The 113,442-nt window shown below is 68.3% G+C and carries 106 protein-coding genes, 1 tRNA gene and 2 pseudogenes (1 of these 109 only partly in view); 43 read left to right on the top strand and 66 right to left on the bottom strand.

Annotated features, from left to right (window positions below; all coding sequences use genetic code 11):
- From P0W64_RS04395 to P0W64_RS04385, 3 genes are all read right to left on the bottom strand, one after another.
- A protein-coding gene (locus P0W64_RS04395) for a DUF4328 domain-containing protein (protein ID WP_275478852.1) crosses the window boundary here: on the bottom strand, positions 1-683 show its beginning. Its footprint begins 709 nt before the window's first position; only the first 683 of its 1,392 coding nucleotides appear in the window; its start codon is at positions 681-683; its stop codon lies off the left edge, out of view.
- A 1,154-nt stretch (positions 684-1,837) separates the two neighbouring features.
- Positions 1,838-2,038 carry a hypothetical protein gene (locus P0W64_RS04390; protein ID WP_275478850.1) on the bottom strand — a complete coding sequence of 67 codons (201 nt, stop codon included), beginning with the start codon at positions 2,036-2,038 and terminating at the stop codon, positions 1,838-1,840.
- A gap of 60 nt (positions 2,039-2,098) precedes the next feature.
- The gene (locus P0W64_RS04385) at positions 2,099-2,335 is read right to left on the bottom strand and encodes a hypothetical protein (RefSeq protein WP_275478849.1); all 237 of its coding nucleotides are present in this window, start codon (positions 2,333-2,335) and stop codon (positions 2,099-2,101) included.
- A 330-nt stretch (positions 2,336-2,665) separates the two neighbouring features.
- On the opposite strand from P0W64_RS04385, the gene P0W64_RS04380 reads away from it, so the two are divergent.
- From P0W64_RS04380 to P0W64_RS04370, 3 genes are all read left to right on the top strand, one after another.
- Entirely contained in the window at positions 2,666-3,562 is an 897-nt protein-coding gene (locus tag P0W64_RS04380) for a sensor domain-containing diguanylate cyclase (RefSeq protein ID WP_275478848.1), read from the top strand.
- 283 nt (positions 3,563-3,845) lie between these two features.
- Positions 3,846-4,826, top strand: coding sequence for an ABC transporter substrate-binding protein (locus P0W64_RS04375; protein ID WP_275478847.1), 981 nt, complete (start codon positions 3,846-3,848; stop codon positions 4,824-4,826).
- A 304-nt stretch (positions 4,827-5,130) separates the two neighbouring features.
- Positions 5,131-5,319: a hypothetical protein gene (locus P0W64_RS04370; RefSeq protein ID WP_275478846.1), complete on the top strand. Its 189-nt coding sequence runs from the start codon at positions 5,131-5,133 to the stop codon at positions 5,317-5,319.
- A 46-nt stretch (positions 5,320-5,365) separates the two neighbouring features.
- Here P0W64_RS04370 and nrdE read toward each other — a convergent pair whose 3' ends face one another.
- The 4 genes from nrdE to P0W64_RS04350 form a co-directional block, all read right to left on the bottom strand.
- Positions 5,366-7,549, bottom strand: a complete 2,184-nt coding sequence (gene nrdE / locus P0W64_RS04365) for a class 1b ribonucleoside-diphosphate reductase subunit alpha (RefSeq protein WP_275478845.1) — start codon at positions 7,547-7,549, stop codon at positions 5,366-5,368.
- A 21-nt stretch (positions 7,550-7,570) separates the two neighbouring features.
- On the bottom strand, positions 7,571-8,005 hold the full coding sequence (gene nrdI / locus P0W64_RS04360; RefSeq protein ID WP_275478844.1) for a class Ib ribonucleoside-diphosphate reductase assembly flavoprotein NrdI: 435 nt from the start codon (positions 8,003-8,005) through the stop codon (positions 7,571-7,573).
- A gap of 4 nt (positions 8,006-8,009) precedes the next feature.
- Positions 8,010-8,243, bottom strand: coding sequence for a glutaredoxin-like protein NrdH (gene nrdH, locus P0W64_RS04355; RefSeq protein ID WP_275478970.1), 234 nt, complete (start codon positions 8,241-8,243; stop codon positions 8,010-8,012).
- Between the two features lie 396 nt (positions 8,244-8,639).
- Positions 8,640-9,185, bottom strand: coding sequence for an NADPH-dependent FMN reductase (locus tag P0W64_RS04350; RefSeq protein WP_275478843.1), 546 nt, complete (start codon positions 9,183-9,185; stop codon positions 8,640-8,642).
- A 125-nt stretch (positions 9,186-9,310) separates the two neighbouring features.
- Between P0W64_RS04350 and P0W64_RS04345 the strand changes: the two genes are divergently transcribed.
- Entirely contained in the window at positions 9,311-9,916 is a 606-nt protein-coding gene (locus P0W64_RS04345; RefSeq protein WP_275478842.1) for a TetR/AcrR family transcriptional regulator, read from the top strand.
- Between the two features lie 53 nt (positions 9,917-9,969).
- Here P0W64_RS04345 and P0W64_RS04340 read toward each other — a convergent pair whose 3' ends face one another.
- From P0W64_RS04340 to P0W64_RS04325, 4 genes are all read right to left on the bottom strand, one after another.
- Entirely contained in the window at positions 9,970-10,878 is a 909-nt protein-coding gene (locus P0W64_RS04340) for an SDR family oxidoreductase (protein WP_275478841.1), read from the bottom strand.
- A gap of 76 nt (positions 10,879-10,954) precedes the next feature.
- A complete protein-coding gene (locus P0W64_RS04335; protein ID WP_275478840.1) occupies positions 10,955-12,322 on the bottom strand; it encodes an N-acetylmuramoyl-L-alanine amidase in 1,368 nt (455 codons plus the stop codon).
- Positions 12,323-12,481: 159 nt separating this feature from the next.
- Positions 12,482-13,489, bottom strand: coding sequence for a GTP-binding protein (locus P0W64_RS04330; protein ID WP_275478839.1), 1,008 nt, complete (start codon positions 13,487-13,489; stop codon positions 12,482-12,484).
- Positions 13,486-14,349, bottom strand: a complete 864-nt coding sequence (locus P0W64_RS04325; RefSeq protein ID WP_275478838.1) for a rhodanese-related sulfurtransferase — start codon at positions 14,347-14,349, stop codon at positions 13,486-13,488. Before P0W64_RS04325 ends, P0W64_RS04330 begins: the two co-directional genes overlap by 4 nt.
- 62 nt (positions 14,350-14,411) lie before the next feature.
- Between P0W64_RS04325 and P0W64_RS04320 the strand changes: the two genes are divergently transcribed.
- Together P0W64_RS04320 and P0W64_RS04315 are read left to right on the top strand one after the other, a co-directional pair.
- On the top strand, positions 14,412-15,638 hold the full coding sequence (locus tag P0W64_RS04320; RefSeq protein ID WP_275478837.1) for an alpha/beta fold hydrolase: 1,227 nt from the start codon (positions 14,412-14,414) through the stop codon (positions 15,636-15,638).
- Positions 15,639-15,760: 122 nt separating this feature from the next.
- Positions 15,761-16,699 (top strand): TauD/TfdA family dioxygenase, encoded by a 939-nt coding sequence (locus P0W64_RS04315; RefSeq protein ID WP_275478836.1) that lies wholly within the window; start codon positions 15,761-15,763, stop codon positions 16,697-16,699.
- A gap of 19 nt (positions 16,700-16,718) precedes the next feature.
- On the opposite strand, the gene P0W64_RS04310 is transcribed toward P0W64_RS04315, so the two are convergent.
- Entirely contained in the window at positions 16,719-18,014 is a 1,296-nt protein-coding gene (locus tag P0W64_RS04310) for a UDP-glucose/GDP-mannose dehydrogenase family protein (protein WP_275478835.1), read from the bottom strand.
- Between the two features lie 213 nt (positions 18,015-18,227).
- Positions 18,228-19,193: a hypothetical protein gene (locus P0W64_RS04305; RefSeq protein ID WP_275478834.1), complete on the bottom strand. Its 966-nt coding sequence runs from the start codon at positions 19,191-19,193 to the stop codon at positions 18,228-18,230.
- A 74-nt stretch (positions 19,194-19,267) separates the two neighbouring features.
- On the opposite strand from P0W64_RS04305, the gene P0W64_RS04300 reads away from it, so the two are divergent.
- From P0W64_RS04300 to P0W64_RS04285, 4 genes are read left to right on the top strand one after another with little or no spacing between them, the layout of a single operon-like run.
- A complete protein-coding gene (locus P0W64_RS04300) occupies positions 19,268-19,738 on the top strand; it encodes an AraC family transcriptional regulator (RefSeq protein WP_275478833.1) in 471 nt (156 codons plus the stop codon).
- A gap of 11 nt (positions 19,739-19,749) precedes the next feature.
- The gene (locus P0W64_RS04295) at positions 19,750-20,193 is read left to right on the top strand and encodes a VOC family protein (RefSeq protein ID WP_275478832.1); all 444 of its coding nucleotides are present in this window, start codon (positions 19,750-19,752) and stop codon (positions 20,191-20,193) included.
- Positions 20,194-20,225: 32 nt separating this feature from the next.
- Complete coding sequence (locus P0W64_RS04290; protein ID WP_275478831.1) at positions 20,226-20,909, top strand: GNAT family N-acetyltransferase; 684 nt, start codon at positions 20,226-20,228, stop codon at positions 20,907-20,909.
- A 31-nt stretch (positions 20,910-20,940) separates the two neighbouring features.
- Positions 20,941-21,762, top strand: a complete 822-nt coding sequence (locus P0W64_RS04285; protein ID WP_275478830.1) for a hydrolase — start codon at positions 20,941-20,943, stop codon at positions 21,760-21,762.
- A gap of 1 nt (position 21,763) precedes the next feature.
- Here the strand turns inward: P0W64_RS04285 and P0W64_RS04280 are convergent, their stop codons facing one another.
- Positions 21,764-22,432, bottom strand: a complete 669-nt coding sequence (locus P0W64_RS04280; RefSeq protein ID WP_275478829.1) for a TetR/AcrR family transcriptional regulator — start codon at positions 22,430-22,432, stop codon at positions 21,764-21,766.
- 101 nt (positions 22,433-22,533) lie between these two features.
- Here P0W64_RS04280 and P0W64_RS04275 point away from each other — a divergent pair, with 101 nt between their 5' ends.
- Entirely contained in the window at positions 22,534-24,033 is a 1,500-nt protein-coding gene (locus P0W64_RS04275) for a DHA2 family efflux MFS transporter permease subunit (RefSeq protein ID WP_275478828.1), read from the top strand.
- Position 24,034: 1 nt separating this feature from the next.
- On the opposite strand, the gene P0W64_RS04270 is transcribed toward P0W64_RS04275, so the two are convergent.
- The 9 genes from P0W64_RS04270 to gabT all read right to left on the bottom strand — a co-directional run bounded on the left by P0W64_RS04270 (position 24,035) and on the right by gabT (position 35,023).
- The gene (locus tag P0W64_RS04270) at positions 24,035-27,226 is read right to left on the bottom strand and encodes a carboxyl transferase domain-containing protein (RefSeq protein WP_275478827.1); all 3,192 of its coding nucleotides are present in this window, start codon (positions 27,224-27,226) and stop codon (positions 24,035-24,037) included.
- Positions 27,223-28,947, bottom strand: a complete 1,725-nt coding sequence (locus tag P0W64_RS04265) for an AMP-binding protein (RefSeq protein WP_275478826.1) — start codon at positions 28,945-28,947, stop codon at positions 27,223-27,225. The genes P0W64_RS04270 and P0W64_RS04265 overlap by 4 nt, the downstream gene beginning before the upstream one ends.
- Complete coding sequence (locus tag P0W64_RS04260; protein WP_275478825.1) at positions 28,944-29,579, bottom strand: TetR/AcrR family transcriptional regulator; 636 nt, start codon at positions 29,577-29,579, stop codon at positions 28,944-28,946. The genes P0W64_RS04265 and P0W64_RS04260 overlap by 4 nt, the downstream gene beginning before the upstream one ends.
- A 90-nt stretch (positions 29,580-29,669) precedes the next feature.
- Positions 29,670-30,446 (bottom strand): hypothetical protein, encoded by a 777-nt coding sequence (locus tag P0W64_RS04255; protein WP_275478824.1) that lies wholly within the window; start codon positions 30,444-30,446, stop codon positions 29,670-29,672.
- Between the two features lie 57 nt (positions 30,447-30,503).
- The gene (locus P0W64_RS04250; protein WP_275478823.1) at positions 30,504-30,920 is read right to left on the bottom strand and encodes a hypothetical protein; all 417 of its coding nucleotides are present in this window, start codon (positions 30,918-30,920) and stop codon (positions 30,504-30,506) included.
- Between the two features lie 14 nt (positions 30,921-30,934).
- Positions 30,935-31,210: a DUF3618 domain-containing protein gene (locus P0W64_RS04245; protein ID WP_275478822.1), complete on the bottom strand. Its 276-nt coding sequence runs from the start codon at positions 31,208-31,210 to the stop codon at positions 30,935-30,937.
- A gap of 20 nt (positions 31,211-31,230) precedes the next feature.
- Positions 31,231-32,139 (bottom strand): PE-PPE domain-containing protein, encoded by a 909-nt coding sequence (locus P0W64_RS04240; RefSeq protein ID WP_275478821.1) that lies wholly within the window; start codon positions 32,137-32,139, stop codon positions 31,231-31,233.
- Positions 32,140-32,192: 53 nt separating this feature from the next.
- Positions 32,193-33,638, bottom strand: coding sequence for an NAD-dependent succinate-semialdehyde dehydrogenase (locus P0W64_RS04235; protein WP_275478820.1), 1,446 nt, complete (start codon positions 33,636-33,638; stop codon positions 32,193-32,195).
- Positions 33,635-35,023 (bottom strand): 4-aminobutyrate--2-oxoglutarate transaminase, encoded by a 1,389-nt coding sequence (gene gabT / locus P0W64_RS04230; RefSeq protein ID WP_275478819.1) that lies wholly within the window; start codon positions 35,021-35,023, stop codon positions 33,635-33,637. The genes P0W64_RS04235 and gabT overlap by 4 nt, the downstream gene beginning before the upstream one ends.
- Positions 35,024-35,177: 154 nt before the next feature.
- Here gabT and P0W64_RS04225 point away from each other — a divergent pair, with 154 nt between their 5' ends.
- The 3 genes from P0W64_RS04225 (at position 35,178) to P0W64_RS04215 (ending at position 37,851) form a co-directional block, all read left to right on the top strand.
- Complete coding sequence (locus P0W64_RS04225; RefSeq protein ID WP_275478818.1) at positions 35,178-36,716, top strand: PucR family transcriptional regulator; 1,539 nt, start codon at positions 35,178-35,180, stop codon at positions 36,714-36,716.
- An 88-nt stretch (positions 36,717-36,804) separates the two neighbouring features.
- Positions 36,805-37,395, top strand: coding sequence for a TetR/AcrR family transcriptional regulator (locus P0W64_RS04220; RefSeq protein WP_275478817.1), 591 nt, complete (start codon positions 36,805-36,807; stop codon positions 37,393-37,395).
- A 3-nt stretch (positions 37,396-37,398) separates the two neighbouring features.
- Positions 37,399-37,851 (top strand): DUF6640 family protein, encoded by a 453-nt coding sequence (locus P0W64_RS04215; RefSeq protein WP_275478816.1) that lies wholly within the window; start codon positions 37,399-37,401, stop codon positions 37,849-37,851.
- Here P0W64_RS04215 and P0W64_RS04210 read toward each other — a convergent pair.
- A complete protein-coding gene (locus tag P0W64_RS04210; protein ID WP_275478815.1) occupies positions 37,842-38,651 on the bottom strand; it encodes a zinc finger domain-containing protein in 810 nt (269 codons plus the stop codon). The two genes, P0W64_RS04215 and P0W64_RS04210, sit on opposite strands and share 10 nt — an antisense overlap.
- Positions 38,652-38,670: 19 nt before the next feature.
- The gene (locus P0W64_RS04205; RefSeq protein ID WP_275478969.1) at positions 38,671-39,144 is read right to left on the bottom strand and encodes a ribose-5-phosphate isomerase; all 474 of its coding nucleotides are present in this window, start codon (positions 39,142-39,144) and stop codon (positions 38,671-38,673) included.
- A gap of 62 nt (positions 39,145-39,206) precedes the next feature.
- Between P0W64_RS04205 and P0W64_RS04200 the strand changes: the two genes are divergently transcribed.
- The gene (locus P0W64_RS04200) at positions 39,207-40,370 is read left to right on the top strand and encodes a M48 family metalloprotease (RefSeq protein ID WP_275478814.1); all 1,164 of its coding nucleotides are present in this window, start codon (positions 39,207-39,209) and stop codon (positions 40,368-40,370) included.
- A gap of 31 nt (positions 40,371-40,401) precedes the next feature.
- On the opposite strand, the gene P0W64_RS04195 is transcribed toward P0W64_RS04200, so the two are convergent.
- Positions 40,402-41,040, bottom strand: coding sequence for a MerR family transcriptional regulator (locus tag P0W64_RS04195; protein WP_275478813.1), 639 nt, complete (start codon positions 41,038-41,040; stop codon positions 40,402-40,404).
- A gap of 75 nt (positions 41,041-41,115) precedes the next feature.
- Here P0W64_RS04195 and P0W64_RS04190 point away from each other — a divergent pair, with 75 nt between their 5' ends.
- The 3 genes from P0W64_RS04190 to P0W64_RS04180 are packed head-to-tail and all read left to right on the top strand — an operon-like array spanning position 41,116 to position 45,616.
- Positions 41,116-42,882, top strand: coding sequence for an ABC transporter ATP-binding protein (locus tag P0W64_RS04190; protein WP_275478812.1), 1,767 nt, complete (start codon positions 41,116-41,118; stop codon positions 42,880-42,882).
- On the top strand, positions 42,879-44,618 hold the full coding sequence (locus tag P0W64_RS04185; protein ID WP_275478811.1) for an ABC transporter ATP-binding protein: 1,740 nt from the start codon (positions 42,879-42,881) through the stop codon (positions 44,616-44,618). The genes P0W64_RS04190 and P0W64_RS04185 overlap by 4 nt, the downstream gene beginning before the upstream one ends.
- Positions 44,615-45,616 carry an ABC transporter substrate-binding protein gene (locus tag P0W64_RS04180; protein WP_275478810.1) on the top strand — a complete coding sequence of 334 codons (1,002 nt, stop codon included), beginning with the start codon at positions 44,615-44,617 and terminating at the stop codon, positions 45,614-45,616. Before P0W64_RS04185 ends, P0W64_RS04180 begins: the two co-directional genes overlap by 4 nt.
- Positions 45,617-45,663: 47 nt before the next feature.
- Here P0W64_RS04180 and P0W64_RS04175 read toward each other — a convergent pair whose 3' ends face one another.
- Positions 45,664-46,236 (bottom strand): TetR/AcrR family transcriptional regulator, encoded by a 573-nt coding sequence (locus P0W64_RS04175; protein WP_275478809.1) that lies wholly within the window; start codon positions 46,234-46,236, stop codon positions 45,664-45,666.
- 105 nt (positions 46,237-46,341) lie between these two features.
- On the opposite strand from P0W64_RS04175, the gene P0W64_RS04170 reads away from it, so the two are divergent.
- Positions 46,342-47,196, top strand: coding sequence for an SAM-dependent methyltransferase (locus P0W64_RS04170; RefSeq protein WP_275478808.1), 855 nt, complete (start codon positions 46,342-46,344; stop codon positions 47,194-47,196).
- Between the two features lie 146 nt (positions 47,197-47,342).
- Here the strand turns inward: P0W64_RS04170 and P0W64_RS04165 are convergent, their stop codons facing one another.
- Positions 47,343-48,767 carry a DHA2 family efflux MFS transporter permease subunit gene (locus tag P0W64_RS04165; protein ID WP_275478807.1) on the bottom strand — a complete coding sequence of 475 codons (1,425 nt, stop codon included), beginning with the start codon at positions 48,765-48,767 and terminating at the stop codon, positions 47,343-47,345.
- A gap of 86 nt (positions 48,768-48,853) precedes the next feature.
- Here P0W64_RS04165 and P0W64_RS04160 point away from each other — a divergent pair, with 86 nt between their 5' ends.
- Positions 48,854-49,483 carry a TetR/AcrR family transcriptional regulator gene (locus P0W64_RS04160; RefSeq protein WP_275478806.1) on the top strand — a complete coding sequence of 210 codons (630 nt, stop codon included), beginning with the start codon at positions 48,854-48,856 and terminating at the stop codon, positions 49,481-49,483.
- A gap of 100 nt (positions 49,484-49,583) precedes the next feature.
- On the opposite strand, the gene P0W64_RS04155 is transcribed toward P0W64_RS04160, so the two are convergent.
- On the bottom strand, positions 49,584-50,204 hold the full coding sequence (locus P0W64_RS04155) for a DsbA family protein (protein WP_275478805.1): 621 nt from the start codon (positions 50,202-50,204) through the stop codon (positions 49,584-49,586).
- A 106-nt stretch (positions 50,205-50,310) separates the two neighbouring features.
- Here P0W64_RS04155 and pepN point away from each other — a divergent pair, with 106 nt between their 5' ends.
- A complete protein-coding gene (pepN, locus tag P0W64_RS04150; RefSeq protein ID WP_275478804.1) occupies positions 50,311-52,902 on the top strand; it encodes an aminopeptidase N in 2,592 nt (863 codons plus the stop codon).
- Here pepN and P0W64_RS04145 read toward each other — a convergent pair.
- The 9 genes from P0W64_RS04145 to P0W64_RS04105 form a co-directional block, all read right to left on the bottom strand.
- Complete coding sequence (locus tag P0W64_RS04145) at positions 52,899-53,669, bottom strand: alpha/beta hydrolase (protein ID WP_275478968.1); 771 nt, start codon at positions 53,667-53,669, stop codon at positions 52,899-52,901. The two genes, pepN and P0W64_RS04145, sit on opposite strands and share 4 nt — an antisense overlap.
- 11 nt (positions 53,670-53,680) lie before the next feature.
- The gene (locus tag P0W64_RS04140; RefSeq protein ID WP_275478803.1) at positions 53,681-54,445 is read right to left on the bottom strand and encodes a glucose 1-dehydrogenase; all 765 of its coding nucleotides are present in this window, start codon (positions 54,443-54,445) and stop codon (positions 53,681-53,683) included.
- 24 nt (positions 54,446-54,469) lie between these two features.
- A complete protein-coding gene (locus P0W64_RS04135; protein ID WP_275478802.1) occupies positions 54,470-55,003 on the bottom strand; it encodes a GNAT family N-acetyltransferase in 534 nt (177 codons plus the stop codon).
- Positions 55,000-56,085 (bottom strand): alpha/beta fold hydrolase, encoded by a 1,086-nt coding sequence (locus P0W64_RS04130; RefSeq protein ID WP_275478801.1) that lies wholly within the window; start codon positions 56,083-56,085, stop codon positions 55,000-55,002. Before P0W64_RS04130 ends, P0W64_RS04135 begins: the two co-directional genes overlap by 4 nt.
- Entirely contained in the window at positions 56,069-56,383 is a 315-nt protein-coding gene (locus tag P0W64_RS04125; protein WP_275478800.1) for a hypothetical protein, read from the bottom strand. Before P0W64_RS04125 ends, P0W64_RS04130 begins: the two co-directional genes overlap by 17 nt.
- Before the next feature lie 245 nt (positions 56,384-56,628).
- On the bottom strand, positions 56,629-57,111 hold the full coding sequence (locus P0W64_RS04120; RefSeq protein ID WP_275478799.1) for a DUF5130 family protein: 483 nt from the start codon (positions 57,109-57,111) through the stop codon (positions 56,629-56,631).
- Positions 57,098-57,349, bottom strand: coding sequence for a hypothetical protein (locus P0W64_RS04115; RefSeq protein ID WP_275478798.1), 252 nt, complete (start codon positions 57,347-57,349; stop codon positions 57,098-57,100). The genes P0W64_RS04120 and P0W64_RS04115 overlap by 14 nt, the downstream gene beginning before the upstream one ends.
- Before the next feature lie 72 nt (positions 57,350-57,421).
- Positions 57,422-57,976, bottom strand: coding sequence for an HNH endonuclease (locus P0W64_RS04110; RefSeq protein WP_275478797.1), 555 nt, complete (start codon positions 57,974-57,976; stop codon positions 57,422-57,424).
- Positions 57,977-58,210: 234 nt separating this feature from the next.
- Complete coding sequence (locus P0W64_RS04105) at positions 58,211-59,506, bottom strand: TetR/AcrR family transcriptional regulator (RefSeq protein WP_275478796.1); 1,296 nt, start codon at positions 59,504-59,506, stop codon at positions 58,211-58,213.
- Positions 59,507-59,617: 111 nt separating this feature from the next.
- Here P0W64_RS04105 and P0W64_RS04100 point away from each other — a divergent pair, with 111 nt between their 5' ends.
- On the top strand, positions 59,618-60,001 hold the full coding sequence (locus P0W64_RS04100) for a globin (protein WP_275478795.1): 384 nt from the start codon (positions 59,618-59,620) through the stop codon (positions 59,999-60,001).
- Between the two features lie 12 nt (positions 60,002-60,013).
- On the top strand, positions 60,014-61,642 hold the full coding sequence (locus P0W64_RS04095; RefSeq protein WP_275478794.1) for a glycoside hydrolase family 13 protein: 1,629 nt from the start codon (positions 60,014-60,016) through the stop codon (positions 61,640-61,642).
- Positions 61,643-61,649: 7 nt separating this feature from the next.
- On the opposite strand, the gene P0W64_RS04090 is transcribed toward P0W64_RS04095, so the two are convergent.
- A complete protein-coding gene (locus tag P0W64_RS04090; RefSeq protein WP_275478793.1) occupies positions 61,650-62,150 on the bottom strand; it encodes a DUF4188 domain-containing protein in 501 nt (166 codons plus the stop codon).
- Between the two features lie 96 nt (positions 62,151-62,246).
- On the opposite strand from P0W64_RS04090, the gene P0W64_RS04085 reads away from it, so the two are divergent.
- Positions 62,247-62,879: a MerR family transcriptional regulator gene (locus tag P0W64_RS04085; RefSeq protein ID WP_275478792.1), complete on the top strand. Its 633-nt coding sequence runs from the start codon at positions 62,247-62,249 to the stop codon at positions 62,877-62,879.
- A 50-nt stretch (positions 62,880-62,929) separates the two neighbouring features.
- On the opposite strand, the gene P0W64_RS04080 is transcribed toward P0W64_RS04085, so the two are convergent.
- The 3 genes from P0W64_RS04080 to P0W64_RS04070 are packed head-to-tail and all read right to left on the bottom strand — an operon-like array spanning position 62,930 to position 68,797.
- Entirely contained in the window at positions 62,930-63,586 is a 657-nt protein-coding gene (locus P0W64_RS04080) for a hypothetical protein (RefSeq protein WP_275478791.1), read from the bottom strand.
- On the bottom strand, positions 63,583-64,053 hold the full coding sequence (locus P0W64_RS04075; RefSeq protein WP_275478790.1) for a thioesterase family protein: 471 nt from the start codon (positions 64,051-64,053) through the stop codon (positions 63,583-63,585). The genes P0W64_RS04080 and P0W64_RS04075 overlap by 4 nt, the downstream gene beginning before the upstream one ends.
- A 16-nt stretch (positions 64,054-64,069) precedes the next feature.
- Positions 64,070-68,797: an NAD-glutamate dehydrogenase gene (locus P0W64_RS04070; protein ID WP_275478789.1), complete on the bottom strand. Its 4,728-nt coding sequence runs from the start codon at positions 68,795-68,797 to the stop codon at positions 64,070-64,072.
- Between the two features lie 215 nt (positions 68,798-69,012).
- Here P0W64_RS04070 and P0W64_RS04065 point away from each other — a divergent pair, with 215 nt between their 5' ends.
- Complete coding sequence (locus P0W64_RS04065; RefSeq protein WP_275478788.1) at positions 69,013-71,715, top strand: LuxR family transcriptional regulator; 2,703 nt, start codon at positions 69,013-69,015, stop codon at positions 71,713-71,715.
- Positions 71,716-71,732: 17 nt separating this feature from the next.
- Here P0W64_RS04065 and P0W64_RS04060 read toward each other — a convergent pair whose 3' ends face one another.
- The 5 genes from P0W64_RS04060 to P0W64_RS04040 form a co-directional block, all read right to left on the bottom strand.
- Entirely contained in the window at positions 71,733-72,110 is a 378-nt protein-coding gene (locus P0W64_RS04060) for a hypothetical protein (protein ID WP_275478787.1), read from the bottom strand.
- Positions 72,111-72,168: 58 nt separating this feature from the next.
- Positions 72,169-72,564, bottom strand: coding sequence for a hypothetical protein (locus tag P0W64_RS04055; RefSeq protein WP_275478786.1), 396 nt, complete (start codon positions 72,562-72,564; stop codon positions 72,169-72,171).
- 201 nt (positions 72,565-72,765) lie between these two features.
- Positions 72,766-74,439 carry an energy-dependent translational throttle protein EttA gene (gene ettA, locus P0W64_RS04050; RefSeq protein WP_275478785.1) on the bottom strand — a complete coding sequence of 558 codons (1,674 nt, stop codon included), beginning with the start codon at positions 74,437-74,439 and terminating at the stop codon, positions 72,766-72,768.
- Between the two features lie 77 nt (positions 74,440-74,516).
- Entirely contained in the window at positions 74,517-75,461 is a 945-nt protein-coding gene (locus P0W64_RS04045; RefSeq protein ID WP_275478784.1) for an undecaprenyl-diphosphate phosphatase, read from the bottom strand.
- A gap of 163 nt (positions 75,462-75,624) precedes the next feature.
- Positions 75,625-76,167, bottom strand: coding sequence for a single-stranded DNA-binding protein (locus P0W64_RS04040; RefSeq protein ID WP_275478783.1), 543 nt, complete (start codon positions 76,165-76,167; stop codon positions 75,625-75,627).
- 298 nt (positions 76,168-76,465) lie between these two features.
- Here P0W64_RS04040 and P0W64_RS04035 point away from each other — a divergent pair, with 298 nt between their 5' ends.
- The 3 genes from P0W64_RS04035 to P0W64_RS04025 are packed head-to-tail and all read left to right on the top strand — an operon-like array spanning position 76,466 to position 80,807.
- A complete protein-coding gene (locus P0W64_RS04035) occupies positions 76,466-78,397 on the top strand; it encodes a primary-amine oxidase (protein WP_275478782.1) in 1,932 nt (643 codons plus the stop codon).
- Positions 78,398-78,407: 10 nt separating this feature from the next.
- Positions 78,408-79,262: a universal stress protein gene (locus tag P0W64_RS04030; protein WP_275478781.1), complete on the top strand. Its 855-nt coding sequence runs from the start codon at positions 78,408-78,410 to the stop codon at positions 79,260-79,262.
- A 3-nt stretch (positions 79,263-79,265) separates the two neighbouring features.
- On the top strand, positions 79,266-80,807 hold the full coding sequence (locus P0W64_RS04025) for an APC family permease (protein ID WP_275478780.1): 1,542 nt from the start codon (positions 79,266-79,268) through the stop codon (positions 80,805-80,807).
- A gap of 51 nt (positions 80,808-80,858) precedes the next feature.
- Here the strand turns inward: P0W64_RS04025 and P0W64_RS04020 are convergent.
- Positions 80,859-81,296, bottom strand: a pseudogene (locus P0W64_RS04020) (TetR/AcrR family transcriptional regulator C-terminal domain-containing protein); the annotation flags it as partial.
- Between the two features lie 107 nt (positions 81,297-81,403).
- Between P0W64_RS04020 and P0W64_RS04015 the strand changes: the two are divergent.
- The 6 genes from P0W64_RS04015 to P0W64_RS03990 all read left to right on the top strand — a co-directional run bounded on the left by P0W64_RS04015 (position 81,404) and on the right by P0W64_RS03990 (position 87,488).
- Positions 81,404-82,381: a nitrilase-related carbon-nitrogen hydrolase gene (locus P0W64_RS04015; protein WP_275478779.1), complete on the top strand. Its 978-nt coding sequence runs from the start codon at positions 81,404-81,406 to the stop codon at positions 82,379-82,381.
- 17 nt (positions 82,382-82,398) lie between these two features.
- Positions 82,399-83,415 (top strand): agmatine deiminase family protein, encoded by a 1,017-nt coding sequence (locus tag P0W64_RS04010; RefSeq protein WP_275478967.1) that lies wholly within the window; start codon positions 82,399-82,401, stop codon positions 83,413-83,415.
- Positions 83,416-83,431: 16 nt separating this feature from the next.
- Positions 83,432-83,827 (top strand): PPOX class F420-dependent oxidoreductase, encoded by a 396-nt coding sequence (locus P0W64_RS04005; RefSeq protein ID WP_275478778.1) that lies wholly within the window; start codon positions 83,432-83,434, stop codon positions 83,825-83,827.
- Between the two features lie 166 nt (positions 83,828-83,993).
- Positions 83,994-85,175, top strand: a complete 1,182-nt coding sequence (locus tag P0W64_RS04000; RefSeq protein ID WP_275478777.1) for an LLM class flavin-dependent oxidoreductase — start codon at positions 83,994-83,996, stop codon at positions 85,173-85,175.
- A 13-nt stretch (positions 85,176-85,188) separates the two neighbouring features.
- The gene (gene sfnG, locus P0W64_RS03995; RefSeq protein WP_275478776.1) at positions 85,189-86,298 is read left to right on the top strand and encodes a dimethylsulfone monooxygenase SfnG; all 1,110 of its coding nucleotides are present in this window, start codon (positions 85,189-85,191) and stop codon (positions 86,296-86,298) included.
- A complete protein-coding gene (locus tag P0W64_RS03990) occupies positions 86,295-87,488 on the top strand; it encodes an SfnB family sulfur acquisition oxidoreductase (protein ID WP_275478775.1) in 1,194 nt (397 codons plus the stop codon). The genes sfnG and P0W64_RS03990 overlap by 4 nt, the downstream gene beginning before the upstream one ends.
- Positions 87,489-87,510: 22 nt before the next feature.
- Here the strand turns inward: P0W64_RS03990 and P0W64_RS03985 are convergent, their stop codons facing one another.
- From P0W64_RS03985 to P0W64_RS03975, 3 genes are all read right to left on the bottom strand, one after another.
- Entirely contained in the window at positions 87,511-88,851 is a 1,341-nt protein-coding gene (locus tag P0W64_RS03985) for an NAD(P)/FAD-dependent oxidoreductase (RefSeq protein WP_275478774.1), read from the bottom strand.
- Complete coding sequence (locus P0W64_RS03980) at positions 88,848-89,444, bottom strand: TetR/AcrR family transcriptional regulator (RefSeq protein WP_275478773.1); 597 nt, start codon at positions 89,442-89,444, stop codon at positions 88,848-88,850. The genes P0W64_RS03985 and P0W64_RS03980 overlap by 4 nt, the downstream gene beginning before the upstream one ends.
- Before the next feature lie 99 nt (positions 89,445-89,543).
- On the bottom strand, positions 89,544-90,311 hold the full coding sequence (locus P0W64_RS03975; RefSeq protein WP_275478772.1) for an SDR family oxidoreductase: 768 nt from the start codon (positions 90,309-90,311) through the stop codon (positions 89,544-89,546).
- Positions 90,312-90,505: 194 nt separating this feature from the next.
- Between P0W64_RS03975 and P0W64_RS03970 the strand changes: the two genes are divergently transcribed.
- From P0W64_RS03970 to P0W64_RS03960, 3 genes are read left to right on the top strand one after another with little or no spacing between them, the layout of a single operon-like run.
- Positions 90,506-91,879, top strand: coding sequence for a citrate:proton symporter (locus P0W64_RS03970; RefSeq protein ID WP_275478771.1), 1,374 nt, complete (start codon positions 90,506-90,508; stop codon positions 91,877-91,879).
- Positions 91,880-91,908: 29 nt separating this feature from the next.
- Positions 91,909-93,528: a sensor histidine kinase gene (locus tag P0W64_RS03965; RefSeq protein ID WP_275478770.1), complete on the top strand. Its 1,620-nt coding sequence runs from the start codon at positions 91,909-91,911 to the stop codon at positions 93,526-93,528.
- Positions 93,518-94,177 (top strand): response regulator, encoded by a 660-nt coding sequence (locus P0W64_RS03960; protein ID WP_275478769.1) that lies wholly within the window; start codon positions 93,518-93,520, stop codon positions 94,175-94,177. Before P0W64_RS03965 ends, P0W64_RS03960 begins: the two co-directional genes overlap by 11 nt.
- A gap of 4 nt (positions 94,178-94,181) precedes the next feature.
- On the opposite strand, the gene P0W64_RS03955 is transcribed toward P0W64_RS03960, so the two are convergent.
- The 9 genes and pseudogenes from P0W64_RS03955 to P0W64_RS03915 form a co-directional block, all read right to left on the bottom strand.
- Positions 94,182-95,885, bottom strand: coding sequence for a cytochrome c biogenesis protein CcdA (locus P0W64_RS03955; RefSeq protein WP_275478768.1), 1,704 nt, complete (start codon positions 95,883-95,885; stop codon positions 94,182-94,184).
- Positions 95,886-95,895: 10 nt separating this feature from the next.
- Positions 95,896-96,162: a hypothetical protein gene (locus tag P0W64_RS03950; RefSeq protein WP_275478767.1), complete on the bottom strand. Its 267-nt coding sequence runs from the start codon at positions 96,160-96,162 to the stop codon at positions 95,896-95,898.
- 84 nt (positions 96,163-96,246) lie between these two features.
- The gene (locus P0W64_RS03945; protein ID WP_275478766.1) at positions 96,247-97,146 is read right to left on the bottom strand and encodes a universal stress protein; all 900 of its coding nucleotides are present in this window, start codon (positions 97,144-97,146) and stop codon (positions 96,247-96,249) included.
- Complete coding sequence (locus tag P0W64_RS03940) at positions 97,143-98,972, bottom strand: amino acid permease (RefSeq protein ID WP_275478765.1); 1,830 nt, start codon at positions 98,970-98,972, stop codon at positions 97,143-97,145. Before P0W64_RS03940 ends, P0W64_RS03945 begins: the two co-directional genes overlap by 4 nt.
- Before the next feature lie 328 nt (positions 98,973-99,300).
- The gene (gene dinB, locus P0W64_RS03935; protein WP_275478966.1) at positions 99,301-100,509 is read right to left on the bottom strand and encodes a DNA polymerase IV; all 1,209 of its coding nucleotides are present in this window, start codon (positions 100,507-100,509) and stop codon (positions 99,301-99,303) included.
- 53 nt (positions 100,510-100,562) lie between these two features.
- A complete protein-coding gene (locus tag P0W64_RS03930; RefSeq protein ID WP_275478764.1) occupies positions 100,563-101,237 on the bottom strand; it encodes a cation transporter in 675 nt (224 codons plus the stop codon).
- Positions 101,237-101,566, bottom strand: coding sequence for a metalloregulator ArsR/SmtB family transcription factor (locus tag P0W64_RS03925; protein WP_275478763.1), 330 nt, complete (start codon positions 101,564-101,566; stop codon positions 101,237-101,239). Before P0W64_RS03925 ends, P0W64_RS03930 begins: the two co-directional genes overlap by 1 nt.
- A gap of 53 nt (positions 101,567-101,619) precedes the next feature.
- Entirely contained in the window at positions 101,620-102,054 is a 435-nt protein-coding gene (locus tag P0W64_RS03920; protein ID WP_275478762.1) for a VOC family protein, read from the bottom strand.
- A 40-nt stretch (positions 102,055-102,094) separates the two neighbouring features.
- Positions 102,095-102,976: pseudogene (locus P0W64_RS03915) on the bottom strand (TIGR03564 family F420-dependent LLM class oxidoreductase).
- Between the two features lie 114 nt (positions 102,977-103,090).
- On the opposite strand from P0W64_RS03915, the gene P0W64_RS03910 reads away from it, so the two are divergent.
- The gene (locus tag P0W64_RS03910) at positions 103,091-103,627 is read left to right on the top strand and encodes a TetR/AcrR family transcriptional regulator (protein ID WP_275478761.1); all 537 of its coding nucleotides are present in this window, start codon (positions 103,091-103,093) and stop codon (positions 103,625-103,627) included.
- A gap of 14 nt (positions 103,628-103,641) precedes the next feature.
- On the opposite strand, the gene P0W64_RS03905 is transcribed toward P0W64_RS03910, so the two are convergent.
- Positions 103,642-104,052: a VOC family protein gene (locus tag P0W64_RS03905; RefSeq protein ID WP_275478760.1), complete on the bottom strand. Its 411-nt coding sequence runs from the start codon at positions 104,050-104,052 to the stop codon at positions 103,642-103,644.
- A 100-nt stretch (positions 104,053-104,152) separates the two neighbouring features.
- On the opposite strand from P0W64_RS03905, the gene P0W64_RS03900 reads away from it, so the two are divergent.
- A complete protein-coding gene (locus P0W64_RS03900; RefSeq protein WP_275478759.1) occupies positions 104,153-104,815 on the top strand; it encodes an NUDIX domain-containing protein in 663 nt (220 codons plus the stop codon).
- Here P0W64_RS03900 and P0W64_RS03895 read toward each other — a convergent pair.
- The 3 genes from P0W64_RS03895 to P0W64_RS03885 are packed head-to-tail and all read right to left on the bottom strand — an operon-like array spanning position 104,754 to position 107,360.
- Positions 104,754-105,425, bottom strand: a complete 672-nt coding sequence (locus tag P0W64_RS03895; RefSeq protein WP_275478758.1) for a methionine ABC transporter permease — start codon at positions 105,423-105,425, stop codon at positions 104,754-104,756. The two genes, P0W64_RS03900 and P0W64_RS03895, sit on opposite strands and share 62 nt — an antisense overlap.
- Positions 105,422-106,462: a methionine ABC transporter ATP-binding protein gene (locus P0W64_RS03890; protein ID WP_343232836.1), complete on the bottom strand. Its 1,041-nt coding sequence runs from the start codon at positions 106,460-106,462 to the stop codon at positions 105,422-105,424. The genes P0W64_RS03895 and P0W64_RS03890 overlap by 4 nt, the downstream gene beginning before the upstream one ends.
- A 16-nt stretch (positions 106,463-106,478) precedes the next feature.
- On the bottom strand, positions 106,479-107,360 hold the full coding sequence (locus tag P0W64_RS03885; protein WP_275478756.1) for a MetQ/NlpA family ABC transporter substrate-binding protein: 882 nt from the start codon (positions 107,358-107,360) through the stop codon (positions 106,479-106,481).
- A 204-nt stretch (positions 107,361-107,564) separates the two neighbouring features.
- On the opposite strand from P0W64_RS03885, the gene P0W64_RS03880 reads away from it, so the two are divergent.
- Positions 107,565-108,449, top strand: a complete 885-nt coding sequence (locus tag P0W64_RS03880) for a MetQ/NlpA family ABC transporter substrate-binding protein (protein WP_275478755.1) — start codon at positions 107,565-107,567, stop codon at positions 108,447-108,449.
- 89 nt (positions 108,450-108,538) lie between these two features.
- Here P0W64_RS03880 and P0W64_RS03875 read toward each other — a convergent pair whose 3' ends face one another.
- Both P0W64_RS03875 and P0W64_RS03870 read right to left on the bottom strand, forming a co-directional pair.
- Positions 108,539-109,342, bottom strand: coding sequence for an ABC transporter substrate-binding protein (locus tag P0W64_RS03875; RefSeq protein ID WP_275478754.1), 804 nt, complete (start codon positions 109,340-109,342; stop codon positions 108,539-108,541).
- A gap of 458 nt (positions 109,343-109,800) precedes the next feature.
- Positions 109,801-109,874 (bottom strand) — tRNA-Arg (locus P0W64_RS03870).
- Positions 109,875-109,989: 115 nt separating this feature from the next.
- On the opposite strand from P0W64_RS03870, the gene P0W64_RS03865 reads away from it, so the two are divergent.
- From P0W64_RS03865 to cmrA, 3 genes are read left to right on the top strand one after another with little or no spacing between them, the layout of a single operon-like run.
- Positions 109,990-110,538, top strand: coding sequence for a PadR family transcriptional regulator (locus P0W64_RS03865; protein ID WP_275478753.1), 549 nt, complete (start codon positions 109,990-109,992; stop codon positions 110,536-110,538).
- Between the two features lie 9 nt (positions 110,539-110,547).
- The gene (locus tag P0W64_RS03860; protein ID WP_275478752.1) at positions 110,548-112,572 is read left to right on the top strand and encodes an NADPH-dependent 2,4-dienoyl-CoA reductase; all 2,025 of its coding nucleotides are present in this window, start codon (positions 110,548-110,550) and stop codon (positions 112,570-112,572) included.
- Between the two features lie 22 nt (positions 112,573-112,594).
- Positions 112,595-113,401: a mycolate reductase gene (gene cmrA / locus P0W64_RS03855; RefSeq protein WP_275478751.1), complete on the top strand. Its 807-nt coding sequence runs from the start codon at positions 112,595-112,597 to the stop codon at positions 113,399-113,401.
- Positions 113,402-113,442: the final 41 nt, after the last annotated feature.

The raw sequence follows: 113,442 nt of genomic DNA, 5'->3' as shown, positions 1-113,442 counted from the left end.
GCGGTCGACAAGAACCCTCCGAACGAGAACCCCTCATTCTGCGTCACCATCAGATACTCCGCGTGATCGAGATTGTGGACGCGGACGACCTGCATCATGACCACGGCAGCCAACCAGCTCACCCACCACAGCACAACCAACTTCATGCCTGGACGGCCACGCAGGCTCGCGGCATCGAGCGGCGTCCGCGGATCGCTGGCGCGCAGCACGTCACCCACAGCGACCGCCGGGAACCAGAGGTTGACGACCGGGCAGAACCAGCCCGCGATCACCCAGCCGGGCGTCAGCTTCTGCGAGGCGCGACACAACTCGTCACTACGCTTCCGAGCTCGCCGCAGCCAGACGACGAGCACGACGGCGACCGCGAGCATGGTCACGTAGATCAACACCGTCAGGGTCGCGTTCGCGATCCACCACCGTTTGAACGTACGGACCGCCGGGGCAGCGCCGTTGTGCGCCTTGAGATTCGAGTACGTCCACCACTGCGCACCCGCCAGGCCCACCTGCAGGGATACCACCAGTGTGGTCAACGCCATGATCGCACCAGCCAGCGGTCGTATCCGCCGAGCAGGCCGATTCTCGACACCCGCCACCGGCCGCTCATGCTCGCGGAGCGATGCCTTATGGGAGGCATGTGGCGTGGACACGATGGCATCGACTCGGTCGTTGCGGAACGTGATCACTGTGGCGTGGCCAGCGGGCAGGTCGTCGTAGCGCCACCGTCGCCAGAACCACGGGTTGTCCCGGTCCTCATCGCCGACGAAGAGCACAGCGTGGGCGCGGTCAGCCAGTGAGAAGTCGGAATCCGGTGGCCCAAGGCGACCTGCGACAACGCTCATCGCAGTGCCGACTGTGATGTCAGCCAGGTCGGCACTGCGCGGATCGGCCGCCAGAGAAGACGATGGTACAGCCGATCCGGGAAGGGGCTCACGCCACACCAAGGCGGCGATCGCGCGCCCGTGGTCGAGTTCGACGGTCGCCGCTCGCTCGGCAGCGTCGGCACTCAACTCGCCGTCTCGCTCAAGACGTGCGATGAGCTCCGACATCGTCCGGCGATCGGGCACATCGACACTTACACGAACCTCGATGCCTTCCTCGTCTGCATCGAATTCCGCACACGTCGCGGCGACCGCCGACTGCACCTCCGCGGGCGGCAGATCCACCAGACAGATGATCAGGATGCACTCCACCCGCCGCCCACCTGTCGCCCGCGCCGACATCCGTGGAGGGCGCGGTGCGGCAACCGGTACAGGGTGCCGCCCTTCGCGGTACTCACGGATCACCCGAGCCTCGTCGTATACACCGTTGACGTCTGCTCCCCACTCGCCCTCGGGAGTCGTTACCACCAGGTACAGCATCGGGACATCAACGTTCACCGCGCCCAGAAACCGCTTGGCGGTCTCCTCGTCAGGACCTCGAAAGACGAAATAGCGAGCGTCTGATTGTGAACCGGTACGACTCGCAGACGTCTCGGTCTCGACCGGCCGAATCCCCGCCACCGACGCCGAGACGACGATCGCTTCCGCATCGACCATCCCGCACGCAGCCAACCGCCGGACCATCTCCGACGCGTTCGCCGGTCCCGTCGGAACCGCCGTATCCTCCCCTGATCCGCCGCCGCGCATAGCACCTCCCCGCCAGAATCGTCCCAAACCTCCTCTGACCCGAGCCTTAAAATTGGTTAAGAAGTTCAGGGCGTTTGCATTCGGTAGTCGCGATCCCCGAGAAGCTGGCCCGAAGACCTCCTGCGGCACTCCGGCCGCGCGACGGCGTCATCCCGGTCATAGAGCGTGGGACCGGGCGATCACAGCATTGAAGACGACCGCTGCTCGGCAATTCACGGCGCGCCATCGCCGCCCGCATCCACCACCGGTACCCGCAGACCGACCCCGAGACGGCCCACGCCACCGCGTACACCCTCGTCGCCCTGTTCGAAGGTCACTGGTCGCTCGCCGCGCAGGACGTACCCGACCGGCACGCCGCCGACGTCGCGAAAGCGGCCGCCCACACCATGCTCGAAGCACTCGACCACTGACACGCCACGATGCACGACAGCGCCGCCATTCGCCGCGCTCGCCCGGCCGGATCGGCGCGCGTATTACTCGGTCACGTGTGAGGCGTTCCGCCCGCCCGCGTCCGCGGTCTCCGCTAGCTCAGCACGCGCCCGGACAGCGAGGTCGAACAGTCCCAGCAGCTCGAGACGCTCTCCCCACGCCCGCGCGGGGAAGTTCATCAGCTCGTCTTCCGAGATGTCGTCCGCGGTCGAGCTTGCGGTGATTATCCGTTCGAGATCGGACTGGTCGAAAATCGCGGTGATGGTGGTCGGCTTGGGCATGGATCCTCCTTCGTTCGGTGAATATACGGCCTCCGCGCCGGACGCCCTCGCCCATCCACCTATCGAGCCGCCGTGAGTGTCGCCATCGTGGAGCCGCCACGGTAGTCGTCGGTTCTCCACGCGAGTCATCGGGCCTCCTCGCGAGCAGGCTCGACCCGTATCACCATATGAGCCGCCCTACGCGTGGCTGCCACCCGTTGCGGTCGACCGCGCCGTGGTGCACGTCATGCGCATCGGGTTCGGCATCCGGCCCCGGACCAGCGTCCCGAAATGTGTCCCGCGGCTAGGGTGAAGCCGGGATCGCACGTAGAAGGCAGGGAGGGGGAACACGTGCCTCGTTCAACCGATGCCCTCGCACTCGACGGCGACGCCTATTGGTCGCTGCTCTCCGCGTCGGGCCTCGCGGTCGTCATCCACGGCGCCGACGGGGCCGTCGTGCAGGCCAACCGCGCCTTCGCCGAATTGCTCGGCTACTCGCTCGACGAGGCGCTGCAGTTGTCGGCGGATCGCGTCATCCACCCCGACGATCGTCCGGTACGCGACGCGCAGGCCGGCGACATGTTCGCCGGGCTGTCAACAGGTGGCGTCGTCCACCGCAGGCTGATGCGGCGCGACGGCAGCACGATCCGCGCCCGAGTGCGCAAGTCGGTCGTGCGCCGCGCGGGGGTTCCGTTGGTGCTCACCATCATCGAGGAGTGGGGCCCGATCGGGGAGCTCGAACACGACGTGCGGCACGATCAACTCACCGGCCTGCTCAACCGTCGCGGTATGCGCGAGCTGGCGCGTCTGACATACCCTTTCCGCCCGACGTTTCTCGCGATGGCGGATGTCGATCAGCTCAAGTCCTTCAACGACGCATACGGCCATGCCATCGGCGACGCGGTACTCGCGGCGATCGGCGCGGCGCTGGCGAGAGTGGCGGCACCCGGGGCGTTGGTTGCCCGGTGGTCGGGTGACGAGTTCGTCGTCTGCGCCCCACCGAGCGACGAATGCCCCGACCCGACCGCACTCACCCGGATCGTCGAGGAGTGCGTCGGCCGACCACTGATGGTATCCGACCTGCCCGTGTCGATCGTCCCGCGAATCTCGGTGGGCGCCACGGTCTTCGACCCCACGGTGGAAGAACTCGACGAAGCGCTGAAGCGCGCCGACCGGGTCATGTACACGCGCAAGAGGCGCGGTACCACAACGCCTGACGGGCGGAACGGCTCCGACCTGCCTGCGTAACCACATATGCGAGCCGACCGCCGGCTTGCAGCCACCACCGTCCGCCCTGCGGCACCGGCTCGAGCATGACCGGGATCGACGGAAACCTGGTCACACCCCGCTGGTGTTGACGCACCATGGCGGCACCGACCGCGCCGATAGTCGTGCAACGGGTCGGCACGGGGCTCAGACCTGGTTCCGCACGCCCTGGCTCTTACGCAGATTTCCAGGCAGCCCCCACGCTCGTGTACTCACCCCAGTTCTATAGGTTTAGACCGTATCCATAGGGTCAGAAGGAGTTCCGATGCGCGCCGTCCGCCAGCTTACCGCGATGATCGTTTGTCTCGGACTCTTCGCCGGGTGCTCATCGACGCCGAACGACGCCGCACCGAGCGGCAACGCCGACCCCGGATTCGCGCCGGCAACGATCGCCACGAAATTCGGCGACGTGACAATCTCTTCGCGCCCGACGAAGGTCGTCGCGCTCGGCTGGGGCGACGCCGAAACCGCGCTGGCAATGGGCATCCAGCCGATTGCAGCCTCCGACTGGGTGCAGTTCGGCGGTGCAGGCGTGGGCCCATGGGCCACCGGCAAGTACTCCCGGCCACCCAAGATCATCGGGACGCTGGACCCGAACTACGAGGAGATCGCGAGCCTTCGGCCGGATCTGATCCTCGACGTCAAGGGCTCCGGAGACGAGGGGCGCCACAGCAAGCTCGCCGCGATCGCCCCCACTATCGGCATCCCCCAAGGCGCCGACAACTACAAGACCACGCAGGAACAGCAGGTAGACATGGTCGCGCGGGCGTTGGGCACCCCAGATAAGGGACAACGCCTCCTGACCGACCTCAACGCAAAGATCGCCGGCATCAAAGCGGCTCATCCGAACTGGCAGGGGCGCACTGTGAGCGCGATCGCCCGTAGCTCAGGCGGATGGGGGGCATACGTCCCCGGAGCGTTCCGTTTGGATCTCCTTCTTCGTCTCGGTTTCGTGCCGAACCCGAAGATCACTGCTCTGGCCAACAAGGCGAACAACTTCTCTGTCGTGTTGTCCGAGGAGCAGCTAGGGCTCGCCGACGCAGATGCCATCATCGGGTATCCCGTCGGGGTTCAGCCTTCAGCGATCACCGACAGCCTGCAGTGGCGCACGATTCCCGCAGTGGCGCAAGGTCGATCGGTCATCGTCAACCCCGACTACTCCAAGGCGTACGCTCTCGGATCGATCCTCTCCACCGGGTACGCGCTCGACAGGTTCGTACCCGAACTCGAAAAGGCGTCCCACTGATCGGGGCACCCTCCTCGGTGCCCGAGGGCCACATTGCTGCATTCGGCGCCGAGGATGAGCGGTCAGTCTGACCACAGCAAGGTACCTACCGACTATCGGTACCTACGGCGACTGAGACGAGATGCGGCGGAGTTCGAAGTCCCCGCTTCACCTACAACCATCTACTCCCCCACTGGACTCGAACGAGCAAACCTTCATTTCAGTGTTGAGTTGATCCCCACGTTCGATACGTTCGATTGCTTCCGCTCCGTGGGGACTGTCTGATTGACGGTCCCGTCACCGACGCCGGCCGCATCGTCGTCTCATGATCGCCCAGCGCAATTGCTCAATACCGGCGACTGCGTGGCGCATCTCCACCGCCGAGGTGGAGTCCGCCCTTGTCGGCAACGCCCACGTCGCCGCAGCCGCCGACATAGGCGACACCTCGACACTGGTCGACAGCGCCGTCATCGACGACATTCGCGCCCAGCAGAGGGACTCCAGAACGAGCTGAGCCGGATACGGGTCTATCCATGACCAGCGCCTTGCTGAGAACACCCCTAGAGCATGCAGGACACGCAGCCCTCCACCTCGGTGCCCTCGAGCGCCATCTGACGGAGGCGGATGTAGTAGAGCGTCTTGATCCCCTTGCGCCAGGCGTAGATCTGCGCGCGGTTCACGTCGCGGGTGGTGGCGGTGTCCTTGAAGAACAAGGTCAACGACAGACCCTGATCGACGTGCTGGGTCGCGGCGGCATACGTGTCGATGATCTTCTCGTAGCCGATCTCGTATGCGTCCTGGTAGTACTCCAGGTTGTCGTTGTCCATGTAGGGCGCGGGGTAGTAGACGCGCCCGATCTTGCCCTCCTTGCGGATCTCGATCTTGGCGGCCACCGGGTGGATCGAGCTGGTCGAGTGGTTGATGTAGCTGATGGAACCGGTCGGCGGGACGGCCTGCAGGTTCTGGTTGTAGATGCCGTACTGCTGCACGTCCGCCTTCAACGCGCGCCAGTCGTCCTGCGTCGGGACGTGGATCTCGGCATCGGCGAACAGCCGGGCCACCTTCTCCGTCGCCGGCTTCCACTCCTGTTCGGTGTACTTGTCGAAGAACTCACCCGACGCGTACGAGCTGTCCTCGAACCCACCGAACGACGTACCACGTTCGCGCGCAATAGCATTCGAAGCGCGCAGCGCGTGGAAGAGCACCGTGTAGAAGTAGATGTCGGTGAAGTCCACACCCTCCTCCGACCCGTAGAAGACGCGCTCCCGGGCGAGGTAGCCGTGCAGGTTCATCTGCCCCAGACCGATGGCGTGCGAGAGGTTGTTGCCGTGCTCGATCGACGGCACCGACGAGATGGAGGTCTGGTCCGATACGGCGGTGAGGCCGCGGATCGCGGTCTCGATGGTCGAGCCGAAATCGGGGCTGTCCATGGTCTTCGCGATGTTCAGCGATCCGAGATTGCAGGAGATGTCCTTGCCGATCTCGGCGTACGACAGGTCGTCGTTGTAGGTCGACGGTGTCGAGACCTGAAGGATCTCCGAGCACAGATTGGAGTGCGTGATCTTGCCGGAGATCGGGTTGGCCCGGTTCACCGTGTCCTCATACATGATGTACGGGTAGCCCGACTCGAACTGCAGTTCCGCGAGGGTCTGGAAGAACTCGCGCGCCTTGATCTTGGTCTTACGGATCCGCTTGTCCTCGACCATCTCGTAGTACTTCTCGGTCACGTCGATGTCCGCGAACGGCTGGCCGTAGATCCGCTCCACATCGTACGGCGAGAACAAGTACATATCGTCGTTGCGCTTGGCGAGCTCGAACGTGATGTCCGGGATGACGACACCGAGCGACAGCGTCTTGATGCGGATCTTCTCGTCCGCGTTCTCGCGCTTGGTGTCGAGGAAGCGGTAGATGTCGGGGTGATGCGCGTGCAGGTACACCGCGCCAGCGCCCTGCCGGGCGCCGAGCTGGTTGGCGTAGCTGAACGAGTCCTCGAGCAGCTTCATGATCGGGATGACGCCGGAGCTCTGGTTCTCGATCTTCTTGATCGGAGCGCCGTGCTCACGAATGTTGCTGAGCAGCAACGCGACTCCACCGCCGCGCTTCGACAGCTGCAGCGCCGAGTTGATCGACCGCCCGATCGACTCCATGTTGTCCTCGATGCGCAGCAGGAAGCACGACACGGGCTCGCCGCGCTGCTTCTTACCCGAGTTGAGGAATGTCGGGGTGGCCGGCTGGAAGCGGCCGGCCAGGATCTCGTCAACGAGGCGAGTCGCCAGAACCTCGTCACCGTCGGCGAGGGTCAGGGCGACCATGCAGACGCGGTCCTCGAAGCGCTCCAGGTAGCGCTTCCCGTCGAACGTCTTCAGCGTGTACGACGTGTAGTACTTGAACGCGCCGAGAAAGGTGGGGAACCGGAACTTCTTGGCATAAGCGCCGTCGAACAGCCGCCTGACGAAGTCGCGACTGTACCTCTCCAGCACCTCGGCCTCGTAGTAGTTCTCCTCGACGAGGTAGTCGAGCTTCTCATCCAGATTATGGAAGAACACGGTGTTCTGGTTGACGTGCTGCAGGAAGTACTGCCGCGCCGCCTCTCGGTCCTTGTCGAACTGGATCCGCCCATCCCGGTCGTACAGGTTGAGCATCGCGTTGAGCGCGTGGAAGTCCAGTTCGTCATGCCCCGACGGCGTCGCGTGGACGCCCGAGCGGCTGGCCGACGGGGCGAGTTCTTCAGTGGTGGCGGTCATCGGCGAGAGTTCCCTTTGGTCCTAGGTGTTCGAGGCGGCGGAGAAGAATTCTGTCAGGCCCTCGCGGACCCGGTCGACGTCGTACGCGGTGCCCATGAGCTCGAACCGGTACAGGTACGGCACATGGCATTTGCGCGAGATCACGTCTCCCGCATAACAGAACTCCTCCCCGAAGTTCGTGTTGCCTCCGGCGATCACAGCACGGAGCAGCGAGCGGTTGTGGGTGTCGTTCAGGAAGCGGATGACCTGCTTGGGGACGTATCCCCCACCCGAGACGGCAGTGGCTTGGCGGCCCCCACCATACGTCGGGGTGATCAGCACATAGGGCTCATCGACCGTGATCGGCTCCTCGGCGCGCGTGACGGGGATCCGCAGCGTGCGCATGCCGAGCTTCGTCACGAATCGGTGCGTGTTCTCCGACACCGACGAGAAGTAGACGACGAGCGGGCCACGCATGGTGTCAGGCTGCGACCCCGACGAGGGCCTTGATGCGATCCGGACGGAAACCAGACCAATGCGCGTCACCGGCGACGACGACAGGGGCCTGCAGGTAGCCGAGCGCCATGACGTAGTCACGGGCATCCGGCTCCTCGGTGATGTCGACGACTCGGTACTCGAGCCCGGCCTTGTCCAGCGCCTTGTATGTCGCGTTGCACTGCACGCAGGCCGGCTTGGTGTAGACGGTGATCTCGATCGACTCGCTCATGGACGTCTCCTTCACTGCCGGACGGCTTACTTCGAGTATGGACTTGGGGTACGACAGGTTTCCCGGAAGTACTTCGCCTGCGTGAATCCGCCCATCCCTCAGGCCCCTCCGCGCACCCCTCCGGGGGCGGTTTCGGTGTCGTATCGGGCTCGTCTCCCGCAGCGCTCAGAACACTACACCTTGTGTTGCCGGTACCGCAGCGACACAAGCACTTGCGAACAACATTAATGAAATTTCGTGGCTGTGACACCCTTTCCCATCGTGAATCCGCAGGACACGCCGAGGACCCGACACGCCCGAGGGGCGATGCACCCGGCGCGTCGAGTCGCACGGCCGACGGGGCGCCGGGACCCCGCAGCGCAGCGAGCCGGGAGGGCTGGGGAACTAAGCGCTCTGCAGCTCCCCTGCCACGAGCGTCTCCAGCAGCGCGCGCAGGGGCGCGGCGACGGCGGCGCTCTCGCGCGGCGACTTGCCCTCGAGCGAGGAGATGAGGAATTCGACCTTCGCGCCGTCGGGCACGACGCCACCGGCGATCGTGATCGAGCGCTCGGCGTCGCTGAAGGTGGTGTCGAGGCGATGGCCGACCCCGACGATGCCGGAAGGCTTCCCGGACAGCGAGCTCTCGCCGTACGGACGCGACGCCCAGTCGATGACGTTCTTCTGCACAGCCGAGATCGTGCCGTTGTTCGGGGGTGCCACGAACAGCACCGCGTCCGCGTCGGCGATCTGACGACGGAGGTCGGCGGCGGCCGCGGGAGCACCCTCGCCGTCGATGTCCTCGTTGTAGAAGGGCACGTCGGCGATACCCTCCGCCAGTACGACCTCGACGCCCTCGGGCGCCGCCTGCTGCGCGGCGAGCGCCAGCTCACGGTTCAGCGACTCACGGCGCAGCGAACCGACGACGGCCAGCACCTTCTTGGTCTCACTCATCCTGGGGACTCCTCGTGTACTCGGCACCCCTCGTCCGGGGCGATTCGACGAACGTTAACGGACTGTGGTCCGAATGTATTCCCGGGCGGATCCGGCGCGGGACGAACGCACGGTATCGTGTCGAAATGCCCACTCCGCCCATGATCCCGCTTGCCGGCCCAGGCGCAACCGGAGAACGCAGGGACGCCGTCCGCAACCGCGAGTTGCTCCTCGCCGCCGCCGAGCGGCTCATCACCGAACGCGGCGTCGCGGCGGTCAGCATGGACGACGTGGCCCAGGCGGCAGGCGTCGGCAAGGGCACCGTGTTCCGCCGCTTCGGCTCGCGCGCCGGCCTCCTGCAGGCGCTCCTCGACCGCGACGAGACGGACATCCAGCGCGCATTCATGTTCGGCCCGCCGCCACAGGGCCCGGGAGGTCCGCCCGTGGAGCGCCTGATCGCGTTCGGCCACGCCCGCCTGCGCATGATCGCCCGGCACGGAGACCTCCTCGTCGGCGCGGAACAGGCGACCAGCGATCCGTTCGCCGTGCCGGCGTGGCGCGTGTCGTCGACACTGGTGCACTCGCTCCTGACGGAGGCGGGCTTCGACGGCGACCTGGACGTATGGACCGGCATCCTGATGAGCACGCTGAGCCCGTTGTGGACCACACACCAGATCGTCGACTCGGGTGTGCGCCTCGAACGCCTCGAGGCGGGCTGGACCGACCTCGTCCGCCGCACCCTCACGAGCTGACCCGGCCCCCGGCACGAAACTGATTCCCTCCCCCAGAAACGGAGCCGCAGACGCTACTCCGCCGCCTCCGCGACGCCTCGCCGCGACGCGGCCGCCAGCTGGTCGAACCGCGCGTTCGCGATGCGCATCGCGATCTCATAGGGCAGCGCGAACTTGCGCTTGACGAAGTATCCGAATCGGGTATCGACGGACGTGAACACCATGAACCGGTTGTGTAGGACGCCGTCCACGATGCACTGCGCGACCTTCTCGGCGGAGACCTTGGGGAACGTGTCGATACCCCTGCGTACCTTGGGATTCTGCTTGTCCATCCCGGCGATCTCGACGGTGTCGACCAGCCCCGTCTCCACGCCACCGGGGCATACGACGCTTACACCGATGCCATGCCGCCGAAGGTCGTAGCGCAGCACCTCGGAGACGCCGACGAGACCGAACTTGCTCGCCGCGTAGGCCGCGTGCCACGGCAGGGCGAGTAGTCCCGCCGCCGACGACACGTTGACCAGGTGGCCGCCGCGACCGGCCGCGATCATCGGCGGCACGAAATTCTCGATCACCTGGATCGGCCCCATGAGGTTGACGTCGACCATCTTCTGCCACTGCTCGTGGGACAGCGTCTCCACAGTGCCCCATGCGGAGACCCCGGCGATGTTCATCACCACATCGAGCGAGCCGACCGAGGAGTGCACGTCGCGGGCGAACCCACGCACCGCCTCGTTGTCCGAGATGTCGAACGCGCGGTGCGCGAGAACTGTGCCGCCCTGGGCTGTGACGAAGTCGACGACGGCGCCGAGCCCGTCCTCGGTGATATCGGTGAGGACGAGCTCGGCGCCATGCGCTGCAAGGAGTTTCGCGGTGGCGCGACCGATGCCGCTGGCCGCGCCGGTGACCAGGACCTTCTTCCCCTCCAGGTCCTTCACCGGCGTGGGCATCGTGACGAGTCGGGTGAGCGTGGACAGTGCCATACGCCCCAGCTTGCCAGAGACGGCCGCGCCACCGCCCCGCCCCACCGCGAGACGGCGAGGCGGGAGCGGGTTCGGGCTAGATGCCCGGCAGCATGCTGGAGCCGCTCAGCACGGCCTTGATGACCTGCTGGGCGACACCCGGGCCCTGCGAGGCGGCCAGGGAGTTCAGCGACTGCGGATTGGTGAACAGCGAAGAGATCATCTGTTGCCCGGCCGAGCTGCTCACGAACTGCTGGGCCTGCGGCGTGAGCTGCTGGATCATCGATGTCAGCTGCGGGGCCTGCACGAACTGCGGCAGCGCGGGGACCTGCAGCGAGCCGAGTCCCGGGATGTCCACGTTGGTGGTGGCGGGCTGAGCAGGCGCCGCGGTCTGCGCAGCGGTACCCGTGTTCGTGCTCGCCGTCGGTCCACCGGACAGCATCGGCACACCGGACACGATCGGCGACGTACCGCCCGTCGTCTGCCCGGTCGCGGCCTGCGGGGCGGACGCCGTCGGCGCGGCCGTCGATGCCGCACCGGGGAGTGACGGCACGATCGGCGTCTGCACCGTCGACGCCCCGGTGCCGGCCGCCGGCGCGGCGGTGGTCCCCGCGGTGGGTGCGGTCGGCTGCGGAATGGTGATGAGCGGCTCCGACTTGATCGGCTGAGCGACCGCACCGGCCGGCGTGACCTTGCCGGTCAGGTACTGGATGAGGCCGTTCGTGAGCGCGACCGCGTACTTCGCCTGGCCGGCCTTGGTCCCGAGCGCCGACGCATCGCCGGTGTTGGCGACGTTGCCGAGATCCGCGTAGACCAGCGGGAGCGACGACTGCGAGACGTATGCGTTCTGGGTCTGCGCGATCCCCTTGTTGCTACCGAGATAGTCGGCCGGGGCCAGCCCGGCGGCGGTGCCGGCGTCACGGACGACGTTCGCGGCCTTGGCGCCTGCGCCCGACTGGGCGGCGGACACGGCCTGGTCGGACACGCCGGCCGCGGGCGTCTCGAGCGTGAAGCCGTGCAGCGACGGATCCTGTGACACGGTGTTGACGACAAGGCCGATATCGGCCTTGCTGGCGCTCGCCGCGTTCGCCCGCGCGTCGACGCAGCCGGCGAAGCCGGTGTCGTCGCTGCGGCCCATCACGACCTTGGCCCCCTGGCTGGTCAACGCTGATTCGACCATGCGGGCGACGTTGTAGTTGATGGTGTGGTCCGCGACGCCCGACGCGGTGGCGGCCGACGGTGCCGAGCACGCGACGGTGCCGCCGCGGCCGTCCGGCACCTGCCGGGTGAGGTCGGCCTGTACGCCTCCGCCGCTGCCCGCGGCGTCGAGGAACACCGTCTTGCCTTTGAGGGGGCCCGCCGCGGGGGCCGGCGTGTTGGGGGCTGCCGAGACCATGGCGGGCACAGCGAAGAACGCGGCGGCGGCGCCGGCCATCGAGCCTGCGAGAACAGTCGTCTTCTTCATTGCAGATGGACGCCTGGCAGTGGCCGGCGTCGCTCTCCTTCCGATATTCGCACGCGCAACATGGATCACTTCAGTCACACTGGTAACAGTGAACCACTCCTTGAGGGTTGATGCAATCGTCGGGGTCGGCCTGTTGCGCCCGACTCGTCCGAACGGACGTCAGACCTCGGGCGAGAAGCGCAGCAGGGCGAGCGTCGCGTTGGGGTCGTCGACGCCCGCCACGGCGCCACAGTCCGCGACGCGCGCACGGACACCGTCGGCGTCGATCCCGCGGCCGATGAAGACGAGAACGGTCCCCGATCCCTTGCAGCGAGTGGTCCGCACGTACCGGCCGACGCCGTGCACCTCGAACCGCGTCCCGTCGACGACCTGCACGAAGCCCTTCGTCCGGAACACGCCCGGAGGGGGGTCGGTGAGCAGGTCCGCGACAGCCCGCGCGTCGGCCGGCCGATCGAGGACCACGTCGACGGATTCATACCCCTCATGCAGGTGCCCGCAGGCTCCGTCGTGCGTGTGCTCGTGGTGCTCCTCGCGAAGCAGGTCGTCGAACGCGAGTTGGCGCGGCCCGTCTGCGTCGGGCCGCATGCGGCCCGAGTCCATGAGCAGTGCGGGATCGACGGCCGCGTCGACGGCGGGCACAACGGGCGCCGATGGCGCGCACTCGGCCACGAGCGCGGACACGGCGTCGAGATCCTCGGCCAGGTCGATCTTGTTGAGGACCACGAGATCCGCGAGCGCGAGGTGATGCCGCATCGACGGGTGGGTGTCGACGGTGTCGATGAGCGCCGCCCCGTCGACGACGTACACGAGCCCGCCGAACGTGATCCGGGGCTCGTCGGCGAGCAGGACGCGGCGCACCATCGCACCGGGCTCGGCGATTCCGCTGCACTCGACGACGATCGCGTCCATGCCGCTACCGGCGAGATCGCCGAAGATCGTGTCGAGCTCGTCGTCGTCGACCGCGCAGCACAAGCACCCGTTACTCAGCGAGACCGTGGAGTCGACCTGTCCGGCAACGAGCATCGCATCGATGTTCACCGCCCCGAAGTCGTTGACCACCACGCCGATCCGCACCCCGTGTGCGTTGCGCAGTAGATGGTTCAGGAGGGTCGATTTTCCCGCGCCGAGGTAGCCTGCGACCACGATGACGGGGACGGACCGGCTCATTGCGCGGCCTCGTCCGGGGTGCACTCAGGGCAGCGCACCGCGAGCTCGCGTCCACCGCCGTCGGGGACGTTCACCACGCGGGACGTCGGCGCACCGCAGCCCGAGCACGTGCCGATCACGGCCGCGCCGGGTGTGAAGTCCGTGCTCACGCGCCCGTCGAACACGTAGAGCGACCCCTCCCACAGACCCGAGTCACCGAACCGTTCGCCATAACGCAGGATGCCGCCGTCCAGCTGGTAGACGTCCGAGAACCCGCGGTGCCGCATGAGCGATGTCAGGACCTCGCAGCGGACGCCTCCCGTGCAGTACGTGACGACGGGGCGGCCCTTGAGATGGTCGTACGCGCCGGAGTCGAGAAGTGCCACGAAGTCACGTGTGTGCGTGACGGGCGGGACCACGGCACCGCGGAAACGGCCGATAGCGGCCTCTATCTCGTTGCGTCCGTCGAACAGCACGACGTCGTCGCGCTCGGCGAGCAGCGTGTGCAGGCCGTCGGGCGTCAGCCGAGTGCCCCCGTCCACGATCCCCGTCTCGTCGACGGCCACCTCACCCGGCACGCCGAACGTCACGATCTCGTCCCGCACTTTGACGGACAGCTTCGGGAAGTCGGCGGAGCCGCCGTCGGACCACTTCACATCGGCGCGGCGGAAGGCCGGATACTCGCGGGTCCCGCGAACGTACTGCTTGACAGCGCGGATGCCGCCGCCGACGGTGGCGTTGATTCCGTGCCGGGACACCAGGATCCGACCGGTGAGTCCACCGACCTCCGCGAGGGTGCGCTGCCAGAGCCGGACCGCCTCGGGGTCGGCGAGCGGCGCGAACACGTAGAACAGCACCGTCTTGCCCGCCTCGCTCGCCACGTCGCGCGATTCTACGTCACAACACCTTGTCGCAATTCAGTGCACAGTCGTACACTCTTGCCATGGATCGACGACCCGGCGCCACAGCAGAGGTGCGCGCCCTGGCCCGCCTCGGGTGCGCCGAACTGTCCGGCGCCACGTCCGGCACGCATCGTGTCCACCGTGCGATCTCGGACCGGGTGTTCGCGGGGGTCGGGCTGGGTGTGGGCGCATTCGCGGCACCTGTGAAGGCGCTCCACGACGGGATCACCGACGGCGTCTACCTTGCGATCACCACCGCGATGGACACCGCGGGCGAGGTCGGGGGACGGTTCGCCGACCTGGGACTCACGACCCCGCCGTCGGAGACCGTCCGCGGTGCTGCGCTGATCGGCGTCATACAGGGGCTTATCGGCGACGACCTGGAGGCTACGAAGTCGCCCCTCGCTGCCGAGCCGATGACGGTCCGCGTCGCCGGTCGCGCGGTCCCGCTCGATGCCGACAGGCTGACGGGGGCGTTCCCGGAAGCCCGGTCCCGCCTCGTCGTTTTCCTACACGGCCTGGTCGAGACCGAGCACGCGTGGTCACTGGGAGGCGGACCGACCTTCGGTGAGCGGCTGGCGGCCGAAGGCGGCGTCTCCCCCGTCTTCGTGCGATACAACACCGGACGGCGCATCTCGGAGAACGGACGTGCACTAGCCGAACTTCTGGAAGGGCTCGTCGACGGCTGGCCCGTGCCGATCGAGGACGTCGTGCTCGTCGGGCACTCGATGGGTGGCCTGGTGGCCCGCAGCGCGGCGCATCACGCCGAGACGGTCGGAATGGCCTGGCCCGCAGGGCTGTCCGCAACTGTCACCCTCGGCACCCCGCACCTCGGCGCCCCCCTCGAGACGCTCGCACACTACGGCAGCGCCGCCCTCGTGAAACTGCCCGAGACGGCGCCGTTCGGGCGCATGCTGCGCCGCCGCAGCGGCGGGATCCGGGATCTGCGCGCGGGCAGCATCGTCGACGAGGACTGGAGCGGCCGGGATGCCGACGCGCTCGGCAGGGCCGCCGCTGCAGAAATCCCCCTGCCTGTCGGCTCGGCGCACTACTTCGTCGCGGCGACGGTGACCCGCTCGCGCCGCAACCCCGTCGGACGGGTCGTGGGCGACGGGCTCGTACTACTGCCGAGCGCGTCCGGTCGAAGCCGCGCGCGCCGGATCTGCTTCGACCCCGCCAACGGCATGCATCTTCCCCGCGCGCACCACTTCACGCTGCTGCACGACGAAGCCGTGTATGCGCGGCTGCGCGAGTGGGTGCGCGGCTGACGCCTCGGAGCCGGCGGCTCCGGTCGGGGTTCGGATTGCGGTGAGCCCAACCCTCGCGCCCGCGGCTGCGGGCGAGTTGTGTGGTGGGACAGTCCGTCCCCCGTACGAAGGGAAACCGCGCCTTGTCCCCCGTTCTGCCCCAGCCCGACGTCCTGATCCAGCCAGACACCGGCCCGCTCACCGTGACCAAGTTGGGTGAGCACATCGGCGCCGTCGTCGAGGGCATCCGCCTTAGTGGCGACCTGGACAGGGCATCGGCCGACCACCTACTGGACCTGCTCGCGGAACACGAGGTGCTGATCGTGCGCGGGCAGCAACACCTCACCGACGAGGAGCAGTACGCGTTCGCGCGGCGGCTGGGCACTCCGACCACGCCGCACCCCACGGTGCGCCCGGGCTCCGACCTCCTGCCCATCGAGGGTGCGGCCAACAGCTGGCACACGGACGTGTCGTTCGTGGACCGGGTCCCCAAGGTGTCGATCCTGCGCGCAGTGACCTTGCCGCCGTACGGGGGTGCGACGCAGTGGGCATCGACGACCCGCGCGTACGACCGGCTGCCTGCACCGCTCAAGGCGCTCGCCGACAACCTGCGTGCCGTGCACACGAACGACTACGACTACGCGGAGCACAACGCCAGCTACCAGCGAGCGGAGTACCACAAGGAGTTCATCCGCGAGATCTTCCAGACCGAGCACCCGGTCGTGCGCGTCCACCCGGAGACCGGGCGTCGCTCGCTGTTGCTGGGACACTTCGTCAAACAGTTCGCGGGCCTGAGTCTCGCCGACTCGGCCGCCCTGCACGCCGTTCTTCAGCGCCGGATCGAGAACGCGGACAACACCGTCCGCTGGTCGTGGACGCCCGGCGATATCGCGATCTGGGACAACCGCTCCACGCAGCACTTCGGCGTCAACGACTACGGCGACCACACCCGCCTGCTGCGCCGGGTCACCCTGGCCGGCGACGTCCCGGTCGGCGTCCGCGGCGACGTATCCCGCGTCCTGCGGGGCGACGCCTCCGACTACTCCCCGATCGTCACCGCTCGCGCCGACACCACCGCGTAGCGCGCCGAAGGCTCGGCGATCACGTGCGATAGGTCCAGCCCGCAGCCTCCCACGCGCCACGGGGCATGCAGTTGCGGCCGTCGATCAGCGTACGACCGCGCGTCACGGCGGCCACTTCGGCGGGCGAGAGCTCGCGGAACTGCCGCCACTCGGTGAGCACCAGCACGGCGTCGGCCCCCTCGCACGCTTCGAGGGCGGTGGTCGCGTAGTCCAGCGTGGGGAACACCCGGCGTGAATTGTCCATCGCCTCGGGGTCGTACACGCTCACGGACGCTCCCTGCAGCTGAATCTGTCCAGCGATGTTGAGCGCCGGGGAATCTCGAACGTCGTCGGAGTCGGGCTTGAAGGCACAGCCCAGCACCGCGACCTTCGCGCCGAGCAGCGAGCCACACGCGTCACGAGCGACCTCGACCATACGGCTGCGGCGGCCCATGTTGATCGCGTCGACCTCACGCAGCAGTCCGTGCATGTGCCCGGCTCCGAGCTCGCCCGACCGCGCCATGAACGCGCGAATGTCCTTGGGCAGGCACCCGCCGCCGAAACCCACACCGGCCCCCAGGAATCGGCGTCCGATACGGTCGTCGACGCCGATCGCATCGGCCAGCGCAACGACATCGGCGCCTGCCGCCTCGCAGACCTCGGCGACGGCGTTGATGAACGAGACCTTCGTAGCGAGAAAGGCGTTCGCCGACACCTTGACGAGTTCCGCTGTGGCCGTGTCGGTGACGAAGAACGGCGTCTCGCGGTCGAGGATCGGCCCGTAGACCTCGCGGGCGACCTCCTCGGCGCGGCCGCCGGGTTCGACCCCGAGGACCAGGCGATCCGGCTCGAGGGTGTCCTTCACCGCGTGCCCCTCGCGGAGGAACTCGGGATTCCAGGCGAACTCGACTTCGTGGTCGGTCAGTGCCGCCGCCCGCGCCCGGAGACCATCGGTGGTGCCGACCGGAACCGTCGACTTGCCCAGCACCACGGTGTCGCGGTCGAGATGCGGCAGCAACGAATCGATCACCGAGTGCACGTAGGTGAGGTCGGCGGCGAACTCACCTTTGCGCTGTGGCGTGCCGACCGCGATGAAGTGCACCTCGCCGAACTCTGCGGCCTCGGCGTAAGACGTCGTGAAGCGCAGGCGCCCGTCCTCGACGTTCCGCTTGAGCACCGCCGGTAGCCCCGGCTCGTGGAACGGCACCTTCCCCTCGGACAGGGCGTTGACCTTGCCCGCGTCGATGTCGACACCCAGGACCTCGTGGCCGAGTTCAGCCATGCACGCCGCGTGCGTGGCTCCCAGGTATCCCGTACCCAGCACTGTGATCCGCATGGGGCGAACGTAGGTCTGCCACGCGTGCGGAAGAAGGGTGGCGCGCGGATGTTCCGTGACAGTTCGGTGGGGGTTCGAGCCGGGTTCCGAGCGGGTTAACGTCCGGTCCCGGCCCGTATTCTTCAGGTCGCCCCGTAGTTCCCTCGGGTTAACCGAATCACCAGCGGTCGCCTGCGCGCGACGAGCGCGGGACGGCCACCGCAGACGCGGTGGTCAGCGCGCCCCGCCGCCCGCGTAGTCGTGTGCGTCCCCGTCATCGGTGTGCCCGCGGTCCCCGCGTCCCTTCAGGATCCGCTTGGGGAGCCGATTCACCAGGTCGCTCATCGGGGCCACCGCCGCGGTCATGAGCGTCACGGCGTCCTTCAACTCGGCGACCGCGCCGTTCATGTGGTCGATGTTCGGGGAGAGCTCCTCCATGACGTCGGTCAGCTTGGTGACGGCGTCCAGCGGACCGCCCGGCGCTATTGCGCGCTCGAGGGCGCCGTCGTCCCCGATCAGCTGGTCGATGAGGCCCCCGTCCTCGACGGCGCGGTCCAGGACGCCGCCTTCCGCGGTGAGCTTGTCCATGATCCCGTCCGGCCGCGCGAGCTTGTCCAGGACGCCGCCCTCGGACGTCAGCTTGTCGAGCACACCGTCCTTCGCCATGAGCTTCTCCAGCACACCGTCCGGTGCGGTCAGCTTGTCCAGGACACCGTCCTCGGAGGTGAGGCGTTCGAGGACACCCTCGTTCTCCGTGATCTGGTCGACGACGCCACCCTCGCGCGTGAGCCGGTCGAGCGGGCCACCGGTGGAGGTGAGGCGGTTGACGATGCCGTCCTCGCGAGACATCTGGTCGAGCAGGCCGTCCGGCGCGGTGAGCTTCTCCAGCAGCCCGTCGGGTGCGGTCAGCCGATCGACGACGCCGCCGGGATGCAGGACGCGATCGAGCGGGCCACCACGAGCGATCACGATGCCGATCGGCCGATCCGGCTCGAGCAGTGACGTGAGTCGCTGCAGCATCTGACCCGGGCTCGCGGCGGCACCCGTGCTCTCGACGTGCAGGGCGGAGTTCACTTCGGTCTCGACGTTCTGGACGGCGAGTCGCGCCACGGCGACGCTGCCCTCCACCGCTGACATCGCCGCGCCGGCGGTCGCGAAGGCGACGCGCACGGGCGCAGTGACGATCGACTTGGCATTCATAGGCGCCGATACTAGGCGGTATCACCGATGTACCGACGAGCATTGCCCGATCAGGCACCGCAATACTGGAGTTCATGACGGCCCGCGCCCCCGATGACGTCCTAGTGCACCTGCGGCGTGCACGCGACCACGCCGACCTCAACTACGCCGAACCGCTCGACCTCCAGCAACTCGCCGCGATCGCGGGCATCAGCAAGTACCACTTCCAGCGGCTGTTCACGACGACGTACGGCATCTCCCCCGCCGAGCACCTGTCGCGCCGACGCATCGAGCGCGCCCAGGACCTGCTGCGCGCCACCAACCTGACCGTCACCGAGGTGTGTATGACCGTGGGCTTCACGAGCCTCGGGTCGTTCTCCACCAGATTCCGGGCGCTCGTCGGCGAAAGCCCGGTCCAGTTCCGGCGCCGCTACTCCGGCGGTGCGCCCCGTATCCCCGGCTGCTACCTGTTCATGGCCGGTCTGGCCGAGCGGGCCCCCGTCGACCGCGGGTGCGACGCAGGTTCCGCAAGCGAGGAGAAGGACGAACCGCACCGAGGCGAATAACGTTCCCGGACATGATCACCAACATCAGCCTCGTATCCGTCTTCGTCCGCGACATCGACGAGTCCCTCGCCTTCTACACCGACGTGCTCGGCTTCGCCGCCAAGGACGACATCCAGCTCGGTCCCGACTTCCGGTGGGTGACCGTCGTCCACCCGAACCAGCCCGAGCTGCAGGTGCACCTGACCACTCCGAGTAAGCCGCTGTCCGACGACCTCATCGCAGCGTTCCAGCGCGCCCAGGCCGCGGGCGGACTACCCGGATTGGGGCTCGCCGTCGACGATTGCCACGCCACCTACCAGGACCTGAAGGCCAAAGGCGTGGAATTCCTGCAGGCCCCGGAGGAGCGGCCGTACGGAATCGAGGCGCTCATGCGCGACAACTCCGGCAACTGGATGGTGCTGGTCGAGGCGCGCGACTACACGCCCGAGGACTTCGGCGGCAACGACCACTCATGAGTTGGAATTCCGTGAGGTGAGAAGCTGCGGGGGTGACCGAATCCTCGTTGGCCGACCCGATCCGCAGCTCCCTGGCCGGCGCGCACGCGCGTTTCGCCATCACCCGCGGCCGGATCAGCCGCTACCACCCCGAGGTCTCGGTGTTCTACGGACACCCGCGCGAGCTCACCGCCGACGACTACGGCGACGCCGTCGCCCTCGCGGGCCCCGGTGGCACCGTCGGGTTCCGAGATCGCGCCTCGCGCCTGCCCGGCGGTTGGGAGTCGCTGGAGACGTTCGGACTGATCCTGTTCGACGGCACCGCGTTCGAGGCGGAGCCTGCCGGTGACGACGTCGTCACGCTCACGTCGGCGGACGTGCCCGAGATGACCGCGCTCGTCCGCCGCACGGATCCCGGCCCTTTCCTCCCCCGCACGATCGAACTCGGGACGTATATCGGTATCCGGGGTGTCGACGGTGCTCTGCTCGCCATGGCCGGCGAGCGCATGCGGCCCGACGGGTGGACCGAGATCAGCGCGGTGTGCACAGCACCGGAAGCACGCGGCCGGGGCTACGCGACACGACTGCTACGTGCGGTCGCCCACGGCATCAGAGCCCGCGGCGACGAGGTCTTCCTGCACACCGGGGCGGCCAATCCCGCACGGCGCCTTTATACTTCGCTCGGTTTCACCGAGTTCTCGGAGGTCCCGCTGGAGCTCGTGCGCGTTCCTCGCTGACAAGCGGCGCCCGAGAGTGTTCGATGGGGCCATGAACGAGCCCTGGATCTGTGCCGCGTGCGCCGTCGAGTACCCCGGGGACACCGAGCCGCCCGAGGTCTGCCCGATCTGCGCGGACGAGCGCCAGTACGTGCCGGACGGGGGCCAGCGCTGGACCACCGCGCCCGAACTCCGCGATGCCGGTAACCGGGTACAGGTGCGCGAGCTGGCTCCGGGGATGTGGGGTCTGACGGCCTACGTGGGGATCGGCCAGACGGCGATCCTCATCGAGTCCCGTTCGGGAAACCTGCTCTTCGATGCCCCAGGAATGATCGACGACGAGTCGGTCGACGCGGTGCGCGCACTCGGCGGCATCGACGCGATAGCAACCAGCCACCCGCACATGTTCGGCGCTCAATCCGCCTGGAGCGCGGCGTTCGGCGATGCGCCCGTGTGGGTTTCGGCCGCCGACGAGGCCTGGCTCGGCCTGCGACCGCCCACGATGCAGACGTGGTCGGAGCCGTTCGACGTGCTACCCGGCATAACCCTCGACGTGATCGGGGGACATTTCCCGGGCAGTGCGGTCGCCTACCGGCCACGGGATGCGAACGGGCGGAGGTCCGTACTGCTGTCCGGCGACGGCGTGATGGTCACCCCCGGGGGCCGGGTCGCCTTCATGCGCGGCTACCCCACCCTGATCCCGCTCTCCGCGGCCGTGGTGCGCCGCATCGCGGATCGCCTGTCGCGCTACGACACAGACGTCGTCTGGAACAATTTCGGCCGGCGCACCAGGGACTACGGAAGTGACGTGATCGCCGAGGACGCGCAGCGTCACATCGATTGGGTCAACGGGGTCTTCGACCATCTGACGTGACTCAGCGGCGCATGTGCTTGTGCTTCTCGATCTCCTCGATCTCGTCATCCGTGAGGGCGGCGACGGTCAGTGGCACCCTGGGACGCGCATCCGCACGCATCCCGTCGAGCATCAACTCCAGGTATCGGCGCCAGGCGCCGGGTACGACGGGCTGCGTCGCCTCGCCTATGGCGGCCAGCATGCACACGAAGCCGAAGAAGTCGGCAGGCACCAGTTCGGGCCGCAGCACGCCCGCCTCCTCCGCTCGCGAGTAGACCGACAGCACCAGTGTCTCGACGGTGTTCTTGGCCTCGGCGAGGGCCGACGCCTCGTGGTCGACGCTCGTCAGCATCGTCGCGAGCCCGCGATCGTCGGCGATGAACTCGCCCACGGCGGTGAGCAGGAGCACCACGGCGTCCCACGGCTCCGCGTTCTCGATCTCCGTCGTGATCCGCTCTGTGACCTCCTGGATATGGTGGACGAACACCGCCTCGATCAACTCGTCGCGGTTGGCGAACCGGCGATACACGGTCCCCACGCCCACACCCGCGCGTACGGCGACATCGTCGAGGGTCACCTCGAGCCCCCGCTCGGCGAACAACTCCCGCGCGGCGCCGACTATCCGCTTGCGGTTACGGGCGGCGTCGGCACGCAACGGCCGGGGTGCTGCTGCCGGATCGGTCGTGGTCATACTCACAGCATATCAAGTGGAGACAGATTCTCCACTTCCGTGCTACGGTCTAGGGCATAAGCGGAGGAGATTCCTCCGATACAGATCCGACGGAGATTCCTATGACCACACTCGACAGCGAACTGGCGCCCGACGACCAGCGCGCCCAGCGCCGGCACCGCCTGCGCTGGGTCGTCCTCGGCGTCCTCGCACTGGCTCAGATAATGGTCGTGCTCGACGCGACCATCGTGAACATCGCCCTGCCGCACGCCCAGGCGGCGCTCGGCTTCGACAACGCCGACCGGCAGTGGATCGTCACCGCCTACGCTCTCGCGTTCGGCTCCCTACTCCTGCTCGGCGGCCGGCTGTCCGACCTGTGGGGGCGCAAGACGACGCTGATCATCGGGCTGGTCGGATTCGCGGCGATGTCAGCGCTCGGCGGTGCCGCAACGGGCTTCGAGATGCTGGTGATCGCCCGCGCCGGTCAGGGCGTGTTCGGCGCACTGCTTGCGCCTGCCGCGCTCGCGCTGTTGACGACGACCTTCACCGACGGTGAGGAGCGTGCCCGCGCGTTCGGCATCTTCGGCGCCATCGCCGGTGGCGGCGGCGCACTCGGCCTGCTCCTCGGTGGCATGCTCACCGAGTGGGCGGATTGGCGCTGGTGCCTGTACGTCAACCTGGTGATCGCCGCGATGGCCCTGGTAGGCGCCCTGCTGTTCCTGGACGAACAGCGCTCTGAGCACCGCCCCAAGCTCGACTTGCCCGGCGTCGTCACGGTGTCCGCCGCTCTGTTCTCCATCGTCTACGGGTTCTCGCACGCCGAAACCGACGGCTGGACCTCGGCCGTGACCACCGCGTTCCTCGCTGCCGGCGTGATCCTGTTGGGCGTCTTCGCCTGGATCCAGACGCGCTCACAGCACCCGCTGCTCCCGCTGCGCGTCGTCCTCGACCGCACGCGAGGCGGCTCCTACCTCGTGGTGTTCATCGCGGGCATCGGGATGTTCGGCATCTTCCTGTTCCTCACCTACTACCTGCAGCAGAACCTGGGCTTCACCCCCATCACCACGGGCCTCGCGTTCCTGCCCATGATCGGCGTGCTGATCGTCGGCTCGACCGTCGCTACGGCGGTCCTGCTGCCCCGCTTCGGCCCGCGCTGGATGACCGCGAGCGGCATGATCGTCGCGGCCGGTGGCATGCTCCTGCTGACCCAGATCGACGCGTCGTCGCACTACGCATCGGGTATCCTTCCCGGCCTGGTGATCGTCGGCCTCGGCTTGGGTCTGTCGATGGCCCCGTCCATGCAGGGAGCCATCTCCGGTGTGTCGCCCGACGATGCCGGGGTCGCCTCCGCGACCGTCAACACGATGCAGCAGGTGGGTGGTTCGGTCGGTACCGCGCTACTGAGCACCATCGCATCGAGCGCCGCGACGTCGTTCGCGACCTCGCATGCCGCATCGACGGCGCCCGCCCAACTCGCGGGTCTGGCGGCTATCCACAGCTACACCACCGCCTTCTGGTGGGCCGCAGCGATCTTCGCGATCGGCGGTGTGGTCGCCGGGGTCGTCATGCGCAGCGGGAAGCTGCCCGCTACACCCGAGGGCACGGTGGCGATGGCCCACTGAGTCAGCGCGCGAGGCGCGCTATCCAGCGGCGCGTGTCGGCGGGATCGATGACATCATCGAGCTCGCCGACCGTCGCCGCTGCCAGGGCCTTGCCCCGCTCGTAGGCGAGGGCCACCAGCCGGTCGAACAGCTCTTGCCGTTCCACCGCGTCCTCCTTCGCCGCAAGCTCCTTCGAGAAGCCCAGGCGAACTGCGCCTTCCAGCCCCATACCGCCGATCTCGCCCGTAGGCCAGGCGACGGTGAAGTCCGGCGCCCGGAACGAGCCGGCCGTCATCGCCATCGCACCGAGGCCGTAGCCCTTGCGCAGCACGAAGGCACCGATCGGCACCGTCATATGCGCACCGATCACGAACAGGCGGCTGAATCGGCGCACCGTCGCCGTCGTCTCGGCGTCGGGGCCGACCATGAATCCCGGTGTGTCGCAGAACGACACCACGGGCAGGCCGTGCGTCTCACACAGCGTGAGGAAGTCGGCAAGCTTGTCGGCGCCCTCGGCGTCGATGGCGCCACCGAGATGGTGACTCGAGTTCGCGATCAGGCCGTAGGCCACGCCCTCCACGCGCACCAGTGCTGTGACCACTCCGACTGCGTGGTCCGCGCGCAGTTCGAGCACCGATCCGACGTCGGCGACGGCGTCGATCGCCGCGCGGATGTCGTAGGCGCGGAGCCGGTTCCGAGGCACGATGTGGCGCGCGATCCGCGGATCCGGTGCCTCCCATTGTGCGATGGGCCCCTGGAAGTACGACAGGTAGCGACGGGCGAGCTCGACTGCGTGCGCATCGTCGCGAGCCACCAGATGTACGACACCGTTGCGACGCTGAACATCGATGGGTCCGATCTCCTCCGGGCGGTGATCGCCGAGGCCACCGCCCGAGATCATCGCCGGCCCGCCCATACCGATATTCGCATCGGGTGTCGCGATGATCACGTCGCAGGTGCCGGCCATTGCGGCGTTCCCGGCGAAGCACCGGCCGGACACGACGGCGACGAGCGGCACTTCACCGCTGAGCGCACCCAGGGTGCGGAACGTAGGAACATCGAGACCCGCCACGACGGGCAGATCCGTGTCGCCCGGCCGGCCGCCTCCTCCCTCCGCGAAAACGATCACGGGAAGCCTTCGTCGCCCGGCGATCTCGAGCACGCGGTCGGTCTTGGCGTGATTGCGCCAGCCCTGCGTCCCCGCTAGCACCGTGTAGTCGTAGCCGAGCACGGCTACGTCGGCGGCGGCATCGAAGCGGTCTGCTCCGATAGTCGCCACTCCGCCGACGAGACCGTCGGCCGGAGTGTTCGCAATGAGATCCTCCTCGCTGCGCCGGCTGCGCTGCGCTGCCACGACGAGGCCCCCGTACTCGACGAAGCTGCCGTCGTCGACGAGGTCGGATATGTTCTCACGCACCGTCCTACGACCACGCCTACGCATCTTGGCGACGGCCTCGGGACGGGCCGCATCCTCGGTGGCGGCGTGCCGGTCCAGTATCTCGGCCAGGTCGTCGCGCGCCGCGTCGAGATCCACGTCCGGCACACCCGCGGCGCCCACCGAACCGGTCACCGTGTAGAGGACGAGCGGATCCCCGGACGCGACGGTGCATCCCGGCCGTGCAAGGACGCGCACGGCGCGAGCGCCGACGGGCGCGACGATGACGTGCTCCATCTTCATGGCCTCCAATACGGCCAGCGGCGCACTCCCTGGAACCTCGTCGCCCTCCCTCACCACGGAGACGACGGTTCCCGCCATCGGCGCCCGTGCTACCTCCTCGCCCGCCCGCAGCTCGACATGCTCGGACACGACAGGCTGCGCCGGGGCCTCGGCGATGAGCGCGGGTAGGCGATCCGCGACGAAGCCCGTGGTTACCGGCCCGCCTGCCAGTTCCTGATCCGCGAGCATCGCGCGCAGCACGGGGATCGACGTCGCAACACCGTCGATCACGAACTCTCCCAACGCTGCCCGGAGCTTCGCCGTCGCCGCCGAGTACGACGCCGCCCTCGCAACGACCTTCGCGAGCAGCGGGTCGTAGCGCGCGCCCAGCACAAGGCCCGGTCGTCCGTAGGTGTCGACCCGGATGCCCGGCCCACTCGGCGGGGTGAACGCGGCCAGGGTGCCGGACGCTGCGGTCGGCGCACCGTCGGGCGCGAGGGTCTCGGCATTGACACGCGCCTGCATCGCGAATCCGCGCGCCGCGGCGAGGTCCCCGTCCACGCCGTCTCCACACGACGAGATCCCGGGCGGCAGGTCCAGATCGGACAGCATCGCGCCCTGCGCCAGCGCCAGCTGCGCGCCGACCAGGTCGACCCCGGTCACCTCCTCGGTGACCGTGTGCTCCACCTGGATCCGGGGATTGACCTCGAGGAAGACCACCGAATCTCGCTCTCCGACGAGGAATTCAACGGTCGCGACGCCACGATAGCCGGCGCGGGCGAGTAGCCGCGACGCCGCGATGTGCAGTGCGCGCCGCATGTCGGTACCGAGGTCCGGGGCGGGCGCGGTCTCGATCAGCTTCTGGTGCCGGCGTTGCACGCTGCAGTCGCGATCACCGATGGCCAAGGCGCGGGAGCCGTCGGCGACGATCTGCACCTCGACATGCCGAGGATCTTCGAACAGCTTCTCCGCGAACACATCCCGCGACCCGAAGCCTCGTTCGGCCTCAGCAGCGCATGCCGCGTATGCGGCGTCGAGCGCGTCGTCGGAGCGCACCACGCGCATGCCGCGGCCGCCGCCGCCCGCGACCGCCTTTATCATGATCCCGCCGGGGTGGGCGGCGAGGAACCCGCGCACCTGGTCGAGAGTGGCGGCCCCCTCGGTGGCCGGCAGCACCGGAACGTCCGCAGCGGTCGCCGCCGCCCGGGCGGACGCCTTGTCACCGAACAACTCCAGCAGCTCCGGCGTAGGCCCCGCGAACACGAGGCCCGCTGCCGCGCAGGCGCGGGCGAATCCCGCATTCTCACTGAGGAAGCCGTAGCCGGGGTGGACGACGGAGGCGCCCGCCGCAACACCCGCCGCCACGACGGCTGCGGCGTCGAGGTACGCCGCGGGGCCGGAACCGGGCAGTGCGACGGCGACGCTCGCGGCATGCACGTGGGGAGTGTCTGCATCGTCGGATGCGTACAGCGCGACGGACTCCAGGCCGGACTCCGCCGCTGCGCGGACGATGCGCAGTGCGATCTCGCCGCGGTTGGCGATCAGGACCCGCGTCATGATCGCTCTCCCGCCGCGGCCGCCGCACGCGCGGCACGCTCCAGCAGGTCGCCTTTGCGCACCTTGCCGGTCGCGGTCATAGGCAGGCCGTCCACCAGTTCGACGTCCGGCACCTTGTACCCGGCCATGTTGGCGCGCGCCCACTCCCGGACTCCGTCGGCCGTCGTCGACGCTCCGGGGCCGAGTTGAACGAACGCGTACGCCACCTGGCCGCGCGCCGGATCGGGGCGTGGCACGACCGAAACCGCGACCACGTCGGGGTGCATGCGCAGGAGGGCCTCGACCTCCGACGGGAACACGCTCATCCCGTTGGTCTTGATCATCTCCTTGGTCCGAGCGAGGTAGTGCAGCGCACCCCACTCATCGAGCCGACCGACGTCGCCGGTGTGCAGCCAGCCGTCGCGGAGCACTTCGGCGGTCGCGTCCGGGCGGCCGTAGTAGGCGGTGAGAACAGATGGGCTCCGCACCGCGATCTCGCCCGACTCGCCCACCGGCACAGGGGCCCCGGCCTCGTCGAGGATGAGGAAGTCGGTGCCCGGCACCGGTAGCCCGCAGAAGACGGGGTCTGCGGCGAGGTCGCGATCACCGTCCTGGAATCCGAGGGTCGTGCTGTCGGCCGTGTGAGTCTCCGTCATGCCGTAGCTGGCCTCGCGGAGCGTGCCGCCCACGAGGGCGCGCCAGCGCGAACGGATCTCGGGCGTCAACTCGAGCACGAACGACACGGCCAGCGCGTTGCGGAGGGTCGCGGTGCGGACACCTTCGAATCCGGGCAGATCCATTAGCTCGACATAGTTGTCGACGGTACCGACCATGTCGGTCACGCCGTACCGCGCTACCAGTGCGAGCACGGCTTCGGGATCCCAGCGCGTCAGCAGCACCACCGGGACACCGCTCACGAGCGGTAGCAGAATCCCGAAATCCTCACCGGCGATCCAGAACACGGGCAGGAAGTTCAGGACGACCGCGTCGCCTGTGCCCGGCTGCCGCCCGCCGGCCACGGTGGCCGTCGCCGCCGTGTAGACCATATGCCGCTGGGTGTGCTCGCACCCCTTCGGCATTCCGGTGGTGCCACCCGTGTAGTTCAGTGCCGCAAGAGCATCCGGGTCGTCGCGGCGCTGCGGAGCGGGATCGACAGCGACGATCGAGGCCCAGTCCGTCCGCTCCGCCTGCACCGGGAACGGCAGCGGCACAACGGGATCGGTACGCATCCTGTCGTCGAGCAGGTCGGTGAGGGCTGTGTAGGCGATCCGGCGCACCGCCGTGTCGGCCCGCACGGTCTCGACCAGATCGGCGAAGGTGTCCTGCGCCAGCAGGATGCTCACGCCTGCATCGGTCAGCTCGTGCCGCAGCTCGTGTTCGCGGAACAGGGGGTTGATCGGGACGTGAACACACCCCGCCTTGAGGATGCCCATCATCGCGATGAGGAACTGCGGGCAGTTGCCCAGGTATACGCCGACCCGGTCCCCCGGCCGGGCGCCGCATGCCAGCAGCCACCCTGCGAACCGGTCGGACAGCTCGTCGTACCGCGCATAGCTGATCTCGGCCCCGTAGAACGCGATCGCGACGGCGCCCGGACGCTCGCGCGCCCAATGCCGCAGATGGTCGGTGACACCGCCGTCGACGGGGTACTCGACGGTACCGGGGGTTTCGTCGGGGCGGTTGCGCGCTTGCAGCGCACGGACTTCCGCCGCGGCCGCGTCGAGTGCGTCTGCTCGCGTCACAGTTCCTCCGTTCGGGGCGAGACACCTACGAGGCGCTCGGTGATGATGATGTGGTCGGCGATGAACCGCTCACGCTCGGCGGCAGACGTCCCGGCGATACGCGCTGCGCCGATCGTGAGCGCATCGGCGACGGTGTCGACGATGCGTGCCGCGGGAACGCACGGGTCCGCCGCGCCCTCCGCTGCCAGCCGTTCGAGGAACCGGGTGAAGCGCCGCCGCGTGATGTCCCGCGCGCCCGTCCAGAGCCGATCGACGACGGGGTCTATGCGGGCCCGGTGCTCGACGAGCGCGAGCAGCGGTGCGTGCTCGAACAGCGCCTCGACGAACGCACGTGTGGTGGCCTCGAGAACGTCGTGCGGCGCCACAGCCTCCACGTCGACGACCAGTTGGGCCGCGACCAGAGCGTCGGACGCCCGCGCGGTGAGCGCATGGAAGACCTCGTCCTTCGAAGCGAAATAGGCGTAGAACGTGGGCCGCGACGTCGACGCGCGTGCGGTGATCGACGCAGCCGTGGTCCGGTCGTAACCGTCCTGGGCGAAGCAGTGCTCGGCGGCGAACAGTAGTTCGTCGCGTCTACCGCCGATCTCGCGCCGCGCCTCTCGCGCGCGCTCCGCCGCCTCGGATGTGTCCACCGACACATATTGCGTTGACACTGACGTCAATGTCAATACTCGCGGCGGTGCCCTTCCGGCGCGACACGCGATGGAGACTCGAGCGCTCCGCTACTGCGCGGGGTTACGCGGCGGGATCAGGCGCTCGGCGGCGGCCTTCGAGACGGCGGGCGGCGCGGAGGCCTCAGGCTGTTCCGCGACCGCGCCCGCGGCGCCGGGCTGCATCGTGTGCAGCCCCGGAGCATCGGCGTGGGCAGCGCGCGCAGCCCCGGCACGCGCTGCATCCGCGGCCGTGCGCACCGCGAACCTCGGCAGACTCGTGAGCAGCCCGGTAACCGGAGCGGCCACGCTGTTCGCGGCACCGACGACGTCCTGAATCACCGCGAGTCGCGCATTCATCGAGCTCAGCGCCGGCCCGATCTCCGCGACCGTCGTGGACATGTCCAGGAGCTGCGCGATCGCGCCGTCCTCCGCAGTGAGCATGTCGACGATGCCGTCGTCCATCGTGAGGCGCTCGACGATCCCGCCCGCGGCGGTGGCACGGTCCAAGGGGCCCCCGACCCGGATCACCCGGTCCACCGGCCCGTCGGGGTTGAACAGGTCGGCGACCCGGTCCGCAGCGCCCCCCGGGCCGATGATCCGGTCCAGGGGCGCACCGGGCTGCATCAGATCCGCGACCCTGTTGACGATGTAGGGGATCCGCCCTACAGCGGTGAAGATGTTGTTGTTGCGCTCGAGCGCGGCCCGCGCCTGCGGGTCCACCTGATCGGCCGCGACCGCGACCACGTCGCGGGCGATTCCCGCCGTCTGCTGCGCGGCGGTCAGCCCGATGTCCGCGACCGCCAGCCCTAGCTTCGCGGGGCCGACCAGAGCCTTGGGAAGCACCATGGGCTCAAGGGTAGCGGGGATCGGCTCGGAACCGCCGCCGACCGGCGCGAACGAGCGTCATCCGGCGGCCACAGGCGATGACGGCGCCGCGCCGCTCGACGGTGTGGCGGCGCCCGTCGGGCTCACGACGTAGGTGACCGTGTCGCCGTCGGACGACAGGCCGACGGTGAACCCGTGCCCGAGGTACAGCGCGCCGACCTCGCCCGCATCGACGGGGGTGCGTGGCGTGATGGGATCGAAGCCCGCGGCGAGCAGTGCCTGTGCGGCGGCGACGGTGTCTTTACCGGTCACCGTCAGCCGCCAGACCGGGTGTCCGACATCGATGTCGTCGGAGGCCTGCACCCGACCCACCACCGGCACGGCGGTCGGAAAGCCGGACGGGAGTGATGCGGTGGAGATGTCGGAATCGCTGCACCCCGCAATAGCGGACACAGACAGCACGACGCCGGCGCACACTGCTGCGCCGGCGATCATGCGGGGTCGGGGGCTCAGACCGTGATCTTCCCGGCCGCCAGGGCCTTGAGGACCTTCTTCTCGCGCCGGGCCTTGGTCACCCGCGACGCCACGAACAGCGCGACGAGCACGCCGACGCCGGCCGCGGCGGCGAGCACCGGGGGCTTGGTAACTGTGGACACCGCCTGAGTCTTAGCGGTGTCGACGAGCTTCTTGGGATCCGCGCGCTCGCCCAGTTGGTCGAGCGTGCTGGCGAGCTGCTCGCGGGCGCGCTCGATGTCGCGTTCGATGCTCTCGGTGTCACGGGGCACTTCGGGGACCTCCTGGAGGGTCAGCCGTCGGTCGTCTCTGAAGAGGATAGCCTCCCACGAAAGGTCGCCTGCACCTGCAGCCACTGGGCGAGCACCTGGCACCCGGTCAGTGCCTCGTCCTCGTACCGGCGCAACTGGTACGGCTCGGCCGCATATGCGACGTGCCGCCCGCCACCGGCGTTGACGGTCCTCGCCCCCAACTGCAGGCTCGGCAGGTACCCGCGCACCTCGTCGACGGCGGTCCGCACGCGCCGGATGTCGCGCACCCACTGACGCCGGGAGAACGCGGTCTTGGCGGCGTTCTGGAACAACCCACGGCGGTAGCGCGCAAGGGCGCTGGGCACCCATCGCTTCAGATCCCGCACCGCAAGGGATTCGGTGGCGTCCGCCAGATCCCGGACGAACGAGTCGCCGCTCGCGTTGCAGATGACGTCGTCGGGGTTCGACACCCACAACACCTCGACCGACTCCGGGACGTAGGGCCCGCGTCCGGCGACACCGTATCCATCGCACCTCGGGTCCGTGCCCTCGGGCCGATGCGGATCCGAGATCAGGCCCGCCGCGACGATATGGGGAGCGTGCAGCGAGCCGTCGGCGACGAGGCCGAGCATCCGGCGCACCACGACGGCGCCCTGCGAGTATCCGAGAAGCATCACCGGCCCGGGCGTGTCGGCCACGGCCCGAAGGAGCGCGTCGACCCCGAGCGTGACGCTGTCCGCGTAACTGAGACCCGTGCCGAACGGCACGGGTCCATAGGACGACGGGTAGCCGATCCAGCGGGCCGCGAACCGGCCGTCGAGCTCACCTACCACGTGCCCGAGCATGCCTGTGACCTCCGTGCGCGAGTCACCCTGGTAGGACTCGCCGGTCCCGCCGACCGCGAGCACAGTGACCGTTGGAGTTCGAGGTACCGCCGGGCTCGTGTACATGCCCCGACCGTGCCGAGCCGGCCTGAGAAGTGACTGTGGCGGCCCTTAAGGGACTACGACGTGGGCAAGGCCACGTACTTCGTCACGAGGTACTCGTGGATACCCTCGGAGCCGCCCTCGCTGCCGAGCCCGGACGCCTTGACTCCGCCGAACGGCGCGGCCGGATCGGAGATGATGCCCCGGTTGACGCCGACCATGCCGGACTTCAGCGCCGCCGCGACGCGCAGAGCGCGCTGCAGGTCGGTCGAGTAGAAGTACGCCGCAAGGCCGTACTCGGTGTCGTTCGCCGCGTCGATCGCATCGGCGTCCGTGTCGAAGCCCTGGATCGCGGCGACGGGGCCGAAGATCTCCTCGGCGACGATGCGCGCATCGGCCGGGACGTCGTCGAGCACCGTCGGAGCGTAGAAGTAGCCGTCGCCCGCGAGCGCGTGCCCGCCGGTCGTGACCTTCGCACCCGCCGCGATCGCGTCGTCGACCAGAGCCGCCACCGACGAGCGCTGTTTCTCGGTGATGAGCGGGCCCACGTCGACGCCGGACTCGGCGCCGGCACCGGTGCGCAACGCGGCGATCCGCTCGGTCAGCTTCGCGACGAACTCCGCGCGGACGGAGTTGTGCACGAGGAAGCGGTTCGCGGCCGTACACGCCTGGCCACCGTTGCGCATCTTGGCGGCCATCGCGCCGTCGACCGCGGCGTCTATGTCGGCGTCGCCGAACACGATGAAGGGCGCGTTGCCGCCGAGCTCCATGGACGTACGCAGCACACCGTCGGCGGCCTGTGCGAGAAGCTTCCGCCCCACCTGCGTCGAGCCGGTGAACGTCACCTTCGCGAGCCCGGGGTCGGCGAACACGGTATCGGACACCGCCACCGGGCTGCTGCACGGAAGGATCGACAGGACACCAGCGGGCAGCCCGGCCTCGGCGAAGAGGCGCCCCATCAGCAGGGCGGTGAGCGGGGTCGCCTCTGCGGGCTTGACGATCATGGTCGCGCCGGCGGCGAGCGCAGGTCCCACCTTGCGGGTGATCATCGCGAGGGGGAAGTTCCACGGCGTCACCGCGTAGCAGAGCCCGACCGGCTCATGAGTCACGAGGATCCGACCGTTACCCGACGGTGCCTCGGCGGTGCGGCCGTTGATCCGTACAGCCTCCTCCGCGAACCACTCGAGGAAGCCGGCACCGTACGCGACCTCGCCGCGGGAGTCCGCGAGCGGCTTTCCCATCTCGGCGGTGATCAGCGCAGCGAACTCCTCACTACGCTCGGTGAGCGCGTCGAACGCGCGCCGCAGGATCCGTGCCCGCTCACGGGGCGGGGTCTCGGCCCAGCCCACAGCCGCCGCATGTGCGGCACGTAAGGCGGCCGCGGCGTCCTCGGCCCCGGCATCCGCGACCGCGGCGATGACCTGGCCCGTCGCCGGGTCGATCACGTCGAAGGTGGCGCCGGACGCAGCCGGCCTCTCCGTCCCGCCGATGAGCAGGCCGTGGCTGGTCACCGCGGTGGTCATGCGTTCACCGCCTCTCGTGTGGCCGCGTTGCGCCGACGTGCTTCGGCGGCGCGCCGCCTGATGGCGTCTGTGAGCACGCCGAGGCCGTCATCGAGGAGGGCCTCCGGGATGACCAGCGGCGGCAACAGCCGGATGACGTTGCCGTATGTGCCACAGGTCAGGACGAGCACGCCCTGCGCGAGACAGTCGGCGGCGACGGCCTTGGTCAGGTCGGCGTCGGGCGTGACACCGTCGGCACCGACGAACTCGACTGCCAACATGAGCCCTCGGCCGCGGACGTCGCCGATCGCGGGTACCTCGTCGGCGAGGGCCTGCAGCCGTGCCTTGGCGGTGGCGCCGAGCGCGGCGGCGCGTCCGGGCAGGTCGTACTCCTCCATCCGGCCGATCGCGGCGAGGGCCGCAGCACAGGCGACAGGGTTGCCTCCGTAGGTGCCGCCGAGTCCACCCGGGTGCACGGCGTCGAGCAGCTCGGCACGGCCCACGACCGCGGACAGCGGCATACCGCCCGCGATGCCCTTCGCGAGGGTGATCAGGTCGGGCACGACGTCTTCGTCGTCACACGCGAACCACCGCCCGGTGCGCCCGAAGCCCGTCTGCACCTCGTCGGCGATGAAGACGACACCGTTGGCCTTCGCCCAGTCTGCAAGCGCCGGAAGGAATCCCGGTGCGGGCGCGATGAATCCGCCTTCGCCCTGGATGGGTTCGAGGATGATGGCGGCCAGACTCTCAGCGCCGACCTGCTTCTCGATCATCGAGATGGCGCGCTGCGCGGCCTCGGCGCCCGTCATGCCCGCTGGATCTCGGAACGGGTAGGACATCGGCATCCGGTAGACCTCGGGCGCGAACGGGCCGAAGTTCTGCTTGTACGGCATGGATTTCGCGGTCAATGCCATCGTCAGGTTGGTACGGCCGTGATAGGCGTGGTCGAATGCGACGACCGCCTGGCGGCCTGTCGCGAGGCGCGCGACCTTGATCGCGTTCTCGACCGCCTCGGCCCCCGAGTTGAACAGGACCACGCGCTTGTCGTGATCGCCCGGCGTGCGGGCGGAGAGTTGCTCGGCCACGGCGACGTAGCCCTCGTAGGGGGTCACCATGAAGCACGTGTGAGTGAAGTGCGAAGCCTGCTCGGCGATCGCGGCGGCGACCTTCGGATCGCTCGCGCCGACGTTGGTCACGGCGATGCCGGAGCCCAGGTCGATGAGCGAGTTGCCGTCGGCGTCCACGATCACGCCGCCGTCGGCGTCCGCGGCGTACACCGGCGCGGTGGACGCGACGCCACCGGGTACGACGGCGGCGCGGCGCTGCGCGAGCGCCGTCGACGCCGGCCCGGGCAGGTCGGTGCGCAGCTCGCGCTGCTGCGGGAGTCGGTAGGCGATGTCTGTCATGGCGATCCCCTTCGCGTCGTTCCGGGCGTGCGGATGGCCCCCGGTCCCTCAATCATGTGACCTGCGACTCGGCGTCACAGTGGCCGAATCGGTGCGCCCGGCACTCCTACGTACGACAGAATGTCCATGGTCGAAACGACGGAGAGGTGGGCCGATGGCGACGCAGGCGGGCACGGGAGTGACTGTGCGCTGGCTGGCCTCGGACCCCTCGCTGAAGTTGCACGTGCGGTCGGCGTCGCACGCGCTGGACCGCGTGATCCGGCAGGTACAGACCATCGAGCATGCCGAGCCCTTCGCGTGGCTTGCGGGCGGCGAGCTGGTGCTCACGACGGGTATGTCCCTCCCGTCCGGTGACGCGCCCGGCGACGAGGCGGTGCGCCGCAACTACGTCGAGGGGCTCGCGGCCGCCGAGGTACCGGCCCTCGGGTTCGGAATCGGACTGTCGCACAAAGCTGTTCCGCAGGACCTGCTGCGCACCGCGGAACGCGTAGGGCTGCCGGTACTGGAGGTGCCGCGCGCGACCCCCTTCGCCGCGCTGGCGCGAGCGGTCACGGACCGCATCGCCGCCACGGAGTACACGGCACTCCTTCGGGCGTCGCGCGCACAGCCGCGCATGACCCGCGCCATTCTCACGGGCGGCCCGGGCCCCCTGGTGCGGGAGTTGGCCTCCGCCACCGGTTTCCAGGTTGCGATCGCCGATCAGACCGGGGCCGTCGGCATCGCGCACCCGCTCCCCCTCGATCCCGAGACCGCCGCTCTGGCAATCGACCTCGCCGCGGCGAGACACGCCGCGACGAGCGCACAGGACGCAGCCGGTCGGACCGTCATCGTGCAGGCGATCGGTTCGCCCCGCCGAGCCCACGGCTACCTCGTCGCGGTGACGCCCGGTCCCCCGGACGCTGTGGCGCAAGTCCTGCTCGGTCACGCCACGTCGCTGCTCGCGCTAGACCGGGCGAAGCCGGAGCGACTCCGCGACGACCAGGCTCGCCTCAACGCCACCGCGCTCCGGCTCGCCCTCGACGGCCTCGGTCCCGCCGACCTGCTGTCGGGCGCCGCGGGCCCGGACGGCCTGGTGCGCGTATTGACCGTCGTACCCGGCGCCCAGGGCGCCGGACGCCGCATCGTGGACGCGATGGACTCCGCCCTCCTGGCGCAGGGCCGCGGTCTCTGGGCCATCTCCGACGGCGAGTCGGCACGCGTCCTCCTTCACGGCTCCGAGGATCCCGCGCGGGCCGTGGTGCTGACTTCGGCGGCGCCCGCCGCGGATGTGCGCAGTACCCGGTTCGGATTGAGCCGTCCATACACCGTCGACCAGATAGATGCTGCGGCAAGCGAATCCGCACTTGCCGCAGACGCCGCGGCCCCGGGCGAGCGACCCGCGGTGCTCGAACAGCTCACGGGAGGGGTACTACTCGCGGTTCCCGCCACCCGCACCGTGCTGTCCGGCCTGGGCGCGCAGTTGCTCGCCCCGATCCATGAGCACGACTCCGAGAACGGCACCGAACTCGCCGCATCACTCCGCGCCTTCCTCGAGGCCAACGGCAACTGGGAGTCCGCGTCCGCCGCGCTGGGCATACACCGGCACACGCTGCGCACCCGAATCCGACGCATCGAGGAGCTCCTCGGTTACGACCTGGGCCCCGCCCGTGTCCGTGCCGAGCTGCTCCTCGCGATGATCGCCGGCGGACGCTAGGCCCGACCGGAGCCGTTGTCCGATCGAGGCACTTTCGATACGATCTGTCTCATAGATGTGAGACAGATCGTTGCAGAAACGAGAGGCGATGCGTCCACCCGATCCCCGCACCGTCCGCAGTCGCGAGACCGCACTCGCGGCTGCGCGGGAACTGCTCATCGAGCGCGGACTGGCCGGTCTGACGCATACCGCCGTCGCTGCCCGCAGCGGGATCAGCCGCGCCACCCTGTATCGGTTGTGGCCTGAGACTCCGGATCTCGTGTGCGATACGGTCACTCGCCATGTCGATCTGACCAGGCCCCGGCCGACGGGCGATCTCAGGGACGACCTGCTCGCCGCACTCACGGAGGTACGCGCGATGCTGCACGAACCGGCGATCGAGCAGGGCATGCGCGTGGTGATCGAGAGGGCCGCTGTAGATCCGAAGTACGCGGAGGTCAAGGAGTCGCTGTATCGATCGGGTACCTCCGCCGTGCGCGCCGTACTCACGGATGCGATCGCACGGGGCGCCCTCCCGCGCGATGTCGACGTCGACTCGGCCATCGACTGCCTGCACGGCCCGCTGTTCTTCCGCCGGCTCCTGGCAGGTCGACGCTTCGAACTCGACTACGTGCGCATCGTCGTCGAACGGTTCCTTCAGGCCGACCATACGAAATCCACTCACCAGCAAGGAGATTAGAAGATGATCACTGCAAAGACGAGGGCTTCGCGGGTCTCGCGAGCACTCACCGCGGCCGCCGCGTTCGCCACGATGGTCGGCGCACCCCTGGCGGATCTCGTCATCCCGGCCACGGCTGCCCAACACCTGCGCAACGACGCATGGCCGCCACACGCGAAGTTCCACGACGCGCAGTACATCGTGATGTCGGTCCTGCTGGGCGCGACCGCGCTGACATTGACGGCGCGGCGCGGCGGCAGCACTCGGACACAGATGCGGACGGCTTGTGCACTCGTCGCCACGCCCTGGGTGGGACTACTCGCGGCTCCCTTGTTTCCCGGAACCGCAGTGCAGGATCCCGGCTTCGACAATCCCACCGTCGCCGGGCTGCATCCCCAGGTCCTGCTCGCGCTGATTCTGCTGGTACTGCTGTCAGGAGCCCTCGTCGCCGATCGCCGGCCGCTGGATCACGTCTGACAGGTGGGGCAGCGGAAGAGGTTCCGTGCGTCCATCACCTCGGTGACGACGGGCCGGCCGCACACTCGACACGGCTCGCCGGCGCGGCGGTAGACGTAGGTGCGGGGGCGGTCGGGGGCGTACGACGGCGCTCCGTGGTCGTGTTCGGCGCGCACGACGTGCATGCGGCCACGCTCGACACCGATCGGCATGAGGGCGACGAGGTCGGCCCACAGCGCGTCGAACTCCTCGCGGGTGACGGCCCGACCGGGCCGGTACGGGTCGATGCCGGCGCGGAACAGGACCTCGGCGCGATAGACGTTGCCGACACCGGCGATGACCTTCTGGTCCATGAGCAGCGCGCCGATCGGCCGGGCGGACTTCGAGATCCGGCGCCACGCGGCCTCGGGGTCGGCGTCCGAGCGCAACGGATCCGGGCCGAGGCGGGCGAGCACGGCATCGACCTGTTCCTCGGTGACCAGCTCGCAAGCCGTCGGCCCGCGCAGGTCGGTGCCGCCGTCGGGCCCGGCGATGCGCATCCGCACCTGCCCGACGGGAGGCTCCGGCCTATCGAAGTCGGTGAACGTGCCGTACAGCCCGAGATGGACGTGGACGATCGGCGCCGCGGCGCCGCGCCGATCGGGCGTGTAGTGGTGCCATAGGTGCTTTCCCCACGCCTCGGCCCGCTCGAAGACGAGGCCGTCGACACGCGCGGCCTCCGCTGCGAACCTGCCCTGTGGGCTGGACACCGCCACCCGCCTGCCCGCGAACAGATCGGTGTGATCGCGCGCCAGCCTGTGCAGGGTGTGCCCCTCGGGCACCCCCTAGTGCTCCGCCGGCTCAGGCACCCGGCACCGCGGGGGCTTCGTGCGTCTTCTCGTATTCGGCGAGGATGTCGATGCGCCGCTGATGTCGCGGCTCCTCGGACCATGCTGTCGTCACGAAGGCGTCGACGATGGCGAACGCCTCCTCCTTCGAGTGCATACGCCCGCCGATGCCGATGAGCTGAGCATTGTTGTGCTGCCGCGCGAGTTGCGCGGTCTCGACGCTCCACGCGAGCGCGCAACGCGCGCCGGGGACCTTGTTGGCGGCGATCTGCTCGCCGTTACCGCTCCCGCCGAGCACGATGCCGAGGCTGCCCGGGTCGGCGACGACCTTCGCGGCGGCATCGATGCAGAACGCCGGGTAGTCGTCCTGAGCATCGTAGGTATGGGCTCCGCAGTCGATCACCTCGTGCCCCTGTGCGGTCAGATGCTCGGCGATCTGTCCCTTGAGTTCGAATCCGGCGTGGTCACCGCCGAGGTATACGCGCATGTACACAGTCTGGCAGACGCGCACCGCCGCCACCGACCCCGGCTTGCGGTTACCTTCTTTGTATGCACTCATCAGGAGAGCCGCAGTACCCGGCGAACCCGTCCGGCCCCGCGCCCGAGTACCCCGGGCCGCAGGGACCACCGGTCTACCGGTCACCGTCGGGCGCGGGTTCGCAGGGAGGAGCGGACGCGCCGGCGCCCTCGAGCGGGTATCCCGGCCCTACCTATCCGCAGGTGCCCGGCCCGACGTACTCGCAGGGCCCCGGCCCGACGTACCCACAGGGCCCCGGCCCGATCTACCCACAGGGCCCCGGCCCGGCGCCCGCTTACTCGGGCCCTCCTCGGCGGCACCCCGCCGAGATCCCGCTTCTGGTACTCGTGATCCTGTGCACCGTCGGGGTCTACGTCACGGCCATCTCCGCCGTGGCGCTGGGCCATCTGACGGGCATCGGACAGTACGCGTTGATCGCGCTGATCCTGCCGTTCGTCGTCTGGCTCGGCCGCGGCACGACCTGGGCGTCGCCACGCGTGAACGGCATCCAGATGACGCCGACGCAGTTCCCCGAGGGCTACGCGATCGTGCGGGAGGCGGCGCAGCGGTACGGGCTGCGCGAGGTCCCGGACGCGTTCGTGGTGCTGGGCAACGGCCAGATCAACGCGTTCGCATCCGGTCACGGGTTCCGGCGCTACGTGGTCGTGTACAGCGATCTGTTCGAGATCGGTGGCGCAGCACGCGATCCCGAGGCGCTGCGCTTCATCGTCGGGCACGAGGTGGGGCACATCGCGGCGGGGCACGTCTCGTACTGGCGGCAACTCGGCTCTGTCGCGATGCAGTACCTGCCCGTGATCGGTTCGGCGCTGTCGCGTTCGCAGGAGTACACCGCGGACAACTACGGCTACTTCAACCAACCGTCGGGTGTACCCGGCGCAATCGGTACGCTCGGCGCGGGCAAGTATCTCAACGTCGAGGTCGATTTCGATCTGGTCGCGGACCGCGCGTCCACCGACAAGGGCTTCTTCACCTGGCTCGCCAACCTCACGGCATCGCATCCCGTACTGACCTGGCGTGCAGAGGCTCTCCGCAACCGCACGCGTGCAGGCGCCGTCTTCTTTCCCCCCGCGCAGCCCACGCGCGGCATCGGCGGTGGTGCCGCCGTCCCGGCCGGCCAGGTCCCGAACCACTCCAAGCAGGAGGTTCTGGCGCCGCCGCCCGGCGGGGGCGCCTGACCCGGCCGGGCGTTCATCGTCGATCCGGGGGCTATCCGGCCCCGTGGCGCCGTCGATGCGCCCGCTGCCGACAGGCACGTGAACAGTAGAGCCGACGTCGCCCGCGGCCCGCTTGCGCTATCGATGTTCCGCAACAGTCGCAGCGGTCCGTCATTTCGTCACGCTCACGTCGAATTCCGTTACCTGCCCCCGACCCGGCCGCGGCGGCCAGCGCCCTGGCCGCGGCGACGAGTCCCGCCTCGTCGGCACGCCCCCGCGGCGTGCAGCGCATGAGCTCACCGTCGAGATCGGGGCACTGGGCGACGACGTCCTCGTCGGGACAACGCATGAGATGCAGCAGATACTCGCGTGCGCTACGCAACTCCTCGATGCGTTGCGCGAGCATCTCGGCGTGTACGGCGACGACGCCCTGCCACTGCCGTGTCCTATCTCCCGAGGTCACCACGGCCGCCTGGTCGAGCGGCATCGCCCCGGTCACGCAACAGAGGTAGGCCAGACCGATCCTGCGGAGGTCCACCTCTGAGTACATGCGCCGCCCACCCACACGCTCGGGTTCGGGCAGCACACCTTCGTGCTCCCACCACCGCACCGTCGATGGAGCCAGGTCGTATAACGCCGCTGCCGCGCCGATCGAGACGCCGAACATGGGATCCATACAGACATTTGACATCAAGTCGGCTTGATTCGACAGGATCGGTCTCACCGAGAGGCCGGGTGGACCTCTCCCGACTCCTGAGGAACGACTATGCGCGACTCATCCGAAGGCGAGATGCCAAAGGGCACCGACGGACTCGCCGGCCCCGGCGCGCTGGGACGGCTGCTGAGACCCGTTCGGCCGTACCTGATCGGGTGCGCCGCGCTGTCGATCGGCTCGGCGGCGGCCGGGATGGGCTCGTACATCGCAGTCGCGGAGATCGCGCGAGAGGTCCTGGGCGCCGGCACCGACCGTGTCTGGACATGGGTCTGGGTGGGCGCCGCCGGTTCCGCGATCTGGCTCCTGCTGTTCGTCCAGTCCTCCCGCCTCGGGCACTTCGCGGACGCGGCCGTCCTGCACCACCTGAGGGAACGGATCGTCAACCACTTGGGCACGGTGCCGCTCGGCTGGTTCCGCTCGGCCGGGTCCGGACGGGTCGAGCGCGCGATGACGGGCGACCTCGAAGAGATGCACGAGGTCATCGCCCACGCGCTGGGCCAGCTGGTCGGCGCCGCCATCGCGGCGGCGGTCGCAGCCGCTTACCTGGTGTCGGTCGACCTGAGACTGACCGCGGTCGTGATCGCCGTGGTCGCCGCGACCGCCCTCTCCTACCGGGTCTCGATGCGGTCGATGACCGGCCACATGAACCGGCTCGTCGCCGCCGAACGCCGGATGAGTACAGCCAGCATCGAATACGCCGACGGCATCGCGGTCGTCAAGACGTTCGGAACGGGAGGCAGGGTGCTGCGACGGTTCGACGACGCCGTCGATGAGCACACCGAGGCCTTCGCGGCCTGGGTTCGCGAGGTTCGGTACAGCTCGGCCGCTACCCGCGTGCTCGGCTCCGAGATGGCGATCCTGATCTCGGTCACGACCGCCGGACTCTTCCTGGTGGCAGGCGGAGACATCCGAATCGGCGATATCGCCGCGTGCCTGATAGTGGCCGTCGGCATGCCGACGGCCATCATTCCCGTGGTGTCGGCCGCACAGGGAGTACGCAAGGGCCGCATGGGTGCCGCCGACATCGAGCGACTTCTGCTCGAACCCGCGCTGTCCGAACCCGCCGGATCCCGGATGCCGGCGACGACCGACATCCAATTCGACCGCGTCTCGTTCTCCTACGACGGCGGATCACTCGCACTCGACGACGTCACGGCCACGTTCGCGCCCGGAAGCCTGACCGCGGTGGTCGGGCCGTCGGGCGCGGGGAAGAGCACCCTCGTCGCACTGATCCCCCGCTTCCACGACGTGACCGCGGGAGCGATCCGGATCGGCGGCGTGGACGTCCGTGACATGGGCTCCCGGGAGCTACTGGGTTCGCTGTCTCTGGTCTTCCAGGACGTGATGCTCCTCAACGACACGGTCGCGGAGAACATCCGCATCGGCCGGCCGGAGGCGACGCACGCCGAGGTGGTCGCGGCCGCCCGGGCGGCACACGTCCACGACGTGATCCGGCAGCTGCCGCTCGGCTACGACACCGTCCTCGACGCAACCGCCGGCGCGTTGTCGGGAGGCGAGCGGCAACGGATCACCATCGCCCGCGCGATCCTGTCCCGCGCTCGTATCGTCCTGCTCGACGAGGCCACCGCGGCGCTCGACCCCGACGCCGAGGCCGCGGTCCAGGACGCCCTCGCGGAGCTGACGGTCGGCCGCACGGTCATCGTCATCGCGCACCGGCTGCACACAGTCGTCGACGCCGACGAGATCCTGGTGCTCGACGGGGGCCGGCTCGTCGAACAGGGTTCGCATCAGGTGCTGCTCGCGCGCGGCGGTCGGTACGCCCGGATGTGGGCGGCACAGGAAGGCGTCCCGGCGTGATTCGGCGACTGTACCGACTCTGCCCGGATCCCCGTCTGCTGCTACGCCTTTGGCTGCTGACAGGTGCTCAGGCAATCCTGCAGGGTCTGATGCTCGCCTTACTCCTACCGTTACTCCGAGCGTTCGCCCACGGCGACGGAGGCGTCGACGATGCGCTGCCGTGGCTCGTCGCAGGGGCCGCGGGCGCGGTGCTGTTCTGTGTGCTCCGGGTGGTCGCCGACCCGATCGGCTATGCGGCGGCCGCGACCATCGCCGCGCAGCTGCGCCGCCGGCTTATGACACACGTGACCTCCCTGGGGATCGGCTGGTTCACGACGCAGAACAAGACTCGCCTCGCCCGCGCCGTCACCGCCGACGTCGGCGACGCCGCGCATCTCACGGTGACCATCGGCGGGCCGGTGCTGACCGCGACCCTCTTCCCTGCCACGGTCGCCGTGGTGACGCTGTTCGTAGCCCCGCCGGTCGGTCTCGCCCTGTGCGCGATCGCGGTCGCCGCCGCGATCGCACTCAGGCGAGCCGCCCGGGTCTCCGCCGACGCCGAGACCCGACTGGAGCAGGCGGCCGCAGAGGTGGCCGGACAGGCGATCGAATTCGGGCAGGCGCAACCGGTGCTGCGGGCCGCACGATCGGCAGCAGGCACCGGGCGCATGCGCGCGGCCCTGGACCGCCATAGGGTCACCTACCGAGACGGGATGCGGCGGGCACGTACCCCGTTCTTCGTATACTCGGCTGTCGTCTCGGTCGGGTTCGTCGTCACGCTCGTGTTGATCGCCGCCCTGCTCGACGCCGACCGGATCGACCCGATCAGCGCCGTCGTCCTGCTCGTTCTCGTGTCCCGGTTCCTCCAGTCCATCGGCACGCTGATCGACCTGATCGGTGCCGTGCGCGCCATGACCAACAAGATCAGCCGTATCGAACGACTCCTCGACGTTGCACCGCTGCCCGTGCCGGCGGTTCCGGCCACCGTGATATCCACCCCCGAGGTGGCCTTCGACGATGTGGTGTTCAGCTACCCGGGCACCGATACGTGTGCCCTCGACGGTGTGACGCTGCGGTGCCGCCCCGGAAGCACTACCGCACTCGTCGGTCCGTCGGGTTCGGGGAAGACGACGGTCGTCCGATTGATCGCCCGATTCTTCGACGTCGACGCCGGCCGTGTCACCGTCGGTGGCGTGGACGTCCGCGAGCTCGACCCGCGGGTCCTGCTCGACGAGATCGCGATCATCTTCCAGGACGTCTACCTCTTCGACGACACCATCGAGAACAATCTGCTCATCGCGCGCCCCGGCGCGACCCGGGGAGAGCTCGATGACGCTGCGCGGGCCGCGCGCCTCGATGCAGTCGTATCCCGCCTGCCCGACGGCTGGTCCACCCGGGTCGGTGAGGCGGGCGCGAGATTGTCCGGGGGCGAACGTCAACGAGTGGCGATCGCCCGCGCCATCCTGAAACGCGCGCGGATCGTGCTCGTCGACGAGGCCGCGTCCGCCCTGGACCCCGAGAACGAGAGGGCCGTCGCCGCGGCCGTCGCCGGACTCGAGGCGCCTGGCCGGACGACGATCGTCATCGCACACCGGCCCGCCACGCTGGAGACCGCGGACCAGGTGATCGCGATGGGACACGGCCGGATCGCGGAACAGGGCTCGCCGTCGGAGCTCCTGCGGACGGGCGGGACGTTCGGGCGAATCCACGACCGGCTCCGCGCGGACAGGTCCTGGCGCATCGGCGCGCGACGATGAACGGACGCGAAACCCACTCGCACCGGGTCCTCCGCGCTGTCGTCGCGTTGCTGGCCGGGACGGTCGTGCTCACAGCGTGCGGTGCCTCGGGTCGTGGCACCACGGCTTCGTCGGGAACCAGCGTCACCGTCTCCGGCGACCAGGGGCCCGTCGACGTTCGCGTCACAGACACCGGGATCTGGGCACTCGACTTCCAGACGGCACTGGCGCTCCTGTCGATAGGAGTCGTACCGACCCACGCCGGCCGCTATCGCTATCAGCCGGATCCGTCCGTGCTGGGCGGCTACGCGGTACTGAGACGCGCAGGTGTGAAGCTGGTGGCCGCCGGCGATGCCGAGGCCGTGGCAGCGGCGCGCCCGAGCCTCGTGATCGGCCGCCCGAACACGGGCAACGACGACATCGTGCCCGCCCTCCGCCGGATCGCGCCCGTGGTCGTCCTGGACAGGCTGCCGCTGCTCGGGCAGCTCCTCGACACGCTCGGAGCAGTGACGGGGCACCGCGCTCGGGCCGAGACGCTCCAGGCTCGTCTCACTGCGCGCGAGAAGGCGCTGCGTAACCGCATCGCCGCGTCGCGATTCGCCGGCGCCGAGGTCTCGGTGACGTCCGCGTGCGGACCGCAGCTGTGTGTATACGGGAACGCCCGCGGGTTCGGCCCGGTACTTCGCCGGGTCGGCTTGACTAGGCCTGCGGCCCAATCGAATACCGGGAACGAGTGGGGCTATACGGAGGTCTCCCGCGAACAACTCCGAGACCAGATCGCTCCGGTCATGATCGCGCTGGGCGGTTCGGTGACCCGTGGGGGTGAGTCGCCGCTGCAGAGCCCGCTCCTCGGAACGTCCAGCCGCATCACCGCCGAGGTCGACTTCTCCGCGTGGTTCGACGTCGGGCCGTTGAGCGAGGCCTGGGTACTCGCGGACCTCACGTCGATCCTGTTCGGTGACGGGCGACCGACCCGTGAGTCCGACGCCGCGCGCCTATGGGGCGAGCTGGTCGGCTGAGTTGATTCCCATCGAGCGTGCGCACTCCGCGACCTCGACGCCGCTCGCTACAATTCGCCCGGTTCGACGATTCCCGAGAGGACCGTACGAGCGAGCGGCAGTGCAGCCTCGAAGCACTCCTCGTCGGTGAGATCCAGGTCGCCCATCATCGAGGAGCTCCAGCCGATCATCAGCAGCGCTTGGCGTGCACGGAACGCGTTGCGGGCCTGATGGTCCGGTTTGATCATCTGCTCGGTGAGAAGCTGCAGACCCTCGCGCATCGTGATCGCCGACGGGTGACGGCTGAACGTGGTCTGGTTCGTGTAGAAGAAGCGCGCCAGATCCCTTCCGACGTCATGGAGTAGGCGGCCGTAACGCACCAGTATCGCGTCCCGCGTCCGCGGGCCGGGTGGCTGCGTTCGTGCCCATTCGACGATCTCCTCGATCCCGTCCGGAACGGCGGCGAAAAGATCGTCGACGATGTCCTGCTTCGTCGGGAAGTGATAGTAGAGAGCTGCTTTCGTTACGTCGACTCGTTCAGCGATCTCGCGCATGGAGGTCCTGTCGTAGCCCTGCTCGGTGAACAGCTCGATCGCCACAGCTCGGATGCGTTGCCGGGTATCGGTGCGCCGTCCGTCCATAGTTTCCAGCATAGGTTACTTGACGGTCGGTCAGGTGTCTGACTAGCGTGAGATAGCTAACCGACCGGTAAGCAAGTTAGCGCCGCACAAGCCGAGGTGACGGGTATGGAGACGAATGAGAGCGACCCACTGCGCGGAGTTCCTCTGAGCGCGTTGGGTGTCGCACTGATCCGAGCGCGCGAATCGAATCGCCACGATCGCCTGTACGACGACCCGGTCGCCGTGCACATCGCGACGGCGGCGAGGGCGGCGTTCGCCGCCGTCCCGGGCGGCGCCGACCGGTGGGCTCGGATCGAGCACCTGGCGCACGAGTTCTACGAGGGGCGGACTGCGAGCGTCCGCGCCGTCGACGACCGGATTCGGGAGTGGGTGACCGGAGGCGGACGGCAGGTGGTGATGGTCGGCGCCGGGTTGGATGCTAGACCGTTCCGGATGGAGCTGCCGCCGGACGTGCGCTGGATCGAGATCGATCTGCCCGAGACGTTCGAGTTCAAAGACCGACTCACGGAATGCTTTCAACCCCATTGCGCCCGCCGCGTGATCGCCGCGGACCTGTGCTCGGACTGGGAGCCGTCATTACTCGACACCGGGTTCCGGCCCGGCGTACCGAGCCTGTGGGTCGATGAGGGCGCGGTCCCCTACCTCCCGCACGAAGGCGCGATGAGCGTGCTGGCGACGATCACCCGCCTGTCTGCACCGAGAAGCGAAATCCTCACCGTCGCAGTCGGTACCGATGCAAGGGAGCATCGGTACCGGGATCTGAGGGACCTCGTCACCACGTCCGCACCCGACCAGCCGATCGACCGCGGGATCGGCGTCGCCGGGCCGGCGTGGTTGCGTGAACACGGCTGGCGGCTCGCGTTCGATGAATGGGACGAGATCGTGCGCCCGTACCGGCGCCACAGTGCACTGACGGGAAAACCCTCGGACGGATTCCTCCGCGCAGTCAGACGAGGATGACCATGCCGTCCTCGAATCCGCTGGATCGATTCGAAGTCGGCGTTCACCGGTGGACGCCGACTTCGGTGGGTCGGCTTCCCCGATGCGCCGACGAGGACGCGGCTGAGCCACATCGCGGCGCAACCCCGGACCGAGGCGGGCAACCGTCACGAACGGGATCGCGGCGGGCGGCGCCCGGGCAGCATCGCGGCGAGGACGATAGGGATGACGGTTGCGCCGATACTCCACCAGAAGGCGGTGGCGAACGCGGCGGCGTGACCGGAGAACGTGGCTGGATGAGCGGCTTGCGAGTTGGCCAGGACCACCGCGAGTACGGTAGTACCGAAGGGCGCTCCTATGCGTTGCACGATGTTGAATGCCGTTGTGCCGCGAGCGAGTTCGGTCGGAGCGAGATCGGCGACAGCGAGGGCGTTCAGCGTTGGCGTGGCGAGCCCGATCCCAGCTCCGCGGACGGTCAACGCAACCATGAGCAATGGCGTGGCGTCACGAAGCGACGGAATAGCGAACGGCACGGTCCCCATAGCCATTACGGCGAAACCCAGCACCATACGCGCGCGTGGCGTCATGGGCGCGAGAACCCGCTTGCCTCCGAGGATGACGGCGGCCGCGCCGATGCCCTGTGGCACCATGAGCAGGCCCGCCTGGAGGACGGAGCTGCGATGAAGCACCTGGAAGTACAGGGGCAGCAGAAGCATGCCTCCGAACATGGTGAACCCCAGAGCGATCGAGATCAGGTTCGTCAGCGCGAAGCCACGGCGGGCGAACAGCCGGACGTCGATCAGAGCGGCGTCGCCTGCGTGTAGTGACCAACCGATGAAGCCCGCCACCAGGACCAGTGCGGCGGCCGCCGGGATCCAGACGTCCGGCTGAGACAGGCCGTGCCCCGGTGCGATCCGGGCGAATGCATAGACGAGTGCGACCATCGCCGGCGCCAGCAGGACCGCGCCGACCGCGTCCAGTCTCCGCACCCCGGTCTGCGGTGGGTCGGGTTGCAGCGCGCGAGGCGCCAGTAGCATGCCGGCGATGCAGAAGGGGATGTTGGCCAGGAACATCCATCGCCAGTCCGCACCTTCGATGAGCGCTCCACCGACCACAGGGCCGAGGACCGGACCGACTTGCACGATGAGCGAGAAGCCGCCCATCGCGGTCATGAGTCGATCTCGGCCGGCCTCCCGGGTCATCAGCGCCATGAGCACCGGAAGGATCAGGCCGGCTCCGGTTCCCTGCAGCACCCGGAAGACGATCAGCGACGGCAGATTCCATGCCGCGCCGCAGAGTACGGATCCCGCAAGGAATACCGACAGCGCGAGTATCCAGGTGCGGCGTGCCCCGATGCGGTCCATCAGCCATCCGGAAAGGGGCACGACGGCCGCCATCGCCAGCAGGAATCCAGTGATCACCCATTGCGTCGACGCCAGTCCGGCATGGAAGACCGTAGCCAGATGATCGATCGCGACGTTGACGATCGTCGAGTCCAAGATGCTCGCGATCGCTCCGACCCCGAGCGCGACGAGTACGAAGCCGAGCCTGGGTGACGGCTCCAAGGCCGTGCGTGTGGGCGTGGCGGTCATTCGTCCTCCTCCAATTGAGCTATCAGACTCAAAAGTAGAGCAGCTCCGATTATCGTGCAAGTCCGATGTTCGGTTACCATCGAGGAATGACAGCGGATGACGGGCGGGTGGATCCTGAACCCGCCCGCGCGCGCCCAGGGCGACGGGAGCGGAAGAAGGCCCAGACGCGGGAGGCGATCTCGGCGGCAGCGATGCGACTGTTCGCCGCGCGCGGGTTCGATCACGTCGGTGTCCGCGACGTGGCGGAGGCAGCCGACGTCGCTCTGAGCACCCTGTTCAAACACTTTCCGACGAAAGAGGCCCTGGTCTTCGATCTGGACGAGGACATCGAGGAAGGGCTCGTCGCCGCCGTCCGGGATCGCCCCTCCGGGGCGTCTCCCCTGACTGCGATCAGCGACCACCTGCGTCGTCATAACCTCGGAGTGCAGCCGGCCGTCGACGACGCCTTCGGCACGATAGTCGCGGAATCACCGGCGCTGCAGGACTACGCACGGAACATGTTGCAACGCCACGAGACCGCGCTCGGCGAAGCGATCGCGGAGGCGTGTGGAATGGGCGCCGACGATGCCCGCGCCCTGGGCCTGGCGAGATTCGCCCTGTCCGTCCCGGACCTGGCTGAGCGCCACGGCGACCCGGACGCCGCGTTCACCCAGTTGTTCACACTTCTGCGCAAAGGCTGGGATGCGGTCGTCTCCGACACCGGAGCAGCTCGCTAGCGGCTCGGCGGACAGCGGTAGCGGCGCGGCCGCCGTGGCGCTCGCCAGCACCACGACGCCACGCGTTGTAGAAATCGACCTTACGGACTCAGGACGCCGGTCAGTCGAACTCGGGGCTTTCGTGACGGGTCCGTTTGAGCTCGAAGAAGTGCGGATAACCCGCCAGCGCCACGACGCCGTCCCACACCCTGCCCGCGTCTTCGCCACGGGGGATGCGGGACAGGACGGGACCGAAGAACGCGACATCGTTGACGTGGATCGTGGGCGTCCCTACGTCGGGCCCGACCTTGTCCATGCCCGCGTGGTGGCTCGCGCGCAGCGCCTCGTCGTACTCGGTCGACGTGGCGGCATCGGCCAGCTTCGGGTCTAGACCGACCTCGGCCAGCGCCTCGGCGGTCACGGCGGCGAGATCCTTGTTGCCCTGGTTGTGGATGCGAGTGCCCATCGCCGTGTAGAGCGCAGGCAGGACCTCGTCACCGTTCGCCTGCGCTGCCGCGATGAGGACGCGCACGGGACCCCACCCGGTCTTCAGCAACTCGACGTACTGCTCCGGCAGCCCCTCCCTGCCCTCGTTGAGCACGGCGAGACTCATGACATGGAAGCGGGCCTCGATGTTGCGGACCTTCTCGACCTCGAGGATCCAGCGGGAGGTGATCCAGCACCACGGGCACAGCGGGTCGAACCAGAAGTCGGCGCGGTCCTTGGCAGCAGGGGTCGACACGAGCGGTCTCCTTTGAGTCGGTGGGGTTCCGTGTATGTCAACAACGATGCACTCCGATACGTTCCCCGTCGACACTTACGTCGATAGATCCTGTAGGCATGTCTGTATGGCATCCCCGAACCTGACCCAGGACCAGGCCACTGCCCGCGCGGCGGCGGTAACCGTGACTCGCTACGCGATCGACCTCGACCTGACCGACGGCGCGGGCGGGCCGGGTGAGCACACCTTCGACGCCACGACGACGGTGACCTTCGACGCCGCGGCCGGCACGGACACGTTCATCGACCTCATAGTGGAGCCCGGCTCGCTCTCCGCGACGCTCAACGGATCGGCGCTAGACGTCGGCGGGTATACCGAGGAGACGGGTCTGGCGCTCCCGCAGCTCGCAGAACACAACGAGCTCGTCATCACAGGCCGCTTCTTCTACTCCAACACCGGCGAGGGGCTGCACCGCTTCGTAGACCCGACCGACGCCGCCGTCTACCTGTACTCGCAGTTCGAGACGGCCGATGCCAAGCGCATGTTCGCATGCTTCGACCAGCCGGACCTCAAGGCCGTATACGACGTGACGGTGACGGCGCCGGAGAGCTGGACCGTCGTGTCGAACGGCGCCGGAACAGCCTCCGACCCCGAGAACGGCACGCGGCGTTGGACGTTCGCAACCACGCCGCTGCTGTCCACCTACCTGGTCGCGCTCATCGCGGGTCCGTACGCCTCGTGGTCCGACACGTACACCGACGACCACGGAACCATCGACCTGCGCCTGTTCTGCCGCGCCTCGCTCGCCGATTACATGGACGCCGAGCGCCTGTTCACCGAGACCAGGCAGGGTTTCGGCTTCTACCATGAGAACTTCGGTATCCCTTACGCATTCGGCAAGTACGACCAGCTGTTCGTGCCGGAGTTCAACGCCGGAGCCATGGAGAACGCCGGCGCCGTGACGTTCCTGGAGGACTACGTATTCCGGTCGAAGGTGACGCGGTACCTGTACGAGCGGCGCGCCGAGACGGTGCTGCACGAGATGGCGCATATGTGGTTCGGCGACCTGGTCACCATGCGGTGGTGGGACGACCTGTGGCTCAACGAATCCTTCGCCACGTTCGCATCCGTGCTGTGCCAGGCGGGGGCCACCGAGTACACGTCGGCATGGACGACGTTCGCGAATGTCGAGAAGTCCTGGGCGTACCGTCAGGACCAGCTACCGTCGACCCACCCCGTCGCCGCGGACATCCCGGACCTGCAGGCTGTTGAGGTCAACTTCGACGGAATCACCTACGCCAAGGGCGCTTCCGTGCTCAAGCAACTCGTCGCCTACGTCGGGCTCGAGGACTTCCTCGCCGGATTACGCGGCTATTTCGCCGCGCACGAGTTCGGCAACGCGACGTTCTCGGATCTGTTGGGGGCCCTGGAGCAGTCGTCGGGCAGGGACCTCTCCGACTGGGGCGCCCAATGGCTGAAGACCACCGGCATCAACATCCTCCGCCCCGACTTCGAGGTCGACGGCGACGGCCACTTCACCCGGTTCGCGATCGTCCAGGAGGGAGCGCAGCCGGGCGCGGGTGAGACCCGTACGCACCGCCTCGCTGTGGGCGTGTACGACGACGAGGGCGGAAAACTGGTGCGCACCAAGCGCGTCGAAATCGACATCAGCGGTTCCAGTACGGACGTACCCGACCTGGTCGGCATCTCGCGTGGCAAGCTCGTGCTGCTCAACGACGATGACCTCACATACTGTTCCGTACGGCTCGATCCCGACTCCCTGGCCGTCGCGACCGAGCGGATCGGAGACATCGCCGACTCGCTGCCGCGCACACTCGTCTGGTCGGCGGCGTGGGAGATGACTCGACAGGCCGAGATGCGCGCGCGCGACTTCGTGGCACTGGTGCAGGCCGGGATCGGGGCCGAGACGGAGGTCGGTGTCGTACAGCGTCTCCTGCTGCAGGCCCAGACCGCGATCGGCTCATACGCCGACCCGGTATGGGCCGCAGCCGAGGGGCGTCCGGCGTTCGCCGCCCGCCTCCTGGAACTCGCACGTGCAGCCGAGGCCGCCTCGGACCATCAGCTCGCATTCGTCAACGCGCTGGCGGGATCGGTACTCGGTGACGCCGAGATCGACGTCCTCCATGCACTTCTCGACGGCACCTCGCCCGCCGACGTCGGCCTGGAGGGGCTCACCGTAGACACCGACATGCGCTGGCGCCTGGTCGTCGCCCTGGCGCGGTCGGGCGTTATCGATGCCGACGGCACGGCCACACCCGCGATCGAGGCGGAGGTCGCCAAGGACCCGACGGCCACGGGCGAGCGCTCGGCCGCAACCGCTGCCGCCGCCCGTCCCCAGCTTCGGGTCAAAGAGGAGGCGTGGGAGAAGGTGTTCGGCGACGATTCGCTGCCCAACATCCTGGCGCGCGCCGTGGCAGCCGGAATCGCATCGCCTGGGCAGGGAGAGCTGTTGGCACCCTTCGCATCCCGTTACTTCGAAGCGATCGACGCCGTATGGGCGCGGCGCAGCTCCGAAGTCGCACAGACCGTGGTGATCGGCCTGTACCCGTCGTGGGACATCAGCGCCGAGGGGCTCGCGGCTGCCGACGCGTGGCTCGCCGGCGAACACCCGGCAGCTCTGCGCCGTCTCGTCCTCGAAGGCCGCGACGGCGTCGCGCGCAGCCTGCGGGCGCAGGAGTTCGATCGCGCCTCGGGCTAGCCGTCGGGTCGCTGCGCGCCGAACGCGGCGCGCAGCCACCACGGCGGCACGAACGAGCGCCATCTGCCCGCCGGTAGCGCGAGGCGGTCCGCAACAGTCCACAGGGCGGCCGGATGATGGCCGTAGCCGAGGTGGCTGCCTAGTATCTCCACGTTCTCGGCCCGCTCCGACGGTTCGTCCAGGCATGCCCGCCACGAGACGATCCCGTCGAGCCTGCTGTAGATCGACGTCGCCGGAACCGGCAGCGGCCCCTGGCCCCGTTCCAGTGGCAGCTCCAGCTCGCCGGCGTGGAACCGCCGGAACGCCTCGTACAGATGGCGCGCGTTGCTCTGGTCGTGGTCGCTGAGTTTGAACGGGCTACCCAACGTGATCACCTGGCGGACCTCATCGGGACGCTCCCGGGTGATCTGCCGGGCGAAGATGCCACCCAGGCTCCAGCCGATCACGCTCACGGGCTCACCGTGGCGCTCGGCGATGCCGGACAGCCGTGCGCGCATACCCGCCGAGATGCGTTCGGTGGGGCCGATGTTCACGCCGAGGGACCAGCCGTACACCGGGTAGCCGAGATGCGTGAGGAAACGGCGCAGCAGCACCGTTGTCATGTCCCCGGTCCCAAGGCCCGGGAGCACGAGGACCGGTTGCCCGTCCCCCAGGGGGGCGCGGGCCAAGGCCGGCCAGGTCCAGCAGAGCGCGCCGAACTCGGCGACGGACCGCGCGTAGTCGGTGACCATGAGCGGGAGGCCCGGCGCTCCGGGGCGCGGCAGCATCCTCACGGCATTCATCTCGTCGTCAGCCCGCCGTCGACCGGAAGCGTGATCCCGGTGACGTAGCCGCCTGCATCGCTGGCCAGGAACAGCAGTGCCGCACTGAGTTCCTCCGGATCACCCATCCGGCCACTGACTGTCCGCGGAATGATCGTCTCCTCCAGATAGCCCTCGGGGAACTCATCGGTCATCTCGGAGGCGAAGAACCCCGGGGCCAGCGCATTGACGCGGATGCCTTTGCGTCCGGTCCACTGCTGCGCCAGGTCCCGCGTCAACCCGATCACCGCCGCCTTGCTCGAGCAGTACGCGGCCTGGGGCAGTTGCGCCGTCGTGAGGCCCAGAACGCTCGCGATGTTCACGATAGAGCTGCCTGGCCGCATCACTCGACCGCACGCCTGCGCCATCCAGTAGGAGCCGTTCAGGTTGACGTCCAGGACACGCCGGAACTCATCGGGCGTCTCGCGGCTGGCGGGTACGGCTGACGCCACACCAGCGTTGTTCACGAGGACGTCGACGTTTCCGAACTCCGCGATCGCCGCCTCGACGACCCCGTCACAATCGCTCGTATTCGCGACATCGCACCGCACCGCGAGCGACCGCCGGCCTGCGGCCTGCACGAGGGCCGCCGTCGCGTCCAGCCGGTCGACTCGCCGAGCCGCGAGCACGACATCGGCCCCGGCTTCGGCGAGGGCTCGTGCGAAGTGCACCCCGAGCCCGCTGGAGGCGCCGGTTACCACCGCGACGCGACCGTCCAGCCGGAATCTGTCCAGGATCGTCATCTCCAGTCCCTTCTCATGGTGCGGTCACGCCTGGATCGCATCGGTGATCCCGACGGTGTCCAGAAGCTCATGGGCGTCTCTCGCGAGGTACGCGAGCATGACCAGGTCGTGCAGTCGGCCGTCGCGATCGCGGATGTGGTCGCGCAACAGCGCCTCGCCGGTGAACCCGAGTTCGGAGAACATCTGCAGCACCGGCTCCTGCTCGGCGACGAGCTCGACCACGACCTTGCCGACGCCGGCCGACAGCGCACCGAGCAGCGCCGTCCGCACGAGTGACCGGCCGATGCCCGCGCCGCGGCCACTCGCGCGCACCACGAGCCTCAGTTCACCGACATGATCGGACCACCCGGGGAGGCGGTCGATCGCGCAATAGCCGACCAGGGCTCCGTCGTCGGACGTCGCAACCCAGTGCAGGTCGGGGTGTGCGACGAGCCGCCCGACCGCCGAGGTGTCGTGCAGGTCTTCGCGGATCAGTGTGCGGTCGGATTCGGACAGCGACGCGAACAGGTCGGCGAGGCCGACGGCGTCCGTCGCGACCAGTGAACGGATGGTCGTCATGTCAGGGGCTCGCTCTGCTTCTCCAAGAATTCGATGATGGTCGGAATGGTGGTCTTGGCGGCGGTGCGCCCCACGACCAGGCCGACATGCCCACCGGCCAACCGCAGATCCGTCTTGTCGGCCGACCCGACCAGGTCGAGCACCGGCGCGGCAGCCGCCTCGGGGACGATGTGGTCCTTCTTCCCGAGGACCGACAGGAAGGGCACCGTGATGTCGTTCAGGTGCACCCGATCTCCGCCGATCACGAGTCGATCGGACATCATCGCGTCGTCCCGATACAACATCCCGACCAACTGACGCGCGACCGCACCCGGCAGCGGGATGTGGTCCGTACCCCACCCCTGCATGGCCTGGTACGCCGCGACGTAGTCGTCGCTCCACAGCTTCTCCAGCAGATCGACGTAACCGGTCACCTCTGCGACCGGACGGAGGGTGCGGAAAGCGTTGTACACGACCGACGCCGGGACGTTGCCGTCCTCGTCCAAGACCGCTTCTACGTCTATGGGCGAGTCGCCGAGGGCGATCTCGACCATCTCCATACGCTTCAGGTCGACCGGACAGGCGATCACGGTGAGGCTCCGAATCGGCGTATCCGGGTGGTGCGCGGCATGCAGCAGTGTGAGCACGCCGCCGAAGCAGTAACCCAACAGGTTGATCCGGTCGGCGCCGGACGTGCGATGCACCTCCCGGATCGCCGCCGGGATGGCGCCGTCCACGTAGTACTCGAGGTCGTTGAGCGCATCCCGCTCGTCCGGCTCACCCCAGTCCAGGAGGTACACGTCGAATCCGGCGTCCTGTAGGTGCTCCACGAAACTGTTTCCGGGAGTCAGGTCCAGGATGTAGCTGCGGCTGATCAAGCTGAAGACGATCAACAGCGGCGGCCGGCGCCGGACGTCGTCGTTGCGATAGTGGAACAGCCGGGCGCGGCCGTTGCGCCAGACGGTGTCCTTGGGACTCGCCCCCAAGCGGGGGGCCGACAGACCGGCGGCCATCTTGATGCCGTTGCGGGCGCGTAGTGCATTGCGCTCCACCTCACGTCGGATCCGCCCGAGGACACCGCCCGGCTCAGGATCGGTCACCATCGGCCGTCCCCTGCCCGTCACGGCCGTCCCCGTCTCGCGTCTCCAGCTCCATGCGCAGCCGACGCAGCTCGAAGTCGATCTCCCCCACCTGTCGCCTCAGTCGCCGGACGTCGGTGGCCGTGGGCAGGTTCGCCAGATGCAGCACGCCGCCGCTCAGCGCGTCGATACGGGAGCCCACGGCTCTGCGGGTCGCGTTCACCACGCGTCCGACCGTCGCCAATTCGTCGGAACGGACGACCGCCTCGACGCCCGGCGTCACGGCGCGTTCGATCGCGTCATAGAGGCCTCGTAGACCCATCTGCTCCCGCCTCTCGCCCCGAACCGGACTGCACCGACCATCGTCGCAGGGGACGACGATCCGCGACGCCGAATCGCGTGTCTCGGCCGGAGATCGTCGGCGCTATCGCGTTGGCCGGCCCGTACGAGTCGGCACACCGGCCCGGAGCGCGCGCCCCGAGGCCGAGGCCGACGGACGGCCTCGCACGACGACAGCGCCCGTTCGGACCGAGATCCGAACGGGCGCTGTGTCTTTGCCAGTGGCGGTCAGGCCGTGGGCGGCTTGACCGCGGAGGACATGACGCGCAGGGCCGCGATGAGGCCGTCGACGAGCTGCCCCTGTTGGAACGGCGGGATGGCCGCGGTGACGCCGAGCTGCGCCACCTTGTCGCCCAGCTTGTGCTCGACCTCGTGTCCGGTGACCACGACGATATCGCGGCTGTTCGGGGACACGGCGATGAGCGCGGCGTATGCGGGCTCCGGGCAGTTCTTCAGCACTTCGGAGGCGCTGGCGAATGCGTCGTCCCCCAGGTCCCCGATGTACACGGAGAACCGGGCTCCGGTGTCACGCGTCGCGCGGATCAGCGCCTCGTCGAGGGCGATCAACTCCTGCCGCGTGAAAGGTGGGTTGGCCGCGGGCGATTCGGCGCGGCGCGTGGCGGAGATACGCCCGCTCGCGGTGATGGCGGCCCCGAGGGGCAGTCCACCCGCGGGTACGACCGTCGCGGTCTGCTGGTCACCACTTGCCACGTGCGGCACCTCCGATCAGCTCTTCGTTCGAATCGTGATGCCCGCCGTGGCCACCTACCTCGGGCTCGTCGACGGCGCTGAACAGCAGCGGCTCACGCGTCCAGGGCTCGCCGAGCTTGTACTCACCCGGCTTCTGGTACTTCTGGTTGCGCCCGGTCGCCATACCGATGACGACCAGCACGACTATCGCGACGGTGCCGACCACCACGATCGATCCGACGATGTCGAGTACGCTCACTCATCCACCTCTTCCAAGCCCTGCAATCGGCCTCCTACGGAGCGTAGTCGGCCGTGTCCCGTCCAACTTAACCTATGCGGCACCCATATCCAGATACGGGCACCAGGTCGGGTGGACCTCCTTGACGGAGGACAGCAGGCGCCAGTGACGACCCTGCGGCGCGCGCGGCTCGATCCTCAGCTTCCAGCCCAACTCGGACAGCAGCTTGTCGGCCTTCTTGTGGTTGCAGGGAGCGCAGCACGCCACGCAGTTCTCCCAGGTGTGGCCACCCCCGCGGGAGCGCGGCTGGACATGGTCGATGGTGTCGGCCTTGCCGCCGCAGTAGCCGCAGCGCGACTTGTCGCGATGCATGAGCGCCGCACGGGTGAGAGGGACGGTGGCCCGATACGGGACCCGCACGTAGGTGCGGAGACGGATCACCGAGGGCACAGACAGCGAACGGTCCGCTGAATGGATCAGCGGACCGTTCGGATCGTCGTGGACCACGTCGGCCCTGTCCCTGAGCATGAGCACTATCGCGCGCCGCATCGATATCGCCGTCAGCGGCTCGTACGTGGCGTTGAGTAGCAGGACCCGGTGCTTACCGAGGGGGTTACGTGCGGAGTCGATGGGTGTCACGGTCGCCATAGGCGCACCTGCGCTCTTCGTACCCTTCATCGACACACCACTCCAACCGCCGTCTCGCTCGCTTCGGCCGTCGGCCGTATGCCCGACGGCACCGCGCCCGGCCTATCCGGGCGTCCTATGTAGTGGAACACGCGAGCCGCCGATTCGCACCCCAATTCTGTGGCAACACGCAGGTCGAGTCGGGGACCTCGCGGTGAACGGAGCATGACGCTGGCAGGGTTCGTGACCGGCGGGTCATCTGCGCCCGACTACAGCCGAGTGCACCACTCGTCCCAACATCTCGGCCACGGCATCGACGTCTGCGAGGTGATCCTCGCCCGCCAGCGATCCCGCGACGGTCCGCTCGATCGCCCAGACGAGTGTTGCGGCATACTGGGCGGCAGGCGGCATCCCCTCATCGGCGTCCCCGCGGGCGTCGGATATGAGCACGGCGATCGCCTCCTCGACCGCCGCGATCACTTCGAGGTAGGCGGCGCGGAGCTCCGGAAGCCGCGGCCAATCGTGCACCGCGTTGCGCACGATCGGGCCACGCAGCACGTCGTGCGCAAGCCAGGTGCGCATCAGCTGCACGAAGTCCTCGGGGCCGTTCAGGGGCACCGTGCCCAGCGCGGCAACGTCATCCACTACCTGGGACGCCGCGCTACGGAACAGCGCCACGAAGGCGTCCTCCTTACTCCGGAAGTAGAAGTAGAACGAAGCGCGCGACGTTCCCGCGCGCTCGATCACCTTCGCGACGCTTATATCCGCCAGCGACATACCGTCGAGCAGCTCCGCCATCGCTCCGAGCAGGACGCGCGCGGTCTCGGTGTCGAGGTCGGGCTGCGGTGTGGTCGGCGGCGCGGGCGGCGCCATGGCCGGCGTCGCTCGCGTCCGCGTGGCGGCGACGTTCCCCCCGCCGCGCGGGTCGCCGTAGACGACCGCCTGGTGCAGCGCAGCGAGCGGGGCAATCACGTCCCCTGGGTCCTGCAGCACCGGATCCAACCCGCGGGAACTCACGTAGAAGACACGTTCGACAGCTGAGACCAGCAGGTACGCAAGCATCCTCGCGTCGGACCCGGCGGGTGCGGCACCCACCGCACGCTCATGCGCGATCTGCTCGGCGACCGAGTCCACGAAACGCGCGAACGTGTAACGCCACGCCTCCGCGATGGTCGGCTGTGTGTGCATGTGCTCGATCACGGCGAAGATCATCGGACCATGCGCGGACCACATGTCGAGAGTGCGCGCCAACGTCTCGCCCATGGTGTGCACACGTATGCGTCCGGGTGCCGAATCCCACGGCGCGGCTTCGGAATACGACTGGCCGACCAGCTTCGACAGGAGTGCCACCACGACGCTGTACTTGTTGGGGAAGTAGTGATAGAAGTTGGCGCGCGAGAGCTTCGCGTTCTCGAGGATCTGCGCGACCGTGAGTTCCTGCAGCGAGGTCTCGGCCAGCAGCTTCTCGGTCGCATCGAACACCGCGACCTCCGCCGCGGATGTCCCGTCGTACTGCCGCGGGCGCCGGCGGCTGAATACGCCCTGTGCCATCGCCTCAAATTACATGATGTCTGGACACCACGACTGGTGTCGGTCGAAGTCCGCAGATACGTGGACCGTACGGATCGTAACCCGCGAGTCGGCCCGTGCCAGACTTGAACCGTGAGCACGTTCTACGAGGAGGTCGGCGGGGCGGACACGTTCCGCGACCTGATCCACCGGTTCTATCAGGAGGTCGCGAAGGACGAGCTGCTCCGGCCGATGTACCCCGAAGAGGACCTCGGGCCGGCAGAGGACCGGCTGCGGATGTTCTTCGAGCAGTACTGGGGCGGCCCCCGGACCTACTCCGATCGGAGAGGACATCCGCGGCTGCGCATGCGACACGTCCCGTTCTCGGTGACCCCGCTCGCGCGGGATGCGTGGCTGCGGTGCATGTACATCGCGATCGCGTCCATCGGAGAGGACCGGATGGACGCCGAGCACCGCTCCCAGCTGACCGCCTACTGTGAGATGGCGGCGGACATGATGGTCAACACGCCGATGTGACCGAAGCGGCCGATGTCGCGCCCCGATGACCCGAGCACACGAACAAGGAGTGGGATGACCAGGTCCACGCAGTGGTGGCAGGATGCGATCTTCTACCAGGTCTACCCACGCTCGTTCTCCGACTCGAACGGTGACGGGGTCGGCGATCTCGCAGGGATAACCGAGCGTCTCGGGTACCTCGAACTGCTGGGAGTGGATGCACTGTGGCTGTCCCCCGTCACTGTGTCTCCGATGGCCGACCACGGCTACGACGTTGCCGACCCGCGCGACATCGACCCGCTCTTCGGCACCGTCGGCGACCTGGACGCGCTGATCTCCGAAGCACACTCGCGCGATATCAGGGTCACGATGGACCTCGTGCCCAACCACACCTCGAACCAGCACCCGTGGTTCCGGGCCGCCCTGGCGGCGGCGCCCGGAAGTCCCGAGCGCGCGCGGTACATATTCCGCGACGGGCGCGGTCCCGACGGCGCCGAGCCGCCGAACAACTGGCCTAGCGTCTTCGGCGGGCCGGCGTGGCACCGGGTCACCGAGGCCGATGGGACGCCGGGGCAGTGGTATCTGCACCTCTTCGCCCCCGAGCAGCCCGACCTGAACTGGGAGAACGACGAGGTCTTCGCCGACCTCGCGAAGACCCTGCGGTTCTGGCTCGACCGCGGCGTCGACGGCTTCCGGATCGACGTCGCGCACGGGATGGCGAAACCTGCGGGCCTGCCGGACATGGACATCACGCACAACGAACTGCTGATCAACGACGACGACGATCTGCGCTTCAACAACCCCGGGGTGCACGCGATCCACCGTCGTATCCGATCGGTGATGGACGAGTACCCGGGGCGGGTCACCGTCGGCGAGGTGTGGGTGCGGGACAACGAGAGGTTCGCGGAGTATGTGCGGCCCGACGAACTGCATCTGGGCTTCAACTTCCGGCTGGCCGAAGCGCACTGGGACGCGTCCGACATCCAGGAGGCCGTCGACAACTCGCTCCTGGCCGTCGAATCCGTGGGCGGGGTCGCGACGTGGACGCTGTCGAACCACGATGTCGAGCGAGAGGTCACCCGATACGGCACCGAGGCGGGCGCGTCGCGCGAAGTGGGGCTGCGGCGCGCGCGGGCGATGATCCTCGTCGAGCTCGCACTGCCCGGCACCGTATTCCTCTACAACGGCTCGGAGCTGGGCCTGCCCAATGTCGACCTGCCCGACGACGCCCTGCAGGATCCGGTGTGGGAACGCTCAGGACACACCGAGCGCGGCCGCGACGGCTGCCGCGTGCCGATCCCCTGGGAGGGGTCAGCACCGCCCTACGGCTTCTCGACCACCCCCGACACGTGGCTGCCCATGCCCGACGACTGGGCCGACCTGACCGCCGAGGCGGAGCTCGAGGATCTGGATTCGACTCTCACGCTGTATCGCGAGGCGATCGAACTGCGGAAGACGCGACCGGAGTTCGCGGGGGCGGCCATCGAGTGGTACGGCGCCCCGCCCGAATGCCTGGCGTTCCGACGCGTCGGCGGCCGGTTGAGCTGTGTGCTGAACGCGTCCGCGGAGCCCGTGGCCCTGCCGGGCGGCGAGGTACTTCTATCGTCCGCGCCCCTCATCGACGGGAAGCTCCCGGCCGACGCCGCGGCGTGGCTCGCGTAGTCGACGCCTAGGCCGACATACTCGCCTGGGCGTTCATCCGCTCGCGGGACGTACGCCCGCGCCGCGACAGAGCGACGGTGCCGACGGCACGCCCGAGCCCCTCACCGGCCATGTTGCCGTAGATGGCCTCGTGCTCGCCCGCAGGCACGCGGTAGGTCTCGTGCCAGAGGCCGTACCCGACGCCCCTGGCGCTGTGGGTGAGCTGGTACATCTTCAGCCATGCGGGACGGTGGCGATGGTCGTCGCTGCGCGCGTAGCGTTCGAGCTCCTCGAAGCTGCGCCAGTACTGCACGACGATCGGCCCCTGCTTGGCGAGGGCATTGAAACCGCCGAGGTAGCCGAGGGAAGCGTCGTCCCGGAGGTTCCGTTCCAGCTCGGCCTGCATACGGAACATCGCGATCGTCGCGAAGCCCAGCTGGTCGACGCGCCAGGGCCGGTGGACCTTCATACCGAGCACGAAGACGACGAGGTCGTCGGTGTGGGCGTCGGTGACGAATTCGAACTTCATGGCCGTTATCCGTTCCGTTGGCTGCACTATCTGGGATAGTTTCCGTATCCCACATTGGATAGTACAGCTATCTCGTGTCAGGATCCAGGGGTGCGCTTGGCTGAACTCTCCGCGGAGACCGGTGCGTCCACCGCGACGCTGAAGTACTACATGCGCGAGGGCGTGCTCCCCACGGGCAACCTCGTGAGCCGCACCGAGTCCTCCTACGACGACAGCCATGTCGCGCGCGTACGGCTGATCCGAGCCCTGGCCGAGTCGGGCGGACTCCCCCTCAGTCGCATCAAATCCGTCCTGGCAGCGCTCGACTCGCCTCCCGAGAGCCGGCACGAGCTGCTCGGCGTGGCACAGGCCGCCATCGACGCCGGACCTCCCGCCGATCCAGACCCGAACTGGACGGCTACCGCGGAGGCGTTCATCGCCGAGCGGGGCTGGCGGATCGAGGACGGGAGCCCACTGGTCGCCACCCTCGGCGAGCGGATGCGCGCCCTGGTCGCGGCGGGCATCGCGACCGGCGAAAGCGGCGACGGCGCGCGCGCCCTGCACGGGTGGGCCGATGCAGCAGAGAAGATCGCGGAGGTCGACGTGGACCTCCTCCCCCGGGAGCCCGCCGAGGCCCTGCGCTACGCCATCGTCGCAACGGTGCTCTCGGATCCGCTGTTGATCACGCTGCGTCGGCTCGCCGACCAGGCGCGCAGCGCGCGCACCAATGCACCGCCCGACGACATGTAGGGATCCCGCCCCCTTGGACGTGCCCCTCTGGGCGCCGGCTCGACCGCGACTCAGACCAGCAGACGGGGGCCCGCCTCGGCCCGTTGGTAGAGAGACCCGTAGCGCGCGTCGAGGCGCACCCAGGTCGCGCTCGCCCGGACGCGCACCGGTTCGTCGGGACCGTCCCCGGCGAAGCCCATGGCACGCAAGGCGAACGTGGTCCGAAGCGCGATGCCCACGGTGCGGCCGGCACCCTCGACCTCGAGGACGTGGCTGTCCAGGAGCGACGGTGGTGGGCCGGCCGGGCCGCCGGTCTCCCGCCCTACCTCCGCGCCGTGCTCCGCCAGCTCGTGCAGCACCTTCGCGGGAACGCTGTCGAGGAGATCGAAGCCGTCAGGAGGTGGGAGCGCACCGCGCCATGCCGAGTCCATCGAGTAGCCGGTGTCGACGTCCACGTCGCCGGACTGTAGCGAGTCCCTCACCAGCGCCGCGGACGCGACCATGGAGTCCGGTGACACCGCACCCGGGATCACCCGCACGGCGAGGATGCCGAAACCGGTCGCCCCCCACACCTCGATCACCGGCTGGCCCGGCGACTCCGGAGTGGCCACGGGATCGCGGCGCCGGACCCGGAGCACGGCAGACTCGTCCGTACGGAGCAGCCGCGAAACGAACGCCACGAGATCGGCGCGCGCGGCGTCCGGAACCCGCAGGAACCGCTCGCTCATTCCGTGCACTCGAAACTCTTCAGGTACTCACGTTGCTCCGGGGAGAGACGGTGCACCCGTTGGGATTCCACATCGAACGCCGCGAGTCGCACGATGGCCGAAACCGCCGCCGCCGAGCAGGAATCCGTATCGGCTGCGCGTACCTCGTGATGCACCACGAAGTCCGCCGCGCGCACCTTCGACGTCGACATCGTCACCTGCAGCGGCGAATCCTGGTGCCGCAGTTGGCCCCTGTAATCCACCTCGATGCGCGCGACCAACAGTCCGGCCTCGAGCGGCTTGGTCGGGGCGTCGGGTGCGAACAACAGGGGGATGCGGGCCTCCTCCAGTAGCGTCACCATGCGCGCGTTGTTGATGTGCTGGTAGGCATCCATGTCGGACCATCGCACGTCCACCGGGACCACGAGGCCACGCTCCGTGCGTCGCCCTGTGATCCCGGCGGCCGTATAGGTGAGGTTCGCAGTCACCACTTCACGATATGCCCTATCGGATGAGCGACCGCAGGGCGCGGGTCGCTACGGACAGGCTGGACTCGTTCTCCTGTGGCTGGTCGAGGATCTCGTCGACCAGCGTGCGGACGCGACCGAAGCGGTTCGCGTTGCTCTGCTCCCACTCGGCGATCTTCTCGTCGACCGAGTCGCCGGGGTCGGTGAGCTCGAGGACGTCGACGGCCAGTGCCCGCAGGGCCCCGTAGACGTCGTCGCGCAGCGCGAGCCGCGCCATCTCGCCCCACCGGCCCTCGCGCGGGAGCGCGGTCACGGCAGCGAGGATGTCGCCGATGTGCAGGTGCCGCTGTAGGCCGAAGTACAGCTGGCCCACCTCCTCCACGGAGCGGTCCGTGATATCGGAGATGTCCACCATGTCCAGCAGACTGAACCGGTTCAGCATCGCGTACACGCGGTAGGCGAGTTCCTCCGGCACGCCGTCGGCGATCGCTCGCTGAATGCCCGAGCGTTCGCGCTCGTCGAGCTGGATCTCCCAGTCCCCCATGGCCGCGGCGAGTGCGCGGACGGCGCCGGAGTACCGGGCGATCTCGGCGCCCATCGCGATCGGCTGCGGGCGGTTGGCAAGCAGCCAGCGCGCGGCGCGGTCGAGGATGCGGCGGCTCTCGGCGAGCAGCGCATTCTCGGTGCGGGCGGGCGCGCCGACGGCGAGGATCTCCTGCCACAGGGTCGGCAGGTCGAAGATCTCGGTGACGGCCACGAAGGCGCGCACCGCGTCCGACGCCTTCGCGCCCGTCTCCTCCTCCAGCCGGAACGCATAGGTGAGACCGCCGTCGTCGACCACCGAGTTGGCGATCATCGTCGCGACGATCTCCCGACGCAGCGGATGCTGGCCGATGCCGTCGCCCGCCCGCTCGCGCAGTGCCTCAGGGAAGTACGACGGCAGTCGCCCGGTGAGCAGGTCGTTGTCGGGCAGGTCACCGGAGAGCAGATCGCCCTTGAGGACCAGCTTCACGTGCGCCATCAGGTTGCACAGCTCGGGCGAGCTGAGACCCGAGCCGTCCGCGCGGCGGCGCTCCAATTCCTTGGGCGTGGGCAGGGCCTCTAGTTCGAGGTCGACGCCGTGTCTAGTCGCCAGCGACCGCAGCATACGGGCGTGCACCTCGGACAACTGATGGGCCTGCTGGCGCGAAACGCTCAGCTCGCGATTCTGGGAGATGTTGTCCGCCAATACGAGCGACGCGACATCGTCGGTCATCGAGACCAGCAGGTCGTGCCGATCGCCGGCCTCCAGCGCTCCGGAAGCGATCTGGCGGTCGATCAGGACCTTGATGTTGACCTCGTGGTCCGAGCAGTCGACGCCCGCCGAGTTGTCCATCGCGTCCGTGTTCACGCGTCCGCCGGACCGGTCGAACTCGATGCGGCCCAGCGCCGTCAGGCCGAGGTTACCGCCCTCGCCGACCACCTTGGCCCTCAACTGATTCGCGTTCACGCGAATGGCATCGTTCGCGCGGTCACCGACCTGCGCATCGGACTCCGTGGATGCCTTGACGTATGTGCCGATGCCGCCGTTCCACAACAGGTCCACCGGGGCCAGCAGCACCGCGCGGATCAGCTCGGGTGGGCTCATCTCGGTCACCGAGTCGTCGATGCCCAGCGCGGCACGCATCTCCGCGGTGACGGCGATGGACTTCTGCTCGCGGCTGAACACGCCGCCGCCGCGGCTGATGAGTGCCGGGTCGTAGTCCGCCCAGGACGAGCGCGGAAGTTCGAACAGTCTTGTCCGCTCGGCGAATCCAGTGGCCGCATCGGGATTCGGATCCACGAAGACGTGCCGGTGGTCGAAGGCCGCGACTAGACGGATGTGCTCGGACAACAGCATACCGTTGCCGAACACGTCGCCGGACATGTCGCCGATGCCGACGGCGGTGAAGTCCTCGGTCTGGGTGTCGTGCCCCATCTCCTGGAAGTGCTTCTTCACCGCCTCCCATGCGCCGCGGGCGGTGATACCCATGCCCTTGTGGTCGTAACCCTCGGAACCGCCGGACGCGAAAGCGTCGCCGAGCCAGAATCCATATTCTCCGGCAACGGAATTCGCGATGTCCGAGAATGTCGCGGTGCCCTTGTCCGCTGCCACGACGAGGTACGTATCGTCTCCGTCCCGGCGCACAACACGCTCCGGCGGGACCACCGAACCGTCGGCGGCCAGGTTGTCTGTGACGTCCAGCAGCGACGAGATGAACAGGCGGTAGCAGGCGATGCCCTCGGCGCGCTGCGCGTCACGGTCGGCGGCCGCATCCCCCGTGGGCGCGGGCGGCTGCTTCACCACGAAACCGCCCTTCGCGCCCACCGGCACGATAACGGCGTTCTTCACCGCCTGCGCCTTGACCAGGCCGAGGATCTCGGTGCGGAAGTCCTCGCGGCGGTCCGACCACCGGAGGCCGCCGCGCGCGACCATACCGAACCGCAGGTGTACGCCCTCGACGCGCGGCGAGTAGACGAATATCTCGAACTTCGGCCGCGGCTTCGGCGCCTCCGGAATGTGATCGGGCTCCAGTTTGAACGACAACACCGACCGCGGCGTACCATCGGGCTCGGTACGGAAGTAGTTGGTGCGCACCGTAGCCCGTAGAACATGCAGGTATGCGCGCAGAATCCGGTCGGTGTCCAGGCTGGTGACCGCCGCCAGCAGCTCAGCGAGGCGCTCATCGGCTGCGGCGGCCGCAGCGGCATCGGCCCGCTCCGGGTCGAAGGTCGCGCCGAACAGGTCGACCAGCGCCTTGGCGGCGTCGCGCTGGTTCAGCAGCACCTGCGCGATATGGCCGCGCGTATACGCGAATCCACACTGCCGCAGATACATCGCAACGGCACGCAGCAGAGCCACCTGCCGCCACTCGAGTCCGGCGTGCAGTATCAGCTCGTTGAAGCGGTCGACCTCGCTGCGGCCCTCCCACATCGCCAGCACGCCGTCCGTGGCGCGGCGCCGCAGCTCGTCGACGTAGGTCTCGATGTCGGTATCGCCGCGGTCGGCACTCGCCGCCTCGCGCACGGAAGGCGGCACCTTGAGTCCGAAATCGTATACGGCGCACTCGACTCCGTCGGGACGGACCACCGTGTACGGGCGCTCGTCCAGCACCTCGACGCCGAGAGACTGCAGCAGAGGCAACACCTTGGACAGCGATGCAGTGGTGCCGGCCAGGTACATCGCGAACCGCAGCGTGCCCGGCACGATCGGCTCGCGGTCGTAGAAGTACATGTCGACGCCGCCCGGCTCGAGCCGCTCCAGGCGGGCGATGTCCGCGAGCCCGCGCTCGGCGTTCACGTCCTCTTTGTACGTCGCGGAGACCCCGGACGCGTACTCCGCGATCCGCGCGGCGTCACCTCCCGACTGCCGGGCCGCGTCGACGAGGTCTTCGTCCCACGTACGGCTCGCGGTCGCCAGCAGGGCCTCGATGCGCGCCTCCTCGTCGTGACCCAGCTCTGGCACGGCACCGTCGGACGGTGGAAGCAGCGTGAACTGCAGTGTGGCCGTGGCAGATTCGGTCACCCGTGCGGTGAAGCTGTCCACATCGAGACCCGTCTCGACGTCCAGCACGGTGGCCAGGCGTCCGCGTGAACGCGTGTTATAGCGGTCCCGCGGTAGGTAGACGAGTGCAGTCGCGAAGCGCCCCAAAGGATCTCGACGCAGGAACAGACGCAGGTCGGTACCGGGGTGAAGATCGCGGAGGGAGGCGAAGATCCGGGTCAGCTCGGCCTCGGAGCCGACGAGCAGATCGAGCCGAGGGTAGGTCTGGGCGAACTCGAGCACAGCCTGACCGGTGAAGCTGCTCTCGGTGAGTCCGAGCTCGGCGAAGACGCGTTCGAGTTTGCCGGACACCGTCGGGATGTCGAGAACGTTCTCGTGCTGCCCGAGGATCGTGAGAGTGAGGGCGAAGCAGTTCTTCTCGCCGTCGGCGGTGCGTGTGAGCAGCAGGAACGGCGCGCCCGCGGTCTCCACCCCGAGCGGATCCGCGAGTTCGACGATCGCGACCCCACCGGGCTCGGACGGTGCTGCGGTGTCGAGCGCCTTGCGGGCGAGCGCCGACGCGGTGGCGGAGCGGAGGACACCGAGGGTCTCTCCGTCGGCGCCCAGGTACCCGACGAGTTTGGTGTGCCCGGCGGACAGCCAGCTGAGCAGGTCCTTGGGCGACTGCCCCGCGGGGGTGGACGTCGCCGCAGACGTGGCCGCCGCGAACCGGTCGGCCAACCTGCGAGTGTCCTCCTGGATACCTCCCACCCGGTCGAGCGCGACGGTGACCGCGCCCGCGAACGCGTCGAGGTGTGCCTCGTCCGTCTCCGGCGCCAGCACGACATGGATCCAGGACTCGCGGACGCCGTCGGAGGGCGCGGCGTCGTCCGCTCGGTCCGCGCCGGCGGCGATCAGTGCACCGTCCGGGCCGCGCCGGACGGCGAGGATCGGGTGGATGACATCGACGACCGTGACTCCAGCGTCACGCGCGGCGTCCGTGACCGACCCGACTAGCAGGGGCATGTCGTCGACGACGACCTGGAGCGCGGGACCGACGCCGTCGTCCCTCCCGTAGGAGCGCAGCAGCCTGCTTCCCGGCTCGCGCTTCGCGGCGAGGTCTCGGTGCGCAGCTACGACCTCGGCGCCCGCATCAGTGCCGGCGAGCGCGCTGCCGCGCAGGTACACCTCCCCGAAACCATCGGTGGCGGCGTTCGTGGACTCGGTGGAGATTCGCGAATCGGGCGCAGACAACTCTGTCACTTCCTCAGACAGGTAGACGCCACCGGGTTCCCGCGAGGGGTCGGCGGGAGCGGTGGCTCAGGTGCGTTTTCACCGGGGCAGGTAACCCCGCTGTAACACTAGTCACTACTCCGGCGTACGTCTGCTGACCAGCGGAACCCGAATCGCGGGCTGCACGCGTTCCGCACAGCGGGCGCGAGGCGGTGAACCGGGCGATATCTCGCTACGGTCGAGGAATGGGGTCAGGGGGCGGTTCGCAGGCCACCTGGGAGTTCGTCGGGCGCAAGGAGGAGCTGCACCGCCTGGCGGCGGAGTCGGCTGTACAGAGCGACCGCGGCGTCTCGGTGATCCTCGTCGAGGGCCCGCCGGGAATCGGGAAGAGCCGCCTGCTCGATGAACTGCGGGGTCGCACAGCGCACCGCGCACAGCGAGTGGCCCGTGCGACGCCCACCGAGTTCGACGGTGCGACGCCGTTCGAGACGGTGCGCCACTTACTGGACGACATCGGCGGCACCGAGGACTTCGTCTCATTCCTGGACGGCGCGGATATCCGGCGCCTGCGCGGAGCGCTCGTCGCGCTGCTCGACGAAACCGACACGCTGCTCGTCATCGACGACGTGCACTGGGTGGACAGTGAATCGCAGATCCTCCTGGCAGACGTGCTGCGCGGCCCGCGGCGCACACACCATCTCGCCGTCGTACTGTCGTACCGGACAGGCCGGTGCCCGGCCCGCCTCGCCCGGACGGCCCCCGGCGCACTCCACCTGCAACTGCCGCCGCTCTCGACCGACGACGTAGCCGATCTCCTCCCCGCGCTCGCTGCCGATCATCGCGAGCATCTGATGGCGGTGTCTGGCGGAAACCCTCTGTATCTGGGACTCCTCGCCGGTCTGCCGCGCGACCGACTGCCGGCCCCCGGCGACGAGGTCGGCGAGTTCGCGCCCGGTGACAGCGGGGCACTCGACCGCACGCTCCGTGCAGAGCTCGCGTCGCTCCCCACCGTCGAGCGGCTCACCGTGCGCGCCGCTGCGGTGTGCGACGACCTGTCGGATATCGAACTCGTCGCGTCGATCGCCAAGCTACCGCGGGAGGACGTGGCCGACGGCCTGGACGCCCTCGCCGAGCGCGGGCTGCTCGTCGCAGACGCGACGACGATCCGCTTCGCGCACCCTCTCGTCCGCACAGCGGCGCTCCGGATGTCGGGCGCCGCGTGGCAGATTCTCGCGCATCGCCGTGCCGCCGGCTACCTGCGCTCCGCGGGCGCATCCCCGCTCGCCGTCGCCCATCATCTCGAGCGTGCACTGCGCGGACACGACCCCGATACGTCCGCCGCGCTGGTCGAGGCCGCCGCCCTCGCACTGCCCTTCGCGCCCGCGACCAGTGCACGCTGGCTGTCGGCGGTGCTCGCCCTGTCCCCCGAGGGGGACGAGGTCCAACGTGAGCGGACGCTGCTGCTCGGCCGCGCACACCTGATGGCGGGCAGACCCGCCGAGGCGCTCGACGCTCTCGGAAGTCTGCTGGGAACGCCGGCCCGGGAACCACTGATGCTCGCCGCACAGTGCGCGCGCACGTTGGGCGATCTGACCCGCGCCCGCGAGCTCGTCGACGCCGCTGCCGCCCTACCCGACGCCGCACGCGACGGGCCCCTGCAGATCGAGTTAACGACCCTGGACCTGCAGGAGGGTTCCTACGGGATCGCGACGCGGCGTGTCGCCGCGCTGCTCGGCGCGTCCGACACAGCGCCTTCCGTGCGCGCCGCCGCACATGCGCTACGGGCGCTCGCCCTCCTCGCCGACGGTGCCATCGACGAGGCGATCGCGTCGTACACCGAGGCGGAACGCGGCTTCGCGTCGGTTCCCGACCGTGAAGCGGCCGACATCGTGCACTCCTTCTCGGCGATGGGATGGGCCGGCTTCCTGCTGGACCGCCACGACCGCGTGCCCGCCCATCTCGACCGGGCGCTACGGATCAGCCGTCGGCACGGCCGCGACTACGCACATCCGGAGCTGCACACCGCGCGCGCTTTCCTGCTTGTCAAGCTCGGACGCCTCGACGAGGCCATCGATGCAGCGGACGACGCGGCCGACGCGGCCCGGCGCTTCGGTTATCCCGATCTGGCCGCGCTGTCCGGCGCGGCGCGGCTACGCGCGGTGGCCGCACGCGAAGCGGATCGTGGCACCGTCGTCGCCGCGTGGCACGCGCTGGACTCGCTGGCGCGCCCCTCAGTCGACTGGTGGCGGCAGGTGGTGGACGGCGCGCTCGCCGAGGTGGGGATGCCGCTCGGCCTACGCCCGGCCCCGGCGGTATCCGACGGCGCAGTGCCGCAACGGGATCCGATGCTCCCGTCTCGCCTCTCCGGCAAGGTGTTCAACCTGCTCGCACGGCGCGAGATCGGCGCTGCCCGGGTGCACGTCGACGCCGCGATCGAGGTCGCCAACCAGTCGCGGCTCCCCACTCAGCTCGCGATGGCGCTGATGACCCGCGGGGCGGTGGGCCTCGCGGAGGGCGATCCCGCATCGGCGGCGACCGACGCGTGCTCCGCCGCGGACCTGTATGCGGCGCAGGGCATGAGCGTGCACGCCGGACGCGCGACTCTGCTGGCGGCCTCGGCTGCGAGCGCAGCGGGCGACTTCGACTCCGCCACCGCCCGGATCGCATCTGCGCGGCACGCGTTCGACGCCGCAGGGGCCGGCGGCTACGCGGCAACGGCGGTCTCGATGCAGCGCGCCCTCGCCGGGCGCCGGACCGCGACTCCCGCCGAGTCGCTGACACGGCGGGAACGGCAGGTCGCGGATCTCGTCGCCCGCGGCCTCACCAACAAGGAGATCGCCGCCGAGCTCTACGTCAGCCCCCGCACCGTCGACGACCATCTCGGCAAGATCCTCCGCAAGCTCGGAATACGGAGCCGCGCCGCGGTAGCGGCGCGCCTGGAGGACTAGCGTCACTCCCTACTTCGTCACTCGGGCACCGCGGTGGGCAGCGGCACGGTCGGCTGCGTCGCCGTGGGCTGCGTCGGCTTCCGCTTGGGTGGGGTCGTGGCGGTGGGTGGCACTGTCATCGTCGGCCGCGGCCGGACGGTGACCGTGGGACGCGGAGGGCACGCGATGAGGCCCGGGGAGGCCGGATTCGGGGTCGCCACGCACGGTCGGCACGGCGTCCCGGGTCTCAGTCCCACGGTGGGGCACCGCGGGATCGTCGGTCGCGTGACAGTCGTCGGCTGCCCCGGCCCGCTGATCGGCGGCGCGGCAGAGCTGGCCGACACGCCGACACCGGCGACCAGCGCCGCCCCCAGCGCCAGCGGTGCGGCCACCCCCAGCACGAGCTTCGTAGACATCTTGATCATTTTCTCCCCTAAGGCTTTCCGTCTGACGGTCCGGATGCGGCTATCAACGTCACTTCTTCTGGGTCTTCACCGGAACCACCGGCCCGACGCTGACCTTGCCGCCGCCCCCGCCGGTACTTCCGCCGCCGATGATGATGATGACGCCGCCCCCCGATCGGCTGCCGGCGCTGGAGCCGGCCCCGCCGCCCGTCGTGCCCTTGGGCGGTTCCGGCGTCGGCTTCTTCGGCGTGGCGGGAACGACCACCTTGGTCGCCGTACCCCTGACTTCGCCTGTCCGGTCGTTGCGGTAGACCTTGACGATCTCGTTCCCCTGGTTGTATTGGTCCACCTTGGTCCAGGTGTCATCCTGCGGCCGCGCGGATGCCGCCGGCGCCGCCACCGAACCGATCGCCCCCGCCAATACGAACGGCGCCAGGACTCCCACAACCTTCTTCGACAGTCTCATCTCGTCCTCCCCATCGGGATAGTCGGTGTTGAACCGCGGTGCCGCGGCTCGACACCGAGCGTGCCGAACAGGACGTGCGCCGAACATCCGTGAGAACACGGGTTGTCCATAGGCCCGTACCGCCCAGTGGACCCTTCCTGAGATCGACGAAGGGGCGCCGGTTCCAGCACGGAACCAGCGCCCCCTCGGGACTTCGGACACTCAGTCGCGCGTGAGACGCCGGTGCGTGACGCGGTGCGGGCGGGCGGCCTCGGCGCCGAGGCGCTCGATCTTGTTGGCCTCGTACGCCTCGAAATTGCCCTCGAACCAGAACCACTGCCCCTCGGAGATGTTGCCCTCCCACGCCAGGATGTGCGTGCAGGTGCGGTCGAGGAACCATCGATCGTGGGAGATCACCACGGCGCAGCCCGGGAAGTCGGTCAGCGCGTTCTCGAGCGAGCTCAGGGTCTCGACGTCCAAATCGTTGGTCGGCTCGTCGAGGAGGATCAGGTTGCCGCCCTCCTTGAGGGTCAGGGCCAGGTTGAGACGGTTGCGCTCACCGCCCGAGAGCACCTCGGCGGGCTTCTGCTGGTCCGGTCCCTTGAAGCCGAATGCCGAGACGTACGCGCGCGACGGCATCTCGTTCTGCCCGACGGTGATGTGGTCGAGCCCGTCTGAGACGACCTCGAAGACCGTCTTCTTGGGGTCGATGTTGGAGCGCCCCTGATCGACGTAGCTGAGCTTGACTGTGTCGCCGACCTTGACGTCGCCCGAGTCCGGCTGCTCGAGTCCGACGATGGTCTTGAACAGCGTGGTCTTGCCGACACCGTTGGGGCCGATCACGCCGACAATGCCGTTGCGCGGCAGCGTGAACGACAGATCCTTGATGAGGACGCGATCGCCGAAGCCCTTGTCCAGGTGCCCGACCTCGACGACGACGTTGCCCAGACGAGGCGGGGTCGGGATCTGGATCTCCTCGAAATCCAGCTTGCGGTGCTTCTCCGCCTCCGCTGCCATCTCCTCGTAGCGGGCCAGGCGGGCCTTGTTCTTTGTCTGCCTGGCCTTGGCACCCGAACGGACCCACTCCAGCTCCTCTTTGAGACGGCGTTGCAGCTTCTGGTCCTTCTTGCCCTGGACCTCGAGCCGCTCGGCCTTCTTCTCCAGGTACGTGGAGTAGTTGCCCTCGTAGGGATGCAGCTTGCCGCGGTCGACCTCGCAGATCCACTGCGCGACGTGGTCCAGGAAGTACCTGTCGTGCGTGACCGCCAGGACCGCGCCCGGGTAGTTCGCGAGGTGCTGCTCGAGCCATAGCACGGACTCGGCGTCCAGGTGGTTGGTGGGCTCGTCGAGCAGTAGTAGGTCGGGCTTACTCAGCAACAGCCGGCACAGCGCGACACGGCGCCGCTCACCGCCCGAGAGGTTGGTGACGGGCAGGTCGCCCGGCGGGCAGCGCAGCGCGTCCATCGCCTGCTCGATCTGCGAGTCCACGTCCCACGCGTCGACGGCGTCGAGCTTCTCCTGGAGCCGGCCCATCTCCTCCATGAGCTCGTCGGAATAGTCCGTCGCCATGAGCTCCGCGATCTCGTTGAACCGGCGGAGGTTGACCATTGTCTCGCCGAGACCCTCCTCGACGTTCTCCTTGACCGTCTTGTCCTCGTCCAGTGGAGGCTCCTGCAGGAGGATCCCGACGGTGGCCTCCGGGTCCAGGAACGCCTCGCCGTTGCTGGGCTGGTCCAGCCCGGCCATGATCTTGAGGATCGACGACTTACCGGCGCCGTTCGGTCCGACGACGCCGATCTTCGCGCCCGGATAGAACGCCATGGTGACGTCGTCCAGGATCACCTTGTCACCGTGCGCCTTGCGCACCTTCTTCATCGTGTAGATGAACTCAGCCATGGCGTCCAGCGTAGGCGGTCGGGACGATCGGTCACACGGCGGTCGGCAGCGTGGTCACGCGGTCGCGGCGCGCATCGTCAGACCGCGGTCGCGCCGAGCCAGACGAGAGCGACCGAACCCGCGAGGATGCAGTAGATCCCGAACGGACGCATCGTGCGCGTCGCGAGGTAACGGGTGAGGAAGCGCACCGACAGGTACGCCCCGACACCCGAGAGCACCGACCCGAACAGCACCTGTGGCCAGATGCCGCTGCCGTCGACGAACAGCTCGGGCAGCTTCAGCAGACCCGCGGCCAGGATGACGGGCGTCGCGAGCAGGAAGGCGAACCGCGCCGCGTCCTCGCGTGACAACCCCTTACCCAGGCCCGCGGCGGTCGTCACGCCGGAACGGGATATGCCCGGCGCCAACGCCAGGATCTGGGCGGCGCCGATTGCGATCGCCGAACCGAAGCCGAGATGCGCGAGGCGCGCGTCCGACTCCGGACCGCTGACGCGCTCGTCGACGTACACCGAGGGGGCCGGAGCCGCCCCCGGTCCGGCGCGGTGTGTCCCCCCGCGCGATCCGCCCCGCGCCGCCAGTCCCTCGATCGCGAGCAGGACCGCTCCGTTGACGATGAGCAGCACCGCTGTCGGGAACGGCTTCGCGAGGTGGGTTCGCATGAAATGGTCGCCGGCCAGCCCCACCAGCCCGACGGGGATCGTCGCGGCGATCACCATCCAGATCAGCTTCTGGTCGCCCGTCTCTATGCGGCGAGTACGGAACGTGGTGAAGAGCGCGCCGATGAGGCGCACCCAGTCCCGGCGGAAGTACACGATGAGGCCGATGGCCGTCGCCACGTGCAGTGCCACCACGAAGGACAGGTATTGCGAACCGCTGCGCGACATGTCCAGGTCTTGGGCCCACCGGCCGCCGACCATCGCGGGGATCAGCACGCTGTGCCCCAGGCTCGACACCGGGAACAGCTCCGTGACGCCCTGCAACAGGCCGGTCACGCCCGCCTCCGCCCACGTCAGACTGGACATCGAGTCTCCTCCGCTCACCGACCCGCGGGCCGCCCCTCCCTGCGAGGGTCGGTCCCAGGTCTACCGGCGACGCGCTGAGGCGGGGCTGAGTGCGACCACGCAGTCACCTCGATCGCGCGCCGGGCCGGGACGGTCCGGCGGACGGTGTTGTGCGCGCCCGGCGTCAGAACGGCGGTTCGTCGTCGGTCGGAGGCTCGGCCGCACCCGGGTCACCGTCGCCGTCGGACGTGCCCGTACCCACCACGGCGAGACGGGGCGAACCGCCGTTGGCGGCAAGCGCCCCGTCCGTGCCGGTCGCAGCGACCGGCGTCTCGCCCGCCTGCGGCAGGTCTCGGCTACGCGAGCCCGTGCCCGTGTACTCGGCCCCGCACGACCTCAGATTGAGGCCGATGGCGTCGGCACGCAGTTCGAGCAGGCTGCGGCGTTGCCCGTCGACGCCCGTGAAGGACTCGTGGCGTAGTTCGCCGTGCACCATCACCGGCCGGCCCTTCGCGACGGCGCCGCGCGCATTGCGCGCGAGCGCGCCGAACGCCTTGACCGTGAGCCACAGCGTGCTCGTCGTCTCCCAGGTCCCGTTGTCGGTGTAGTAGCCGTTGTTGTGCGCCATCTGGAAGGTCAGGAAGTCGTGCCGTTCATCCTTCTGGGACTGCCTGAAGGTGAAGTCGTTGGTGACCTTGCCTGTCGCGTAGATGAATGCTCCCGGCATCGTCGTGTCCCCTCGCGTGGATATCCCGGGCCCGTCCCGGGACGTATGCCACATCGTCTCTCGGGCCGTGCCGGGAAACGGTTGCGATGGCGCCACCTGTGGACGGCGCGGCAGGCATACGCATCCCTGTGGATCGCGGATAGACACATCGGCCCCTAAAATGAACAACGTTCGCCACAATGGAGCGCCCGCTCATCTGTGGATCGGATCACAATCGAGATCGACGGCACGCGCGCCCAGCGCACTGCGAGACGCCCAGCAGCATCCAGCGAGACCGCAACGCACACAGGAGAACCCCGTGACAGCATCGTTCCACCCGCTCGACCCCCTGACCGCGGACGAGTTCCGCGCGACGGCAGCCCTCCTGCGCGAGCACACTCCGGTGGACGACGGCTGGCGGTTCGCCGGCATCGAATCGGCCGAACCGTCGAAGGCACAGATCGCGGCGTTCGACGCAGACGGCACCGCACCACCGCGCCGGGCGCTCGCGACGCTGATCCACCGCACCGCGAACGCCACATACAAGGCCGTCGTGGACCTGACGTCGTCCTCGGTCGAGGCCTTCGAGCATGTACCCGGCGTGCAAGCGAACTTCACCGTCGACGAATGGGAGGAGGCCGACGAGGTCCTGCGCGCCCACCCCGACGTCATCGCGGCCCTTGCGGCACGCGGCATCACCGACTCGAGCCTGGTCTTCATGGACACGTGGACGTACGGCGAGGCCGTCATGCCCGAGCGATATCGCGATCGCCGGCTGGGCTGGTCGGACACGTGGGTTCGCAAGGCGGACGGCGCCAACCCGTACGCCGGCCCGGTGAGCGGCTTCCACTGCCTCATCGACATGAACACGATGGAGCTGCTGGAGATCGTCGACGACGACCCTGTGGAGAAGCCGGATGTCATGGGCGAGTATGCACCTCGGCACATCCCCGCACGGATCCGCGAGGCGTCGACACGGGAACCGTTGCGCCCTCTCGACATCACGCAGAACGAGGGGCCCTCGTTCACGCTCGACGGGAATCTGCTGCGCTGGCAGAACTGGTCGATGCGCGTGGGTTTCAACTACCGCGAAGGCATGACGCTGCACGCCGTGACGTACAACGATGCCGGGACCGAGCGCTCGATCGCGCACAGGATGTCGTTCGCGGAGATGTTCGTGCCCTATCGAGACCACTGCCAGGATCACTACCGCCGCACAGCATTCGACATCGGCGAATGGGGCATCGGCTTCATGACCACGTCGCTCGAGCTCGGCTGCGACTGCCTCGGCGAGATCCGTTACCTGGACGCGGTACTGCACGACAGCAGGGGCGAGCCTACGACGATCGGCGACGCGATCTGCATCCACGAGGAGGACGACGCCGTCCTCTGGAAGCACGTCGATCACCATGCGGGCGCGGAGGTGCGCCGGTCGCGGCGGCTGACGGTGTCCTTCCATGTCACCGTAGCCAACTACGAATACCTGACGTACTGGCGCTTCTATCAGGACGGCACCATCGAATGCGAGGTGCGCGCTACCGGCATCATGGTGACGACGCCGTTCCCCGAGGGCGGCGCACACCCGCACGGGACGCTGGTGGACGAGCGCACGTATGCGCCGTATCACCAGCACTTCCTCGTCGCCCGCCTCGATCTGGACGTCGACGGGACCGATAACACCGTCTACGCGACCGAGACCGAGGTCGAGCCCATCGGGCCGGACAACCCCTACGGGCTGTCGCTGCGGCAGCGCGACACTCCACTGCGCACAGAGACCGAGGGCATGCAAGACATGGACTTCCGGTCTCAGCGTGCGTGGAAGGTCGTCAACGACAATGTGCGCACCGGGCTCGGCGTACCACCCGCGTACAAGCTGGTGCCGGGTGGCGCGATCCCGCCGTTGTTCGACCCGGCGTCTCCGGTGTACGACCGTTGTCGCGCCATCGAGCACACCGTCTGGGTGACCCCCAATACCACCGAGGAGCGTTGGCCCGCAGGCGAGTTCGTGGTACAGAGCGGTCCTGGGCGCGGCCTACCCGAGTGGACGAAGGCGAATCGGCCGATCGAGAACACCGACGTCGTGGTCTGGTACACGTTCGGCATACACCACATCCCGCGGCCGGAGGACTGGCCCATCATGCCCGTCGACACCGTGCGCTTCCACCTCGTTCCGGTCGGGTTCTTCGACCGCAACCCAGCCCTCGACGTCGCCCCCTCGCCCTCGGCGTGCCACGGCGACGCCTGCCATTAGGAAGGCCACCATGAGACTCCTCGTGGGCTACCTGGCGACCGACACCGGCGCCGACGGCGTCGCGCTCGGTATCCGCCTCGCGCGCACCCTCGACGCCGAACTCGACATCGCGATGATCGTGCCGCCCCAACCGCCGGGCGCCCCCGGGTACGAGGACGTCGTCATCGCCGCGGCGCGCGGATGGCTCACGCAGGCGGCATCGACAGTGCCCGACGACGTTGCCGTCACCATCCACGTCGCCGTCGACGAGTCCTTCGCCGAGGGGCTGATACGCCTGGCAGAAGAGTTGGACGTGGACGCCCTCGTCGTCGGTGCCGCGGGCGACGGGCTCCTCGACCGGCATTCGATCGGGTCGGTCACATCGGACCTGCTGCACAGCTCCCCCGTACCGCTCGCGCTCGCGCCGCGCGGTACGCGCAATTCGCCCGCGTCGAAGATCCGGCAGGTCACGTGCGCAGTCGGCACCCGCCCGGGAGCGTCGCTCGCACTGGACACGGCCGTGCGCTCGGCACGGGCAACCGACATCCCGCTACGGCTGATGTCACTCATCGCATTGGACCCGCTCCCGGCGGGCATCCCCGATCCCGATGACGTAAGAGCCAACCGCGCCCGGGCACACGCGAAGTCCCTCCTGGAGTCCGCGAAAGCGCTACTGCCCGACGGTTTCCCGGTCGGCCTCGAGGTTGCGGAGGGCGCAACGGTGGAGGGCGCGGTCGCCGCGCTGGACTGGCACGACGGCGACATCCTCGTGGTCGGCTCCTCCCGGCTCGCACGGCAGCGGCGGCTGTTCCTGGGCTCGACCGCGGCGAAGATGCTGCGCGTGCTGCAGGTCCCCATGGTCGTCACACCGAACAAGGAGGTATAGGCCATGACAGGACACACGCATGCGCCCGGAACCTCGGAGAAGGGGCTCGCGACTGGACAGATCGGCACGTTCTCCGGTGCGGTGCTCGGCATCTCGACGGTGGCCCCCGGCTACACCCTGACCGCCAGCATCGGGCTGATCGTCGCGGCGGTCGGCCTGAAGATGCCCGCGATCCTCATCGCCGGCTTCATTCCGATGTTCCTCACCGCGTACGCGTACCGCGAGCTCAACTCCAAGATGCCCGATGCCGGAGCGTCGTTCACGTGGTCCGCCAAGGCGTTCGGGCCGTACGTCGGCTGGATGTGCGGTTGGGGCATGGTGATCGCCACCATCATCGTGTTGTCGAACCTCGCGGCGGTGGCGGTGCAGTTCCTATACCTCTTCATAGCGCAGATCTCACACCACGCATCGATCGCGGACCTGGCATCCGACAAGGCGGTCAACATCGCGACGACACTCGCATTCATGCTCGTCGCAACCTACATCGCATGCCGCGGCATCACGACGAGCGAGCGTGTGCAGTACATCCTGGTCGGCTTCCAGATGATCGTGCTCGTCGGATTCGCTGTCACGGCGCTGGTGAAGGTCGCGAACGGCTCGGCGCCAGGGCATCTCAGCTTCGATCTGGACTGGTTCAATCCGTTCACCGGGTTGACGATCGGTGCCTTCGTGGTGGGCCTGACGGGGTCGGTGTTCGCATTCTGGGGCTGGGACACCTGTCTCACCCTGGGCGAGGAGTGCAAGGACCCCGACCGCGTTCCCGGTCGCTCCGGCCTGCTGTGCGTCATCTCGATCCTCGCGACGTACCTCCTCGTCGCGGTCGCGGTGATGATGTTCGCCGGCGTAGGTGATACCGGGCTCGGACTGGGTAACCCGAACAATGAGGAGAATGTGTTCGGGGCTCTGGCCGATCCTGTGATGGGCGGCTTCTTCGGCCCCTTCCTATCGCTGGCGGTGCTCGCATCATCGGCCGCGAGTCTCCAGACGACTTTTCTACCCGCCGCCCGCACCATGCTGGCGATGGGCGCATACGGCGCATTCCCCCGTAAGTTCGCCGAGGTCAGCCCGCGCTTCCTGGTGCCGAGCTTCGGGACGGTGGTGTCCGGTATCGTGACGGCCGTCTTCTACACGGTCGTCACGATCCTGTCCGAACACACGCTCACCGATACGATCGCCGCACTCGGCATCATGATCTGCTGGTACTACGGGATCACGGCGTTCGCGTGCATCTGGGAGTTCCGCCGAACGCTCTTCTCGAGCGTGCGAAACGTCCTGTTCCGCTTCCTCTTCCCGCTGCTGGGCGGCGTGATGCTGATAGCGATCTTCGCGATCTCGGTGCAGGAGAGTATGGATCCGGAGAACGGGAGCGGCGCATCCGTCGGCGGGATCGGCCTCGTGTTCTTCCTCGGGTTCGGCATCCTGGCGTTCGGCGCCGTCCTGATGACGGTGTGGCGCTTCGTGTCACCGCGCTTCTTCACCGAGGACACACTCCCGGCCGGGGCGGGCGAGGCGCTCACAGAGGCGCTGGAATCGGGTCGCTCATAGGTCGCGCCCCCGACCACGGTGTCGCTCACCATCTGTTCGAGCACATCCTTTCGAGCCACCGAGGACGAAGCTGTCCAGCGCCGTGATCGCCGCGAGCACGTCCGCCGGTCCCAGTCCTGTGTCCGAGAACGCCTGCGCCAGGACGTTGTACATGGCGAAGGCGGCAGGGGCGCGAACCGTCTGGGCCGTCAGCAGGGGGATGAGCCGCGGGTGCCGGGCGTAGGCGGCGCGATACTCCCGCGCGATAGTGGCGACGACGGCGAGCGGGTCGTCTACGGGTACGGGGACGACGACGGCGGCCATGGCGTGCTCGCGCAACAGCTCGACGATCTCGTCACGGCCGCGCACGTGGTTGTACAGGGACGAGGGCCGCACCTTCAGTCGCGCGGCGATGCCCGGCATCGTGAAATCGCCTGTGGCGTCGACCTCCGTGAGCGCTGCCGCAGCAATGCGGTCGAGCGACAGCTTGGGCTGCGAGGGGCGCGGCATCATCGACTCCCTTCCCTGCCGATCGTGCTCGGTCCAACCTGGGCTTGCGCAGAGGACGCCGGGCAAGCATACTTAACGAATCCGATTCGTTTTATTCTGGAGCACCGATGCAGCTCATCACGGCCCCCGCCGCGCCGCCCCTCTCCCGCGTGGAACCGCCTGCGCGCGAGCCGCTGAAGGTAGGCCTCGTACAGCACCGCTGGCACAGCGACGCCGCAACACTACGCGCCGAGCTCACCGACGCCGTCGGCCAGGCGGCCGGCGCGGGAGCACGTGTCGTCTTCCTCTCCGAATTGACGTTGAGCCGCTACCCCGCCTTCGTGCGGGGCGGCGAGAACCCCAGCGCCGCAGCCGAACCCCTGCAGTCGGGCCCTACATTCGAGTTCGCCGCGAACGCCGCGGCGAAGCACGGCGTGGTAGTGCACGCCTCGCTCTACGAGCGCGCCGACGCAGGCGACGGTCTCGGCCTCAACACCGCCGTCATGGTGTCGCCAGAGGGTGAGCTTCTGGCACGCACGCGCAAGCTGCACATCCCCGTTACCGCGGGCTACTACGAGGACACCTACTTCCGGCAGGGGCCCACCGACGACGCGTACCCCGTGCACGCCCCCGAGGGCCTCGGCGGCGCGCGGTTCGGCCTGCCGACGTGCTGGGACGAGTGGTTCCCGGAGGTCGCGCGCATGTACTCGCTGGGCGGTGCAGACGCCCTGGTGTATCCCACTGCCATCGGCTCGGAGCCCGACCACCCCGACTTCGACACGGAACCGCTGTGGCAGCAGGTCATCGTGGGCAACGGAATCGCCAACGGTACCTTCATGATCGTCCCCAACCGATACGGCGACGAGGGCATGATCGCGTTCTACGGGAGCTCGTTCATCTCGGACCCCTACGGCCGCATCCTCGTTCAAGCACCGCGCGCTGCATCGGCAGTCCTGGTGGCTGAGCTCGATCTCGACCAGCGACGCGACTGGCTTGCACTGTTCCCGTTCTTGCTCACGCGGAGGCCCGACACGTATGGGAGGCTGGCGGCCCCCGTCGACGCCGGCGCGCCGTACGGCTCCGCTGCGCGGGGGACGGAGGCCTGACGGTGCCCACGTGGCGCATGCCCGCCGAGGGCGCTTCGCACGATCGGACCTGGATGGCGTTCCCGTCCGAGGGCTACTCGCTGGGCGAGACCGCGGACGCACACCACGAGGCGCGATCGACGTGGGCCGCCGTCGCGCACGCGATACTCGAGTTCGAGCCGGTGACGGTGGTCGTCGACCCGCGAGAGCGCACTGCGGCCGCGCGGTACCTCTCTCGCGAGGTCACCGTCGTCGAGGCGCCGCTGAACGACGCGTGGATGCGGGACATCGGCCCCACGTTCGTACACGGGGACGACGGCCGCGTCGGTGCAGTGGACTGGGTGTTCAACGGCTGGGGCGCGCAGGACTGGGCCCGATGGGACCGCGACGCCCGGATCGGCGCCCTCGTCGCAGAACTGTCCGGGGCGCAGAGAATCCCATCCGACATGGTCGGAGAGGGTGGCGGCATCCAGGTGGACGGTCAGGGCACCGTCCTGGTCACCGAGACGGTCCAGCTCGACCCGGGCCGCAACCCGGGGATGACGCGGGTCGACGTCGAGGCCGAACTCGCTCGAACGATCGGCGCGACGCACGCGGTGTGGCTGCCCTACGGGCTTGCGCGCGACTCCGAGGCGTACGGCACGCGTGGGCACGTCGACATCGTGGCCGCGATCGCATCACCGGGTGTGATGTTGCTGCACGATCAGCGCGACCCGGCACACCCGGACCATATCCGCAGCAAGGCCTTCCGCAAGGTGTTCGCCGACTCGACCGACGCCGCCGGGCGCCCGTGGCAGGTGATCGACGTGCCCGCACCCACGACGCTCACCGACAGCGAGGGCTTCGTCGACTACAGCTACATCAACCACCTGGTGGTGAACGACGGTGTGATCGCCTGCTCGTTCGGCGACGAGAACGACGCGGCAGCCGCCGATATCCTGAGGCAGGCCTATCCGGGGCGCCGGGTGGTCACCGTGGACGCGCGCCCGCTGTTCGAGAGGGGCGGCGGCATCCACTGCATCACGCAGCACCAGCCCGCGCCGCTGCGGGCGTGAACCCGAGGAGCACACCGTGACCGTCTCCCTGTCCGACCACGCCCGCGCGATCATCGACGCGCCGGTACTCGCGACCGTCGCCACACTGAACCCCGACGGCTCGCCCCAGCTGACCGTCGTCTGGGCCCACACGGACGGGGAGGCGGTGGTGTTCTCCACCGTCCGCGGCCGCCGCAAGAGCGAGAATCTCGAAGCCGACCCGCGCATCGGTGTCTCGTGGATCAACCCCGACGATCCCATGGACACCGTGGAGGTGCGCGGAACCGTCGAGCTGGTCGACGATCCCGACGGTCGCCTCATCGACGAATTGTGCCGCAAGTACCGCGGCACCGCCTGGACCGAGCCGAACCCGGGCAGCCGCCGGGTCATCGCACGCATAACGCCTACCCGCGTCCGAGCGGGCGGTCACTGACCGCCGCAGCGCGCTGCGAACCGCGCCCTCGCGATGCACGTCACAGCACGCAACGCGCGCTTTCGCGCACCGAGATTCCAACCCTGGCCGCAGCGGGCGGGCGCGTCGACACTGGCTTCGTCCGCACACCTGAGAGAGGCGTGCCCGTCGACGAGAGGTCCCTTCGGTGTCCCTGCACTTCCACTGGTTCCTTCCCACCTATGGCGACTCGCGCAATCTCATGGCGGGCGGCCACGGGAGCACCATCTCCGGGAGCAACCGGCCGGCGGATCTGAAGTACCTCAAGCAACTCGCCCACGCCGCGGAGCAGAACCACTTCGAAGCCGTCCTCACACCGACCGGGTTGTGGTGCGAGGACGCGTGGCTGAGCACGGCCGCGCTGATCGATTCGACCGAGACGCTCGCGTTCCTGGTGGCCCTCCGCCCCGGGCTGATCAGCCCCCTTCTACAGGCCCAGATGGCCGCCACATTCCAGTGGCATTCCGGCGGCCGGCTGCTGCTGAACGTGGTGACCGGAGGTGAGTCGTCGGAGCAGCGCGCCTTCGGCGACTACCTCACCAAGGAGCAGCGCTACGCTCGCTGTGGCGAATACCTGGACGTGAGCCGCCGCCTCTGGACCTCGCCTGATCCTGTCTCCTACGACGGCGAGTACGTGAAACTGGAGAACGCCCGCGTCGTCCGGCGGCCGGAACCCGCACCTCCGGTATTCTTCGGCGGCAGCTCTCCCGCCGCCGGCGACGTCGCCGCGAAGTACGCCGACACGTACCTCACGTGGGGCGAGCCGCCCGCACAGGTCGCACAGAAGCTCGACTGGGTCCGGGGGCTCGCATCGGCACAGGGCCGCGAGCTCACCTACGGCGTCCGACTACACGTCATCGCGCGCGACACCAGCGAGGAGGCCTGGGCCGAGGCGAATCGCCTGCTGCGGGGCCTGGACCCCGAGGCGGTGCGCAACGCACAGGCCAACCTCGCGCGTTCGGAGTCCGATGGTCAACGGCGGATGCGCGAGCTGCACGGCGGCGGAAAGGCTTTCGATGAGGCCGCGGACGCGCGCTCGCTCGAGATCCACCCCGGTCTGTGGAGCGGAGTAGGACTCGTCCGCGGCGGCGCGGGCACGGCTCTGGTGGGCTCGCACGATGAGGTGGCGGACCTCATCGCGGAATACGCTGCGCTCGGCCTCGACCACTTCATCCTGTCCGGCTACCCGCACCTCGAGGAGGCCTATCACTTCGGCGAGGGCGTGCGCCCGGCCCTCGCGCGCCGCGGCCTCATCGACGCCGAGACGGCGGGTGGCGTCCAGTCCCTCGGCGGTGCGTTCCTGCCTGCACTGACGCCCGCCTCCTCGTAGAGAAGAGAAGACCATGACGACCGAGAAGATCTCCGACCAGATCAAGTTCGCCTACTGGGTTCCCAACGTGTCCGGTGGCCTCGTCACCAGCGAGATCGAGCAGAGGACCGGTTGGGACTTCGAGTACAACAAGAGACTGGCGCAGACCGCGGAGCGTGTGGGCTTCGAGTACGCCCTTTCTCAGGTGCGGTACATGGCGAGCTACGGCGCCGAGTACCAGCACGAGTCGACATCGTTCAGTCTTGCTCTGCTGGGCGCCACCGAGAAGCTGAAGGTGATCGCCGCGGTCCACCCCGGGCTGTGGCATCCCGCGGTACTCGCCAAGTTCGGCGCCACCGCGGACCATCTCTCGGGCGGCCGGTTCGCGATCAATGTGGTGTCCGGCTGGTTCGCGGGCGAGTTCCGTGCGCTCGGCGAGCCCTGGCTCGAGCACGACGAGCGCTATCGTCGCAGCGCCGAATTCCTACAGGCGATCCGGAAGATCTGGACCGAGGACGACGTCGAATTCGCCGGCGACTTCTACCGGATCCGCGACTTCACGCTCAAGCCGAAGCCGCTGAACACTCCCGAGCGCCCGAATCCCGAACTGTTCCAGGGCGGTAACTCGACGGCGGCGCGGTTCAACGGCGGGAATTACGCCGATTGGTACTTCTCCAACGGCAAAGACTTCGACGGAGTCACCGATCAGCTCGACGATCTGCGCCGGATCGCACGCGAGGCGCGGCGCGAGGTGCGGTTCGGGCTGAACGGCTTCATCATTGCACGCGACACCGAGAAGGAGGCCCGGGATACGCTGCGCGAGATCGTCGACAAGGCGAATCGGCCTGCGGTCGAGGGCTTCCGGGACGCGGTGCAGCAGGCCGGTCGGTCGACGTCCGACGGTCGCGGGATGTGGGCGGACTCGTCGTTCGAGGATCTCGTGCAGTACAACGACGGCTTCCGGAGCCAGCTGATCGGCACTCCCGAGCAGGTGGCCGAGCGCATTGTCGCCTACAAGGAGCTGGGGGTCGATTTGATCCTGGGCGGCTTCCTGCACTTCCAGGAGGAGATCGAGTACTTCGGCGAGAAAGTGCTGCCGTTGGTGCGGGAGATCGAGGCCAGCCGCGCGAAAGCCCTGGTGTGACAACCGCGGTCACCCGCGTCCTGACCGACGAGACCGAAGCACTCCACGCCGCAGCTCAGCTCGCGGAACGATTCGCCTCGGGCGCGGCTTCCCGGGACCGTGACAGACGCCTGCCGTACGCCGAGATCGACGAGCTCGCGGCGAGCGGACTGCTCGCGATCACCGTGCCGGTGCGGTTCGGCGGAGCGGATCTCGCGCCCTCGACGGTCGCGGAGGTGATCCGGCGGATCGCGACCGCGGATCCGTCGATCGCGCAGATCCCGCACAGCCACTTCGTGTATCTCAACGTGCTTCGGTTCGCAGCCGTCGAGGAGCAGCAGGCCAGGTACTTCCGGAGCGTATTGGCTGGCGCTCGGATCGCGAACGCACAATCCGAGAAGGGCGGGCGCACCGTCGCCGACATCGCCACCGTGCTGCGCGACCAGGCCGGAGCCCTCAGCCTCCACGGCGAGAAGTTCTATTGCACGGGTTCGCTTTTCGCGGACACTCTCGCTGTGCTTGCCCGCGCCGAGGGCACCGACGAGCAGGTGATCGTGTTCCTTCCCGCAGACTCCCCGGGCGTGACGGTGATCGACGACTGGAACGGCATGGGGCAGCGCACGACCGGCAGCGGCACCGTCCGATTCGAGAACGTTGCGGTCGAATCCGGACAGGTCGTGCCCCGCTCCCCCGCGCTGACCGAGCCGACCGGTTACGGCGCATTCGCCCAGCTACTGCACGTTGCGATCGACACGGGTGTGGCGCGCGGTGCACTTGCCGCCGCAGCGGAGTTCGTGCGGACGAAGTCCCGTCCGTGGTTCGAGGCCGCCGTGGACCGCGCGCAGGACGACCCGCTGGTGATCCATCGCTTCGGCGAGCTCACCGTTTCCACGCGCGCCGCCGAGGCGGCCCTCGACAACGCGGGCCGCGCCGTCGACGCGGTGTTCACGGATCCCGGCCACGAGACGGCCGCCGAGGCCTCACTGGCCGTCGCCACCGCGAAGGTGCTCGCGGACCGGGCCGCAACGGAGGTCACGGCGGCACTCTTCGAAGTGGCCGGCACGCGCAGCGCGAGCGACGATCTGAACCTGCACAGGTTCTGGCGCGACGCCCGGACGCACACGCTGCACGACCCGGTGCGCTACAAGGTGTGGCATCTGGGGCGCAACAGCCTGCAGGGCACACCGCCGCCCTTGCACGGGGTGCTCTAGGGACGCGCGTTTCGACCTGGGGTCACCGTCGCAGGGCCGCGGCCACTTCCGCCGCCGCTCTCCTACCCGAGCTGACGGCACCCTCCATCGCCCCGTGGAATCTCGTCGCGGTCTCGGTGCCGGCGAAGTGCACCCTCCCGTGTGCGCGGGACGGGCACGATCGACTCGATGTCCAGGATCCCGGCGGCTGGAAGCCCGCGAAACACCCTGGAGACCAAGGGTCCTCGTTCCAGACGTGGATCGCAGCGTCGACCGGGCGACGCACGGCGGGGCCGAAGCGCTCCGCGAGGTCGGCGAGTACCGCGTCGAGTCGCGCCTGCGGGTTCTCCGCCAGCAGGCGTCGGGCGCGGCCGCCTACGACGAAAGCTGCCAGCACGCCCTGATCGCCGGTCGAGAAGTCGAAGGTCGCGTTGACCAGCGCGTCGTTCGAGATGGTCTTGCCGCTCAGCCCGGCAGCACGCCAGAAGGGCTCGTCGTAGGCGAGGTGGTACTTCAGGACCGTGCCCGGCCGGGCCGCGCGCAGATGGTCCGAACGCCCCTCCGGCAGTGGCGGATCGAAAGCGATGGCAGCCGCGTGCCGCGGCGGGACCGCGAGGACGACCCTGTCCGCCCGCAGCGTCCCGGTCTCCGTCGTGAGCACGGCACCGGACGACCCGTCCGCCACGGCCGTGACAGGCACGCCGAGGATCGGAGGCGTCGGCACGGTCGCCATGAGCCGCTCGCACAGCGCTCCCGCACCGTCCACGAAGCGCAGCTGCTGAGCACCACTCGACCGGATGTATCGCCGAAACCCGCCGGCCGATCGGATGCACATCAGCGCGTGCAGCAACGAGATCTCGTCCATGTCGGCCGCGAAGATGGAGCGCATCGCCGCCTCGAGCAGGCCGGATGCCTCACCCGGAAGCGGCGCTGACCGCAGCCAGTCCGCGACCGTCCGACGATCGAGACGCCGAGCTAGCCTGCCGGCCCACGGCGTGGCGGGAGCTACTGTGCGCGCCAGTGTGTCGAGGAGCCCCACACCGATCGCAGTACCGAGCAGATTGCGCGGACCGAAGCCGGGAAGATCACCCGCCCAACGCCGTTCGGAGCCTCCGAAGGTGCCGATGTGTTGCCCGTCGTCCCATGTCGGCGCAAGCCGCAGCCCGTGCTGTTCTGCGAGCGCCAACATCGTCCGCTGGTGCGGGCCGACGAATTCGGCGCCGTACTCGATCGGATGCCCGTATCGGTCCGGCACGGTGTGTATGCGGCCGCCGATCCGGTCGCGCGCCTCGATCACCTGGACCGAGAACCCCGCCGCGGCCAGGTCCGATGCAGCCGTCAGTCCGGACGCTCCGGCGCCCACGACCACCACGTCCACCGTCATCGCAGGCCCCCTTCCGAGACCCGCGCAACAAGCGCATCGACCGCAAGCCTGTGCCCGGCGTCCACTCGGCCCCGCTCACCCGTGGCGAACAGGTCCAGCAGCAGGCCGCGGTGGATCGCCAGCAGCGCGGTCGCGGCTGCCGTCGCGTCGTCCTCGGCGTAGCCGGCGTCCCTCAGCGCCCCGGCTATGGCCTCCAGCCAACCGTGCACGGCGCCGTCGAGGAAGCCCGGCAGTCGGGAATCGTCGATGAGCGCCATGCCGTACGCCTCGAAGAACAACCGGCCGTAGGCCTCCGCGTCCGGCTCCGTGCTCGCCTGCCAGAACCGGTCGATCACTCCACGCGGGGGCAGGTCTGCGCTGTCGGCGATCCACTTCGCCACCTCCAGCTGCTGCCGCTCCCGTACACCATCGAGGGCCGCCGCGATGAGCTGCTCCTTGGACCCGAAGTGGTATACGAGCATTCGCGCGCTGGTGCCCGCGGCCGCGGCGAGTGGGCGCAGCGAGAGATCGGCCAGCCCATGTGCCCGTATGTAGTCCACCGTCGCGTCGAGCAACTCGCGACGCCGGTTCGATTCGTCCGCGGTCTGCGGCATGGAAACCTCCGATGTAACACTCGCTTCATTGTTGTGCGTGAAACGAGTGTTACATACCGTGCGCCGCCCTGTCGACCGCCCGCGTCGGGCCCGGACCTCCTACGGCCACCTGCTCGCCACGTGCTCGGCGAAGGTCGTACCCGCGCGGCGATCGGGAGTCGTCAGCTTCCCGTCCCGCAGGGCCCTGCCGAACGCGCCGGGCACCGGCAGTCCGACGATGCGCCGGCGCGACCCCCGCGCCCGCAGGTACACCTCGGCCAGTTGCGCGAACCGCCGGACCTCGGGCCCGCCTATGTCTTCGACATGCCCGGCGGGCGACCCCTCGGCGAGCTCTACGAGCCGGTCTGCGACAGTGCCGACATCGATCGGCTGATCCGGCACCCGCCGCGGCACGAGAACCACGGGCATTCGATCCTGCACCGACAGGATCCTCTCGATGAGGTCATGGAACTGCGTGGCCCGCAGGATCGTCCACCGGTCACCCGAGCCCTCGATCACCTTCTCGCACGCGAGTTTCGCACGGTAGTACGGGAACGGCACGTCGTCGATGCCGACGATCGAGATGTACACGAGGTGCGGCTGCGGATCCATCGCGCGCACCGCGTCGACCAGGTTGCGGGTCAGGTCCTCGTCCCTGCGCCCGTTGGTCGTCGCGCAGTGCACGACAGCACCCACGCCGTCGAGTGGTATCGCACCGGGGCCGGACGCCAGATCCCCGGTCGCGTACTCGACACCGTCTGTGACGGGCTGCGCCGTTCGCGACAGAACCGTCACGGGATGACCGGAGGATAGAGCCCGGTTCACCACCGCACGGCCCAAGAGCCCCGTGCCACCTGTGACCAGGATGCGAATCGCCTTGTCTGCCATGACCATATCCCCCGCACATCGTCTACGATCGCCGCCGCGGCATCGTCGACGATCCTGCTCCGAGGCTACGCGCCCCTACGTCGAACGCTCGAGCAGAATGCGCAAAACCGCGACTAAGGCACACAATGTCGACTGTGTCGCGCGTCACGTCGATTCTTCCTCTGTAAGCAGAACCACACGACGAGGAGAGCGCCATGCTGGTAGCCCTGGGATTGACGATGGTGGCCGTGTTCATGGGCCTCATCATGACCAAGAAGGCCACGCCGGTGGTCGCGCTGATCGCCGTGCCGGTGGTCTTCGGTCTCCTGGCCGGTGCCGGCACGGGGATCGGAAAGATGATCACGGACGGCATCAAAGATCTCGCCCCGACGGCCGCGATGCTGTTCTTCGCAATCGTCTTCTTCGGCATCATGATCGATGTCGGGCTGTTCGATCCGGTGGTCAAAGCCGTGCTGCGGCTGGTCGGCGACGATCCCACGAAGTTGGTGGTCGGCACGGCTGTCCTCGCGGCCATCGTATCCCTCGACGGCGACGGGTCGACGACCTTCATCATCGTGACGTCCGCACTGCTGCCGCTCTACCTCAAACTCGGCCTCAGTCCCGTCGTCCTGACCGTGACCGCGGGCCTCGCCAACGGCGTCATGAACATCGTCCCCTGGGGCGGCCCGACTGCGCGCGCCGCAGCGGCGCTGAAGCTCTCGCCATCCGAGGTCTTCGTACCGATGATCCCCTCGATGATCGCGGGTGCACTGGTGGTCCTCGTCTTCGCGTGGCACCTCGGGCGCATGGAACGTAAGCGGATCGGGTCGATCGTGGTGCGCGAGCGGGTGCTCGCGAACGCCAGGGAGACGGTCACCGTCGGCGGCGGCGCGGGACCTGGCGTCGACCTGTCCGGCGATCCCGGCCACTCCGCTTTCACCGCCATTCACGACGACGAGCCCTCCGATACGCGTCGCCCGAAGCGCTACTGGTTCAATGCCGCACTCACGATCGCACTGCTCGTCGTCCTGATCCTCGACATCCTGCCCATCCCGGTGCTGTTCATGATCGCCGCATCGATCGCCCTGATCGTCAACTTCCCCCTGGTGTCCGATCAGCAGGCCGCGATCACACGACACTCGAGCTCGATCGTCGGTGTCGTCGGGATGGTGCTCGCCGCCGCCGTACTGACGGGCGTGTTCACCGGTACCGGCATGGTCGAGGCCATCGCGTCGTGGCTCGCCCACGTCATCCCCGCGTCGATGGGGTCGCACCTTGGTGTCATCACCGGCGTGCTGTCGATGCCGTTCACGTTCCTGATGTCCAACGACGCCTTCTACTTCGGCGTCCTGCCGGTGCTCTCGGAGACCGCGGGGCAATACGGTGTGAGCGCGGCCGAGATGGCCCGCGCATCCATCACCGGGCAGCCGTTCCACATGCAGAGTCCACTAGTACCCGCCATCCTGCTCCTGGTCTCGCTGGCCGGCGTGTCGCTCGCCGACCACCACCGCAAGGTCCTGTGGCGGGCCGCCGCGGTCTCGCTCGTGATGCTTGCCGTGGGCGTCGGCGTCGGCCAGATCCCGCTCTGACGCCCCGGATCGACGGCTAGGCTGACCCGATGCGAATCCGGCTGCGCACCCAGGTGTTGCTGCTCCAGGTCGCGATCATCGCGGTCAGCCTCGCCATCGGCTTCGGCATCGTGCTGCACCGCGCGTCCGGGCAGGTCCGCAACGAATACTTCCAGCGGGCGGCGGCCATCGCGGAGGCGGTGGCCGCCGACGCGGACGTACGGGCGGGTGCCCAGGCCGAGACGTCGGCGCGCAAGGCGGGCCACGCGCCGTCGGCAGCCGAGCTCGCGAAGGCGCCCGTGCAGCAGCAGGCGGCCGCCGTGACCGCACGCACGGGCGTGCTGTTCGTATCGATCGGGGACGGCGTCGGATACCGCCTCGGGCACCCCAACCCTTCGGCTCTCGGGCAGCGACTCTCGACTGATCCGTCGGCGGCCCTCGCTGGACATCTCGAATTCACCGAGCAGACAGGGACTCTCGGATCGTCGGTGCGCGCGAAGGCCCCCGTGTACGGCGACGATGGCACGGTCGTGGGCCTGGTCAGCGTGGGTGTCGCCACCGACACCGTCGACGCCGCCGCGCGGCACTCTCTCTACCTGCTGCTCGGCATCGTCGGGATAGCACTCGCGGTCGGCGCGGCCGGATCCGCGCTTCTGGCCCGACGATGGCGGCGCCTCACTCTCGGGCTCGAGCCCGAGGAGATGACCGAACTCATCCGGGCCCAGGAGGTCGTACTCCACTCCGGCTCCGACGGTGTGGTCGCCTTCGATCCCGACGAGGTTGCGCGCGTTATCAATCCGCGCGCTCGGGAACTCCTGGAGGTGGACGCACCCACCGGCACGCCGCTCGGAGACCTCGGCCTCACTCCGCGGGTCGAGGCGATCGCGCGGGAAGCGGCCGATACGCCCGTCGCGGCAGCTGTCGACGAGCGCGTCGTGCTGGTGTCGTCACGTCGCGTTCGCCGCGGTGACACGGACCTCGGTACGGTACTCACCGTGGTCGATCGCACGGACGTGACCGCCCTGACGCGCGAGGTCGATTCGATCCAGGCGATGAGCTCCGCGCTGCGCGCCCAGCGACACGAGTCCGCGAACCGGATGCACGTCGTCACGGGACTGCTGCAGGACGGGCGGACCGCCGACGCGCTCGCATACCTCGGCGAGGTGGCGGGCGCGGGCGGCGCCGGAGTGCCCGTAGCCGGCATAGCCGGTCTGCAGGAACCGCACCTCCGAGCATTCGTGTCCGCCAAGGCTTCCCGAGCGCGCGAACGCGGCGTCGAGTTGCGGATCGGCGCCGACACGCTGCTCGTCGGAATGCTCACCCGACCCGTCGACGCGACGACAGTGGCGGGCAACCTCATCGACAACGCCATAGACGCGGCCGCCGAAGGGGCATCGCCCGACAGGTGGGTCGAGGTGGATGCCCTGCGGGACGGCGACACGCTCGTTCTGGCGGTGTCCGACTCCGGAAACGGATTCCGCGTCGACGATCCGTTCACGGAGGGCATCACCACGCACGTAGACCCCACAGTCCCGGGCGGCCGCGGCATGGGCCTCGCCATCGTGCGGCAGATGGCGCGGGCGCACGACGGTGACGTGAGGGTGGCGGGCAGCGACCCCACCGTCGTAGTCGCGACACTGCCAGGATGCGTGGTCGACGATGGCACGTGAGCTCTCGGTCCTGGTGGTGGACGACGACTTCCGTGTCGCGGCCCTGCACGCCGGAGTGGTGGACGCGATGTCCGGCCTGACGACGGTGGCGACGGCGCGCACCCTGTCTGAGGCCCGGCGCGCGCTCGCGGAGCGGGATATCGACCTCGCTCTGGTCGATGTGTTCCTGCCCGACGGCTCGGGTATCGACCTGGTGCGCGAGATGCGTTGCGATGCATTTATTCTCGGCGCCGCCAACGACAGCGCGACTGTGCGCGCCGGCCTGGCCGCGGGCGCACTCTCGTACCTCATCAAGCCGTTCACCAACACCGAATTGGCACGCAGACTGGCCGCCTACACCGCGTACCGCCGGATCACGTCGAGCGCGCAGCTCACCCAGGCCGAGGTGGATACCGCCGTCTCCGTACTGCGTTCGGAGGCACCGGCCGCGAAACGGGACGATGGCGGCTCAGTCACGGAGCAGCGGATCGTCGCCACGCTCGGCGATGCAGATGGACCGCTCCTCGCAGATGAGATCGCCGAGCGCGTCGGAGTGTCTGCGGCAACTGCGCGTCGCTACCTGGCGGACCTCGCTCGGTCGGGGACGCTGACCATGGAACTGCAGTACGGCGCCACCGGGAGGCCCCGGCAGCGGTACCGCCTGTCCTGACTGCTCACCCGAAGGTGAAGGAGTAGGCCTGCAACCCCGGGGAGAGGCCGATGGTCACGATGCCCCGTTGCGACTGCACGTTGCTCGCTACGGTACGGATGTCGGGCGGTCCGGACACGTCGATCGTGCGCGTAGCGCCGTTCTCGGTCACCGTGAGCCTCCCCGTCCCGCCGACGTCGAGATAGACCTCGCTCGCGTGATACGACAGGGTGATCTTCGCTCCGGCTCCGGCGGTGATGTCATCGTCACCGAGCGTCCAGCTCCCCTGCAGCCGATAGCTGTTGGTGTCCGGTTCACCCCTATCCGCAAAGGTATGCACCCCGACGGTGTAGTCGCCGCTCCCGCCGTAACTCTGCTGCCGCGCCGCGCCGAGATAGGTCTCGGGCGTGAGATCGCGGTCCGTCGGGGTCGTGTCGGGAACGTCCGTCGGCGGGGGAAGTTTCGCGTCCGGGTGTGCGGCGGTGAGCAGCGCCCGGATGTACTGCTCCTCCTGCGGGTAGTCGCCTTCGCCCAGGCTGACATGCCTGATGGCGCCCGTTGCGTCGACGAGGTAGCCCGCGGGCCACGCCACGTTGTGATAGGCGTTCCAGGTGCCGTAGTCGTTGTCGACCGCCACCGGGAAGGTCAGGCCCAGCTTCCGGGCGCCGGCCGCGATATTGCCTGCATCGTGCTCGAACGCGTACTCGGGTGTATGCACGCCGACTACGCGGAACCCCAAGGGTCCGTACGCCTTCGACCACGCCTCGACGTGCGGGAGCTCACGCTGGCAGTTGATGCACGAGTAGGCCCAGAAGTCTACGAGGACGACGTCGCCGCGCATGGCCGCCATCGTGGTCGGCGGGCCACCGAGCCACTGCGACACGCCCGCGAACTCGGGCGCGCGGCCGCAGTCGGCGATACCACCCTGGCCCTTGTACGCCGCCTGCTGGCACTCCTGGAGGGAACCGTTCCCGGCGACCGGCGCCACGCTGATCCCGGAGCCGAGCGAATCCCCCAGTGCTTTCGTGTAATCGGGGACACGGCGCTGGATGGCGCCTGTGAGGTCGAATGTCAGCGCGACGGCGAGCGCGATCACCAGGACCCCTGCGACGCCGCGCACCAACCGCTGCCGCCGTTGCAGCGCGCGAACCCGAGCGGTGAGCCGGTTCCCGGCCAGTGCCACGGCCAGGAGGGGGACCGCGACACCACACGCGAATGCGACCGTCAGGGCGACGGTCTGGCCACCTATGCGGCCCGTCGCCCCCGCGACCGCGATGGCTGCGAGCACCGGTCCGGCGCACGGGACGAACACCGCTCCCAGGGCGAGCCCGAGCACGAAACCGCTTGCAGCTCCGGATCCTCGGCTACCGACGTCGCGCTGGGGGATGCGCGCGAACGCCCGCTCGAGTAGCCGCTCGAGTGACGGCACCAGCATCGCCAGTCCCACCAGAACGAGCGCCGCCAGCCCCAGCCAGCGGAGCAGACTGGACGGTAGGTGCAGCGCCGCGAGCAGTAGCGTGCCGAACAGCGTGATGAGTGCGAAACTCAGCGTAAGGCCGAGGACGATCGCCACAGGCCGGGTTCGGCTCGTGCGCTCCGCGACGGCCACGCCGCCGTCGAGTGGAGCCCGCGCCGCGCTGCCCAACAGGACGACCGGCAGTACGGGAAGCACGCACGGTGAGATCCCTGCCAGGACACCACCGACGAAGCCGATCAGCAGGAGCGTCACGCGACCGGTATCACCAGGTCGTCCCGTTCATGCCCGGGATCACGCAGTGCCCGGTGTGGTCGACCCGGCCGATGATCATCATGTCGTACCCGGTACAGGACGAGTTGATAGTGGCGCAGGTCTTGACGGTCGTCACCACCTTGTCGACGCCGCACGACTTGCCTGGTGGCGGCAGGGGGGCGGCCTGTGTGGACCAGCCGACCCCGGTGAGCGCGAGTACCGCACCGGTCGCGGCTGCCGCCGCGGACAGACGCGCAGTCGTGCCTTTGCGTGCCATCGTGCACCTCCTGGAGGTCACCCCCACGCCGTAGTCGACGCTACACCTGGGAGTGATCCGGCCCATAACGTGAGAACCGGCTTATCAGGCAATCCGTTCAGTCGCCTCCGGCCGCGGCACGATCATCACCGGGACCGGACTGTTGCGAACGATGCGGGCCGCCGCCGTACCGAGGAAGACCTGCTGAGCCTGGCCGGCCGCGCCGGAGCCGAGGAGTAGCAGCTCGCCCGGCTGCCAGCTCGCGTTCTCGACGGCGGCGCGCCAGTCGGCACCCGTGCCCGCAGCCACCTCTACATCCGCGAGGGACACGGTGCTGCGGGCTTGCCCGAGCCGCAACTCGATACGCGCGCTCATCGCGGCCTGCCAGCGACGCACGATGAGTTCCTCGGCGGCGTCCGATACGGACGCCCCGAACATCGCACCGGGCCCGTGCACCGAGAAGGACACGATGCGGAGCGGAACGTCCCACGCCCCGGCGAGTGCGGCGGCCGCCTCGATCAGGCCGTTGGCGTCGGCCTTCCCGCCATAGGCGGCCGAGAGACGGGTGACCGGCCGCCCAGACGACCGGTAGCCTCGCGGCGCGATGGCGACGGGCACTGCAGCGGCGTGCACGAGCCGGTCGGTGACCGCCCCCAACGACACCCGTCCGGCCAGACCCGCCGACGACGAGCCGACCGTGACGACGCTCGCGGCGTGCTTGGCGGCGAGGTCGGTGAGCCCCCTCGGGATCGACTGTGCCTGTGCCACCTCGACCGTGACACCCGCCCCCGGAAGCCCATCGACGGCCGCGTGCAGGGCACGCTCGGTCCGCACGGCCACGGCGTCCACGTACTCGTCCTCGATAGGGTCGGTGCGCGCCGGAAGGCGCCGCTCGATCACGGCGGCCGCGACCACGGGTTCGCCTGTGGTCCTCGCGATCTGGGCCGCCAGCTCCACGGGTGCCGCGCCGCGCCCGGCTGCGCTGAAACCCGCGAGGACGGTCATCGGCCCGAGTCCGCGGTGTCCACGTGGGCGACCACGTGTGTCACGGGCAGGTGGTGCTCCGCACGGGCTCGATCGACGACGTCGAACCGCTGCCACACCGAGTCCTCCGGCGGGAGTGTCGAGACCACGATCTGGTCCGGTCCGAACGTCTCGACCGCGGTCGCCAGCGCGCGGAGCGGACGGTAGTCGCCGAGCTCGCCGTCGGCCTGGAAGCCCTCGTTGCGCAACGTAGCGACGGTAGCCTGCAGACGCTCGCCCGCTATCCGCTTGGTCTCCTCCCACACGTCCAGCGGGCCGTGCCGATCCGCCGAGCCCATCTCGATCGGGCTCGCGGGCACCACGACGTGGTAGACCGCCCGCTGATCGGCACCGATACGCCGGAGCTCGCTCAACAACTCGTCGGATCCGACGGTCTGGTTGGCCAGCACCAGGACCCGCGTCGGCCCGCCCGGCGCGGCCGCCGCATCGGGCACCTGCGGGCGGCTGCGGACGAAGAAGCGGTTGAAGAAGAACAAGACGATGACGACCAGCCACGCGCCGAGGCTCAGCAGCAACTGCGATCGCACCGACTTGTCGATGTACATCTGCACCAGGATCGCGAACGTCGCGACGATCGTGATGATCGACAGCACCGGGAACAGCCACATCTTGACCTTGAGATGAGCCGAGCCGTTGCGGAACCGCAGCACCGTTTGGGAGACCGCGATCAGCAGGTAGACGAACAGGATGATCGCGCCCGAGGAGTTGAGCAGGAAGGCGAAGATCGTGTCCTCCCAGAAAGCCGCGGCGATGACACAGATGAAGCCGATCACCGACGAGGCGAGGATCGCCGCGGCGGGCACGCCCCGCTTGGTCACCGCGACCAGCTGAGGCGGGGCCTCGCGCCGCGCGGCGAGCACGAACAGCATGCGGGATGCGGTGTACATACCGGAGTTGAGGCAGCTCAGCACGGCCGTGAGCACGACGGCGTTCATGATGTGGTCGGCCGCGGGGATGCCCATCTTCTGGAACGCGGCGACGAACGGCGACGCTGCGAGCTCACTGCCGTTCCACGGCAGGATGCAGACCAGCAGGAACGCCGAGCCCACGAAGAAGATAGCGATGCGGACGATCACCGAGTTGGCCGCGCGAGCTACCGCGCGCTCGGGGTTCTCGGACTCTGCGGCGGCGATCGTGGCGATCTCGGCGCCGACCATCGAGAAGATCACCGTGACGACGCCGACCGTGATGGCACTCGCGCCCAACGGGAAGAAGCCGCCGTGGCTCGTGAGGTTGGAGAAGTCCGCGGAGTGATGCGGCCACAGGCCGAGTACGAAGGCACCACCCAGCACCAGGAACACCACGATCGCTGCGACCTTGATACCGGCGAACCAGAACTCGAATTCGCCGAACGACGACACCGAGAAGAGGTTGGTCGCGGTCATCGCGGCGAGCAGCAACATCGCCGTCAGCCAGATAGGCGCATCGGGGATCCAGAACTGGATTATCTTGGCGCCCGCGATGGCCTCGAAGCCCACTACTACCACCCAGAAGTACCAGTACAGCCACCCGACGGAGAACCCGGCCCAGTCCCCGAGCGCCGCTCGGGCGTAGTCGGAGAAGGAGCCCGTGGTGGGGTTGGCGACGGCCATCTCGGCCAGCATCCGCATGACCATGATGATCAAGATGCCCGCCAGGCCGTAGGTGAGGAACGAGCCTGGGCCCGTCGATTTGATCACGACGCCGGAGCCGACGAACAGGCCCGCACCGATCACGCCCCCGATCGCGATCATTCGGAGCTGACGCTCGCTGAGCGCCTTCTTTAGTTCGGGAGTGGATGCACCCATCGCGGCCTCCTGGTTTTCGATGTGTTGCCACGCCGAGAGTAGCGCCGACGGATACGCCGCGTAAGCGATCCGCGATCGATTCGTCAGCGGGTAAATCGACAGGCGGAGAAGAGTATTCAAGATCCTGCACTCGGCCCGCCACGCCGGAGGCCGAATCACACTCTACCCGCGATCGCGATCGGGTCCACCGCCATCTCCGAGATCCGAAGCTCGAGGCACGCTCGACTCGTCCGCCGGCGACGTTTCCGGCGACACCAGGAGGTCCGTCGGCAACGCGACCGAGCGGGTACGCACCCCTCCTCGCCGGGGGTGCCGGGCAGATCGGGAGTCAGTCCGGCAGCAGCGGCGCGTCGTCACCGTGCCTCCTGCCGAGCAGCGCTGCCCGAGTGACGGATTCGACGCCGAAACGGCTCCGCAGCTCGTCCAGCCGACTGTCTAGTTCGGCACCCCGATCCGCTTCGAAGGGCAACTCCAGCTGGGCCGACTCGGTGTCGTCGAGATTCGTGAGCGAGAGACCTATCAGCGTGCAACCGCGCTCGCCGATCAACGACGCAGCCTCGGCCAGGAGCTCCTGTGCGACGCACAGGATCACGTCCGTGCGGTCTGTCGGGGTGCCGACGGACCGCGACCTGGTAGCTCGGCCGTAGTCGCCGAAGCGCAAGCGCAGCACCATCGTTCGGGTCCGGCGCTCCGCCTTCCGAAGCCTCTTGCCAAGACGGTCCACGATTGCCGTCAGCGTCGCCTCCAGTTCCGACGGCGAGTGCGGCCCCCGCCCCAGGGCTCGCTGCGACCCTATCGACCGCCTCCGCCGGCCCGTCTCGACCCGGCGCGGGTCCTGCGCCCAGGCGAGGGCGTACAGGTGTCGCGCCGATGCGCCGCCGAGCAGCGACGAAAGGTGGGCGGGTCGTGCCTCCGCCAGCTCCCCGACGGTACGGATACCCGCCTCGAGCAGCCTGGCCTCCGTCACCGCGCCGACACCCCACAGACGCCGGACCGGAAGGGGATGCAGGAATGCGGTCTCCCCGCCGGGCGGGACCTCGAGCAGGCCGTCGGGCTTCCCGACGGCGCTAGCTATCTTTGCGAGGAACTTCGACCGCGCCACCCCGACCGTGATCGGCAACCCCACCTCTGTCTTGACCCTCCGTTTGAGGTCGGCAGCGATCTCGATCGGGGCACCCCTCAACCGGAGCAGTCCGCCCACGTCTAGGAATGCCTCGTCGACGGAGATGCCCTCGACTAGCGGCGTCGTGTCGCGGAAGATCTCGAACACCCTCCTACTCGCCTCGACGTACGCATCGAAGCGAGGCTGGACGACGACGGCGTGCGGGCACAACGCCTGCGCGGAACGCACCGACGTGGGGCACCGCACCCCGAACGCCTTGGCCTCGTAGCTTGCCGCTACGACCACACCGCCTCCGACCAGCACGGGGCGCCCGCGCAGCCGCCGATCGTCCCGCTGCTCCACCGACGCGTAGAACGAGTCGAGGTCGGCATGGAGAACCGACGCCTCCGCCCGCTCGCCTCGCTCTGTCTGCACGATCATATGTTCGCACGTCGGTACGACAGGTGAACTGGTATGCGCTTTCGCGCTTAGTCGCAGCAGCCGTCGCGGCATTCGCCGCCAACGGCGGAAGTACCGACCCCGGGTCGCGGGCAGCACGTGTCTCCGCGCCACGCGCCGATCCCCTCCCGTGCCGCGATCACCGCGATGACCAGGGCGGCGAGCGGATCCGCCCACGACCAACCGAGTAACAGATTGAGCACCAGGCCGGCCAACAGCACAGCCGACAGGTACGTACACAGCAACGTCTGCTTCGAGTCCGCGACGGCCGACGCCGAACCGAGCTCGCGACCCGCGCGCCGCTGCGCCCACGAGAGTACCGGCATGATCGCGAGACTGACTGCGGCGAGCGCGATTCCGATCCTCGAGTGGTGCGCCTCGCCCGCGCCGAGCAATGATCGGATCGCGTCGACGGCGACGTATACGGCGAGGGCGAAGAACGAGAACGCGATTATCCGCAGCGCCACCTTCTCTCGCGCTTCCGGATCACGCCCCGCGAATTGCCACGCCACCGCGGCAGCCGACGAGACCTCGATCACCGAATCCAGACCGAATCCGATCAGCGCCGCCGACGAGACCCGAGACCCCTCGGTCAGCGCGACCGCCGCCTCGGCGATGTTGTAGGTGATCGTTCCGGCGACCAGCCAGCGGATCCGCCGCGACAGCTTCGCCCGGCGCAGTGGGCTCGGACCCAGCCCGATCATCAGCAGCAGCCGTCGGAGTCTGCCGCGGGGCAGCACTCGGGGTCGACCGCGAGCACGAGGCCCACCAGGTCGTCCAACGCCCGGGCGATCCGGGGGTCGGCCAGTTCGTAGCGACTACGCCGCCCTTCCGGCACCGCGACCACCAGGCCGCACCCGCGCAGACACGCAAGGTGATTGGACATGATCTGGCGGGACACCCCGATGACCTCGGCGAGCTCCGACGGGTAACCCGCCCCGTCGCGCAGGCTCAGCAGGATCCGCGCGCGCGTCTCATCCGACAGGGCGCAGCCGAACCGCGCCAAAGCGTCACTATGTGTAGCCGTCTCCATGACCGCACAGTACATCGAGTTCTGTATTCAGTAAACGATGAACTACTTGCTCATCAGTCCAGGCAGAATTCGTTGCCCTCGACGTCCCTCATGACGAGACACGACTCGTCGAAACCGTCCGCGCGAAGTAGCTCCACTCGCTCGGCCCCAAGGGCGACGAGGCGCGCACACTCGGTTTCGAGGGCTGTCACGCGCTCGTCGCCGACCAACCCGGTTCCCACCCGCACGTCTAGGTGCACACGATTCTTGACGACCTTGCCCTCGGGCACGCGCTGGAAGAACAGTCGCGGACCGACCCCCGCGGGGTCGACACAGGCGAAGGCCGATCCCTGACGCTCATTCGGCAGCGATCGATCGAAGGCTTCCCACGAGTCGAACCCCGTTGGAGGAGGCGGGATCTCGTAACCCAACACGTCGCACCAGAATCTGGCCACCCGCTCGGGAACCGAGCAGTCGAATGTGATCTGGACCGTCCTCACCATGGCCATGCTCCGACCGTAGCGATGCCGACGCCGCCCCGCCAGCGCATTACTCCCCGGCGTCGGACAGAACCGAGCCGATCAACGACTGTGCTCGTTCGATGTCGCCCACAATACTGATGAGAAGGTCTGTAGCACCCGCTTTCTCGTACGCACGGATTCCCGAGGCGACATGTTGCTCGTCTCCGGCGAGAACCGTCTGATCGACCGATTCGAGCCCCTGCCGGCTCAGGTGAGCGCGATAGCTGGGAAGGTCGCCGGCGGCTCCGAGCCGAGCGCGCACATCCGCCCGGACCACATCCGGGTCGTCTGTAACGGCGACGATCAGACCCGCCATGATGCGCGGGCGGGGTCGACCCGCGTCCTCCGCAGCACGCGTCACGGTCGGCGTCACGTGATCGCCGATCGCATCAGCGGTAGTCCAGGCGGTGACCGCCCCGTCCGCGAGTCCGCCGGCGAGGCGCAGCATCCGAGGACCTAGCGCCGACAGCAGAATGTTCGGCGGTCACACCCCCGGCACCTCGACCTCAGCGTCGATCGAATACCACCGCCCGCGGTAGTCGACCGGCTGCCCGCCCAGAAGAGGGCGGAGGATCTGCAAGTACTCGCGGGTGTGTTCCACAGGACTGTCATAGTGCAGCCCCAGAACGTCCTCGACCAACGACGGATGGCTCGGCCCCACACCGAGAGTGAATCGGTTTCCGCTGGCCGCCTGCGCAGTCAGCGCTTGACCGGCCAGAACCACGGGGTGACGGGGGAACGTTGGAACGACCGCAGTCCCGAACTCGATGTCCGGCACAGCGTTCGCTACCACCGCGACGGCGGTCAGGGCGTCCCATCCCGACACCTGCCCGAGGAATACGCCGTGGATACCAGCGGCAGCGGCCTTCCGTGCCTGTTCAACGATCGCCTGCAGACTCGGAGTGTCCATGATCGCGTAGTTGATTCTCATCGAGCTCCTAACATGAATTTGATGTTCATGTTAGTTCCCGCATAACATGAGCGCAAGATTCATGTTCTCTCGAAGGACAGTCGGAAGGGATCGATGAGAGCCGATGCTCGCCGGAACCGCGATCAGATCGTTCGCGCGGCGGTAGGTGTGTTCCGCCGCTGCGGAACCGGAGGGGCTATGCAGCAGATCGCGGATGCTGCCGGTCTCAGCGTGGGCGCGGTCTATCGCCACTTCCCCGACCGGCGGGCGCTGATCGAGCACATCGGCTCCGAATCGCTACAGGCACTGAACGTGTCCAGCGCCGATGCACTCGGCCGCATCGGCGAAGCGGAGATCACCGCGTTCGACGGATTGGTCGCGGTTCTGCGCCGATGCGTCGCTCTCCCGCTCGGCCTCACCCATTCGCTCATCGACGACGACCACCGCGATCCGGGCCTTCCCGATCTGATAGCACGAAGCAACGGCCTGCTGCTTCGGCTGATCGCACTCGCTCAGGCCGAGGGGACGCTCCGCGCGGACTTCACGCCGGATGCGATCCTCGTCGGCATCTCGCGTGTGGTCTGTGCCCCCGACGTGGATCCCGAGGGCCTCGAATTCGCCGTCCTCATCGACGGCCTGCGCGCGCGGTAGCGCTCCGCGCCCGGTTACTGGTCAGCCGGGTATACCGCGATCTCGATGAGGTTGCCGTCGATGTCGCGGCAGTAGTGCGATGTCATCGGCCCCAGTGCGCCGATCTTCATAACCGGCCCGTTGGTGATCTCGACGCCGCATTCGTGCAGGTGCGCGCGCACCTGATCGGGCGTGTCGGTGGTGACGAAACACAGGTCCTCTGATCCCGCCGCCTCGGTCACGCCGGTGCTCCAGCCCGGATCCTGCTCGAGCGCACCGAGGGGACGGAGGTTGATCTTCTGGTTCCCGAATGCGAGGGCCACACGTCGGGATGAACCGAACCGCTCGACCCGCATTCCGAGCACTCGCTCATACCACGCAGCGGTCGCTCCGACATCGTGGCAGTTCAGGACGATGTGATCGAACCTCTCCACGGTCAGCGCCATGCAGCCGACCCTAGTATCCGTCGGAGTGCCTCGTAGTAGGGAACTCGCCCCGCCGTCTCACTACGGTCACATGTCGTACCCCACGCCTACTCTCTCGACCATGCCGACCGACCGAGCGCTGCATGCAACGATCATCGAGGAAGTGAGGCGGATCGTCCCCCTGGATCCACTAGAGGCCGAGCACCGTCGCGACGTACTCGGGTGGCTCGAGGAGACTTCCGACGTGTTCCGCCGAGTCAGCTCGCCCGTCGAGCCTATGCGACACCTCGTCTCGTACTTCCTCGTCGTCGATCCGGACGACGGATCGGTCCTCCTAGGCGACCATGTGAAGGCACGCCTTTGGCTTCCGTCCGGTGGGCACGTGGAACCGGGTGAGCACCCCGGCGACACCGTGATCCGTGAGTGTCATGAGGAACTCGGTATCGATGCGATGTTTCACCCGGAAGTCGGCCGGCACCCGCTGTTCCTCACCGTCACCGACACCGTCGGGTCGAGCGATGTGCATAATGACGTCAGTCTCTGGTATGTACTCCGACACTCGCGCGAGACCGATCTGACGGTCGATCCCGCCGAGTATCGGTCGATTCGTTGGTGGTATCGGGACGAGATCGCGGCGGCCGAGCAGACGCGCTTCGACCCGCACACCGCGCGGATGTTGCGCAAACTGCACGACGTCGAAAGCGTGGCGCGAGATAAGGGGATCAGTGATGCAGCAGCCGGCGAGCGAGTGAGTTGCCGAACCACTGGGCCACCTGGACGATGACGATCAACACGACGATCACGACCCACATCAGCTTCCAGTTGTACTGCTGGTAGCCGTACTGGAGCGCGAAATCGCCGAGACCGCCGCCCCCCACCGCGCCGACAATCGCCGACATGTCGACGATCCCGACGAACATGAACGTGTAGCCGAGCACGAGAGGCGCGAGCCCCTCGGGCACGACAACCGTCGCCAGAGTGCGGAGCCGCCCTGCCCCCATGGCGCGCGCGGCCTCGACGACACCCGGATCGACCGAGACCAGGTTCTGCTCGACCACGCGCCCGATCACGAAGAGCGCCATCACGGTCATCGCGAAAGCAGCTGCGTCGACGCCGATTCGAGTGCCGACGACCTTGGTCGTCAGCGGGGCTATGGCCGACACGAAGATGATGAACGGGATCGGGCGGACTATGTTCACGAGGATGTTCAGGGCTACGAAGACGAAGCGATTCTCCAGCAGGTTGCCCTTGCGAGTCGCGTACAACAGGGTGCCGTAGACGAGGCCGAGCAGACCGCCGATCACCAGGGTCACGGCGACCAGCCGGATGGTGTCGATGATCGCCTGCACGAAAACCGGCCAGATATCGGGGTCGAAGACGTCCGAGAAGCTCATGGCTGCACCTGTTCTCGAAGTTCATGACGGTACGCCGCGGTGCCGAGCTCGGACAGCGCAGCGGCGACTGCGGCGTCGGGCCCGTTCACGGAGTATGTGACCGAACCGAACGGCCGCTCTCCCACCTCGGATACTCCGCCGTAGATCAGTCGCGGACGGCATCCATGCCTGACGAGCACCTCGGCCGGGTCGGGAGCGGAAGGATCGTCGCGAACGGCGATACTGACGACGGTGCCCGGGTATGCCCGCGCGAGGCGCGCAAGCACGTCACCCGACGGTCGGTCGTGGACTGCGGCGTCCACGAGCCCACGCGTGGCGTCGGACGACGGCGCGGCGAAGACCTCGTAGACGTCTCCGAAGTCGACGAGACGTCCGTGGTCCAGGACCGCGACGGTATCGCAGATGCGGCGGACGACGTCCATCTCGTGAGTGATCACCAGAATCGTGGTGCCCAACTCGCGGTTGATGCGCGCCAGCAACGCCAATACCTCGTCGGTGGTTCCGGGATCCAACGCGCTGGTCGCCTCGTCGGCGAGAAGCAGACGAGGGCGACTGGCGAGCGCGCGGGCGATGCCTACGCGCTGGCTCTGTCCGCCTGAGAGCCGACTCGGGTACTGCCCGGCCTTGTCCGTCAGGCCGACGAAGTCCAGGAGCTCGCCGACCCGCTGCTTCCGTTCGGCGCGGGACCGTCCCGCCAGCTTGAGCGGGTACTCGATGTTGCCTGCGACCGTCCGCGCCGCCATCAGGTTGAAGCGCTGGAAGATCATGCCGATATCCGCGCGCAGGACGCTGAGCCGACGCTCACCCAAGGTGCCCACCTCGGTGCCGTGCACGAATACCTCACCCGTGGACAGTTTTTCCAAGCCATTAACCGTCCTCAGAAGAGTGGACTTCCCGGCACCGGAGGGACCGATCACTCCGGTAATGGATCCCTCCCGCACCGTGAACGTCACGTCCCGGAGCGCGTGCGTGGCGTGCTTTCCGCTGAAAGTCTTGCTGGCGGAGCGAAATTCGACCGCCGCGCCACCGGATCCCACAGTCACGGCGGGTCGGCTACCCGGCGCCGTGCTCACGCACCTGCGCTTCGAGCTGGGTGGTAGTGGCCTGCAGCTCTGCGGCCGGCTTGTTCGCGAACACGATAAGGTCGCCCGCCGACTTCCGTACCGCCGTCTCGACCTCCGGCTCGTGGAAGATCGAGGCCAGCTGCAGGTACACCGCATTGTCCTTGTCCGCCTTACGGACGACGAAACCGTTGAGGTACGCCGCCGCCTCGGGCGCTGCCGGATCGTCCTTCGCCAGGATCGAGCTCTCAGGTAGCTTCGCCTTCACCGCGTAGTCGTTGTTGATCACGGCACCGTCGACGCTGTCCAGGGTCTGCGCGGTCTGGCTCGCATCCACAGGCTTGACCTTCACCTTGGACGAGCCTTCAACAATGTCCGCCGGGGTGACGAACGGATTCCGCTCTTTGAGCTCGACCAAGCCGGCTTTATCGAGAACCAGCAGTGCACGCGCCTCGTTGACGGGGTCGTTGGGCACCGTGACAGTCCCACCCTGCGGGAACTCCGAGACCTTCTTGTGCTTGCTGGAGTACAGCGGCAGCGGATAGGCGGCAGTCGAACCGACGGGAACCAGATCGGTGTGATTCTTCACGTTGTAGGTCGCCAGAAACTGCCAGTGCTGATACTCGTTGACGTCGATCTCACCGCTTGCGAGTGCCTGGTTGGGCGCCTGATAGTCAGTGAAACCCTTGAGCTTGACCGTGATTCCATGCTTCTTCGCGGCAGCTTCGTAGACCTTCCAGTAGGACTCCGACACGTTCGTCACGCCGATGGTGACCGTCTTCGAGTCCTTCGAATCGCCGGCCCCGCCACCGCAGCCGGCGACGGTGAGGGTCGCGGCCAGTAGTACCGGAAACACGAGATGTCTGCTCTTCACGCATCGGGACATTACCGACAGTCAGCCGTTACGCAGCGTACCCGCAGAAAGGACATCAACCGCACCGGGGCCCTGACCACGTACTACTGCCTACTATCCGGATTGCATTCAGACAGAACATAATCCACAGATCTCGGTTGCGCGTCGCGATCAGGGTGAGCGCAGGCCTTCCCGAATCGGAGTCTTCACAGCATCCTCGGCATCGTGACCCGACAGTTCCGCGCACTCACCGTTCTCGTCCTCGTTCTCCTCACCGTCACCGCGACAACACTCAGCGCGTGTTCACGAAGATCAGACGACGGCCAGATCAAGCTGGGCGTGGTCGATATCGGCCAACCGCACTGGAAGGTCTTCACGCAGGTCGCCGCCGAGCACGGTTTCCATGTGCGACTGGTCTCGTTCGCCGACTACGACCAACCGAATCCGGCGCTGGCGGAAAGCACGATCGACCTGAACCAGTTCCAGCACGTCAGATACCTGGCGAACTACAACGTGCACAATAAGACTCAGCTCACACCGGTCGGCGCCACGCAGATCTATCCGCTGAAGCTCTACTCCAAACGCTGGCACGCCACGGCCGAGATACCACGTGGCGGCCACGTGGCCTTGTCGAACAATCCCGCCAACCAGATCCGTCCCCTGTTGAGCCTGGAGGCGGCAGGCCTAGTCACATTCCGCGGCGGAGCGGGGAACTGGCAGTCGACGCTCGCGGATGTCGACCGCGAGCGATCCAAGGTGCAACTCACCACGCTCGACCCCACGCAGATCGGCCCCTCGCTCGACAGCGTGGATGCCGGCTTCGTCGACGACACCTTCGCGGTGAAGCTCGGATTGACCGACAAGGACACCATCTACACCGACGATCCCGACCGCCCGGACCTCGCACAGTACGTCAATATCTTCGCCGCACGCGCCGGCGATCCACGCAGGACGGACCTGGAGCGCCTCGCCGCGCTGTACCACGACGAGCGCGTGCACACGGCGGTACTCGCGGAAGCGGGCGACGCCGCCGTGTTCCGCGAGACCTCAGCCGCCGAGCTGCGAAAGACGCTCGCACAAGTCGAGCAGGTCCTCCGCGCCGCGAAGTGACGGTCCGGCGAAGTCAGAACACTTCTATGGCCATCATCGCCGCATCAGCGAGGTCGATGACGGACTCGCCGATGTCTTCACCGCATAGCTCAGTGGGCGCTCAGCCACTTCTCGATGACGTTGAGAAGCTCCAGCTGTCCGCTCGGCGAGCCGAACGCCAGCTCACGGCTAACGGGCATCACCTGCCCGTTAGTCACCGCCTTCAACGACGTCCAGCTCGGGTCGTTCGCAACCTGGGACACGGTGGGCAGATTCGTAGCGGGGTTCGAGGCGGCGATGAAGAGGTCGACCTGGCCAAGGCGCGTCAGTTGTTCGGCGCTCAGAGTCTCTCCGTGGCCGCCGTTCGCGTACGCGCCCGCGTAAATCGTGGCCCCGAGGTCACGCATGGTCGAGCACGTCGCGTAGGACAGGCATGCACTGAGAAACTTTCCGTTGTTGTACACGATCGGTGCGATGGTCTTTCCTTCGACCTTGCTGCCGACCTTCGCCTTCACCTCGGCTAACCGCTTGCCGTACCGGGCGACCCATGCGTTGTACTGGGCGGTGCGTCCCAACGCTGCGGCGACCGTCTTGAAGTGCTCCCGCCACGGGGTGTCATCGAAGCCGTTGTAAGTGTAGGTGGGGGCGATTCCTTCGAGCTTGTTGTGGGTTCCGTTCTCGTAGCCGAGGCTGTCGAGAATGAAATCGGGCTTCGCGGCGGCGATCTTCTCGTACGCATGCTCGGGGAAGTTCGCGAACGTCTCGATCCCGGTCAGCTCCGCCTGTGGGTAGTACGACGGGAAAGCCTTACCGTCGCGGGTCGGCAGGCTCCGAGCGACCTTGAACCCCAATGTCACAAGAAGATCCGTATCGGTCGGGTACATCCCCAACGCCGCCCTCGGCTCGACAGGCATCACAACCTCCCCACGCGGAGACCGAACCGTGGTCTGCGAACTCGCGGAGTCGTCGGAATCGGAAGAACGGCAACCTGACACGATCAGCGCTAACGCGAGCGCACCCGCTGCCGCGACCGACACGCGCCGAAACCGCGAAGACCCCATGGCCACCCCCTGCATCGATCATCTACTAAGGTGAGCCTAACATCGTCGTCTCGCCAAACAGCTCGCGCTCACAGGACGTATCACTTGCCATCCGGACAGCGCCGGACAGCGACGGACGCAGCGACGCGGCACATTCGCGAACGGCGACTCGAGCGCTATACGTTCGCCTTGGCTGAGCGCTCGTGGCCACCGCCCAGCCGCCGCCCGGCGGGTTGAGACGGGACCGGCCCGCAGTCGCCTGAGCGTGCTGGGTCGCGCATCTCATCGGCCATCATAAGTCTCCTACCTGCGGAGATAGGAGCTCGCGCGAGCGCCCCCGGCAGGAATCGAACCTGCGACCTAGGGATTAGAAGGCCCTTGCTCTATCCAACTGAGCTACGGAGGCAACGCGGTCATAATAGCCGCCCATAACGTGCCGGCGTACCCGCCACCAACGAAGCCCCGAACGCCGGGCATACGCAACTAGTTGCATATCTTCTCGGTCGAGGTTACCGTCAGGCATGGCTTTGGAGCACGCGATCCTGGTATCGCTGAACGAGCGTGCGGGCACCGGGTACCAGCTCACCCGGCGGTTCGACCGCTCGATCGGCCATTTCTGGCGTGCCACTCACCAGCAGATCTACCGCACCCTGGCGCGCATGGCCGACCAGGGGCTCGTCATGTTCACCGAGGAGCCGCAAGACGGCAAACCGGACCGCAAGGTCTACTCCGTCACCGACGGTGGTCGCGCCTTCCTGTCCGAGTGGGTCACCACAGCCGGAAAGCCGGCCACCTTGAGAGACGAACTCGCCGTCAAGATCCGCGGCGCACGCCCGGAGGACCTGCCCGCGCTGGCCGACGAGATCCACCGGCACCGCGAGGCGCACGCCGAACGCGTCGACCTCTACCGGTCGATGGAGAAGAACGATTACCCGGACCCGTCCACCCTGACGGGCACCGCGCTGCAGCAGCAACTGGTGCTGCGAGGCGGCATCGTGATCGAGGAGGCACTCGTCGGATGGCTCGACGAGGTGCACTCAGCCCTGAACCGAAATCCCTCTCAGCCTTAAGGATTCGCGATGACCACACGTTACCCGCTGTTGTTCGAACCGCTCGACCTCGGACACACCACCCTGCGCAACCGGATCGTCATGGGTTCCATGCACACCGGTCTCGAGGACATGCCATGGGACATCGACAAGCTCGCGGCGTACTTCGGGGCGCGCGCCAAAGGCGGCGTGGGACTGATCATCACGGGCGGGTACTCCCCGAACATCACCGGTTGGCTGCTGCCCGCGGGTGCCAAGATGAGCTCGCCGATCGACGCCCTCCTGCATCGGCGTGTGACGTCCGCAGTACACGCGGAGGGCGGCAAGATCGCGATGCAGCTGCTGCATGCGGGCCGCTACGCGTACCACCCGCTCAGCGCGTCGGCAAGCTCGATCAAGGCGCCTATCAACCCCTTCAAGCCGCGCAAGATGCCGGACCTCGAGATCCGGAAGACGATCCGGGACTTCGGGAACGCCGCACGCACAGCACAGAGGGCCGGCTATGACGGCGTCGAGGTGATGGGCGGCGAGGGCTATCTCATCAACCAGTTCCTCGCTCCGCGCACCAACAAGCGCACCGACAAATGGGGCGGCTCGGCGGACAACCGGCACCGATTCCCCGTCGAGATCGTGAAGGAGATCCGGAAGCGCTGCGGCGACGACTTCATCGTAGTGTTCCGGCTCTCCATGGCCGATTTCGTCGACGAGGGGCAGACACGCGACGAGATCATCTCCCTGGCACTGAAGCTCGAGGCGGCGGGCGTCTCGATCCTCAACACCGACATCGGGTGGCACGAGGCGCGCGTGCCCACCATCGTCACCTCGGTGCCACGCGCGGCTTTCGCCGCGTTCACCGCGGACGTCACACGCGCCGTGAGCATTCCGGTGTGTGCAGCCAACCGGATCAACATGCCGGAGACCGCCGAGGAGCTGCTCGATCGCGGCGACGCGCAGCTGGTCCAGATCGCGCGCCCGCTGCTCGCCGACCCCGAGTGGGCCAACAAGGCCCGCGACGAGCGCGTCGACGAGATCAATACCTGCATCGCCTGCAATCAGGCCTGCCTAGACCACGCGTTCGTTCACAAGAAGGTGTCGTGCCTCGTCAATCCTCGTGCGGGACGTGAGACATCGCTCGTCCTGGGTCCCACGCGGTCGGCCAAGCGCGTCGCCGTGGTGGGCGCCGGACCCGCCGGGCTCTCGACGGCGGTGAGCGCTGCCGAGCGCGGGCACCACGTCGAACTGTTCGAGGCCGGTGAGTGCATCGGTGGCCAGTTCACCTATGCCGCAAAGATTCCCGGCAAGGAAGAGTTCAACGAGACTCTCCGGTACTTCTCCACGATGCTGGATCGCAACAACGTCACCGTGCACCTCGGGAGGACAGCAGGTGTGGACGATCTGCGAGAGTTCGACGAGGTCGTCATCGCCACCGGCGTCGTGCCGCGCGTGCCGTCGATCCCGGGCGTCGACCACCCGAAGGTCATCACCTACGCGCAGGCCGTCAGCGGCCAGAGGCCGATCGGCGACAGCGTCGCCATCCTCGGCGCGGGTGGCATCGGCTTCGACGTGGCCGAGTTCGTCACCACCGAGAAGTCACCCACCCTGCACCTGGACGAGTGGAACGCCGAGTGGGGCGTGACCCGCGACGCGCACACCCGCGGTTTCGTGACCAAGCCGCAGCCGGCACCGTCACCACGGACGGTCTACATGCTGCAGCGCAAGGCCACGCCGCAGGGCATCGGCCTGGGCAAGACCACCGGCTGGGTGCACCGCGCGTCCGTGAAGATGAAGGGCGTCGAGCAGTTGCGCGGCGTCAACTACGAGCGGATCGACGATGATGGTCTGCATATCACCTTCGGTGAAGAGCACAAGGATCCCCGCGTGCTGGACGTCGAGACCGTCATCCTGTGCACGGGCCAGGAGTCCGAGCGCAGTCTCGACGAGGCGCTGCGGGCGGCGGGCGTGCAGACCCACGTGATCGGCGGCGCCGACGTCGCGGCCGAGCTCGACGCCAAGCGCGCCATCCGCCAGGGCACCGAGCTGGCAGCGGCGCTGTAGCGGCTGGGTACGATTCGGACCCATGCCAGTACCTGCACCCAACAAGTCCGCTCGCGCAGTCGTGACCGGCGGCTCGTCCGGAATCGGCATCGCCCTGGCGACCGAGCTCGCGCGCCGCGGACACTCCGTGATCCTGGTGGCCCGGACGACCGGTCCCATGGAGGAGCTCGCCACGAAGCTGCACACCGAGTTCGGTGTCGAAGTCGAGGTCAGGGGTGTGGACCTGTCCGACCCGGTCGCGCGCGGCGAGCTGTGCAAGGAATTCGCGGGGCGTGAGATCTCCATCGTCTGCAACAACGCCGGCACCGCAACGTTCGGCAAGGTCATCGATCTCGATCCCGAATACGAGCGAGCGCAGCTCGAGCTGAACGCGACCGCGGTGCACGATCTGACGCTCGCGGTGTTGCCGCAGATGGTCAAGCGCGGCAGCGGTGGCATCCTCACGACCGGCTCGGCCGCCGGCAACATGCCGATCCCGAACAACGCCACCTACGCGGCATCGAAGGCCTTCGCGAACACCTTCTCCGAGTCGCTGCGCGGCGAGGTCAAGGAGTTCGGCGTCCACGTGACATTGCTGGCTCCCGGACCCGTGCGCACCGAGCTGCCTCCCGAAGAGGAGCGGTCCACCGTGGAGAAGGTCGTACCCGAGTTCCTGTGGGTCAACACCGAATACACGGCCCGGGTGAGCATCGACGCGCTGGAGAAGAACCAGATGCGCGTGGTGCCTGGCCTGCTGTCCAAGGCGATGTCCACGGCAGGCAACTACACCCCGAGGGCCATCATCGCGCCCATCGTGGGCCAGATGTACAAGAAGCTCGCCGGTAACTGACCCGGGCGGGGGGGGGGGGGGGGGGGGGGGGGGGGGGGGGG

This window comes from Tsukamurella sp. 8F (genome assembly GCF_029167375.1).
Lineage (GTDB): Bacteria > Actinomycetota > Actinomycetes > Mycobacteriales > Mycobacteriaceae > Tsukamurella.
Note: the sequence above shows the minus strand (reverse complement) of the source record. Positions and strands in the feature narration are given on the sequence as shown.

Excerpts from the sequence above, each read along its gene's own strand:
- P0W64_RS04375 (WP_275478847.1), top strand. The coding sequence starts at position 3,846 with ATGCGCGCCGTCCGCCAGCTTACCGCGATGATCGTTTGTCTCGGACTC.
- P0W64_RS03910 (WP_275478761.1), top strand. The coding sequence starts at position 103,091 with ATGAGAGCCGATGCTCGCCGGAACCGCGATCAGATCGTTCGCGCGGCG.
- P0W64_RS04080 (WP_275478791.1), bottom strand. The coding sequence starts at position 63,586 with ATGAGCGAGCGGTTCCTGCGGGTTCCGGACGCCGCGCGCGCCGATCTC.
- P0W64_RS04235 (WP_275478820.1), bottom strand. The coding sequence starts at position 33,638 with ATGACCACCGCGGTGACCAGCCACGGCCTGCTCATCGGCGGGACGGAG.
- P0W64_RS04255 (WP_275478824.1), bottom strand. The coding sequence starts at position 30,446 with ATGGTGCTTCCCAAGGCTCTGGTCGGCCCCGCGAAGCTAGGGCTGGCG.
- P0W64_RS04165 (WP_275478807.1), bottom strand. The coding sequence starts at position 48,767 with ATGACCGCCACGCCCACACGCACGGCCTTGGAGCCGTCACCCAGGCTC.
- P0W64_RS04250 (WP_275478823.1), bottom strand. The coding sequence starts at position 30,920 with ATGATCGCCGGCGCAGCAGTGTGCGCCGGCGTCGTGCTGTCTGTGTCC.
- cmrA (WP_275478751.1), top strand. The coding sequence starts at position 112,595 with ATGCCAGTACCTGCACCCAACAAGTCCGCTCGCGCAGTCGTGACCGGC.
- P0W64_RS04350 (WP_275478843.1), bottom strand. The coding sequence starts at position 9,185 with ATGAGTGAGACCAAGAAGGTGCTGGCCGTCGTCGGTTCGCTGCGCCGT.
- P0W64_RS04180 (WP_275478810.1), top strand. The coding sequence starts at position 44,615 with ATGAACGGACGCGAAACCCACTCGCACCGGGTCCTCCGCGCTGTCGTC.
- P0W64_RS04335 (WP_275478840.1), bottom strand. The coding sequence starts at position 12,322 with ATGAAGAAGACGACTGTTCTCGCAGGCTCGATGGCCGGCGCCGCCGCC.
- P0W64_RS03865 (WP_275478753.1), top strand. The coding sequence starts at position 109,990 with ATGGCTTTGGAGCACGCGATCCTGGTATCGCTGAACGAGCGTGCGGGC.
- P0W64_RS04300 (WP_275478833.1), top strand. The coding sequence starts at position 19,268 with ATGACGGCCCGCGCCCCCGATGACGTCCTAGTGCACCTGCGGCGTGCA.
- P0W64_RS04040 (WP_275478783.1), bottom strand. The coding sequence starts at position 76,167 with ATGCCGGGAGCATTCATCTACGCGACAGGCAAGGTCACCAACGACTTC.
- P0W64_RS04065 (WP_275478788.1), top strand. The coding sequence starts at position 69,013 with ATGGGGTCAGGGGGCGGTTCGCAGGCCACCTGGGAGTTCGTCGGGCGC.
- P0W64_RS04280 (WP_275478829.1), bottom strand. The coding sequence starts at position 22,432 with ATGACCACGACCGATCCGGCAGCAGCACCCCGGCCGTTGCGTGCCGAC.
- pepN (WP_275478804.1), top strand. The coding sequence starts at position 50,311 with ATGGCATCCCCGAACCTGACCCAGGACCAGGCCACTGCCCGCGCGGCG.
- P0W64_RS04370 (WP_275478846.1), top strand. The coding sequence starts at position 5,131 with ATGATCGCCCAGCGCAATTGCTCAATACCGGCGACTGCGTGGCGCATC.
- P0W64_RS03970 (WP_275478771.1), top strand. The coding sequence starts at position 90,506 with ATGCTGGTAGCCCTGGGATTGACGATGGTGGCCGTGTTCATGGGCCTC.
- P0W64_RS04140 (WP_275478803.1), bottom strand. The coding sequence starts at position 54,445 with ATGACGATCCTGGACAGATTCCGGCTGGACGGTCGCGTCGCGGTGGTA.
- P0W64_RS03965 (WP_275478770.1), top strand. The coding sequence starts at position 91,909 with ATGCGAATCCGGCTGCGCACCCAGGTGTTGCTGCTCCAGGTCGCGATC.
- P0W64_RS04060 (WP_275478787.1), bottom strand. The coding sequence starts at position 72,110 with ATGTCTACGAAGCTCGTGCTGGGGGTGGCCGCACCGCTGGCGCTGGGG.
- P0W64_RS04340 (WP_275478841.1), bottom strand. The coding sequence starts at position 10,878 with ATGGCACTGTCCACGCTCACCCGACTCGTCACGATGCCCACGCCGGTG.
- P0W64_RS03930 (WP_275478764.1), bottom strand. The coding sequence starts at position 101,237 with ATGATCGGGCTGGGTCCGAGCCCACTGCGCCGGGCGAAGCTGTCGCGG.
- P0W64_RS04125 (WP_275478800.1), bottom strand. The coding sequence starts at position 56,383 with ATGGGTCTACGAGGCCTCTATGACGCGATCGAACGCGCCGTGACGCCG.
- P0W64_RS04175 (WP_275478809.1), bottom strand. The coding sequence starts at position 46,236 with ATGGACGGACGGCGCACCGATACCCGGCAACGCATCCGAGCTGTGGCG.
- P0W64_RS04030 (WP_275478781.1), top strand. The coding sequence starts at position 78,408 with ATGAGACTCCTCGTGGGCTACCTGGCGACCGACACCGGCGCCGACGGC.
- P0W64_RS04215 (WP_275478816.1), top strand. The coding sequence starts at position 37,399 with ATGATCACTGCAAAGACGAGGGCTTCGCGGGTCTCGCGAGCACTCACC.
- P0W64_RS04225 (WP_275478818.1), top strand. The coding sequence starts at position 35,178 with ATGGCGACGCAGGCGGGCACGGGAGTGACTGTGCGCTGGCTGGCCTCG.
- P0W64_RS04015 (WP_275478779.1), top strand. The coding sequence starts at position 81,404 with ATGCAGCTCATCACGGCCCCCGCCGCGCCGCCCCTCTCCCGCGTGGAA.
- P0W64_RS03925 (WP_275478763.1), bottom strand. The coding sequence starts at position 101,566 with ATGGAGACGGCTACACATAGTGACGCTTTGGCGCGGTTCGGCTGCGCC.
- P0W64_RS03905 (WP_275478760.1), bottom strand. The coding sequence starts at position 104,052 with ATGGCGCTGACCGTGGAGAGGTTCGATCACATCGTCCTGAACTGCCAC.
- P0W64_RS03945 (WP_275478766.1), bottom strand. The coding sequence starts at position 97,146 with ATGACCGTCCTCGCGGGTTTCAGCGCAGCCGGGCGCGGCGCGGCACCC.
- P0W64_RS04385 (WP_275478849.1), bottom strand. The coding sequence starts at position 2,335 with ATGCCCAAGCCGACCACCATCACCGCGATTTTCGACCAGTCCGATCTC.
- P0W64_RS04330 (WP_275478839.1), bottom strand. The coding sequence starts at position 13,489 with ATGAGCCGGTCCGTCCCCGTCATCGTGGTCGCAGGCTACCTCGGCGCG.
- P0W64_RS04110 (WP_275478797.1), bottom strand. The coding sequence starts at position 57,976 with ATGGCGACCGTGACACCCATCGACTCCGCACGTAACCCCCTCGGTAAG.
- P0W64_RS04195 (WP_275478813.1), bottom strand. The coding sequence starts at position 41,040 with ATGTCAAATGTCTGTATGGATCCCATGTTCGGCGTCTCGATCGGCGCG.
- P0W64_RS04190 (WP_275478812.1), top strand. The coding sequence starts at position 41,116 with ATGCGCGACTCATCCGAAGGCGAGATGCCAAAGGGCACCGACGGACTC.
- P0W64_RS04205 (WP_275478969.1), bottom strand. The coding sequence starts at position 39,144 with ATGCGCGTATACCTCGGCGGTGACCACGCCGGATTCGAACTCAAGGGA.
- P0W64_RS03960 (WP_275478769.1), top strand. The coding sequence starts at position 93,518 with ATGGCACGTGAGCTCTCGGTCCTGGTGGTGGACGACGACTTCCGTGTC.
- P0W64_RS03860 (WP_275478752.1), top strand. The coding sequence starts at position 110,548 with ATGACCACACGTTACCCGCTGTTGTTCGAACCGCTCGACCTCGGACAC.
- P0W64_RS04295 (WP_275478832.1), top strand. The coding sequence starts at position 19,750 with ATGATCACCAACATCAGCCTCGTATCCGTCTTCGTCCGCGACATCGAC.
- P0W64_RS04145 (WP_275478968.1), bottom strand. The coding sequence starts at position 53,669 with ATGCTGCCGCGCCCCGGAGCGCCGGGCCTCCCGCTCATGGTCACCGAC.
- P0W64_RS04270 (WP_275478827.1), bottom strand. The coding sequence starts at position 27,226 with ATGACGCGGGTCCTGATCGCCAACCGCGGCGAGATCGCACTGCGCATC.
- P0W64_RS03950 (WP_275478767.1), bottom strand. The coding sequence starts at position 96,162 with ATGGCACGCAAAGGCACGACTGCGCGTCTGTCCGCGGCGGCAGCCGCG.
- P0W64_RS04220 (WP_275478817.1), top strand. The coding sequence starts at position 36,805 with ATGCGTCCACCCGATCCCCGCACCGTCCGCAGTCGCGAGACCGCACTC.
- P0W64_RS03940 (WP_275478765.1), bottom strand. The coding sequence starts at position 98,972 with ATGGGTGCATCCACTCCCGAACTAAAGAAGGCGCTCAGCGAGCGTCAG.
- P0W64_RS04045 (WP_275478784.1), bottom strand. The coding sequence starts at position 75,461 with ATGTCCAGTCTGACGTGGGCGGAGGCGGGCGTGACCGGCCTGTTGCAG.
- P0W64_RS03920 (WP_275478762.1), bottom strand. The coding sequence starts at position 102,054 with ATGGCCATGGTGAGGACGGTCCAGATCACATTCGACTGCTCGGTTCCC.
- P0W64_RS03985 (WP_275478774.1), bottom strand. The coding sequence starts at position 88,851 with ATGACGGTGGACGTGGTGGTCGTGGGCGCCGGAGCGTCCGGACTGACG.
- P0W64_RS04305 (WP_275478834.1), bottom strand. The coding sequence starts at position 19,193 with ATGAATGCCAAGTCGATCGTCACTGCGCCCGTGCGCGTCGCCTTCGCG.
- P0W64_RS04320 (WP_275478837.1), top strand. The coding sequence starts at position 14,412 with ATGGATCGACGACCCGGCGCCACAGCAGAGGTGCGCGCCCTGGCCCGC.
- P0W64_RS04105 (WP_275478796.1), bottom strand. The coding sequence starts at position 59,506 with ATGGCACAGGGCGTATTCAGCCGCCGGCGCCCGCGGCAGTACGACGGG.
- P0W64_RS04310 (WP_275478835.1), bottom strand. The coding sequence starts at position 18,014 with ATGCGGATCACAGTGCTGGGTACGGGATACCTGGGAGCCACGCACGCG.
- P0W64_RS04345 (WP_275478842.1), top strand. The coding sequence starts at position 9,311 with ATGCCCACTCCGCCCATGATCCCGCTTGCCGGCCCAGGCGCAACCGGA.
- P0W64_RS04170 (WP_275478808.1), top strand. The coding sequence starts at position 46,342 with ATGGAGACGAATGAGAGCGACCCACTGCGCGGAGTTCCTCTGAGCGCG.
- P0W64_RS03975 (WP_275478772.1), bottom strand. The coding sequence starts at position 90,311 with ATGGCAGACAAGGCGATTCGCATCCTGGTCACAGGTGGCACGGGGCTC.
- nrdI (WP_275478844.1), bottom strand. The coding sequence starts at position 8,005 with ATGCGTGGCCCGCTCGTCGTCTACTTCTCGTCGGTGTCGGAGAACACG.
- P0W64_RS03980 (WP_275478773.1), bottom strand. The coding sequence starts at position 89,444 with ATGCCGCAGACCGCGGACGAATCGAACCGGCGTCGCGAGTTGCTCGAC.
- P0W64_RS04200 (WP_275478814.1), top strand. The coding sequence starts at position 39,207 with ATGCACTCATCAGGAGAGCCGCAGTACCCGGCGAACCCGTCCGGCCCC.
- sfnG (WP_275478776.1), top strand. The coding sequence starts at position 85,189 with ATGACGACCGAGAAGATCTCCGACCAGATCAAGTTCGCCTACTGGGTT.
- ettA (WP_275478785.1), bottom strand. The coding sequence starts at position 74,439 with ATGGCTGAGTTCATCTACACGATGAAGAAGGTGCGCAAGGCGCACGGT.
- P0W64_RS03875 (WP_275478754.1), bottom strand. The coding sequence starts at position 109,342 with ATGCCTGTCGAGCCGAGGGCGGCGTTGGGGATGTACCCGACCGATACG.
- P0W64_RS03900 (WP_275478759.1), top strand. The coding sequence starts at position 104,153 with ATGCCGACCGACCGAGCGCTGCATGCAACGATCATCGAGGAAGTGAGG.
- nrdE (WP_275478845.1), bottom strand. The coding sequence starts at position 7,549 with ATGACCGCCACCACTGAAGAACTCGCCCCGTCGGCCAGCCGCTCGGGC.
- P0W64_RS04055 (WP_275478786.1), bottom strand. The coding sequence starts at position 72,564 with ATGAGACTGTCGAAGAAGGTTGTGGGAGTCCTGGCGCCGTTCGTATTG.
- P0W64_RS04095 (WP_275478794.1), top strand. The coding sequence starts at position 60,014 with ATGTCGCGCCCCGATGACCCGAGCACACGAACAAGGAGTGGGATGACC.
- P0W64_RS04135 (WP_275478802.1), bottom strand. The coding sequence starts at position 55,003 with ATGACGACCATCCGTTCACTGGTCGCGACGGACGCCGTCGGCCTCGCC.
- P0W64_RS04010 (WP_275478967.1), top strand. The coding sequence starts at position 82,399 with ATGCCCGCCGAGGGCGCTTCGCACGATCGGACCTGGATGGCGTTCCCG.
- P0W64_RS04240 (WP_275478821.1), bottom strand. The coding sequence starts at position 32,139 with ATGTACACGAGCCCGGCGGTACCTCGAACTCCAACGGTCACTGTGCTC.
- P0W64_RS03895 (WP_275478758.1), bottom strand. The coding sequence starts at position 105,425 with ATGAGCTTCTCGGACGTCTTCGACCCCGATATCTGGCCGGTTTTCGTG.
- P0W64_RS04275 (WP_275478828.1), top strand. The coding sequence starts at position 22,534 with ATGACCACACTCGACAGCGAACTGGCGCCCGACGACCAGCGCGCCCAG.
- P0W64_RS04130 (WP_275478801.1), bottom strand. The coding sequence starts at position 56,085 with ATGGTGACCGATCCTGAGCCGGGCGGTGTCCTCGGGCGGATCCGACGT.
- P0W64_RS04025 (WP_275478780.1), top strand. The coding sequence starts at position 79,266 with ATGACAGGACACACGCATGCGCCCGGAACCTCGGAGAAGGGGCTCGCG.
- P0W64_RS04160 (WP_275478806.1), top strand. The coding sequence starts at position 48,854 with ATGACAGCGGATGACGGGCGGGTGGATCCTGAACCCGCCCGCGCGCGC.
- gabT (WP_275478819.1), bottom strand. The coding sequence starts at position 35,023 with ATGACAGACATCGCCTACCGACTCCCGCAGCAGCGCGAGCTGCGCACC.
- P0W64_RS04090 (WP_275478793.1), bottom strand. The coding sequence starts at position 62,150 with ATGAAGTTCGAATTCGTCACCGACGCCCACACCGACGACCTCGTCGTC.
- P0W64_RS04285 (WP_275478830.1), top strand. The coding sequence starts at position 20,941 with ATGAACGAGCCCTGGATCTGTGCCGCGTGCGCCGTCGAGTACCCCGGG.